Annotated in this window: 97 protein-coding genes and 2 tRNA genes (1 of these 99 running past the window's edge); 80 read left to right on the top strand and 19 right to left on the bottom strand. The window is 60.2% G+C overall.

Annotated features, from left to right (window positions below; all coding sequences use genetic code 11):
* Positions 1-974: the 5' portion of an amino acid aminotransferase gene (locus B7O88_RS08230; protein ID WP_088275077.1), read on the bottom strand. The gene continues 229 nt to the left of window position 1, outside the view; 974 of the gene's 1,203 nt are visible here — the first part of the coding sequence; the start codon lies at positions 972-974; its stop codon lies beyond the left edge, outside the window.
* Between the two features lie 286 nt (positions 975-1,260).
* Between B7O88_RS08230 and uvrB the strand changes: the two genes are divergently transcribed.
* The 15 genes from uvrB to B7O88_RS08155 all read left to right on the top strand — a co-directional run bounded on the left by uvrB (position 1,261) and on the right by B7O88_RS08155 (position 16,778).
* Positions 1,261-3,306, top strand: a complete 2,046-nt coding sequence (uvrB, locus tag B7O88_RS08225; protein WP_172409660.1) for an excinuclease ABC subunit UvrB — start codon at positions 1,261-1,263, stop codon at positions 3,304-3,306.
* A gap of 165 nt (positions 3,307-3,471) precedes the next feature.
* Positions 3,472-3,548: transfer RNA gene (locus B7O88_RS08220), tRNA-Val, on the top strand.
* Between the two features lie 179 nt (positions 3,549-3,727).
* Positions 3,728-5,653, top strand: a complete 1,926-nt coding sequence (gene thrS / locus B7O88_RS08215) for a threonine--tRNA ligase (RefSeq protein WP_088275075.1) — start codon at positions 3,728-3,730, stop codon at positions 5,651-5,653.
* The gene (infC, locus tag B7O88_RS08210; RefSeq protein ID WP_172409659.1) at positions 5,650-6,201 is read left to right on the top strand and encodes a translation initiation factor IF-3; all 552 of its coding nucleotides are present in this window, start codon (positions 5,650-5,652) and stop codon (positions 6,199-6,201) included. The genes thrS and infC overlap by 4 nt, the downstream gene beginning before the upstream one ends.
* Positions 6,202-6,262: 61 nt before the next feature.
* The gene (gene rpmI / locus B7O88_RS08205) at positions 6,263-6,457 is read left to right on the top strand and encodes a 50S ribosomal protein L35 (protein WP_083727856.1); all 195 of its coding nucleotides are present in this window, start codon (positions 6,263-6,265) and stop codon (positions 6,455-6,457) included.
* Positions 6,458-6,489: 32 nt separating this feature from the next.
* Entirely contained in the window at positions 6,490-6,846 is a 357-nt protein-coding gene (rplT, locus tag B7O88_RS08200) for a 50S ribosomal protein L20 (protein WP_083727855.1), read from the top strand.
* A gap of 107 nt (positions 6,847-6,953) precedes the next feature.
* Positions 6,954-7,958 (top strand): phenylalanine--tRNA ligase subunit alpha, encoded by a 1,005-nt coding sequence (pheS, locus tag B7O88_RS08195; RefSeq protein ID WP_088275073.1) that lies wholly within the window; start codon positions 6,954-6,956, stop codon positions 7,956-7,958.
* A 39-nt stretch (positions 7,959-7,997) separates the two neighbouring features.
* Entirely contained in the window at positions 7,998-10,376 is a 2,379-nt protein-coding gene (pheT, locus tag B7O88_RS08190; protein WP_088275072.1) for a phenylalanine--tRNA ligase subunit beta, read from the top strand.
* 5 nt (positions 10,377-10,381) lie between these two features.
* Positions 10,382-10,684, top strand: coding sequence for an integration host factor subunit alpha (gene ihfA, locus B7O88_RS08185; protein ID WP_088275071.1), 303 nt, complete (start codon positions 10,382-10,384; stop codon positions 10,682-10,684).
* Positions 10,665-11,024: a MerR family transcriptional regulator gene (locus B7O88_RS08180; RefSeq protein ID WP_083727851.1), complete on the top strand. Its 360-nt coding sequence runs from the start codon at positions 10,665-10,667 to the stop codon at positions 11,022-11,024. The genes ihfA and B7O88_RS08180 overlap by 20 nt, the downstream gene beginning before the upstream one ends.
* A gap of 77 nt (positions 11,025-11,101) precedes the next feature.
* Positions 11,102-11,178: transfer RNA gene (locus tag B7O88_RS08175), tRNA-Pro, on the top strand.
* A 751-nt stretch (positions 11,179-11,929) separates the two neighbouring features.
* Complete coding sequence (locus tag B7O88_RS08170) at positions 11,930-13,402, top strand: spinster family MFS transporter (RefSeq protein ID WP_200818422.1); 1,473 nt, start codon at positions 11,930-11,932, stop codon at positions 13,400-13,402.
* Between the two features lie 324 nt (positions 13,403-13,726).
* Positions 13,727-14,380 (top strand): EthD domain-containing protein, encoded by a 654-nt coding sequence (locus B7O88_RS08165; protein WP_088275069.1) that lies wholly within the window; start codon positions 13,727-13,729, stop codon positions 14,378-14,380.
* 24 nt (positions 14,381-14,404) lie between these two features.
* The gene (locus B7O88_RS08160; protein ID WP_088275067.1) at positions 14,405-15,934 is read left to right on the top strand and encodes an amidase; all 1,530 of its coding nucleotides are present in this window, start codon (positions 14,405-14,407) and stop codon (positions 15,932-15,934) included.
* Between the two features lie 79 nt (positions 15,935-16,013).
* Entirely contained in the window at positions 16,014-16,778 is a 765-nt protein-coding gene (locus tag B7O88_RS08155) for an SDR family oxidoreductase (RefSeq protein ID WP_088275065.1), read from the top strand.
* A 48-nt stretch (positions 16,779-16,826) separates the two neighbouring features.
* On the opposite strand, the gene B7O88_RS08150 is transcribed toward B7O88_RS08155, so the two are convergent.
* The 6 genes from B7O88_RS08150 to B7O88_RS08125 all read right to left on the bottom strand — a co-directional run bounded on the left by B7O88_RS08150 (position 16,827) and on the right by B7O88_RS08125 (position 22,747).
* On the bottom strand, positions 16,827-18,128 hold the full coding sequence (locus tag B7O88_RS08150; protein WP_088275063.1) for a spinster family MFS transporter: 1,302 nt from the start codon (positions 18,126-18,128) through the stop codon (positions 16,827-16,829).
* Between the two features lie 63 nt (positions 18,129-18,191).
* Positions 18,192-19,217: a 4-hydroxy-2-oxovalerate aldolase gene (gene dmpG, locus B7O88_RS08145; RefSeq protein WP_088275061.1), complete on the bottom strand. Its 1,026-nt coding sequence runs from the start codon at positions 19,215-19,217 to the stop codon at positions 18,192-18,194.
* Positions 19,218-19,228: 11 nt separating this feature from the next.
* A complete protein-coding gene (locus B7O88_RS08140) occupies positions 19,229-20,125 on the bottom strand; it encodes an acetaldehyde dehydrogenase (acetylating) (RefSeq protein ID WP_088275059.1) in 897 nt (298 codons plus the stop codon).
* Positions 20,126-20,142: 17 nt separating this feature from the next.
* Positions 20,143-20,934: a fumarylacetoacetate hydrolase family protein gene (locus B7O88_RS08135; protein ID WP_088275413.1), complete on the bottom strand. Its 792-nt coding sequence runs from the start codon at positions 20,932-20,934 to the stop codon at positions 20,143-20,145.
* Between the two features lie 19 nt (positions 20,935-20,953).
* A complete protein-coding gene (locus B7O88_RS08130; RefSeq protein WP_088275057.1) occupies positions 20,954-21,727 on the bottom strand; it encodes a glucose 1-dehydrogenase in 774 nt (257 codons plus the stop codon).
* 15 nt (positions 21,728-21,742) lie between these two features.
* On the bottom strand, positions 21,743-22,747 hold the full coding sequence (locus tag B7O88_RS08125) for a flavin reductase (protein ID WP_088275055.1): 1,005 nt from the start codon (positions 22,745-22,747) through the stop codon (positions 21,743-21,745).
* A gap of 186 nt (positions 22,748-22,933) precedes the next feature.
* Here B7O88_RS08125 and B7O88_RS08120 point away from each other — a divergent pair, with 186 nt between their 5' ends.
* The 9 genes from B7O88_RS08120 (at position 22,934) to B7O88_RS08080 (ending at position 35,813) form a co-directional block, all read left to right on the top strand.
* Positions 22,934-24,364 carry a coniferyl aldehyde dehydrogenase gene (locus B7O88_RS08120; protein ID WP_088275054.1) on the top strand — a complete coding sequence of 477 codons (1,431 nt, stop codon included), beginning with the start codon at positions 22,934-22,936 and terminating at the stop codon, positions 24,362-24,364.
* A 75-nt stretch (positions 24,365-24,439) separates the two neighbouring features.
* On the top strand, positions 24,440-26,101 hold the full coding sequence (locus B7O88_RS08115) for a methyl-accepting chemotaxis protein (RefSeq protein WP_088275052.1): 1,662 nt from the start codon (positions 24,440-24,442) through the stop codon (positions 26,099-26,101).
* Between the two features lie 134 nt (positions 26,102-26,235).
* Positions 26,236-27,426 carry an acyl-CoA dehydrogenase family protein gene (locus B7O88_RS08110; protein WP_088275050.1) on the top strand — a complete coding sequence of 397 codons (1,191 nt, stop codon included), beginning with the start codon at positions 26,236-26,238 and terminating at the stop codon, positions 27,424-27,426.
* Between the two features lie 60 nt (positions 27,427-27,486).
* Complete coding sequence (locus B7O88_RS08105) at positions 27,487-29,211, top strand: FAD-binding protein (RefSeq protein WP_088275048.1); 1,725 nt, start codon at positions 27,487-27,489, stop codon at positions 29,209-29,211.
* Entirely contained in the window at positions 29,208-29,969 is a 762-nt protein-coding gene (locus B7O88_RS08100) for an SDR family oxidoreductase (protein ID WP_088275046.1), read from the top strand. The genes B7O88_RS08105 and B7O88_RS08100 overlap by 4 nt, the downstream gene beginning before the upstream one ends.
* 1 nt (position 29,970) lies before the next feature.
* A complete protein-coding gene (locus tag B7O88_RS08095) occupies positions 29,971-31,002 on the top strand; it encodes a ferredoxin--NADP reductase (RefSeq protein WP_172409653.1) in 1,032 nt (343 codons plus the stop codon).
* A gap of 20 nt (positions 31,003-31,022) precedes the next feature.
* Entirely contained in the window at positions 31,023-32,609 is a 1,587-nt protein-coding gene (locus tag B7O88_RS08090; protein WP_088275044.1) for a FadD3 family acyl-CoA ligase, read from the top strand.
* A 157-nt stretch (positions 32,610-32,766) separates the two neighbouring features.
* The gene (locus tag B7O88_RS08085; RefSeq protein ID WP_235005747.1) at positions 32,767-34,434 is read left to right on the top strand and encodes a DUF1302 domain-containing protein; all 1,668 of its coding nucleotides are present in this window, start codon (positions 32,767-32,769) and stop codon (positions 34,432-34,434) included.
* 11 nt (positions 34,435-34,445) lie between these two features.
* Complete coding sequence (locus B7O88_RS08080; RefSeq protein ID WP_235005746.1) at positions 34,446-35,813, top strand: DUF1329 domain-containing protein; 1,368 nt, start codon at positions 34,446-34,448, stop codon at positions 35,811-35,813.
* Between the two features lie 183 nt (positions 35,814-35,996).
* Here B7O88_RS08080 and B7O88_RS08075 read toward each other — a convergent pair whose 3' ends face one another.
* Positions 35,997-36,782: an enoyl-CoA hydratase gene (locus B7O88_RS08075; protein WP_088275040.1), complete on the bottom strand. Its 786-nt coding sequence runs from the start codon at positions 36,780-36,782 to the stop codon at positions 35,997-35,999.
* 137 nt (positions 36,783-36,919) lie between these two features.
* Between B7O88_RS08075 and B7O88_RS08070 the strand changes: the two genes are divergently transcribed.
* From B7O88_RS08070 to B7O88_RS08045, 6 genes are read left to right on the top strand one after another with little or no spacing between them, the layout of a single operon-like run.
* Positions 36,920-37,708, top strand: a complete 789-nt coding sequence (locus B7O88_RS08070; RefSeq protein ID WP_088275038.1) for an SDR family oxidoreductase — start codon at positions 36,920-36,922, stop codon at positions 37,706-37,708.
* A gap of 54 nt (positions 37,709-37,762) precedes the next feature.
* The gene (locus B7O88_RS08065; protein WP_172409651.1) at positions 37,763-38,737 is read left to right on the top strand and encodes a bifunctional MaoC family dehydratase N-terminal/OB-fold nucleic acid binding domain-containing protein; all 975 of its coding nucleotides are present in this window, start codon (positions 37,763-37,765) and stop codon (positions 38,735-38,737) included.
* Between the two features lie 10 nt (positions 38,738-38,747).
* Positions 38,748-39,884 carry an acyl-CoA dehydrogenase family protein gene (locus B7O88_RS08060; RefSeq protein WP_088275036.1) on the top strand — a complete coding sequence of 379 codons (1,137 nt, stop codon included), beginning with the start codon at positions 38,748-38,750 and terminating at the stop codon, positions 39,882-39,884.
* Entirely contained in the window at positions 39,853-40,275 is a 423-nt protein-coding gene (locus B7O88_RS08055) for a MaoC family dehydratase (protein WP_088275034.1), read from the top strand. The genes B7O88_RS08060 and B7O88_RS08055 overlap by 32 nt, the downstream gene beginning before the upstream one ends.
* An 11-nt stretch (positions 40,276-40,286) precedes the next feature.
* A complete protein-coding gene (locus B7O88_RS08050) occupies positions 40,287-41,462 on the top strand; it encodes a lipid-transfer protein (RefSeq protein ID WP_088275032.1) in 1,176 nt (391 codons plus the stop codon).
* 10 nt (positions 41,463-41,472) lie between these two features.
* A complete protein-coding gene (locus B7O88_RS08045) occupies positions 41,473-42,639 on the top strand; it encodes an acyl-CoA dehydrogenase family protein (RefSeq protein WP_088275030.1) in 1,167 nt (388 codons plus the stop codon).
* An 89-nt stretch (positions 42,640-42,728) separates the two neighbouring features.
* Here the strand turns inward: B7O88_RS08045 and B7O88_RS08040 are convergent, their stop codons facing one another.
* The 5 genes from B7O88_RS08040 to B7O88_RS17945 all read right to left on the bottom strand — a co-directional run bounded on the left by B7O88_RS08040 (position 42,729) and on the right by B7O88_RS17945 (position 46,739).
* Entirely contained in the window at positions 42,729-43,664 is a 936-nt protein-coding gene (locus B7O88_RS08040; RefSeq protein WP_088275028.1) for an NAD(P)-dependent oxidoreductase, read from the bottom strand.
* 3 nt (positions 43,665-43,667) lie between these two features.
* Positions 43,668-44,594, bottom strand: a complete 927-nt coding sequence (locus B7O88_RS08035; protein ID WP_088275027.1) for a TauD/TfdA dioxygenase family protein — start codon at positions 44,592-44,594, stop codon at positions 43,668-43,670.
* Between the two features lie 12 nt (positions 44,595-44,606).
* Positions 44,607-45,377 carry a class II aldolase/adducin family protein gene (locus B7O88_RS08030; protein WP_088275025.1) on the bottom strand — a complete coding sequence of 257 codons (771 nt, stop codon included), beginning with the start codon at positions 45,375-45,377 and terminating at the stop codon, positions 44,607-44,609.
* Positions 45,378-45,482: 105 nt separating this feature from the next.
* Entirely contained in the window at positions 45,483-46,481 is a 999-nt protein-coding gene (locus B7O88_RS08025) for an AraC family transcriptional regulator (RefSeq protein ID WP_088275023.1), read from the bottom strand.
* Between the two features lie 84 nt (positions 46,482-46,565).
* Complete coding sequence (locus tag B7O88_RS17945; protein ID WP_160003153.1) at positions 46,566-46,739, bottom strand: hypothetical protein; 174 nt, start codon at positions 46,737-46,739, stop codon at positions 46,566-46,568.
* 203 nt (positions 46,740-46,942) lie between these two features.
* On the opposite strand from B7O88_RS17945, the gene B7O88_RS08020 reads away from it, so the two are divergent.
* The 9 genes from B7O88_RS08020 (at position 46,943) to B7O88_RS07980 (ending at position 56,446) form a co-directional block, all read left to right on the top strand.
* The gene (locus tag B7O88_RS08020) at positions 46,943-47,827 is read left to right on the top strand and encodes an SDR family NAD(P)-dependent oxidoreductase (protein ID WP_088275021.1); all 885 of its coding nucleotides are present in this window, start codon (positions 46,943-46,945) and stop codon (positions 47,825-47,827) included.
* 2 nt (positions 47,828-47,829) lie between these two features.
* Positions 47,830-48,291 carry a nuclear transport factor 2 family protein gene (locus tag B7O88_RS08015; protein WP_088275019.1) on the top strand — a complete coding sequence of 154 codons (462 nt, stop codon included), beginning with the start codon at positions 47,830-47,832 and terminating at the stop codon, positions 48,289-48,291.
* Positions 48,281-49,519, top strand: a complete 1,239-nt coding sequence (locus B7O88_RS08010) for an NADH:flavin oxidoreductase (protein ID WP_088275017.1) — start codon at positions 48,281-48,283, stop codon at positions 49,517-49,519. Before B7O88_RS08015 ends, B7O88_RS08010 begins: the two co-directional genes overlap by 11 nt.
* A 33-nt stretch (positions 49,520-49,552) precedes the next feature.
* The gene (locus B7O88_RS08005) at positions 49,553-51,034 is read left to right on the top strand and encodes an FAD-dependent oxidoreductase (protein ID WP_088275015.1); all 1,482 of its coding nucleotides are present in this window, start codon (positions 49,553-49,555) and stop codon (positions 51,032-51,034) included.
* Positions 51,035-51,149: 115 nt separating this feature from the next.
* Entirely contained in the window at positions 51,150-52,355 is a 1,206-nt protein-coding gene (locus B7O88_RS08000; RefSeq protein WP_088275013.1) for an acyl-CoA dehydrogenase family protein, read from the top strand.
* A complete protein-coding gene (locus B7O88_RS07995) occupies positions 52,352-53,482 on the top strand; it encodes an acyl-CoA dehydrogenase family protein (RefSeq protein WP_088275011.1) in 1,131 nt (376 codons plus the stop codon). Before B7O88_RS08000 ends, B7O88_RS07995 begins: the two co-directional genes overlap by 4 nt.
* 72 nt (positions 53,483-53,554) lie before the next feature.
* Positions 53,555-55,213: a class I adenylate-forming enzyme family protein gene (locus B7O88_RS07990; RefSeq protein ID WP_235005745.1), complete on the top strand. Its 1,659-nt coding sequence runs from the start codon at positions 53,555-53,557 to the stop codon at positions 55,211-55,213.
* A 1-nt stretch (position 55,214) separates the two neighbouring features.
* Positions 55,215-56,006 carry an SDR family NAD(P)-dependent oxidoreductase gene (locus tag B7O88_RS07985; protein ID WP_088275007.1) on the top strand — a complete coding sequence of 264 codons (792 nt, stop codon included), beginning with the start codon at positions 55,215-55,217 and terminating at the stop codon, positions 56,004-56,006.
* Between the two features lie 209 nt (positions 56,007-56,215).
* Positions 56,216-56,446, top strand: a complete 231-nt coding sequence (locus B7O88_RS07980; protein ID WP_088275005.1) for a DUF2798 domain-containing protein — start codon at positions 56,216-56,218, stop codon at positions 56,444-56,446.
* 326 nt (positions 56,447-56,772) lie between these two features.
* On the opposite strand, the gene B7O88_RS07975 is transcribed toward B7O88_RS07980, so the two are convergent.
* Genes B7O88_RS07975 through B7O88_RS07965 form a run of 3 tightly spaced genes read right to left on the bottom strand, consistent with a single transcriptional unit; the run spans position 56,773 to position 61,124 of the window.
* Complete coding sequence (locus tag B7O88_RS07975; RefSeq protein WP_088275003.1) at positions 56,773-58,890, bottom strand: oxidoreductase; 2,118 nt, start codon at positions 58,888-58,890, stop codon at positions 56,773-56,775.
* Between the two features lie 47 nt (positions 58,891-58,937).
* Entirely contained in the window at positions 58,938-59,774 is an 837-nt protein-coding gene (locus B7O88_RS07970; RefSeq protein ID WP_088275001.1) for an alpha/beta fold hydrolase, read from the bottom strand.
* Between the two features lie 27 nt (positions 59,775-59,801).
* On the bottom strand, positions 59,802-61,124 hold the full coding sequence (locus tag B7O88_RS07965) for a spinster family MFS transporter (protein WP_088274999.1): 1,323 nt from the start codon (positions 61,122-61,124) through the stop codon (positions 59,802-59,804).
* A 220-nt stretch (positions 61,125-61,344) separates the two neighbouring features.
* On the opposite strand from B7O88_RS07965, the gene B7O88_RS07960 reads away from it, so the two are divergent.
* The 8 genes from B7O88_RS07960 to B7O88_RS07925 all read left to right on the top strand — a co-directional run bounded on the left by B7O88_RS07960 (position 61,345) and on the right by B7O88_RS07925 (position 70,687).
* On the top strand, positions 61,345-62,079 hold the full coding sequence (locus tag B7O88_RS07960; RefSeq protein WP_088274998.1) for an SDR family NAD(P)-dependent oxidoreductase: 735 nt from the start codon (positions 61,345-61,347) through the stop codon (positions 62,077-62,079).
* Positions 62,080-62,090: 11 nt separating this feature from the next.
* The gene (locus B7O88_RS07955) at positions 62,091-62,864 is read left to right on the top strand and encodes an SDR family NAD(P)-dependent oxidoreductase (RefSeq protein ID WP_088274996.1); all 774 of its coding nucleotides are present in this window, start codon (positions 62,091-62,093) and stop codon (positions 62,862-62,864) included.
* 45 nt (positions 62,865-62,909) lie between these two features.
* The gene (locus B7O88_RS07950; protein WP_088274994.1) at positions 62,910-63,539 is read left to right on the top strand and encodes a nuclear transport factor 2 family protein; all 630 of its coding nucleotides are present in this window, start codon (positions 62,910-62,912) and stop codon (positions 63,537-63,539) included.
* A 10-nt stretch (positions 63,540-63,549) separates the two neighbouring features.
* Complete coding sequence (locus tag B7O88_RS07945) at positions 63,550-64,635, top strand: alkene reductase (RefSeq protein WP_088274992.1); 1,086 nt, start codon at positions 63,550-63,552, stop codon at positions 64,633-64,635.
* Positions 64,632-66,491, top strand: coding sequence for a long-chain-acyl-CoA synthetase (locus tag B7O88_RS07940; RefSeq protein WP_088274990.1), 1,860 nt, complete (start codon positions 64,632-64,634; stop codon positions 66,489-66,491). The genes B7O88_RS07945 and B7O88_RS07940 overlap by 4 nt, the downstream gene beginning before the upstream one ends.
* Positions 66,488-67,579, top strand: coding sequence for an MBL fold metallo-hydrolase (locus tag B7O88_RS07935; RefSeq protein ID WP_088274988.1), 1,092 nt, complete (start codon positions 66,488-66,490; stop codon positions 67,577-67,579). Before B7O88_RS07940 ends, B7O88_RS07935 begins: the two co-directional genes overlap by 4 nt.
* 44 nt (positions 67,580-67,623) lie before the next feature.
* On the top strand, positions 67,624-69,252 hold the full coding sequence (locus tag B7O88_RS07930; RefSeq protein ID WP_088274986.1) for a DUF1302 domain-containing protein: 1,629 nt from the start codon (positions 67,624-67,626) through the stop codon (positions 69,250-69,252).
* A 61-nt stretch (positions 69,253-69,313) separates the two neighbouring features.
* Positions 69,314-70,687: a DUF1329 domain-containing protein gene (locus B7O88_RS07925; protein WP_088274984.1), complete on the top strand. Its 1,374-nt coding sequence runs from the start codon at positions 69,314-69,316 to the stop codon at positions 70,685-70,687.
* A 211-nt stretch (positions 70,688-70,898) separates the two neighbouring features.
* Here the strand turns inward: B7O88_RS07925 and B7O88_RS07920 are convergent, their stop codons facing one another.
* Both B7O88_RS07920 and B7O88_RS07915 read right to left on the bottom strand, forming a co-directional pair.
* Entirely contained in the window at positions 70,899-71,594 is a 696-nt protein-coding gene (locus tag B7O88_RS07920; RefSeq protein WP_088274982.1) for a hypothetical protein, read from the bottom strand.
* Positions 71,595-71,740: 146 nt separating this feature from the next.
* A complete protein-coding gene (locus B7O88_RS07915; protein WP_088274980.1) occupies positions 71,741-73,804 on the bottom strand; it encodes a PQQ-dependent dehydrogenase, methanol/ethanol family in 2,064 nt (687 codons plus the stop codon).
* 182 nt (positions 73,805-73,986) lie between these two features.
* Here B7O88_RS07915 and B7O88_RS07910 point away from each other — a divergent pair, with 182 nt between their 5' ends.
* The 29 genes from B7O88_RS07910 (at position 73,987) to B7O88_RS07770 (ending at position 107,330) form a co-directional block, all read left to right on the top strand.
* Positions 73,987-75,198, top strand: a complete 1,212-nt coding sequence (locus B7O88_RS07910; protein WP_088274978.1) for a thiolase family protein — start codon at positions 73,987-73,989, stop codon at positions 75,196-75,198.
* The gene (locus tag B7O88_RS07905; protein WP_088275405.1) at positions 75,198-76,139 is read left to right on the top strand and encodes a bifunctional OB-fold nucleic acid binding domain-containing protein/MaoC family dehydratase; all 942 of its coding nucleotides are present in this window, start codon (positions 75,198-75,200) and stop codon (positions 76,137-76,139) included. The genes B7O88_RS07910 and B7O88_RS07905 overlap by 1 nt, the downstream gene beginning before the upstream one ends.
* A 208-nt stretch (positions 76,140-76,347) precedes the next feature.
* Entirely contained in the window at positions 76,348-77,244 is an 897-nt protein-coding gene (locus tag B7O88_RS07900; protein ID WP_088274976.1) for a VOC family protein, read from the top strand.
* A gap of 2 nt (positions 77,245-77,246) precedes the next feature.
* Positions 77,247-78,122, top strand: a complete 876-nt coding sequence (locus B7O88_RS07895) for a CoA transferase subunit A (RefSeq protein ID WP_088274974.1) — start codon at positions 77,247-77,249, stop codon at positions 78,120-78,122.
* A 10-nt stretch (positions 78,123-78,132) separates the two neighbouring features.
* Complete coding sequence (locus B7O88_RS07890) at positions 78,133-78,942, top strand: CoA-transferase subunit beta (RefSeq protein ID WP_088274972.1); 810 nt, start codon at positions 78,133-78,135, stop codon at positions 78,940-78,942.
* Positions 78,939-79,850: an enoyl-CoA hydratase gene (locus B7O88_RS07885; protein WP_088274970.1), complete on the top strand. Its 912-nt coding sequence runs from the start codon at positions 78,939-78,941 to the stop codon at positions 79,848-79,850. Before B7O88_RS07890 ends, B7O88_RS07885 begins: the two co-directional genes overlap by 4 nt.
* The gene (locus B7O88_RS07880; protein ID WP_088274968.1) at positions 79,847-80,962 is read left to right on the top strand and encodes an NAD(P)H-dependent flavin oxidoreductase; all 1,116 of its coding nucleotides are present in this window, start codon (positions 79,847-79,849) and stop codon (positions 80,960-80,962) included. Before B7O88_RS07885 ends, B7O88_RS07880 begins: the two co-directional genes overlap by 4 nt.
* A complete protein-coding gene (locus tag B7O88_RS07875; RefSeq protein ID WP_088274966.1) occupies positions 80,959-81,711 on the top strand; it encodes an enoyl-CoA hydratase family protein in 753 nt (250 codons plus the stop codon). The genes B7O88_RS07880 and B7O88_RS07875 overlap by 4 nt, the downstream gene beginning before the upstream one ends.
* 10 nt (positions 81,712-81,721) lie before the next feature.
* The gene (locus B7O88_RS07870; protein WP_088274965.1) at positions 81,722-82,888 is read left to right on the top strand and encodes an acyl-CoA dehydrogenase family protein; all 1,167 of its coding nucleotides are present in this window, start codon (positions 81,722-81,724) and stop codon (positions 82,886-82,888) included.
* 10 nt (positions 82,889-82,898) lie between these two features.
* Entirely contained in the window at positions 82,899-83,966 is a 1,068-nt protein-coding gene (locus tag B7O88_RS07865; protein WP_088274963.1) for an acyl-CoA dehydrogenase family protein, read from the top strand.
* Positions 83,959-85,110 (top strand): acetyl-CoA C-acetyltransferase, encoded by a 1,152-nt coding sequence (locus B7O88_RS07860; RefSeq protein WP_088274961.1) that lies wholly within the window; start codon positions 83,959-83,961, stop codon positions 85,108-85,110. Before B7O88_RS07865 ends, B7O88_RS07860 begins: the two co-directional genes overlap by 8 nt.
* A 130-nt stretch (positions 85,111-85,240) precedes the next feature.
* On the top strand, positions 85,241-86,476 hold the full coding sequence (locus B7O88_RS07855) for a helix-turn-helix transcriptional regulator (protein WP_088274960.1): 1,236 nt from the start codon (positions 85,241-85,243) through the stop codon (positions 86,474-86,476).
* Positions 86,477-86,580: 104 nt separating this feature from the next.
* Positions 86,581-87,483: an SDR family oxidoreductase gene (locus B7O88_RS07850; RefSeq protein ID WP_088274958.1), complete on the top strand. Its 903-nt coding sequence runs from the start codon at positions 86,581-86,583 to the stop codon at positions 87,481-87,483.
* 14 nt (positions 87,484-87,497) lie between these two features.
* Positions 87,498-88,679: an acyl-CoA dehydrogenase family protein gene (locus B7O88_RS07845; protein WP_088274956.1), complete on the top strand. Its 1,182-nt coding sequence runs from the start codon at positions 87,498-87,500 to the stop codon at positions 88,677-88,679.
* Between the two features lie 10 nt (positions 88,680-88,689).
* Positions 88,690-89,874: an acyl-CoA dehydrogenase family protein gene (locus B7O88_RS07840; protein WP_088274954.1), complete on the top strand. Its 1,185-nt coding sequence runs from the start codon at positions 88,690-88,692 to the stop codon at positions 89,872-89,874.
* Between the two features lie 8 nt (positions 89,875-89,882).
* Entirely contained in the window at positions 89,883-90,671 is a 789-nt protein-coding gene (locus B7O88_RS07835; RefSeq protein ID WP_172409658.1) for an SDR family oxidoreductase, read from the top strand.
* Between the two features lie 22 nt (positions 90,672-90,693).
* Complete coding sequence (locus tag B7O88_RS07830) at positions 90,694-91,164, top strand: MaoC family dehydratase (protein WP_088274950.1); 471 nt, start codon at positions 90,694-90,696, stop codon at positions 91,162-91,164.
* Positions 91,165-91,176: 12 nt separating this feature from the next.
* Positions 91,177-92,379 (top strand): acetyl-CoA C-acyltransferase, encoded by a 1,203-nt coding sequence (locus tag B7O88_RS07825; protein ID WP_088274948.1) that lies wholly within the window; start codon positions 91,177-91,179, stop codon positions 92,377-92,379.
* A 255-nt stretch (positions 92,380-92,634) separates the two neighbouring features.
* The gene (locus B7O88_RS07820; RefSeq protein WP_088274946.1) at positions 92,635-93,603 is read left to right on the top strand and encodes a WD40/YVTN/BNR-like repeat-containing protein; all 969 of its coding nucleotides are present in this window, start codon (positions 92,635-92,637) and stop codon (positions 93,601-93,603) included.
* Between the two features lie 9 nt (positions 93,604-93,612).
* Complete coding sequence (locus B7O88_RS07815) at positions 93,613-96,003, top strand: efflux RND transporter permease subunit (RefSeq protein WP_172409650.1); 2,391 nt, start codon at positions 93,613-93,615, stop codon at positions 96,001-96,003.
* A 1-nt stretch (position 96,004) separates the two neighbouring features.
* Positions 96,005-97,198, top strand: coding sequence for a helix-turn-helix transcriptional regulator (locus tag B7O88_RS07810; RefSeq protein WP_088274944.1), 1,194 nt, complete (start codon positions 96,005-96,007; stop codon positions 97,196-97,198).
* Between the two features lie 198 nt (positions 97,199-97,396).
* Positions 97,397-98,647: a helix-turn-helix transcriptional regulator gene (locus B7O88_RS07805; protein WP_088274943.1), complete on the top strand. Its 1,251-nt coding sequence runs from the start codon at positions 97,397-97,399 to the stop codon at positions 98,645-98,647.
* A gap of 114 nt (positions 98,648-98,761) precedes the next feature.
* Positions 98,762-99,610: an SDR family NAD(P)-dependent oxidoreductase gene (locus B7O88_RS07800; RefSeq protein ID WP_088274941.1), complete on the top strand. Its 849-nt coding sequence runs from the start codon at positions 98,762-98,764 to the stop codon at positions 99,608-99,610.
* 147 nt (positions 99,611-99,757) lie between these two features.
* Positions 99,758-100,798, top strand: coding sequence for a Rieske 2Fe-2S domain-containing protein (locus tag B7O88_RS07795; protein WP_088275401.1), 1,041 nt, complete (start codon positions 99,758-99,760; stop codon positions 100,796-100,798).
* A 64-nt stretch (positions 100,799-100,862) separates the two neighbouring features.
* Positions 100,863-101,636 (top strand): enoyl-CoA hydratase/isomerase family protein, encoded by a 774-nt coding sequence (locus tag B7O88_RS07790; RefSeq protein WP_088274940.1) that lies wholly within the window; start codon positions 100,863-100,865, stop codon positions 101,634-101,636.
* 90 nt (positions 101,637-101,726) lie between these two features.
* The gene (locus tag B7O88_RS07785) at positions 101,727-102,566 is read left to right on the top strand and encodes a cache domain-containing protein (RefSeq protein ID WP_088274938.1); all 840 of its coding nucleotides are present in this window, start codon (positions 101,727-101,729) and stop codon (positions 102,564-102,566) included.
* A 340-nt stretch (positions 102,567-102,906) separates the two neighbouring features.
* Positions 102,907-103,722, top strand: coding sequence for a motility protein A (locus B7O88_RS07780; RefSeq protein ID WP_088274936.1), 816 nt, complete (start codon positions 102,907-102,909; stop codon positions 103,720-103,722).
* Complete coding sequence (locus B7O88_RS07775; RefSeq protein ID WP_088274934.1) at positions 103,715-104,500, top strand: OmpA/MotB family protein; 786 nt, start codon at positions 103,715-103,717, stop codon at positions 104,498-104,500. The genes B7O88_RS07780 and B7O88_RS07775 overlap by 8 nt, the downstream gene beginning before the upstream one ends.
* Positions 104,501-104,714: 214 nt before the next feature.
* A complete protein-coding gene (locus B7O88_RS07770; RefSeq protein ID WP_088274933.1) occupies positions 104,715-107,330 on the top strand; it encodes an EAL domain-containing protein in 2,616 nt (871 codons plus the stop codon).
* A gap of 25 nt (positions 107,331-107,355) precedes the next feature.
* Here B7O88_RS07770 and B7O88_RS07765 read toward each other — a convergent pair whose 3' ends face one another.
* A complete protein-coding gene (locus B7O88_RS07765; protein WP_088274931.1) occupies positions 107,356-107,991 on the bottom strand; it encodes a hypothetical protein in 636 nt (211 codons plus the stop codon).
* Positions 107,992-108,216: 225 nt separating this feature from the next.
* Here B7O88_RS07765 and B7O88_RS07760 point away from each other — a divergent pair, with 225 nt between their 5' ends.
* From B7O88_RS07760 to B7O88_RS07745, 4 genes are all read left to right on the top strand, one after another.
* Entirely contained in the window at positions 108,217-108,561 is a 345-nt protein-coding gene (locus B7O88_RS07760; RefSeq protein WP_088274929.1) for a YggL 50S ribosome-binding family protein, read from the top strand.
* Positions 108,562-109,308: 747 nt separating this feature from the next.
* The gene (locus tag B7O88_RS07755; protein ID WP_088274927.1) at positions 109,309-110,874 is read left to right on the top strand and encodes a TolC family protein; all 1,566 of its coding nucleotides are present in this window, start codon (positions 109,309-109,311) and stop codon (positions 110,872-110,874) included.
* A complete protein-coding gene (locus tag B7O88_RS07750) occupies positions 110,874-111,623 on the top strand; it encodes an efflux RND transporter periplasmic adaptor subunit (protein ID WP_088274925.1) in 750 nt (249 codons plus the stop codon). The genes B7O88_RS07755 and B7O88_RS07750 overlap by 1 nt, the downstream gene beginning before the upstream one ends.
* 39 nt (positions 111,624-111,662) lie before the next feature.
* Positions 111,663-115,343: DUF4347 domain-containing protein (locus B7O88_RS07745; protein ID WP_140418571.1), on the top strand; the 3,681-nt coding region annotated here is incomplete at its 3' end.

Here is a 115,343-nt window from a genome sequence, read left to right as displayed (position 1 = left end):
GCGCGCATGTCGCGGATACGGTCGCGCATTTCGGCCAGCTCGTCTTCCCACAGGGCGTAGAGCTCAGGATTGGTAAGTACCGCTGCAACTACCTTGGCACCGTGGGTTGGCGGGTTGGAGTAATTGGTGCGGATAACGCGCTTGAGCTGCGACAGCACCGGTGCAGTTTCTTCCTTGCTGCTGGTAACCATGGTCAGGGCGCCAACGCGCTCGCCATACAGCGAGAAGGATTTGGAGAAGGAACTGGCGACCAGGAATGGCAGGCCGGACTCGGCAAACAGGCGCACGGCAACCGCGTCGTCTTCGAGATTCTCGCCGAAGCCCTGATAGGCGATGTCGAGGAAGGGGACAAGCTGGCGGCGGCCAACAACGTCGATGACCTTGGCCCAGTCAGCCAGGCTCAGATCGACACCGGTCGGGTTGTGGCAGCAGGCGTGCAGAATAACCACGGTGCCTTCGGCCAGCGCTTCCAAGTCCGCCAGCATGCCGCTCAGGTTCAGACCGTTGGTTGCCGGGTCGAAGTAGGTGTAGTCGACGACATCGTAACCGGCGGCTTCGAACAGTGCGCGATGGTTTTCCCAGCTCGGATTGCTGATGGCGACGGTTCGCTTGCCGGTCAGGCGATAAAGGAAGTCAGCGCCCAGTTTCAGGGCGCCGGTGCCGCCGAGCGCCTGGGCAGTAATGATGCGACCGGAGGAGAGCAGGGTGGAGTCAGCGCCGAACAGCAGCTTTTGCACCGCCTGATCGTAGGGTGCCAGGCCGTCGATCGGCAGGTAGGCGCGGGCGGCATGTTCTGCAACGCGGGCTTCTTCGGCGGCCTGTACTGCGCGCAGCAGCGGCACCTTGCCTGACTCGTCACTGTATACCCCAACACCCAGATTGACTTTGTTCGCACGGGTATCGGCGTTGAACGCTTCGTTCAAGCCAAGGATAGGATCACGCGGGGCCAGTTCTACCGGGGAAAACAAACTCATGATATGGGCAAACTCGATACAGGTGAATGTAGGGTGTCGGGCTATGCCAGGGGACTGCACTGAAGCTGCGGATTGACGAGGGTGGGTTGCTTTGCCCCGCCATCAGGGTTCTGTCAGTGCCATCTTAGCGGCCGTTCATTATAAGGAACTGATCAGATAACTCCAATCGGGTTCCCTTCGCGTTGCGCGTCTTTTTGCCGCGAATGCGCTCTCAAGGCAGACGACAGCTTTGCTGATAGCGTCACTGCGAGGCAGTGACGGACGCGCTGGGGTTGTGTCGGGTATGATGTGCGATTGTCGTAATAGTGGGAGATCGTCGACCGTGTCTGAGTTCAATCTGCAAACCCGCTTTCAGCCCGCCGGCGATCAGCCGATAGCGATCGCTCAGTTGGTCGAGGGCCTCGAGGCAGGGCTGTCGCACCAGACGCTTTTGGGTGTGACTGGCTCCGGCAAGACCTTTACCATTGCCAATGTCATTCAGCAGATGCAGCGGCCGGCGATCATCATGGCTCCGAACAAGACCCTCGCTGCGCAGCTGTACGGGGAGTTCAAGGAGTTCTTTCCGCACAACGCGGTCGAGTACTTCGTTTCCTATTACGATTACTACCAGCCTGAAGCCTATGTGCCGTCCTCCGATACCTATATTGAGAAGGATGCTTCCATCAATGATCACATTGAACAGATGCGGCTGTCGGCGACCAAGGCGCTGATGGAGCGGCCTGACGCCATCATCGTGGCGACGGTGTCGGCTATTTATGGTCTGGGCGACCCTGAGTCCTACCTGCGCATGGTGCTGCATGTTGATCGCGGCGATCAGGTGGATCAGCGGACCTTGCTGCGCAGGCTGGCCGAGCTGCAGTACACCCGCAACGACATGGAGCTGGCCCGGGCCACTTACCGTGTGCGCGGTGATGTGATCGACATCTTTCCGGCGGAATCTGACCTCGAGGCCATTCGTATCGAACTGTTCGATGATGAGGTCGAGACGATCAGTTTCTTCGACCCGCTAACGGGTGAGGTTTTGCGTAAGGTTCCGCGCGTAACTGTTTATCCTAAAAGCCATTATGTAACACCTCGTGAGACATTGCTTGAGGCTGTGGAACATATCAAGGTGGAGCTGGATGCGCGCCTCGCGGTACTGAAGGAGCAGAACAAGCTGGTTGAAATGCAGCGGCTGGAGCAGCGTACCCGCTTTGATCTGGAGATGATTCTGGAACTGGGTTACTGCAATGGCATCGAGAATTACTCGCGCTACCTGTCCGGTCGCGAGCCGGGTGCGCCGCCGCCAACGCTGTTTGATTATCTGCCGCAGAACGCGCTGCTGATCATCGACGAATCCCATGTGTCGGTGCCGCAGGTGGGGGCGATGTACAAGGGTGACCGTTCGCGCAAGGAGACCCTGGTCGAGTATGGCTTCCGTCTGCCGTCGGCCTTGGATAACCGGCCAATGCGCTTTGATGAGTGGGAGGCGATATCACCGCAAACGATCTTTGTTTCGGCTACGCCCGGCCCTTATGAAGAGGCGCATGCCGGGCGGGTGGTCGAGCAGGTGGTGCGGCCAACCGGTCTGGTTGACCCGCTGATTGAAGTGCGCCCGGCGACCACCCAGGTCGACGATCTATTGTCCGAGATACGCTTGCGGGTCGATAAGGGAGAGCGCGTGCTGGTCACCACGCTGACCAAGCGCATGGCCGAGGATCTGACGGACTATCTGGGGGATCACGGTGTGCGGGTGCGCTATCTGCATTCGGACATTGATACGGTGGAGCGGGTCGAGATTATCCGTGACCTGCGTACCGGGGCCTTCGATGTGCTGGTGGGCATCAACCTGCTGCGTGAGGGGCTGGACATGCCGGAGGTGTCACTGGTTGCCATTCTGGATGCAGATAAAGAGGGCTTTCTGCGTTCCGAACGATCGTTGATCCAGACCATCGGCCGCGCGGCGCGTAACCTGAACGGCAAGGCGATACTCTACGCCGATCGTATTACCGGGTCGATGGAGCGCGCCATCGGCGAAACCGAGCGCCGCCGCGAGAAACAGATCAACTTCAACAAGGAGCATGGCATCACCCCGCGGGGCGTTACCAAGAGCGTGGCGGATATTCTGGAGGGTGCGGTGGTGCCTGGCAGTCGCAGTGGCCGTCGTCGTCAGCAGAAGGTGGCAGAAGAGGGGGCGGGATATTCTGCGCCGCGCACGCCGGGCGAAATCACCAAGCGTATCGGCGAGCTGGAAGAGAAAATGTTCCAGCACGCGCGTGATCTGGAATTCGAGTCGGCTGCCCAGTTGCGTGACCAGATCCAGAAATTGCGCGATCAATTGATGCAGGTCTGAATCGGATTCAGAGGTTTTGCTCGTTATTTGAGCGTTTTGGATAAAGAATAATCAGGTGCTGGTTGTTTGTTGATCGCCCTGCTGGCGATTCAAGCTTTTTTCAGGTTTTCAGTAACTTAGTGGTTGACAGGGTTAAGGGAGGTGCGTAAAGTTCGCCTCCATCGCAGGCACGTAGCTCAGTTGGTTAGAGCACCACCTTGACATGGTGGGGGTCGTTGGTTCGAATCCAATCGTGCCTACCAAATTAGAAACCCGGTCCCTGTGGCCGGGTTTTTTTCTTTCTGCACCGCTTCAGGTGCTTCTGCAGTAGCCCGCAAGGGCTGCCGGCAATCGTGATGCCGGTCTGACTGCAGCGAGTCGCTGGGGCGGTTCATCCATCACGTGGCCTTGCGTAGGGGTCACCACTGAGAAGGAGAGGCACATGCCCGTAATTACTCTTCCTGACGGCAGTCAGCGCGTTTTTGAAAATCCTGTTTCCGTTGCAGACGTTGCGCAGTCCATTGGCGCCGGCCTTGCCAAGGCAACCATTGCCGGCAAAGTCGATGGGCGTCTGGTCGATGCCTGTGATCTGATCGAGCAGGACGCGACCCTGCAGATCATTACCGCCAAGGACGAGGAAGGGGTCGAAATCATTCGCCACTCCTGTGCTCACCTGGTGGGTCATGCGGTCAAGCAGCTGTATCCGGCGGCCAAGATGGTCATCGGTCCGGTTATCGATGACGGCTTTTATTACGATATTTCCTTCGAGCGCCCCTTTACGCCGGAAGACATGGCCGCCATCGAAAAGCGTATGGCTGAGCTGATCGACACCAATTACGACGTGATCAAAAAGGTGACCCCGCGTGATGAGGTCATCAAGGTGTTCGAGTCCCGTGGTGAGGAGTACAAGCTGCGCCTGGTTGAGGATATGCCGGACGAAAAGGCCATGGGCCTCTACTACCACGAAGAATATGTCGACATGTGCCGCGGCCCGCACGTGCCGAACACGCGCTTTCTGAAAGCGTTCAAGCTGACCCGTATCTCCGGTGCTTACTGGCGCGGCGATGCCAAGAATGAGCAGCTGCAGCGTATCTATGGCACTGCCTGGGCGGACAAGAAGCAGCTGGCAGCCTACATCCAGCGTATGGAAGAGGCCGAGAAGCGCGATCATCGCAAGATCGGCAAGCGTCTGGACCTGTTCCACACCCAGGAAGAAGCGCCGGGCATGGTGTTCTGGCATCCCAATGGCTGGTCTATCTACCAGGTGCTTGAACAGTACATGCGCAAGGTCCAGCTGGACGCCGGTTATAAAGAGATCAAGACACCTCAGGTGGTTGATCGCGTGCTGTGGGAGCGTTCAGGTCACTGGGAGCACTACGCGGCGAACATGTTTACCACCGAGTCGGAAAGCCGTGATTACGCGGTCAAGCCGATGAACTGTCCGTGTCACATCCAGGTGTTCAATCAGGGTCTCAAGAGCTACCGCGAGCTGCCGCTGCGTCTGGCCGAGTTCGGCTCCTGCCATCGCAATGAGCCCTCCGGTTCGCTGCACGGTCTGATGCGCGTGCGTGGCTTTACCCAGGACGATGCGCATATCTTCTGTACCGATGAGCAGGTCAAGAAGGAAGCCAGCGACTTTATCGCGCTGACGCTGCAGGTCTACCGGGATTTCGGCTTTGACGACGTTGAGCTGAAGCTGTCCACTCGTCCGGAAAGCCGGGTTGGTGATGACGCATTGTGGGATCGCGCCGAAAAAGGTCTTGAGGACGCGCTCAATGAAGCCGGTCTGAAGTGGGATTTGCAGCCGGGTGAGGGCGCTTTCTACGGTCCGAAGATCGAATTCTCCCTGCGTGACTGTATCGGTCGGGTCTGGCAGTGCGGTACTCTGCAGCTGGACTTCATGTTGCCGGGCCGTCTGGGCGCCCAGTACGTCGCCGAAGATGGTGCGCGCAAGACCCCGGTCATGCTGCACCGTGCGATCCTCGGTTCGTTCGAGCGTTTTATCGGTATTCTGATCGAACATTACGCCGGCGACTTCCCGGCATGGCTCGCGCCGACGCAGGCAGCGGTACTGAATATCACCGATAATCAGGCCGAATTCTGCAGTGAAGTCGAGAAATCCCTGAAGGATATGGGGTATAGAGTGGTTGCGGACTTGAGAAACGAGAAGATCGGCTTTAAAATCCGCGAGCACACTTTGCACAAGACTCCCTACCTGCTGGTTGTAGGTGATCGGGAAGTCGAGTCGCACACCGTGGCCGTGCGCACGCGAGAGGGTAAAGATCTGGGTTCAATGACTGTAACCGAGTTCGCTGATTTCCTATCTCGCGCTGTGGCACAACGAGGCCGCCCGAATTCGGAGCAATAAAGATTAAACGCGAGATGAGACAAGACAAAAGAGCCGCACAACGCCCGCCGATTAACGAAAACATCACGGCGCGTGAAGTGCGCCTGATTGGTGCAGATGGCGAGCAGATCGGCATCGTATCCATTCAGGAAGCGCTGGCCGCAGCTGAAGAAGTCAAGCTGGACCTGGTTGAAATCTCTCCCGATGCGGCGCCGCCCGTATGCCGCATCATGGACTACGGCAAGCACATCTTCGAAAAGAAGAAACAGCAAGCCGCAGCGCGCAAGAATCAGAAGCAGATTCAGATCAAGGAAATCAAGTTTCGTCCAGGGACGGAAGAGGGTGACTATCAGGTCAAGCTTCGCAACCTGATTCGTTTCCTCTCTGAAGGGGACAAGGCCAAGGTATCGTTGCGATTCCGTGGTCGCGAAATGGCCCATCAGGAGCTGGGCATGGAGCTGTTGAAACGGGTCGAAAACGACCTGCTTGAATACGGCACCGTGGAACAGCACCCGAAGATGGAAGGTCGTCAGCTGATGATGGTCATCGCCCCCAAAAAGAAAAAGTAATCTCCAGGGCAACGCCAGGCCTTGCGATTATTTGATGCACTTCAATTTGGAGTAACTGAACATGGCAAAGATGAAGACCAAAAGTGGCGCTGCCAAGCGCTTCAAGAAAACCGGGAACGGCATCAAGCACAAGCATGCTTTCAAAAGCCACATCCTGACCAAGATGAGCACCAAGCGTAAGCGTCAACTTCGCGGCACTTCGCAGCTGAACGCTGCTGACGTCCAAAAAGTCGAGCGCATGCTGCGTCTGCGTTAATCATCAAGGTTACAGGTTAGAGGAAGAAAGCAATGGCTCGTGTAAAACGTGGTGTCATGGCGCGCAAGCGTCACAAGAAAGTTCTCAAGCTGGCTAAAGGTTACTACGGCGCGCGTTCACGCGTGTTCCGCGTTGCCAAGCAAGCGGTTATCAAAGCTGGTCAGTACGCATATCGTGACCGCAAGCAGCGCAAGCGTCAGTTCCGCGCGCTGTGGATTGCCCGTATCAACGCTGGTGCTCGTCAGAACGGTCTGTCCTACAGCCGCCTGATCGCTGGCCTGAAAAAGGCGTCCGTCGAGATCGATCGTAAGGTTCTGGCCGATCTGGCCGTGAACGAAAAAGCGGCGTTTACCGCGATTGTCGAAAAAGCAAAGGCTAGCCTGGCTTAAGCCCTCGTTACGACAATCACCGCGCCTTCGGGCGCGGCTGGCAACGTCAATGATAGGGGAAGAGCCTCAAAGCTCTTCCCCTATTTTTGTTTCTGGAGTACGTGTTGATGGAAAACCTCGACGCCCTGGTCGCACAAGCACTTGAGGCAATCAAACAGGCAGCTGATGTGGCTGCGCTGGAGAATATCCGCGTTCAGTATCTTGGCAAGAAGGGCGAGCTGACCCAGGTGATGAAGACTCTGGGCAACATTCCGGCCGAGGAGCGTCCCAAGGTTGGCGCGCTGGTCAACCAGGCTAAAGAGCAGGTTCAGAGCGTGCTCAATGGACGCAAGTCCGAGATGGAAAGCGCTGCGATGAATGCCCGTCTGGCTGCCGAGCGTTTGGATGTCACGTTGCCCGGCCGTGGTCAGACTACCGGTGGTTTGCACCCGGTTACCCGCACCATGGAGCGGATTGAACAGATTTTTGCCCACGTCGGTTATACCGTCGCGGAAGGCCCGGAAGTGGAAGACGACTACCACAACTTCGAGGCGCTGAATATTCCGGGTCACCACCCGGCGCGTGCCATGCACGATACCTTCTACTTCAATGCCAACACCCTGCTGCGTACCCACACCTCGCCGGTTCAGGTGCGCACCATGGAGAGCCAGCAGCCGCCGATTCGCATCATCTGTCCGGGTCGCGTGTACCGCTGCGACTCCGACCAGACCCATTCGCCGATGTTCCATCAGGTTGAAGGTCTGCTGATTGACGAGGGTGTGAGCTTTGCCGATCTGAAGGGCACCATTGAGCAGTTCCTGCGCGAGTTCTTCGAGGCTGATCTCGAAGTCCGTTTCCGCCCGTCGTTCTTCCCCTTCACCGAACCTTCCGCCGAGGTGGATATTCGCCGCCGCGTAGTCAAGAACGGTGAAGAAAAGGCCGACTGGCTGGAAGTCCTGGGTTGCGGCATGGTGCACCCGGAGGTGCTGCGCATGTCCGGTATCGACCCGGAGAAATACCAGGGGTTTGCTTTCGGGATGGGCGTCGAGCGCCTGACCATGCTGCGTTATGGCGTGGGCGATCTGCGCATTTTCTTCGACAACGATCTGCGTTTCCTTGAGCAGTTCCGTTGAGCGCCGCATCCGCAACCCTTTTGACAGCAGGAATCGATAATGAAATTCAGTGAACAGTGGCTGCGCACCTGGGTAAACCCTGACGTTTCTCGTGACGAACTGGTAGCGCGCCTGTCCATGACCGGACTCGAAGTAGACAGCGTTACCCCGGCAGCCGGCGAGTTCTCCGGCGTTGTGGTGGGCGAGATTCTCAGTGCCGAGCAGCACCCCGATGCCGACAAACTGCGCGTATGCCGTGTCAGCAATGGCAGCGAAGAGTTCCAGGTGGTGTGCGGCGCACCCAACGCGCGCGCCGGCATCAAGATCCCGTTTGCCATGGTGGGCGCGGTACTGGGCGAAGACTTCAAGATCAAGAAGGCCAAGCTGCGCGGTGTCGAATCCTTCGGCATGCTGTGCTCGGCTGCCGAGCTGCAGATTTCAGAAGACCACGACGGTCTCTATGAGCTGCCGCTTGATGCCCCTGTCGGTCAGAGCGTACGCGAGTACCTTGGCCTCGACGACGCTGTCATCGAAGTCGACCTGACGCCGAACCGCGGTGATTGCTTGTCTATCGCCGGTCTGGCCCGTGAAGTAGGCGCCAACTATGGCGCCGAGGTTTGCCGTGTCGAGGTTGAGCCGCTCGCAGCCGTCCATGACGAGGTGCGTCCGGTTGAGCTGGTCGCTGCTCAAGCCTGCCCGCGTTATGTGGGGCGGGTCATCCGCAACGTTGATCTGTCACGCCCAACGCCGCTGTGGATGGTTGAGCGTCTGCGTCGCAGCGATATTCGCAGCATTGATGCGGTTGTCGACATCACCAACTACGTGATGCTTGAGCTGGGGCAGCCGATGCATGCCTTCGATCTGGCCGAGATCAAGGGCGGCATTCGCGTGCGCATGGCGGAAGAGGGTGAGAAGCTGGTACTGCTGGACGGCCAGGAAATCAGCCTGCGTGCAGATACCCTGGTGATTGCAGACCACGAACGCCCGCTGGCTATGGCCGGCATCATGGGTGGTGAGCACAGTGGCGTCAGTGAAAACACCCGGGACCTGTTCCTGGAAAGCGCCTTCTTTGACACCATCGCCATCGCCGGCAAGGCGCGTGGCTACAGCCTGCACACCGACTCTTCGCATCGCTTTGAGCGAGGCGTTGACTGGCAACTGCAGCGTGAGGCCATCGAGCGTGCGACGGCCCTGATCCTGGAGATCGTCGGTGGTGAGCCGGGTCCGGTCATCGAGGCGGTCGAGCAGGGCGCATTGCCCTCACTCAAGCAAATCACCTTGCGCAATGATCGCATCACCCAGATGCTCGGCATGCAGATGGGTGAGGCCGACGTGGTCGGTTATCTCTCCGGTCTTGGGCTGGGCGTTACTGCGATTGGTAATGGCCAGTGGCAGATTGATGTACCCAGTCACCGCTTCGATATCAGTATCGAAGTGGATCTGATCGAAGAGCTGGCTCGCCTGTATGGTTACAACCGCCTGCCGGTCAGCGCACCGACCGCAGCCCTCAGTCTGGCTGGCAAGCCGGAGGCCCGTGGCGAGCTGACCGTGCTGCGTCGCCTGCTGGTCGCCCGTGGCTACCATGAAGCCATTACTTACAGCTTCATCGAGCCGGGCCTGAGCAAGCAGTTTGAGCCGGAGATCGAACCCCTGGCGCTGGCCAACCCGATTTCCAGTGATATGGCAGTCATGCGTCCCTCCCTGTGGCCGGGCCTGTGCAAGGCGGTGCAGTACAACCAGAACCGTCAGCAAGGTCGGGTGCGGCTGTTCGAGAGCGGCCAGCGCTTCATTCCGTGCGCAGATGGTCTGCGTCAGGAAGTCATGCTTTCCGGTATTGTTACTGGCAGCCGTCAACCTGAGGGCTGGGCGAACGGGGCAGAGAAGGTCGACTTCTTCGACGTCAAGGCTGATGTTGAAGCCATCCTGGCGCAGAGTGCCGCCGGCGTCAGCTTCCGCTTCGCACCGGTGGCCCACCCTGCACTGCATCCTGGCCAGTCTGCCGGGATCCTCAATGGTGAAGAGCAGGTAGGCCTGATCGGTGCGCTGCACCCGCAGCTGGTTGAGGATCTTGACCTCAATGGGCCGGTATTTGTGTTCGAGTTGGCATTGGCGAAGATCTGTCAGGGCGAGCTGCCGCGCTTTAGCGAATTGTCCCGCTTCCCTGAGGTCAGACGGGATATCGCACTGGTTGTGGACCGCGAGGTAATGGCCCAGGATCTGCTCGGTGCCATTCGCCAAGCGGCCGGCGAACATCTCAAAAACCTCAGGTTGTTTGACGTGTATGAGGGCAAAGGTATTGATCCTCATAGAAAAAGCATGGCAATCGGCTTGACGTTACAGGATTCGTCGCGCACTCTTACCGATGATGAGGTGAATGCTGTCATGGACAGAGTGCTGCAGTCCTTGGAGCAAGGGTTTAACGCCACGCTAAGGAAATAGGTGAAATGGGGGCTCTGACAAAAGCGGAAATGGCTGAGCGGCTGTACGAAGAGTTAGGGTTCAACAAGCGCGAAGCCAAAGAGTTGGTCGAGTTGTTTTTCGAAGAAATTCGTAACGCACTGGAAGCCAATGAACAGGTCAAGTTGTCCGGATTCGGCAACTTCGATTTGCGCGATAAACGTCAGCGCCCCGGCCGAAATCCGAAAACAGGCGAAGAGATCCCCATTACCGCCAGGCGGGTGGTGACCTTTCGCCCGGGACAAAAACTCAAGGCACGAGTAGAAGCGTATGCTGGAACCCAGCCATAACGACGAGCTGCCGGCAATCCCCGGTAAACGCTACTTCACCATTGGTGAGGTGAGCGAGTTGTGTGCAGTAAAGCCCCATGTCCTGCGCTACTGGGAACAGGAGTTTCCCCAGTTGTCGCCGGTCAAGCGTCGGGGTAACCGTCGCTACTATCAGCGTCAGGATGTACTCATGATCCGTCAGATTCGTGCTCTGCTGTACGATCAGGGATTCACCATCGGCGGCGCACGCCAGCGCCTGTCCGGTGAAGAAGCCCGCGAAGATCTCACCCAGTACAAGCAACTGATTCGCCAGACCATTGCCGAGCTGGAGGAAGTGCTCAACGTTCTTCGGGTTCGCTGATACTGAAAAAAAACTTTCTCATTTCAGGGAGTTAATGTATTATGCGACCCGCTTCGGCAGACAAACCGAAGCATCGTCGGGGCGTAGCGCAGCCTGGTAGCGCACTTGCATGGGGTGCAAGGGGTCGAGTGTTCGAATCACTCCGTCCCGACCAAATTTTAAAGAAGGATCAAGCACTTAGCGGCTTGGTCCTTTTTTTACGCCCGGACGGCGTAAAACTGGCGCAAAATGCGCGCAAAACTCAGCGAGTGATCTTAGCGATATCCATGTCGGGTACCGCGTCAGCCCACACCCCTTCTTCATGATCCCGCTGGTAGTTCCGCGTCATCCCTTCGCTGGCATGGTCAGCGATCTTCTATCCATCCTGAGGATGACTGTCGAGTGACCTGTTATGCCGACTAATTCGGATCGGCAGTTAACAATACTGTCAGATGCGCTGCCAATACTCACATGACGGCGCAGGGCACGTCGTAATCCCTTGCTGCAGTGTTAGGTCTGTGCACCGACAGACTCGATCAGAACAGGCAGTAAACACTGCAGGCTGCAAAGGCGTGCGTTTCTGCAGCGTGCCGCTCAAGCTATGGCATTTGTTTATGGACGGGTATTCAAACCGGCTGTTTGGCTCGATCCTGACTGGTCGTTTCGCTATTACCCTGTAACGTAATGCGCACGGATGACGCATGCGAGCCTGAACCTGGTAATCGCCTGAGGTTGAACGCGACCGGCGACAAAACTCAACAATTCTGTCCGCCACTGTATCCCGCTATGCCGATATAGTGGGTCGGCTCGTCCGGTTGCGGGGCAGGGGTTTATGCTGTTCTTCAGGCCAGACCGTGCTTGCAGTAGGTAATACCAGTGTGGGATTACAGTCCGCATCGACCAATAACAATATACCTGGAAGGCTTATGTCCATGAGACCCACCACTGCCGCAGAGGGCGCAGCCCAAGGCCAACTGGCCGGCTACGGCTCCAAGGCTTATCGTAATTATGTGCTCTTTGCGCTGACATTTATCTACATCCTGAATTTCGTTGACCGCGCCCTGCTGGCCGTCGTCGGCCCTGACCTGGTGCCGGACCTGGGGATTACAGACACCCAGTTCGGGCTTCTCACCGGCTTCGGTTTCGCCTTGCTCTATACCGCCGTTGGCATCCCGCTGGCACGCTTTGCCGATGTCGCAAACCGTGTATGGATCATGACTGTTTGTGTGGCCCTGTGGTCGCTGATGACCGCGCTTTGCGGCCTGGCGACGGAAGTCACTATTGGCTCGGTCACCATCGGCGCGTTCTGGATTCTGCTGATGTGCCGCGTTGGTGTGGGTATTGGCGAGGCGGGCTGCACACCGCCGGCCAACTCGCTGATCGCGGACTATTTCATCCCTCGAGAGCGCTCACAGGCATTGGGTTTCTACGCCATGGGCGTAACGCTCGGCACCATGGTTGCCAACCTGGTTGGCGGCTGGGTGACCGATGTGTTTGACTGGCGCACCGCCTTTTTCGTCGTCGGCTTGCCTGGCCTGCTGGTCGCCCTGGTTTTCAAACTCACGGTAAAGGAGCCGCCGCGAGGCTATACCGATCCGCCGGTCGCCGTGAAAAAAGAGCGGGCCAGCCTGGGTGAAGCGATCCATGAGCTGATGGGCAAGCCTGCTTTCTGGCTGATGACCGCCGGCGCTACCATCGCTGCGTTCTGCGGCTATGGTATCTCCTCGTTCCAGTCGATCTTTCTGGTCCGGACCTACGAGATCACTGCCGGTCAGGCTGCGATCTGGATCAACACACCGGTTGCCCTGTCAGCCGCCATTGGTACCTTTGCTACCGGGTGGCTGGCGACCAGAATTTACAAGAAGCACCCGGGCGCCATCGCTTGGGTGCCGGCGGCGGGCCTGTTGCTGTCGGTTCCCTTTTATATCTTCGCCTTCACCACGGACAACCTGTTCTACGCGGCAATCGGTTTGATCATCGGTGGCTTCGTCAAGTATGGCTACCTGGCCGCCCAGTACACCATCGGTCAGGGCGTGGTAAGCATGCGGGTACGCGCTATGGCCACGGCGGTGATGCTGCTGCTGGTTAACCTGATTGGCTACGGCTTTGGCCCGCTGTTCATTGGCGCAATCTCGGACATCTTCTTCAAGTCCGGTATCGCCGATCTTGGTGTGGCGGCTGGTGAACTGGCACGAAACCAGTGTCATCCCGCAGTGGTTGGTCAACTGAACCAGAACCTGCAGGACGTATGCGGGCAGGTCTATGCGCAAAGCCTGCAAACCTCCATGGTCATAATGGCCTGCCTCTACGCTGCCAGCGCTCTATGCTTCCTGCTGACCTGGACCCGCCTGGGCAAGGACATGGTGGACAGAGAAGTGAAAAATCCGGTCACCGCATAAGTGACTGCTAGGGAGGGCGCATTGCGCCCTCTCTTTTCGCCCGAAGTAGCTACCGGTGTCATTGAATGGCGTGATCCGGTTGACTTTATGCTCTCCGGAGAAATCAGGTCCGACACCCGGTCGGTGCCCATCGAAAGGTTTTTGGAGCAGGCAGAGCCAACCATACTGGACGCGGTTCTGCACTGCTCTGGAACAGGGTCTGGGTTAGCCGAGAGCCTGATACCTGAAGCTGCCGGCTGGCACAAATACCCAAACGGACGATGCGGCTTTTCGGTCTGGCATTGAATCTCGAACATCAGAATCTCATCTGTTCGCGAGCGATGCATGAAAGCCATTTCCCTTTTGACCCGACGCGCCGACCTGTCGCGCGATGCGTTTCGGCACTATTACGAAGAAATTCACAGCCCTTTGGCTATCGCCCATTTTCCTTACCGGCAGTACACCCGTAATCACCTGGTCGACGAGGTCGGCGGGCTTGATTTTGATTGCATCAGCGAGTTTCAGATGCAACGCGGATTTGACATCAGACAGGCCATGCAGTCGCGCTCGCGCGCGCTGATGCGTGACGATGAGCGCAAGTTTATGCGGCCGGAGCGGATACGCGTCGCCATGTCTGAAGAGTCTGTGATGGTTGAGGGGGCGAAGACTGAAGATGCGCTGTCACAGCTGAGGTATGCGTTGCTGTTTTCCCGCGCCGGCCGTTCGCAGACAGAGTTTCGGCGCGAAGTCGAGGCCTGGGCGCGTTCCCTCAGCCGTGATATTCGAGGGCTGCGCAGGATGAGCCTGGATCTGCTCAGTCCGGTGGTTGGCAGCGACTTTCCTTTCGATGCGTTGCTTTGGCTGCAACTTGATCAGCACCCCGAGAGACCGCCGGGTCTGACTGGTCCCGCGCCAGGCTTGCTGGCTGCGGTTCAGGTTCATACTCATTCAAGTTCTGCCCAGCAGCTGAAGCAGGGCTTTGTGGCGTTTCTTCCATGACAAGTACAAAAACAGGAGTGAATCATGACATCCATATCACGTCGTCGTTTTATGGCGGGAACCGGTATCGGGCTGGGTGGGCTGGCGTTGCCGCTGGGCTTTTCGGCCGCTGCCCATGGCTCTGAGAATATGCGTTTTGACGAGTATCGCAAGCAGGACGCAACCTCGCTGGCTGGCCTGCTTGCTGGCGGCGAGGTCAGCGCAGCCGAGTTGCTTGAGCTGGCTATTGCAAGGACCGAGCAGGTCAACCCGACGCTCAACGCGGTCGTACTGAAACACTACGATCTGGCCCGAGAACAGCTCAAGGCCGGTCGGCCGGTCGGGCCTTTCGGTGGTGTACCGTTTTTGCTCAAGGACCTGGGTGTGAGCATGGCGGGCACCGTTACTACCCAGGGTTCACGAATGTTTCGCGATGCCGTCGCGCAGCAGGATGACCCTTACATGCGCAAGGTACGTGAAGCGGGTCTGGTGGTGTTCGGTAAGACGCATAGCCCCGAGTTTGGGAATTGCCCCAGTTCTGAGAGCACGTTGTGGGGGAAGACGCATAACCCATGGCAGCTGAATCGCAGCGCCGGCGGCTCGTCAGGAGGTGCGGCTGCTGCGGTGGCAGCAGGGATTGTTCCGGTTGCCCACGCAAGCGATGGTGGCGGTTCGATCCGAATGCCTGCTTCTGCGTGTGGCCTTTTTGGGCTCAAGCCAAGCCGCGGGCTGGTACCCATAGGCAGTGGTGATACTGACGTGCGCGGTGGTCTGTCGGCACAACACGTAATCAGCCGCAGTGTTCGGGACAGCGCCGCGATGCTGGACTGCCTGGCGTGGCGCAAGCCGGGCAGAGCGCTGGCAAAGCAGGACAGCCAGGGACGCTATCTGGAACAGCTTCACCGCCAGCCGGGACAGCTGCGCATCGCCTTGCTTGCTGCACCGCTGCAGGGCGGAGAACTGGAGCCAGAGTGCCGAAAGGCGGCTGAGCAGGCCGCTGCGTTGTGCGCCGAGCTTGGGCATGTGGTCGAGGAGATAACCCCGGAGCTGGATCTGGAGGCCGCGGGACGTGCATCCGGCTTGGTAAGTATGGTCAGCCTGGCACAGAGCGTGGCGCTGCGCGAGCATCAGCTGGGGCGGATTGCAACAGAGGCTGATCTGGAGCCGGTGGACTGGCAGATGCTGGGCTGGGGCAGGCAGGTCTCGGCCGTTGACTACAATAACGGCGTGCTTGCCTTGCGCCGTGCCGGCCATGATATGGAAGCGTTCTTGCAACAGTACGACCTGATTCTGAGCCCGACAATGCCGCACCTTCCACCGCCACTTGGCACGATCACCATGGACTTGCCGGTTCAGGAGTTTGGGGCGTTGGCTGGCCGGATGTCTTCGCTCACCTCGGTATACAACATCACCGGTCAGCCGGCGATGTCGGTGCCCCTGTACTGGAGTGAGGATGGGTTGCCGGTGGGGGTGATGTTTGCCGGACGCTTTGGTGAGGAGCGCACGTTGCTGCGGTTGGCCAGCCAGCTTGAGCAGGCTCGTCCGTGGTTCAGTAGGGTGCCCGAGATTGTGTAGTCCCACCGGACGATGCCCTCCGTTGCGCTGCTAAGCACAGTGACGGCAGGGCCCAACAATCACAATCAGGAGAACCACTATGCCCATTACCGCCGTTACCGGCTCCGCCTCGGGTATTGGCGCTGCGCTCTGTGCGCAGCTGCGCGAGGCTGGCCACAGTGTCATCGGTATCGACCGTGCCAACGCCGACATCAATGCAGACCTGTCCACTGATGAAGGTCGTCAGCAAGCGATCTCGCAAGTACGTGATCGTTGTGGCGACCGCCTGGACCATCTGGTGCTCTGCGCCGGCCTGGGGGTAACTGCCCCCAATACCGGGCTGATCCTTGCGGTTAACTATTTTGCCGTCAAAGCATTGCTCGATGGCCTGGCACCGGCTCTGAGCAAGGGCACTGAGCCATCGGCGGTGGTGGTCGGTTCGGTGGCTGCGGTGCAGCCGGGTGTCGATCAGCATCCGATCATTCAGACCCTGCTCAAGGGCGATGAAGGTGAAGCGCTGGCCGCGATTGCCGATCAGGATCCGAGTCTCGCCTATGCCGGCTCCAAGCTGGCGGTCAGCCTGCTGGTGCGCAGCAAGGTGCATGAGTGGGCCAAACTGGGCGTACGGCTTAATGTGGTGGCACCGGGCGTAGTTGAAACGCCGTTGTACAAGGCGTCCACAGAGGATGCACGTTATGGCGAGGCGACGCGCAACTTTGTCGCACCGCTGGGACGTGGAAGCCAGCCCGCGGAATTGGCGAACGTCATCCGTTTTCTGCTGTCTTCGCAGGCCAGCTTTATGCACGGCACGGTGGTATTTGCTGATGGCGGCATGGACGCGATGATACGTCCCAACCGGTTCTGATTGTTGTTTGCGCCGTAGCAAAAGGCCCCGTTCGGGGCCTTTTGTGTTTTATTGCCGGAAGGGTGGCTGGCGTAGCAGCCGCAACAGCAGCAACAGTGCGACAAACAGGCTGACATTGGCCAGCAGCATCGCCTGGCGCAGGGACTCGTCTCCACTGAATGGCGCCAGCATATCGCTCAAGGCGCCAATGAACAGCGGACCGAGGCCGACACCCGCTACCGTTGTACAGATGGTCTGCAGGGCAACGGCTGTAGCGCGTTCCCAGCTGTCGACCAGTTGGGTCAGCAGATTGAATAGCGGAGCTACCCACCAGACGGTAAAAAAGCCCATCAGCGCGCACCAGAACATGGTCGTTGGTACCGGCATGCTGCCGATATGGAAGGCGGTCTGTACCGGCCACATCAGATAGCTGAGCATAAATGCCAGCGCGATGCTCTGGCCGATCAGCGGTACCCATACCAGCCAGCGCCGATCGACAACAACCAGGCGGTCGGTCAGCCAGCCACTGAACAGGCCGCCGACAGTTGCAGTACCGCCCACCACCACGCCGGCGAGGATGCCGGCATGCTGCAACGACAGGCCATGGGAGCGAATCAGAAAGCTGGTATTCCACATGGCGAAGGCAAAGCCACTGAAGCTGAACAGCGTGCAGATCAGCACGGTTAGCCGATATGGGCGGTTGCTGAACAGGTGCGCCGCGGCCTGACGCAGGTTGTGGCGGGGCGCGTGAACGCTACTGCCGTTGGCATCCCAGTAGCCGCGCCGAGGCTCGCGCACCAGCAGGCCCAGCACTACCGATACCAGCAACACCGGGCTGGCGATCAGATAGAAGCCACTGCGCCAGCCCCAGATATCGATGACCCAGGCGCCGACACCAAGACCAAGCATGGCCGAAACCGTAGGTGCACCGGTGAAAAAGCTGATCGCCAGCGAGCGTTGCTGCACCGGGTACAGGTCGGCAATCAGCGATAGCGAGGCGGGGGTAACCGGTGCCTCGAAAACGGCAACCAGCATGCGTGCTGCCACCAGTAGCCAGAAGCTGGTGGCCAGCCCGCAGAGCAGGGTGGACAGTCCCCAGAGCAGGCCAGCGAACGCCAGCAGGCGCACCCGGCTGCCGCGATCAGCCAAACGGCCGGCGGGCAAGCCCATCAATGCATAGACTGCGGCGAAGGCCAGCCCGGAGATCAGTCCCATTGCGGTGTCCGAAGCGCCGAACTCCTGTTTGATCGGTTCGATCATTATCGACATGATCTGGCGGCCAATGAAGAAACCGGCGTAGGCAAAAACCAGCACCGACAGCAGCCCATGGGCGCGCCAGCCCAGGCTGCGGGTAACAGCAGCGTTGCTCATCCTGCACACTCCTGAAAGCACAACGGCTCCCTGACGGAGCCGTTGTATCTACCGCATTAAGGGTCAGGCCTGACGCTGTTTCAGCAGGGTCAGCGCGGTGTCCTCGATCATGTCTTCCTGGCCGCCGACCATACCGCGACGACCCATTTCGACCAGAATCTCGCGGGCGGATACGCCGTACTTCTTCTCGGCGCGCTTGGCGAACAGCAGGAATGAACCGTACACGCCGGCATAGCCCATGGTCAGGGCGTCACGGTCACTGCGAATCGGGAAGTCCATAATCGGAACAACGCGATCCTCGGCGACATCCTGAATGCCGAACACGTCCACGCCGGTTTCGATACCCATGCGGTCGCAGACCGCAATCAGGACTTCCATCGGCGTGTTGCCTGCGCCTGCACCGAGTCCGGCGCAGGCAGCGTCGATGCGGGTGGCGCCGGCGCCAATTGCGGCGATGGAGTTGGAAACGCCCATCGACAGGTTGTGGTGACCGTGGAAGCCGATCTCGGTGTCAGGCTTGAGGGCTGCGCGCAGTGCGGCGACGCGGGCAGCGACGTCATCAGGCAGCAGGTAACCGGCAGAGTCGGTGATGTAGACGCAGTTGGCCCCGTAGCTTTCCATCAGCAGGCCCTGCTGGGTCAGCCCTTCAGGACTGTTCATGTGCGCCATCATCAGGAAGCCGACGGTATCCATGCCCAGTTCGCGCGCCTTGGTGATGTGCTGTTCGGAGACGTCGGCCTCGGTGCAGTGGGTTGCAACGCGGATGGTGTTGACGCCCAGATCCTTGGCCATGCGCAGATGGTCAACGGTGCCGATGCCCGGCAGCAGCAGGGCGGACACCTTGGCGCGCTTGAGCAGCGGTATAACTGCAGACAGATACTCTTCATCGCTGTGGGCCGGGAATCCGTAGTTGACGGAGCTGCCGCCCAGACCGTCACCGTGTGTGACCTCAATCAGCGGAATGCCCGCTTCGTCCAGGCCAACGGCGATGGACTTCATTTCATCCAGACTGATCTGGTGGCGTTTGGGGTGCATGCCGTCACGCAGGCACATGTCGTGAACGGTAATCTTCTTGCCGCGAAGGTCCATGGCGTGCCTCCTTAAAGGGCGGTTTGCTTGAGCAGGTTTTCGGCGAACATTTCGGCGGTGCGGGCTGCCGCAGCGGTCATGATGTCCAGATTGCCTGCATACTTGGGCAGGAAGTCGCCCAGACCTTCAACTTCCATGAAGATCGAGACCCGATTGCCGTCGAATACCGGGCCGTTGACCAGCTTGTAGCCGGGAACATACTTCTGCACTTCACCGATCATCTGCTCGATCGAGGCGGTGATGGCGGCCTGGTCCGGCTCGCCTTCAACCAGACAGTGCACCGTGTCACGCATGATCAGTGGTGGCTCGGCCGGGTTGATGATGATGATTGCCTTGCCCTTGCGCGCGCCGCCGACCTTTTCGATCGCGCTGGCGGTGGTGCGGGTAAACTCGTCGATGTTTTTGCGGGTGCCGGGACCGACTGATTTGGACGCGGCAGTGGCGATGATTTCCGCGTACTCAACCGGCTGCACGCGAGATACCGCGGCGACCAGCGGAATGGTGGCCTGGCCGCCACAGGTAACCATGTTGACGTTGGTTGCACCGGCCTTGAGGTTTTCTGCCAGGTTGACCGGCGGGACGCAGTACGGGCCGATGGCGGCCGGAGTCAGGTCGATCATCAGCACGCCGCGCTCGGTGAGCTTGCGGCTGTTTTCGGCGTGGACATAGGCTGAGGTAGCGTCAAAGGCGATGCGGATATCATCACTCTCGACGTGCTCAAGCAGCCCGTCAACACCGTCGCAGGTTACCTTCAGGCCCATTTCTTCGGCCCGCTTGAGGCCTTCGGAGGTCGGGTCAATACCTACCATCCAGACCGGCTCCAGCCATTCACTGCGCTTGAGCTTGTACAGCAGGTCGGTGCCAATGTTGCCTGGTCCGATCAGGGCACAGCGGATTTTCTTGCTCATGAGATTCTCCCTGAGTGTCAGTCGGTAAAGCGCATGCTGGCACTGCCAAGCGCGCTGATATGCATCTGGATATGATCGCCGGCAGTGACCGGCACCAGCGGTGCCAGGGCGCCGGACAGAATGATTTCGCCACGGCGGAATGGAATGCCCAGTTCGCCAAGGGTGTTGGCCAGCCATGCGACAGCGGCGCAGGGATGGCCTTGTACCGCAGAACCGAGCCCGCGACCGGCCGCTTCGCCGTTCTTGCTCATGGTCAGCTCGGCGGCTGCCAGGTCCAGTGTGCGCGGATCGGTGCGCTGGTCACCGAGCACGAACACGCCGCAGGAGGCGTTGTCGGCGACAGTGTCCTGGATATGGATCTGCCAGTCGTGAATGCGAGAGTCGACGATCTCGAAACAGGGCGTGACTGATTCGGTCGCAGCCAGCACGTCATCAGCGCTGATGCCGGGGCCGGTCAGGTCCTCTGCCAGAATGAAGGCGATTTCGCCTTCGGCACGCGGCTGAATCAGGTTGTACTCGCGCAGGCTGACAGTGGTGCCGTTGGCAACCTGCATGCGGTCGGTGAGAAACCCGAAGTCGGGTTGATGAACGTTCAGCATGTCCTGCACGGCCTTGCTGGTAACGCCAATCTTCTTGCCGATCAAACGCTCACCCATCGCCTCGCGGCGGCTTAGAAACTGCAGCGATATGCGATACGCATCGTCGATGCTGATCTCGGGGTGGCGGCTGGTCAGCGGCGTCAGGGTGCGGCGTTCGCGCAGTGCGTTGAACAGTTCATCACCCAGAGCGGTAATCAATTGCGGGTCCAATGCCATGTTCTGGTGTCCTTCAGGTCGGGAAAACGCTGGATTCGGCGCCGCCGTCGACTTCGATCACCTTGCCGGTAACCCACTTCGAGGCGGGGGTCGCCAGGTACAGGGCCGCGGCGGCGATATCCTGGGTGTCGCCCAGGCACTTGAGCGGCGTATTGCGCTCCATCACCTCGCGAATTTCATCGGTCATCACACCAGCCAGCGCGTCAGTCATGATCGGGCCTGGTGCTATCGCGTTGATGCGGATGGTCGGAGCAAAATCCTGGGCCAGCATGAAGCCAAGCTGGGTCAGCGCGGCCTTGGCTGCGGCGTAGCGGCTGAATCCACGCTGGATGTAACGGGCAGCGCCGGAGGTTATGTTGATCACGTTGCCGGAGCCCGCTTCAAACATGTGTGGTGCGCACAGCTGAATGAAGTGGTAGGCGGTGGTGACGTTAAAATGCATGGACTGGTCAAACTCCTGCCAGCTGAGCTTGAGCGGATGATTCGGGCCGCCGCCACCGGCGTTGTTGACCAGGTGAGTCAATTTGCCGAAGGCATCGAGGGTTGCTGCGACCGCGGCTTCGCGCTGCCTGGCGTCGTTCACGTCACACTGCACAGCGACGGCCTTGCCGCCAGCAGCGCGGATTTCTGCCGCAACCGACTCTACGTCGCTCAGCGTGCGTGCCGCGCAGGCGACGCTGGCGCCTGCCTCGGCATAGGCCAGCGCGATGGCACGACCAATACCTTTGCCGGCACCGGTTACCAGGGCGACCTTGCCCTGCAGGGTGAACTGCTCGATGAGCGCCATGAGAACTCCTTGATATCAGTAGGCGTCGCTGGTTTGGGGTTCGGCCTGCCAGAGGTCGGGGAGGCCGGGATCGGTTGCGTGGATCAGGCGCTTGAGAAGAATCTTCAGTGCCTGGGTATCGCCGGCACCGAGCTTCTCGGTGATGTCCTGTTCAACTGCCTTGGCAACAGCGACGTGCTCCAGAGAGACTTCCCGGCCGTCAGCAGTCAGCACGAAACGCTGGTCTTCTCCGTCCATTTCGATGGCGACATAACGCTGTTTTTCCAGAAACAGCATCATCGCCATGGTCACCTCTCGGCCGGTATAGGCAACGAAGTGATTGATCTGGTCCAGGGTCAGGCGGTCTTGGATGCTGAGGACCGACAAGACAAAGAACGCGTGTTCATCCAGTCGATGGTTCTGCAGCAGCGTGCGCAGGTAGGCCACCAGCTGGTAGTGGGCTCGTCCGGCGAGATAGCCCAGAAGGTCCTCTGTGTAGCTGCACTCGGGTGGGTGTGACTGGGCATTGGACAGCCGAACACCCTCGCGTGGCTTGCGGGCGGCCAGCGCGTACTGGCCTGACTGGAAGGCCAGTGGTGGCAGCTCGCTCTTGTCAAAGCCGAGCACCTCGCCAACGAAAATCACGTGGTCGCCGCCCTCGTACATGAACGCTGTGCGGCACTGAAAGCGCGCGGTGCAGTTATGCAGTAGCGGAATGTCGTTGATGCCGCGATCGAGTTCGATGCCCGCGAACTTGTCCTCGCCGCGCGAGGCGAAGCGTCCCGACAGGGCTTCCTGCTCGACCGACAGCACGTGCACATTCCAGTGCTTGTTGCTGGAGAAGGCAGAGAGACTGAAGGCTGACTTTGCCAGACTCCAGAGCACCAGCGGCGGGTTGAGCGAAACCGAGTTGAAGCTGTTGGCGGTGATGCCGATCGGTTCGCCTTCCGTGCCGCGAGTGGTGATGATGGTCACCCCGGTAGTAAAGGTGCTCAGGGCGTCACGGAACGCCTTTGGATTGAAACTGGCTGTAGCAGTCATGTGCTGCCTCACTGTTGCTGCGGAACGTGGCGAAAGTATTGAGTTGGCGGCATTTATGTTCATCGTCTCTATGGACTAACGCTGCGGCACCGGGAGGTCGTCCAAATGGACGACGTGACGGAGGTTCTGGTCGGCTAGCCTGACCGGCAAACACAAGAACAGCCCAGTAGGGCGAAGGAGTGATCCGTGCGCGCGTACCTGCAATCATTGGAACAATTGACCGAGCTGCTTGCCTTGCAGCGTCAGGCCACCGACCGTCAGGGGCGAGTGGGTGTTGATGTTCGGCAGCGGCGCATTCAGCAGGTAATTGATTTGCTGGTGGACGAGCATGAGGCGCTGGCTGCGGCAATGGATGAGGACTTTGGCGGTCGCCATCCCGGCTTCAGTCTGATGAATGACGTGCTGGGTGCGCTCGCCTCGCTCAAGCATGCGCGAGATCATCTGGAGCAATGGAGCGCCGATCAGCCTCGTCCTGTGTTCGCTCCCTATGACCAGTTGGGTGGTGAGGCATGGGTGCAGTATCAGCCCAAGGGCACTGTAGGCATTATCGGCACCTGGAATGCGCCGCTGTTCACCTTGCTCAGTCCGTTGGCCGGTGTGTTCGCAGCTGGCAATCGAGCTGTGCTCAAGCCCTCCGAAGTAGTGCCGCGCACGGCCGAAGTGCTCGCGCGCGCGATCGACGCGCGCTTTGATCCGCTGGAGCTGGCGGTCATCAATGGTGGTATTGAGGTTGGTCAGGGCTTTGCTTCCCAGCCGTTCAACCACCTGGTGTTTACCGGCAGCACGTCAGTCGGTCGCGACATCATGCGCCGGGCGGCTGAAAATCTGGTGCCGGTGACGCTGGAGCTGGGAGGTAAGTCGCCAGTGGTGATCGGGCGTTCTGCCGATATTGCCGACGCCGCGCGCCGGCTGGCCATCGCCAAAGGCACCAATAGTGGTCAGATCTGCATTTCGCCGGACCTGGTGTTTGTCCCGGTCGAGTTGCGTGATGCCTTCATCGATGCCTTTACCGGCACCTGGGCGGCACTGTATCCGTCGGTTGCCGGCAATCCTGATTGTGTTGCGGTGGTCAATGAGCGCCATTTGGCGCGGCTGGATGGCTGCCTGGCAGAAGTGCAGGAGATGGGGGGGCAGGTTGTGCGCTGCCCTGATGTTGCGGTAGCGCAGAATGAGCGTCGTCGGCCGCTGTCGATTGTGGTCAATCCGCCGCGTCTGAGCCGGATCATGCAGGAGGAAATATTTGGTCCGGCGCTGGTTTTGCTGACTTACAGCGAGCTGCCGCACGTGATCGATGAGATCAATCAGGGTGAGCGGCCGCTGGCGTTGTACTACTTCGGCAGCGATGAGCAGGAGCAGCGCCGGGTGCTGGATTACACCCTGTCCGGCGGGGTCACAATCAACGATGCCTTGATGCACGCCGCGATGGAGGATGCGCCCTTCGGTGGGGTAGGCGCCTCGGGTATGGGGCATTACCACGGAATGGAAGGCTTTGTTGAGTTCAGTCATGCCCGCACGGTGTTCAAGGCGCCTGCCTACGATCCCCGCGGCGAGTGGGGCATGCTCGCGCCGTACCATCCAGGCTTTACCGATGCGATGAAAGCGCAAATTACGCGCTGATATCTCCCTCAGTTGATCTGTTTACAGCCGCGGGGCGGGAACGTCGCGCGGTTTGTCTGTGCATGGAGAGCAAACATGTTATTCAGCTCGCGACGCGTTACCCTGGCCAGCCGCCTGTGGGTTTGGGCCGGCCTTGCGCTGGTGTTGTTCGGGTCGGCGGTAGCCCTTGGCTGGTACGGCCTCAAGTTGGCGCGCGACAGCCTGCACACGGCTCACTACGAGCGTCTGGGGGCGATACGTCAGGCGACCGACATTGAGCGCCTGCTTGAGCGCAATCGCCGGCTGGTGATCACCGCCTTCCAGTATGACCCCGATGGTAATCTGGCAGTGCTGCACTCGCGGGCCCTGTCAGTGTTGCTGGACGAGATTCGGGTCAACACCGCCGAACTCGAGGAGCACAGGGCCGGGTTTGCCGAGCGCGAGCTGGATGAGCGTGATCTGCAACTGCTTGCCGCCTTTGATGAGCATTACGAGCTGTGGAGCGAGGACCTTGACGCCATGCTGTCCTCGCTGGCGCTGAACGATTTCAACATCGCGGGTATCCGGGTTTTTCTGCAGATGGGGGCCGAAGAAGGTCGACTGGCTGCCGAGGAGCTGGTCAATCTGCGGCAGTACCAGGAGGAGAAAACCGAGGCGGACTTTCACCGGGCCGAGCAGCGTTACCGCTACAGCGTGATGGCCTATCTGCTGCTGACATTGATCGGGGTGCTGGCCGGTGGCCTGGTGGGTGGCCTGCTGATTCGTCGTTTGCGCCTGGGGCTGTCATCGGTAGCCGGGCATGCCCAGGCCATCGCCGAGGGTGACCTGAGTCGACCGGTGATCGCGTCCGGTAACGACGAGATTACCGATCTGATGCACGAGTTTGCGCGCATGCGCGATAACCTCGGTCGCTTGCTGGGTGGCTTGCGCGATCAGGTGAGCATGCTTGGCCGCTCTTCTTCCGGAATGAGCGGTCTGTCTGATAGTTCATCGACACTCGCCCTTCAGCAGGCCGAGGCGGTCAGCAGTATGTCGGCTGCGGTCGAGCAGCTGTCGGTATCTATCGACGAGGTTCGCGGCCATGCCGAATCAACCCGGGACATCACGGAGCAGGCCGAGCACTCCAGTCGCTCCAGCGAACAGTTGATTAACCAGATGGCTACCGAGATGCGGGAAATCGCCAGCGTGGTTTCCTCTACGGCGGAGCACATGCAGGCGCTTGAGCGCTTCTCCGGTCAGATCGGCAGCGTAATCCAGGTGATCAACGAGGTGGCAGAGCAAACCAACCTGCTTTCGCTCAATGCTGCGATTGAGGCTGCGCGTGCCGGTGATATGGGGCGCGGGTTCGCGGTGGTGGCAGGGGAGGTGCGGCAGCTTGCCGAGCGGACCTCGCAGTCGACTCTGGAAATCGCCGAAACGGTCAAGCAGATCCAGCACGGCACGCGCACCGCATCTGCCGGCATGCAGCGAACCGTTGTCCGAGTTGAAAGCGGTGTAAAGCTGGCCAGCGAAGCGACGGAGGCCATGGCGACCATTCGCCAGGGCACCGGTGAGGTAATCCAGGCGGTCAATCAGATCAGTCACATTCTTAACGGCCAGTCGACCGCGACCCGGGAAATCGCCCGTGAGGTCGAGGGTGTGTCAGTCGGTGTTCGGCACATGTCCGGCACGGCTGCCGAAAGTGCAGCTGCTGCTGTCGAGCTGGAACGCCTGGCCGGAGAGCTCGAGCTGATGGCAGGGCGCTTTCAGGTTGGCTGAACCTGGGCGCCTCGCTCCGCAAACGAGGGGTAGTGAGTAGTCCACATTGACGATGAGTGTCCTGTTCGGCGTTCGGATAATCAGGACAACCCGCGCTGTTTGGCGGTACGAAAAAGTCTTTGGAGGACCAAGAGATGGTTGCCACTCGCGTAAAATCACAAAAAGAACTGGAGCTGCTGGAGGCTGCACGCAAGCTAGTCCCGGCGCTCAAGGCCCGTGCCGAGCAAGCTGATCGTGAAATGAAGGTGCCGGATGAAACCGTCGCTGACATGCAGGAAGCCGGCCTGTTCCAGGCCATGCAACCGAAGCGGTTTGGCGGGTATGAGCTGGATCCCCGCGCCTTCTTCGAAATCCAGATGACCCTGGCCGAAGGCTGCATGTCGACTGCCTGGATTTACGGTGTCATGGGCGTGCACCCCTGGCAATTGGCACGTTATCCGCTGGAAGCGCAGGAAGAAGTGTGGGGTGATGATCACAAGACCCTGATCGGCTCGACCTATATGCCGGTAGCCAAAGTGACGCCGGTTGAGGGTGGTTATCGCATCAGCGGTCGCTGGGGCTTCTCCAGCGGCAGTGAGCACTGCAAGTGGACCCTGCTCGGCGGCATCATCCCGCCGGATGCCAATGGCGAGGGCAGCGAGCACGGTACGTTCCTGGTGCCACGCAGTGACTACCGCATCGAGCGCAACTGGGATGTTCTGGGCCTGCGCGGCACCGGCAGTCACGACATTGTTGTCGAAGATGCCTTTGTTCCGTTGCACCGCGTTCAGCGCACCAACAACACCAGTATGGAAGCGACGCCGGGCCGGCTGGTCAACACTAGCCCCCTTTACGCGATTCCGTTTGCCCAGGTGTTTACCCGCGCGGTCTCCAGCTCCTGTATGGGCGCGCTGCAGGGTGCGATCAACGCGTTCTGTGCCAATGCGGCGGCACACATTGGCAAGCACGGTGCGAAGACCGCCGAGGACCCGCTGGCCCAGGAAGTGGTTGCCGATGCCATTCTGACCCTGGACCAGCTCAAACTGGTACTCGAGCGCAACTTTGACCACCTCTGCGAGCTGGCCGAGCGCAACGAGTTTCCTGAGGTGGAAACCCGTTTGCTGTACCGCTACCAGTCTGCCCACGTGACCAATGTCTGCGCCGAAAAGGTCAATCAGCTGCTGCGCTGCATGGCGGCGTCCGGCCTGTACAACACCAATCCGGTCGCTCGTATCTTCCGCGATCTGCACCAGGCTCGTGGCCACATCTCCAACAACGTCGCCGCCTTCGGTCGCGCCTACGGAGCGGTTCAGCTCGGCCTGCCCAACCCTGATCCGTACGTTTGATCAGAACCGGCCGCCCGGGATGGGCGGCCGACCTTCCCAAAACTGTCGACGAGCAACGCTATGCATAACAACAATGAATACGACCTGATTGTGGTCGGCTCCGGTGCCGGCGCCATGACCGCAGCAATAACGGCCGCAGATCAGGGCCTGAGCGTACTGATGGTGGAAAAAGCCGCGCAGTATGGCGGTACCTCAGCCCTGTCTGGCGGTGGCATCTGGATTCCCAACAACCATTATTTCAAGGCCATTGGCGGCAAGGATAGTGAGGAGCTGGCCTGGACCTACCTCAAGGCCGCGGTTGGCGACCGGGTGGATGAGCGTCGCTTGCGTACCTACCTGCACAAGTCGCCGGAGATGATTGCCTGGCTCGAGGACAATACCCGCGTCCGCTACGCGGTGGCCGAAAAGTATCCCGACTATTACCAGCACCTGCCGGGCGCATTGCCGGGCGGGCGCAGTCTTGACCCCGAGCTGTTTGATCTGAGCCAGCTCGGTGATGAGCTAGGCAACCTGCGCGAGGGGGCGCCCGGCAACATGCTGATGGGGCGTATTGCCTGGACCGCACGCGACGCGCACAAGGCGATGTCGAAAAGTCGCGGCTGGCGGCTGATGGTTCTGTGGATGATGTTGCGCTACAAGCTGGACTTCCGCTGGAGACGCAAGACCGGCAGTCGACGTGATCGACGTACCGCGCTGGGTAATGCGCTGATTGCCAGCCTGCGTGCCTCCATGATGGATCGCAATATTCCGCTCTGGCTGAGCACCAACTTTACCGATCTGGTGATCGAGGATGGCCGCGTTTGCGGCATTCAGGTCGAGCGAGCGGGTCGGGTAGAAGTGCTGCGTGCACGTCGTGGCGTGATTCTCGGCAGTGGCGGCTTTGAGCAGAACCAGGCGCTGCGCGACAAGTATCTGCCGCAACCAACCAAAGCCGCCTGGAGTGCTACGCCGGCCGGGGCCAATACAGGCGCGGCGCTGGAAGCAGCACAGCGCATTGGTGCCGCCACCGACCTGATGGAGTGGGGCTGGTGGGCACCGAGCCTGCTGGTGCCGGGTGAAGACCGTGCCCGGGGTATTTTCGCCGAGCGCGCCTTCCCGGGGGCGATCGTGGTCAACAGCCTCGGGCAGCGATTTGTCAATGAAGCGGCTCCCTATCTGGAGTTCGTTGATGCGATGTACCGCAACAATGAACAAACCGGCGGTAAATGCGTTCCGGCCTGGGCCATCTTCGACAGTCATTTCCGTTTCAACTACGCGATGGGCCCCTTGATGCCCGCGCAGATCATGCCCGACATCCGCCTGCGCAAGGAATGGCTGAATAACCTCTACTACAAGGCCGACACCCTCGACGCGCTTGCCGGCCAGATTGGTGTCGATGCGGCCGGCCTGAAGGAAACGGTCAGCAAGATGAACGGGTATGCAGCGACTGGTGAGGATCTTGACTTTGCCCGCGGCGGTAACGTGTTTGATCGCTATTACGGTGACAGCAACGTCAGCCCCAACCCCTGCCTTGCACCGATTGGCAAGGGCCCGTTCTATGCAATGCCGATGTACTCCGGAGATATCGGTACCAAGGGTGGTCTGCTGACCAACGAGCATGCTCAGGTCGTGCGTGAGGACGGTTCAACCATCGACGGGCTTTACGCGATTGGCAACACCTCCGCCTCGGTCCTGGGCACTACCTATCCGGGTGCCGGTGGCACGCTGGGGCCGGCCATGACCTTTGGCTATGTTGCCGCCCTGCATCTGGCTGGCGCTGTTCAGTTGCGGGAGAAAGCAGCATGAGCGGACGTCTGCAGGGCAAGTTAGCCGTGATCACCGGTGCAGCCAGCGGCATCGGTGAAGTCTGCGCCAGACTGTTTGTTGCCGAAGGTGCTCAGGTGGTGTTGACCGACCTCAACGTCGAGGCGGGCGAGGCTGTTGCGGCCTCGCTCGGCGCGCAGGCCTGTTTTCTGCGCCAGGATGTCTCCGACCCGCAAAGCTGGGATGCCCTCGCGGCGTATCTGGTGGAGCGTGGTTCCGGGCTGGATGTGCTGGTCAACAACGCTGGGGTGCTGCTCAAGGCGAACATCGAAGATGAGAGCCTGGACCAATGGCACAAGTTGCTGCGCATCAACGCCGATAGCGTTTTCTTGGGCACTCGCATGGCCGTGCGACTGATGAAGGACAGTGGCGGCGGTTCGATCGTCAACATCTCTTCATTGGCAGCGCTGCTGGGGCTGGAAGACTACGTTGCCTACAGTGCCAGCAAGGGCGCGGTGGCGGCTCTGAGTCGCGCCGTGGCAGTGCATTGCCGCAAACACAAGTATCGGATCCGCTGCAACTCGGTGCACCCCGACGGGGTGATGACACCCATGACCCTGGGCGGCTATCCGAAGGGCATGGATCCGTCTGCGTTCACCATTGATGCCGACCCGATGAATCGTATGTGCCTGCCGGGCGACGTTGCCAATGCCGTGCTGTATCTGGCCAGCGACGAGTCGCGGGCAATCAATGGCATCGAAATGCGTGTGGATAGCGGACAAGCCGTGATGGGTATTTGAGATGAGCATGAATTACATAGCGCTTGAGGTTGCGGAGGTCATTCAGGAAACGCACGACAGTTGCTCGTTCGAGTTCAGCGTTCCGCAGGAGCAGTCAGAGCGCTTCAGATATCGTCCGGGGCAGTTTCTGACCCTGCGTATCCCTTACCAGGGCGACTGGTTGCCGCGCTGCTACTCCCTGTCCAGCTCACCCTTCGCCAGCGAGAACCTGCGGGTCACGGTCAAGCGTGTGGCAGATGGGCGAGGGTCCAACTGGCTGTGCGATCAGATCAGGCCGGGCGACCGGATCGAGGTATTGCCGCCGGCTGGCGTATTTGTGCCGCGTCAGCTCGATGGTGACTTCCTGCTGCTGGCTGGCGGCAGCGGAGTGACGCCGGTTCTGTCGATCCTGCGTTCGGTGCTTAGCCAGGCAGCCGGCCGGGTTCGCCTGATCTACGCCAACCGTGACGAGGCGTCTGTGATCTTCCGTGATCTATTGCAGCAACTGGTAGCGGCGTATCCCGAGCGTCTGCAGGTAGTGCATTGGCTTGCCAGTGTTCAGGGGCACCCGAATGTACCGCAGCTGGCGCACCTGGCAGCCGGATTTGAGCACGCCGAAGCCTTTATCTGCGGCCCGGAGCCATTCATGGATGCGGGCGTGGCTGCGCTCAAGCAGGCCGGTCTTGCGCCGGCGGCGATTCATGTTGAGCGCTTTGTCTCGCTGCCCAGTGAGAGTGAGCAGCCGCAGGGCGGTGTGGTTGAGCACGAAGGTGCCTTGGCGACAACACTCACCGTTGAACTGGATGGCGAGGTGCGCGAGATCGACTGCCAGCCCGGTGAGTTGCTGCTCTCGGCCATGCAGCGTGAGGGCATGGAGCCGCCTCACTCCTGTCTGGTTGGGTCCTGCGCTTCGTGCATGTGCACGCTGGTATCCGGTGAGGTAGATCTGCTGCACAACGATGCGCTGGACGAGCAGGAACTGAGCGAGGGCTGGACCCTGGCCTGTCAGGCTGTGGCCACCAGCGACAAGGTGCATTTGCGTTTTCCCGATTGATCCAACAAGAGATTTCCCCGATGTCTTCAGTGTTTCCCTCGCCGGCTGATTTGCCGGCGTCGATTCCGGCGCTGGTTCTGCGCGCTGCGCAGCTTCATGGTGATGCCATTGCCCTGGAGGATGGGGCGCAGCGTATCGCTTATGCAGAGTTGCCCGAGCGTATGCTCGAGGTTTCCCGGGCGCTGATTGCCGCGGGAATTGGCCATGGCGACCGGGTAGCGATCTGGGCTCCGAACAGTATCGAGTGGGTGTTGCTGGCCCTCGGCTTGCAAGCAGCCGGGGCAGTGATGGTGCCACTCAATACCCGCATGAAAGGCAGTGAGGCGGCGGATATTCTGGACCGCAGTGGTACCCGGTTGCTGTTTGTGCAGGGTCAGTTCCTGGGTAACGATTACCCGGCGATGCTGGCACCGGTGCGGCCCGCCGGGCTGGAGCAGGTGGTAGTGATTGGCGAGTCCGCTGCGGCGGAGCAGGCGTTGTCGGCCTTTCTGGCCGGAGGGCAGGCTGTCTCTGCGCAGCAGGCTCTGGAGCGTGCGCAGTCGGTTGGTTCTGATGATCTGTCGGATCTGCTGTTTACGTCCGGCACCACAGGCAAGCCCAAGGGCGTGATGTATGCGCATGGGCAAAGTCTGCGCGCATTCAACGAGTATGTGAGGATCATTGGGCTGGTACCCGGTGACCGTTACTTGATTGTAAATCCGTTCTTCCATTCGTTTGGCTACAAGGCCGGCTGGCTGACCTGCCTGCTCGGTGGTGCCACCATCCTGCCCCAGGCAATGTTCGACGCTGACGATGTGTTTCGTCGGGTGGAGCAGGACAAGGTCACGATTTTGCCAGGGCCACCAACCCTGTATCTGTCGATGCTGGATCATCCCCGTCGGGGCGCTACTGACCTGTCCAGTCTGCGTGTTGCGGTTACCGGAGCCTCGACCATTCCGCCGGTGTTGATCAAGCGCATGCGCGAAGAGCTCGGCTTCACCATTGTTACCACCGCCTATGGCCTCACCGAATGCGGCGGTCTTGCCACCATCTGTGACCCGCAGGACTCGGCGCAGACCATTGCCGGCACCAGTGGCAAGCCGATTCCCGGCACGGAGCTGGGCATACTCGATGCCGAGGGGAATGCGCTGAGTCAGGGGGAGCAGGGCGAAATTTGCCTGCGCGGCTTTCACGTCATGCAGGGGTACTTCAACAACGATCAGGCCACTGCCGAAGCGCTTGACGCGCAGGGCTGGTTGCACACTGGCGATGTAGGCAGCCTGGATGTCGAAGGCAATCTGCGCATTACCGGGCGTCTCAAGGACATGTTCATCGTCGGCGGCTTCAACTGCTACCCGGCAGAGATCGAGGCGGCGCTGAGTGAGCATCCGTCCATTGCCCAGGTTGCGGTGCTGGGCGTGCCGGATGAGCGTATGGGCGAAGTGGGCTGTGCCTGCGTGGTGCTGCGCCAGGGCGAGCAGGTGAGCGATGCCGATCTTATCAGCTGGTCCCGCGAGCGTATGGCCAACTACAAGGTTCCGCGCCGTATTGCCTTCTACCGGGAGCTGCCAACCAATGCTTCCAACAAAGTCGACAAGTTGTTGCTGGCCCGTCAACTGGCCGGTTGATGAGGCTCTTCGCGCTGCCACATGCCCCGTGTGGCAGCGATTTTTTCCTTATTCGCACGGATTACTCCGTTTGAGGTAAGTGTTTTTTTGCCTCGCTTCCGATACTTCTCCGGCGTCCTGCTTTCGGGATGACATGGATAAACATCAGGAGCGAACAGTGAATAACAACAATCGCAACAATGGCTGCCACGGCGCTGTGCTCAAGCCGCTGGTGCTGGCGCTGGCTGCCGGGCTGACGCCTTCCGCTGCCATGGCCCTGCCCACCTTGAACCTTGATAACGGGCTGACCATTGAATCGCAGGTAACCGCCAACTACACCTACTCGCTGCGTACTCGCAGCCCTGACAGCCACTACCTGGCCGATCCAAACAACGATGACGCGACCCGAAACTTCAAGCGTCACGCCCCGGTCAACAACCGCGTCAGCCTGTTTGGCGAAGTAATGCTGCAGAAGGACAACGTCGGCGCGATCCTGCGCGGCAGTCACTTCTATGACTTCGTCTACAAGAACGACAACGACAATAACTCTGCCGCGACCGTCAACCGTGTTGTGGGTACACCTGGTGATGAGTCCCGCTTTACCGCGACCACGCGCCGCGACAGCGGCAGTCGCTTCCAGCTGCTCGATGCCTACGTGTACGGCAACTTCCCGATTGGCGAAAGCCAGTATCTGTCACTCAACGCCGGCCGCCACCTGGTCGCCTGGGGCGAGAGCCTGTTCTGGCCGAACATCAGCCAGGGCCAGGCCCCGGTTGATGCCACCAAGTTCAATGTGCCGGGCACCGAGGCCAAGGATGCCTACCTGCCGGTCAATCAGCTGTCGTTCACCTGGACACTGAATGAGCATCTGTCTCTCGCCGGTTTCTACCAGCTGGAATGGGAAAAGACCCGCCTGAACCCGGTCGGCGACTTCTTCGGTGGCGACTTCTTCGGCCCGGGTTCGCAGTTCTACCGCTTCGCGCCCGGCACAGTCGCGGCCTTGCCTGATGCAACCTTTACCGTAGCCAACAGCATTGAGGCAGATGATCCGCGTGACTCCGGCCAATGGGGTCTGGGCGTACGCTGGAACATCGACTTCAACACCGAGGTTGGTCTCTATCATTACCGCTACCATGATCGGGTCGCGGCCATGTTCTTTGACGCCAGCGGCGCTACCCGGTATTCGTCGCTGGACAGCATCAATGCCGTCGGCTACGGCCCGGGCGTCCCGGCGCTGAAATTCGGCTATTTCGAAGACATCAAGCTGACCGGTGTGAGCCTGACCTCCAAGATCGGTGACGTGCAGGTGGGGTCGGACATCAGCTTGCGCGATGGTGCGCCGGTTTATCTCAGCAACGGTGCGCCGACACCTGGCGAGCTGCTGATGGCCAGCGCCAACTTCGTCTACATCCTCGGTCCGAGTGCCATTGCCAGCCAGACCACGCTGATGGGTGAAGTGGTGCATGAGCGCATTCAGGACGTTGACACCCTCACCGTGACAGGTGGCTTCCCGGGTGAGGACGGCCAGTTCGACGACTTCGTCTACGACGGCCAGACCCGCGCTGGCACCCTGATTGGTCTCGGTGCGTATCTGGATTATCCCAGCATCTTCAACGGTTGGGATCTGACCACCAATGCGATTTTGCAGCAAAGCGTTGACGGCAGCGGTCGCCAGGGCCTGGGCCGTGACGAGCAGCGCCTGACCCTGGGTGCCACCTTCAGCTACCTCGGCAACTTCGAGCTGGGTGCGACCTGGGTGAACTACCTGTCGACCCCGGATATCGCCAAGGGCCGCACCATGGCCGACCGCGACTACCTCTCGTTCAACGCCAAATACACCTTCTGATGGAGTTTCCCATGCGTATGATCAAACCCTTGTGCATCGCGACTCTGCTGGTTCAGGCAGGGCTGGTGCACGCTGCTGCAACCCCCGAGGAAATTGCCAAGCTGGGCAACGAGCTGACCTGCGTCGGCGCGGAGAAGGCAGCCAATGCCGACGGCAGCATCACCGAATGGACCGGCAAGTGGCTGGGTACCCCGCCACACGTCAATTTTGAGGGCACAGGCAAGCATCCGATTGATCCGTACCCGGAAGACAAGCCGCTGTTCGTGATCACCGCGGCGAATATGGCCGAGTATGCCGATCGTCTGTCGGCCGGTCAGAAGGCCCTGTTTGAAGCCTACCCGGACACCTTCCAGATGCCGGTCTACCAGACCCGTCGCGACTTTCGCTTTGCTGACAGCGTCTGCCAGGCAACCCTGGAGAACGCCCGTTCTGCACAGCTCGTGAACGACGGTGAGGGCGTGCAGGCCACCACTGGCGGTATCCTGTTCCCGTTCCCGAAAACCGGTCTGGAGCTGATGTGGACCTCGTCCTTCTTCACCTTCCGTCCGTTTACCGAGGAGCTGGTCTCCGACAACGCCTATGTGCTGTCCAACGGCAACATCAACTGGGGGCAGGTACGCTCGCGCAACTACGCCCCGAACCTGAAACCGGGTGTGCTCGGCAAGACCGAAGGTCCGTCGGCCTACTATCTGAACGAAACCCTGCTGCCGCAGCGTGATCGGGGTGAAATCAACACCGGTGTGGAATACTACAACCACGCTACCGAACCGCGTCAAAGCTGGCGTTATGATCCGGGCACCCGTCGTGTCCGTCAGTCGCCCGAATACGGGTATGACATGCAGTTCCCGGGCAGTGGCGGTTCGATCACCGTGGATGAGGTGCGGATCTTCAACGGCTCCGGTCAGCGCTACAACTGGAAGATCGTGGGCAAGCAGGAGATGTACGTTCCGGCCAACGCCTACCGCATTCACTCCAACGATGTGACCTATGACGAGCTGCTGCCGCCGAACCATGCCAACCCCGAGTTCATGCGTTACGAACTGCGCCGGGTCTGGGTGCTGGAGGCCAATCTGAAGGACAGCTACCGTCACCTGTACCCGACCCGTCACATGTACGTGGATGAGGACAGCTGGCTGATGGTCATGGCCGACAACTACGATGCACGTGGCGGCCTGTGGCGTACCTCGATGATCAACTACTTCTACGCCTATGAAGCCAATACCTGGCAGGCGGGGGTGGGTCTGTACCACGATCTGCAGGCCAAGAGCTATCTGGCCTTCAACCTGGTCAACGAGCAGCCCAACGGCTATACCCTCAACACGGGTAACCTGAGTGAGCGTGACTTTGGTCCGGAGGCTGCCCGCCGCTCGGGTCGCTGATTTCAGGCCATAACAAAACCCCGCCTGTCGCAAGACAGGCGGGGTTTTTTATTGGTTCACTGCGGTATGTCGGAGTGGCTGGCGAACGTTCCGTGCCGGGCCAGCGCATTGGTCTCTCTCGATTCGAGAAAGGCCGGATTCAGCCGGGTCGCCTGGAGTGATCGCGAGTGACCAGCGCGCCGGTCAGTTGCCCTGGAAGTCGGGGCGACGTTTTTCCAGAAATGCCTGCATGCCTTCTTTCTGGTCGCGAGAGGCGAACAGCAGGGCATTGGCCTTGCGCTCCATGACCAGCGCCGCATCCAGCGAGGCGTCCATGCCGGCCAGAATGACTTCCTTGATCTGCTCTGCCGCCAGCGGCGGCATGCCGGCGATCAGTTTCGCCTGCTCCAGAGCGGTCGCAGCAACCTGATCGTCGTCAACCAGCTCGCTCACCAGCCCGGCCAGGTGGGCCTCCTCGGCACTGATTGGCCGGCCGGTCAGCGCCATTTGCATTGCCTTTGCCTTGCCTACGGCGCGCACCAGCCGCTGGGTTCCGCCAATGCCGGGCATGATGCCAATGCGGATTTCCGGTTGGCTGAAGCGTGCGCTGCGACCGGCAATGATGATGTCGGCGTGCATGGCCAGTTCGCAACCGCCGCCATAGGCGTAGCCGCAAACCGCGGCAATGATCGGCTTTGGGCAGTGCTGGATCGGTGCCCATACCCGCTCGGTATGCCGGCAAAGGATATCAATGGCACCGACATCGGCCATGCTCGAAATATCACCGCCGGCAGCGAACACCCGTTCGCCGCCAGTGAGGATGACACAGCGCGTTTGCGGGTCTGTCGCAACCTCGGTGAAGGCTCTGGAAAGCGCGGCTTGCAGTTCCAGGCTGAGCGCGTTGGTGACCGCCGGGCGGTTAAGCGTAAGGCGGGTAACAAAGGGGGCAGGTCGGTCAATCAACAGCACCGACTTAGCGCAATCGGTCATCGGGAGACTCCGGGCGGAGGGGGACATTGTGGCCGATTGTCTTCAGCTGCGGGTGGTAGCTCATCGTCCATTCAGACGAATCGCCGATGCCTGAGCGCCCATACAGTGACTTCATGAAACAAGCAGAGGAACCGTTCATGCAGTCAGTTAGTGCCTCCCTGGATTACACCGGCAAAGTTGTCGTCATCACCGGGGGAACGCGCGGTATCGGTGCGGGAATTGCCTGTGCGTTCCTGTCGGCCGGCGCGAATGTTGTGGTCTGCGGGCGCAGCGAGCCCGAGCAGCTGCCGTCAGTCGATGGTCGCAGTGCACGTTTTCTGAGTCTGGACGTACGTGACCCCGAGGCAACCGAGCAGGCACTGGGCGCTGTCCATGAACATTACGGCCGCCTTGATGTGCTGATCAACAACGCCGGCGGCAGCCCCAATGCCGACGCCGCGACTGCCTCTCCGCGCTTCAGCGAAAGCATCATCAGACTCAATCTGCTGGCGCCGTTGAATCTGGCCCAGCAGGCCAACGCCATTATGCAGCAGCAGGCTGCTGGCGGGGTGATCGTGTTCATCGGCTCGGTTGCTGCCAGCCGGCCGTCGCCCGGAACAGCTGCCTATGGCGCGGCCAAGGCCGGGGTCGTTTCACTGGCCAGTTCGCTGGCGGTTGAATGGGCGCCGAAGGTCCGGGTTCTGAGTGTCAGCCCCGGTCTGATTCGTACCGAGCAGTCTCATCTGCATTACGGCGATGAAGAGGGTATTGCCGCGGTTGGCCGGACCATTCCGGCCGGACGCATGGGTGAGCCCGAGGATATCGCCAATGCCTGTCTGTATGCCGCCTCACCGATGGCGGCCTATTTCAGTGGTACCAACCTGCTGTTGCACGGCGGTGGAGAAGCACCGGCCTTTCTGGCCGCGTCCACTGCCGGCAAGGCGTGACCTAACGCGACCACGCCTTTGAGGCGTGTCTTGGAAAACAATCAGGAGAAGAACTTGGCTGATCAAGCACTCATCGACGAGGTTCAGGCCATGGTCGGACGCGAGTACGGTCGTGTCTATGCCTGGGACCGGGTTAACGCGCCGATGATTCGCCATTGGTGCGAAATCATGGGCATCGACAACCCCCTTTACACCAATCCGGAGTTTGCCCGGCAGCAGGGGTACGCTGACGTGGTGGCGCCACCGGGCATGCTGCAGGTGTGGGGCATGGGCGGTCTGGACCAGGAGAACTTCCCGGAGGGCTCCAGCACCGAAAACAACTTTGAGGTGCTCAAGGTCATTGAGCCCCACGGCTATCCGGCCGTGGTAGCTGTCAACTCCGATCTGTATTTCGACCGTCAGATCGTGGCCGGCGAGCGTCTTTACTTCACCAGCCGGCTCGACAGCGTTTCCGAAGAAAAAACCACCCCGCTGGGAACCGGATTTTTCGTCACCGTACTGATGACCTACTTCTCCCAGCAGGATGCTGGCGACGAGGAAGTCGGCCGCCAGCTGTTCAGGGTCTTCAAGTTCAAGCCGGCCCAGCGCCCACAGGAAAAACCGGCAGCCAAGCCGGCCGAGGCCAAGGCCATGAAGCGGCCGCTGCCCGGCGTCAGTGACGATACCCGATTCTTCTGGGAGGGCTGCGAAGCCGGCAAGTTGCTGATTCAGCGCTGCACCGATTGCCAGACCCTGCGTCATCCTCCGGCGCCGGTATGCATCAAGTGTCACAGCTTTGACTGGGACAGCATTGAGGCGTCGGGCAAGGGGCAGCTGTATTCCTTTGTGGTGATGCATTACCCGGAAGTACCGCCGTTTGACTACCCGAACCCGATAGGCCTTATCGAGCTGGACGAAGGCGTACGTCTGATCGCCGGCCTGGTTGGCGCCGATCCGGCAACGCTGGAGATTGGCCAGCGGGTGCAGGTTGAATTCCACCGCTTTGACGATCAACAGAACCTGCCGCAATTTCGCGTTGTTGCGGCCTGAGGAGGCGAGCATGGATTTTTCGTTGAGTGAAGATCAGCGTGCCATTGCCGAGATGGCAGGCAGCGTTTTCAGCGATTACTGCACAGACGAGCGCATGCGTGCGTTTGATCTTGAGAGCCAGCCGTTCATGGCCGAGCTGTGGCAAACCTGTATCGAGACCGGGCTGCATGCGCTGGCTATCCCGGAGGCGTTAGGCGGCTCGGGCATGGGCATGACCGACCTGCATTGTGTTCTGCGCGCTCAGGGCGCGGCCCTGGGGCATGTGCCGCTGTGGCAGCACCAGCTGGCTGCTGCCTGCCTTGCCCGGTTCGCCGCAGACAGTCATGGCGACCTGATTGCCTCGGCCGCCCGGGGCGAGCAACTGCTCAGCCTGTCTCTGAATGGCCTGTCGAGTAGCCACGGGATTGGCCTGCAGCTCGAGCAGCACGACGACTATCTGCTGCTCAATGGCAGCGTTGGCGCGGTCGACCTGGCAGCCCAGGCGGGTGCCGTGCTGGTGCTGGCACAGGGCGACGACGGCGTGCATCTGGTACTGCTTGACCCGCTGGCAGAAGGGGTCGAGCTGGTTTCTGCGACCTGGAACCACGGCCTCGGCGCCGCCGATGTGCACTGTCATGGCGTGTGCATCAAGGCCGATCAGGTCCTGCCAGCGCAGGCAGTCGGCTGGCTGGAGCAACGCGCGGTCGCGGCGGCTGCCTCGCTGCAGCTGGGTGTCAGTGAAGAACAGCTGCGTCGCACGGTCGCTTATGTCAGCGAACGTGTGCAGTTCGATCGTCCGATCGGCTCGTTCCAGGCGGTCCAGATGGGCATGGCCGATGCTCATATCGCCCTGGAGGCGCTGCGCAGCGCCCTTTACCAGCTCTGCTATCGCCTTGACAGCGCACTGGCCAGTGAGGCCGAGGCCTTGTCGGTTCGCTACCTGAGCACCGAGGCGGCCCATCTGGTCGGCCATCGGGCCCAGCACGTCCACGGCGGTATCGGCGTCGACCTGACGTACCCGATTCACCGCTTCCTCTACTGGAGCCGTTATCTGAGCCTGGTGCTCGGTGGCTCGGCAGCCACTCTTGAGCGCCTTGGCGACTGGCTGGCCAACAATGACACGCTTGGATGGAAATATGACCTCGATGAAAACCAGAGCATTTGCTGAAACCCAGGTGGGCGAACACCTTCCCGAACTGGTGATTCCGGTCACCGTTACGCTGATCAATGGCGGCGCCATTGCCACCCGTGACTACTTTCCGGGCCACCACGATGTTGCGGCCGCCCGTGAACTGGGGTCACCACACATTTTCATGAACATTCTCACCACGACCGCACTGGCGCAGCGCTTTGTAGAACAGTGGAGCGGCCCGCTGGCGGTGTTCCGTGATATCCAGCTGAAACTGGGCGCGCCGAACTACCCGGGCGACACCATGACCTTCACCGGTGAAGTGGTCGAGCGCGATGAGGCCAGCCGGACACTGGTGGTCGCGCTGAAGGGTAAAAATTCCATGGGCAACCACGCGACCGGCAAGGTCACCGTGGTTCTGCCTGCGTAAGGAGAAGCAAGATGACTGATGCACTTGGCGGGAAGGCCGCCATTGTTGGCCTCGGTGCGACCGAGTTTTCCAAGAACTCCGGACGCACCGAATTGCGCCTGGCCATGGAGGCGACGCTGACGGCGCTTGCTGATGCCGGGATCGACCCTTCGGAAGTGGACGGCTTCAGCTCCTACTCGGTCGACAAGGTACCGGAGTACGAGATCGCCCGTCTGCTCGGCTGCAAGGAGGTCAAATTTTTCTCGCAGGTGCCGCACGGTGGCGGGGCGGCCTGTGGTCCGGTCATGCACGCGGCCATGGCGGTTGCCAGTGGGGTGGCCAAGACCGTAGTGGTCTACCGGGCGATGAACGAGCGTTCCTGGTATCGCTTCGGCACCGGCAGTTACGGGTTTGGCGCGACACCGATTTTCGATAACGTCAATTACGGCTGGTACATGCCGCACGGCTTTCACACCCCTGCGGCCTGGGTCGGCATGTTTGCCCGTCGCTACATGCACGCCTTTGGCGCGACCTCGGAAGACTTCGGTCGGGTCGCGGTTGCTGCCCGCGACTTTGCGGCAACCAACCCGGCGGCGTTCTTTTATGAGAAGCCGATCACCCTTGAAGAACACCAGCAATCGCGCTGGATCTGCGAGCCGCTGCACCTGCTGGACTGCTGCCAGGAATCCGATGGTGCGGTGGCGATGGTCATCACCTCTGTTGAGCGCGCCCGCGATCTGCAGCAGAAGCCGGTGATCATCAAGGGCGCCTCGCAGGGGATCGCCGACGGTCAGCAGAGCATGACCTCGTTCTATCGCGAGGACATCACCGGTTTGCCGGAAATGGATGTGGTCGCCCGCGAGATTTATCGTCAGGCCGGCATCGGCCCGGATGCGATTCAGACAGCGGTCATCTATGACCACTTCACGCCGTTTGTACTGCCGCAACTGGAGTCGTTCGGTTTCGCTGATCGTGGTGAAGCCAAGGAGTTCATTCGTGCCGGCCATCACGCCCGTGGCGGTCGCCTGCCGATCAATACCCACGGCGGTCAACTTGGCGAGGCCTACATCCACGGTATGAACGGTATTGCCGAGGGTGTTCGCCAGGTACGTGGCAGTTCGGTAAACCAGGTGGATAACGTCGAGAACGTGCTGGTAACAGCCGGTACCGGCGTGCCAACCAGTGGCCTGATTCTGGGTGTAGCCTGAGGAGATCAGCATGTACGTTGACCTGACACCGGCGCAGCACAAGCTGCGCCTGGAAGTTCGTGACTACTTCAAGAGCCTGATGAACGACGATCTGCGTCGTGAGCTGCGGGGGGAAGAGGGCAGTGCTACCTCTCACCGGCTGGTACGGCAGATGGGCAAGGATGGCTGGCTGGCGGTTGGCTGGCCGAAGGCGTTTGGCGGTCAGGGCTACGGCCCGACCGAGCAGCTGATCTTCTTCGAAGAGGCCAATATTGCCGGCGCACCGCTGCCGTTCGTGACCATCAGTACCGTCGGACCCTCGCTGATGACCTATGGTACCGAGGAGCAAAAGGAGACGTTTCTGCCGGGCATTGCTGCGGGGGAAATCCATTTCGCCATCGGATACTCGGAGCCGGGCGCAGGCTCCGACCTGGCCACCCTCAAGACCAGTGCGCGGGTCGAGCCCGACCACTTCGTGGTCAACGGCAACAAGCTCTGGACCTCCGGAGCTCACTCTGCCGACTATATCTGGCTGGCTGCGCGGACCAATCCCGAAGAGCTGCGTCACAAGGGAATATCGATCCTGATTGTCGACTGCAAGAGCGAGGGCTTCTCCAACACGCTCATCCCGACCTGCAGCAACCCGACCGCGGCAACCTACTATGACAACGTCATTGTGCCGCGAACCCGCCTGGTCGGTGAGCTGAACAAGGGATGGCAGCTGGTCACTGCCCAGCTCAACCACGAACGTCTCGGACTCGGCTCATGGGCTGATCGGGTAGTGGGCATGTTCCGCAAGGTGTATCTGTGGGCGCGGGCCAAGGATGAACAGGGACGCTGCGCGATGGATCATGCCTGGGTGCGTTCGCTGTTGGCTGAATGCTATGCCCGGTTGGAGGCGATGCGCCTGATCAACTTCCGCATTGCGGCGGATCTTGAGGCCGGCCAGATGGACGTCGCGCTGGCCTCGACCACCAAGGTGTACGGTTCGGAATCGGCTGTGGAGATTTTGCGCAAGCTGACCGAAGTGGTCGGTGCCAATGGCCTGATTCGTGACGGCAGTGCTGCGGCGTTTCTGCTTGGCGAGCTGGAATACGACGTGCGTGCCTGTGTCACCCTGACCTTTGGTGGCGGCACCAACGAAATCCAGCGTGAGCTGGTGGCGCAGTTCGGCCTGGGTATGCCGCGCTCGCGTTAAGTGCAGTAACCACAGCGGGGCCCCAAACAGGGCTGCCGCTGTGGTTGTCTTCAGTCCTCCCCCTTCGTCAAGTGCCCAAGTGCCGGTACTTAGTAGCCTGCCTGGGTATCGATGACACCATTCAACTCGGCACCTGCTGCAAAGCGCAGAAGGTTGTCGATAAATGCCTCGCTCATGCGCTGCTGGCTGAGAGGGCTATTCCAGGAAATGTGGGGGCTGAGCTGTACCTGCGGGTGCTGGTAAAGCCAGTGACCTGCCGGCAATGGCTCAGGGTTTGCCACATCAAGGGAGGCGCGGGCAATTTGCCCGCTATCCAGATGCTCCCTCAGGGCCCGGGTATCGACCAGGGTGCCCCGCGATACGTTGATCAGGTGGCTGCCGCGCTTCATCAGCGACAGTCGGTCTGCGCTCATCAGTCCTTCGGTCAGGGTGGTTGCTGGAAGCGCCAGTACCAGATGATCCGCCGTTGTGATCAGCTCATCGATGTCGGTTACGGATTCGACGCCTGCCATACCTGCAGGACGATAGGTGCGCATGGCGACCCGTACCTTCATGTCAAACCCGAGAGCCCTGCGAGCAATGGCCTGGCCAATGTTGCCAAAGCCAAGTATCCCCAGTGTTTTACCCTCCAGCGTATCCAGCTGCGCCATGCACCAGTGCGGTGGCGGCTGGGTGACCCAGCTGAACGGCAGATTCTTGGCCTGCGCGAGTATCATCGCCATAACCCACTCGGCGATAGGCACGGTAGTCGCGCCCCTTGAGCAGGTCACCTGCCTGCCGTGAAGCAGCTCCAGCGGATAGTCGTCAATCCCCGTGCCCAGCACATGAATCCAGCGAATCTCCGGGTGCCGGGCCAGCAGCTGCCCCAGCGCCTGACTGGCTCCCGGGGTGGCGAGGACGGCATCTACCGCCCTCATGCTGGCCATGTGGCCAGGGGGCGGCAGGGTCAGGATGTCTGCGTCTGGAACAGCGGCCTGAATGGCCTCGCGCATGGCTGGAAGGTCAAACAGCATCACAACGCGCATGACTTACTCCTCAAGCAAAACACGGCCCAGTTGAACATCACCCTCGATCGTGGTGCGGTTTATGCGCCGGCGTACGCCGGGAGGGGTGCCGGTCGCACAATGCATGGCGCGCCAGTTGTCCCAGAGCACCATGTCTCCCGGTTGCCACTGATGGAAATAATGGAATTGCGGGTCGCGAGTATGCGCCACCAGGCGTTCCAGCAATTCAATCGACTCATCGTTGGAAAGGCCGGCCTTGTAGGGGGTGATCACCCGATCGAGGAACTGCTCGACGATGCCCAGAACTTTCATTCCGGTCACCGGATGGGTCATGACCATGGGATAAACCGACTCGGGGAAATCGGGAAACTTCACATCCGCGGGTTTCTTCGGGCTGTGCGGGCCCGGTTCATATCCATCCAGGTCCACATAGCGCATGTGTCTTCGTTGCATGCTGAAGGCATAGGACACTTCAAGCCTGGCAATCAACTCCCTGGTTTTGTCATCCAGCGCATCGTAGGCCTTTGCCAGATCGCCGAACCCGGTCAAGCCGCCTTCGCCGGCGACTTCGACGGCTGTAAGCACGGCGCCGTGGTTGGGTTTTCCGGTGTAGTGCAGATCGATATGCCAGTCCAGTCGGCCGACAATGGTTTGTCCCTTGTATATCGCGGTCATCGACTTGTCCTTGTCGCCACCGCTTTCGATCTCGAACAGCTCGGGATAGGCTTCTGATCGCGTCGCCTTCAGCGGATGCAGGGCCAGGGGGCCAAAGTGCCGACTGAATGCGATCTGGTTTTCAGGGGTAATATCCTGGTTACGAAAGACCAGAACACCGTATTGATGCCAAAGGGCAATCAGTTGTTGCCGCTCTGCCTCTTCCAGCGGCCGGGTGATGTCGAAGCCTTGAATTTCAACGCCAATATTGTCCAGCGGCTTAACCGTCAGTTTCATGGTTTTTCTCCCTCAGCTCAGAACGGTTGGATCGCGACGAAGCTCACGACGGGCCATTGCTTCCCAGAGAAATGGAAAGCCGTTTGCGTCCGGCAGGCCGATCTGTGCGATTACCTCCTCGGCCAAGGGCTCTGCACCACCGGCAAGGCGAACCTCATAGGCCCGTCGGCAGCGCCACTCGAGCGTCGCAGCTCGCAGGTGCGCCTGGCGCAGATCACGCCCTACGACGAGCGCGCCATGGTGCGCGAGCAGGGCCCACTTGGCGTCACCCAGTGCATCTACTGCGGTCATACTGGTGGTCTTGTTCTCGAAGGTGCCGAGATACTCGTTGTAATTCGGCAGCTCTGAGCCGCAGTAGGCACCAGCCTGGTCATAGATCGGCGGGGTTTCTTGCAAGTTGGCCCAGATGCCACTCCATTTGGGATGGTTGTGAACGACGACGTTGACGTCGGGACGGGCATCATGCAGCTGCAGGTGCAGACCAATGGCGGGAGTGGTATTCCAGTGGCTGTCCAGGATATTGCCGTGCTGGTCCAGGGTGATGATATCGCTGGCTGTCACTTCGTCCCATGTGAGCTCCCACGGATTGGTCAGTATGCTGCCGTCCGGTTGGCGAACCGTTATGTGGCCTGCGATATGGTCGTTCCAGCCTTCAGCGAACAGCATGCGGCACATCAGTGCCACCTCGGCCTTTGGTGTCAGGTCGGGAAGCAGCGCTCGCTCGCCTCTGCGCGGAGCGAACTTCTCGAACATGGCTTTATTCAGATGCTCTGTCTTCAACACGGGGGTTATCCTTTTGGCTGTGTGTGTTGAAGGATGCTAATGAATGGTCGGCGGCGGGCATTGGCAGGTTTGGCCAGTTAACAGGCCTGAGTGGCCAGAGATGGTCTAAAGCAGGCGGCTTCTGAATTCTCGCGGCGTTATGCCGGTCCATTTCCTGAACGCCTTGAGAAATCCGGAGTGATCGCAGTAGCCCAGTTGAAAGGCCAGCTGGGTGACTGACAGGGTCGGATCGCTGAGACCGCGACGGGCATGGATTTCACGGACGCGGTCAATGATCTGCTGGTACTGCCAGCCCTCCGACTGCAGTTTGCGTCTCAATGTCCTTGGGCTGCAGCAGAGTTGGGCGGCAGCCTGATCGGCATTTGGCGGGTTGGCAGGGTCCTTGACGATCAGCGGCCATACCCGCCAGGCCATGTTTCCCCCCATGCGCCGGATGCTGTGCTCCGCGCACATTGCCTCATAGAGTCTTGCGCTTTGGGGGCTGGCGTTCGGCATCGGTGCATCGAGGACTGCCGCGTCGAAGAACAGCTGGATAACCGGTGTATCGAACTGGGGCTCGCAGTTGAAAATGGCCCGGTACTCGCTTGCGTGCTTCGGCGCAGGGTAGTCGCAACGAAGCCTGGTTACCGGTAAGGGCTGACCCAGTACCCATCGAGCGGTTGCCATGATATTGGCCAGCAGTTCTTCAACGGCCAGCAGCCGAAGGGGTCCCAGGTCTTCGTTCAGGTTGACCTGATAGCAGCCCTGACCGTCTATTTCGCTGAAGGTCGTGATGATCGAATGTCCGGAAAAACGACCGGGGTAGTTTTGGTACTTCAGTCCGGTGGTGTTTGCCTCGCGAAAGGTCGAGCAACTGAGCATCAGAAAGGCAAGCTGGTCATAGGTTGCCAGCGATCGCTGATAGCCCAGCTTGAGCCCGAGCCCCGGATCTCCCGTCTTCTCCATAGCGTCCAGGAGCAGTGCCGTGTGGGTCCGGCTGCTTACCGGCATGTCCATGGATTTGAGATCGTCCAGACCATGCGCTGATCGGAGTGCGTCGGTATCAACGCCTTGGTGCGCAAGGAAATCCAGCAGCCAGAAGATGTAGCGCGCATCCGTGTTCATTGATCACTCGTCAATGCAGAAGAGCCAGCGCTCGGGCCACGCAGGCCGCTTGCATGCGCCAAGCGGCACGGAGTTCGGCGGCTGCTAGGGCAGCAGCCTGGCTACCGGCAGGGGACCGCTGGGGCACAGGGACTGGCTGCCAGCGCAACGCGGCTGGTCATACTGCGCCAGCGGCGAGTTGAGCGCGGCGGTCATCAGCATCAGCAACAACGCTGCGGCACTGCCACAAATCCAGAGATGGAGTCGTGATCTGTTCATGCTAAGGCCCTCTTCTTGAGATTGTATGAGCCAATTGGGGTATTCAGATAAGGCGGTATTTTCCCGATCCGACAAGCCTGCACCTCGTCCAAACGGGTTAGGTACGGCTTCTGGCGACGAACGGTCGGTATCGTCTGCTTGGACGATGTTGCTGCACTGGCGAGTTTTCACAATCGGGTGAAAACAAGAAAAGGAAAAGCCAGATGCACAATGGATCTTGCGCGGGTATCGCCCTGGTGACAGGCGCCAGCCGAGGTGTTGGCGCCGGGATAGCCGAGGCGCTTGGCGCACTTGGCATGACGGTTTACCTGAGTGGCCGTACATTGTCCGGTATTGGTACCGACACGGTTGGCGGGCAGCGGCTGAGTGGCAATCTTGAGGCCAGTGCGGCAGCTGTCAGTGATGCCGGCGGTCACGGCATCGCGGTGCAATGCGATCACGCCGACGATGCACAGGTTGCTGCGCTGTTCGAGCGTATCGAGCGTGAGCAGGGGCGGCTTGATCTGCTGGTCAATAACGCCACCTTCCTTCCTCCGCAGCTGACTGCGCCGGGGCCGTTCTGGGAAAAGCCGCTGGCCATGTCACAGATGCTCGACGTCGGGCTGCGCTCGGCTTACGTTGCCAGTTACTACGCCATGCCGCTGCTGTTGCGCAGCACACAGGGCCTGATCGTATTTATCTCCAGCTTTGGCGCCAACTGCTATATGCACGGCCCCGCGTACGGGGCGCAGAAAGCCGGTTGCGACAAGATGGCAGCTGATATGGCGGTCGACCTTGAGTCGACACCGGTCAATGCTGTATCGCTCTGGCTCGGACTGCAAAAGACCGAGCGCAGCGCTCTGGCTGGCGCTGACGACAACGTTGATTACGCGGCTTTTCTTGAGCGTGCGGAGACGCCGCAATTCACCGGCAGGGTAATCCACTCATTGTGGAAAGACCCCGAGCTTGAGCGTCTTAACGGCCACACGCTGATTGTTGCCGAGCAGGCGCTCGCTTACGGTTTGCGAGACCTGGATGACCGGCAACCTGCCTCTTTGCGTCAGCAGTTGGGTTCGCCGCCGGCGGTGCATCCGGCAAGGGTGGGCTGAGCATGGACGCTATTGTGCAACGTCTGCAGCGGCTGGAGGATATGGAATCCATCCGCAGCCTCAAGCATCGTTATCTGAACGCCTGTGATCGCAAGGACGTGGAGTCGATTCGCGGATGTTTTGCCGAAGGGCCTGTCTGGATCGACTTCGGCCCGATTGGCACCTTCCGCGACCGGGATGCGTTTATCGAAGTGTATCGGCAGATGGCCTGCCAGCCCAGCGTTATTGACCTGCACCATGCCGCCAACCCGGAAATCACCCTGGAGTCGGCCGACACCGCCAGCGCTTGCTGGGCGATTTATTACTTCAATCTGAACGCCGACAGCGGGCTGACCCGCCAGCTCGGCGGAACCTATCAGGACCGTTATCGCAAGTCTGATGGCCGCTGGCAGATCGTAGAAACGGTCTGTCGGCTGCACTCGGTGGTAACCGGTCGCAACCTTGGAGAACCCGATGACCAGTAACGTCAGCACTCAGGTGCGTGGCGCTTTCGTGCCCGTGCAGATTGGTCCGTTGCAGCTGAAGAACCGCTTTATCAAGGCCGCCACCAACGAAGGCATGTCGCCCAATGGTGTGCCGTCACGGCAGCTGGTGCAATTCCATGCCGGTATTGTTGCCGGTGGTGCGGCAATGACCACCGTTGCCTACTGTGCGGTAAGTGATGACGGCTGCACCTTGCCCAACCAGATTCAGCTGAACGAGCAAACCCTGCCGCACCTGCGAGCGCTTACCGATGCGGTACACCGCGAAGGCGGCGCGGCGTCGGCGCAGATCACCCATGGTGGCTGTTTTGTCTTTACCCCGCAGCCCGGTCAGCGCCGGCCCTTGTCGGCCAGCGGCGGCTTCAACAAGATCGGGCTGATGAGCGGCATGTTCTTCAAGCGCCAGATGACCCGTGCAGACATGCAGCGCATCGCTGCCGATTTTGCCCGCGGTGCCCGGCTGGCGAAGCAGGCCGGCTTTGACGCGGTGGAAATCCACATGGGCCACGGCTACCTGCTGAGCCAGTTTCTCTCACCGCTGTACAACAAGCGCACTGATGAATATGGCGGCTCCCTCGAAAATCGCCTGCGCTTTCCCCGCGAAGTACTGCGCTCCGTGCTGGATGCGGTGGGGCGCGAGATGGCGGTGCTGTGCAAGTTCAGCATTACCGAGGGCGTGCGTGGCGGTAACCACATTGAGGAAGGGGTTGCCATTGCAAGGGCGCTCGAAGCGGAGGGCGCGCATGCGCTTGTACTCAGCGCGGGCCTGAACGCCGAGTCCATCACCACCATGTTCGGCTCGTCCTTCCCTGCGGAGAACCGGGCGGTGGTCACCAATCCGATCATGAAACTGGCCATGTACCTGCAGCAGCGGTTCGAGAAGCCGCGTGAGTTCAAGCCGCTGTATCTGCTCAAGTATGCGCGCCAGATCCGTGCTGCGGTAAATGTGCCGCTGGCCTATCTGGGTGGTCTGACCTCCGCTGAGGGGGTTTCCACCCTGTGCGATGAAGGGTTTGACCTGATGGCGATGGGACGGGTGTTGATCCACGACCCGGCCTGGGTGCGTGACCTGCAGCAGGGTGCATTGACGCAGAGCGGCTGCACGGCGTGCAACCGCTGCGTGGCCATGATGTACACCGAGGGTGGCACCTCCTGCGTGCTGGGCCGCGCCGGTGATCCGATTCTGAACAGCTTGCCTGCGGCTGGCTGAGTTACCCATCACGATTCAAATACAGGAGATGGCATGAGCGAGGAAGTGCGTTATTCCCCGGGACGGGCAGTGTCCGAAGCGCAGGTGCCGGGCTGGGATGATGAAGCCGACGTAGTGGTGGTGGGCTTTGGAGCTGCCGGCGCATGCGCAGCAATCGAGGCGCGCAACGCTGGCGCTGATGTGATCGTGCTGGAGGTGGCGGGTGCCGGTGGCGGCAGCGCTGCATTGTCCGGCGGCGAGGTCTATGTCGGCGGTAACGGAGGTACCGACGTGCAGCGTGAGCATGGGTTCAGTGACAGTACCGACGACCTGCGCCGCTACCTGATGATGTCCGGCGGGCCGGCTGCCGACGCTGAACGGGTTGATGTGTATGCCGAGAATGCGGTCCAGCATTTCAACTGGCTGCGTAGCCTGGGGGTGCCCTTCAAGGGGACCTACCTGCCGGGCAAGTGGATCGAGCCGCCGACCGACGACACCCTGCTGTGGTCTGGCAACGAAAAGGCCTGGCCCTGGAGTGCCGAAGCGCAACCGGCGCCGCGCGGGCACACCGTGCAGTTCACCGGATGGGGCGGCGGTCAGGTGTTGATGAAGGTCTTGTGTGATCAGGCGGTGGCGCTGGGCGCCCAGTTGCATTGCAACAGCCGGGCCCTGGCACTGGTGATTGGCGAACACCGGCGTGTGGTTGGCGTTGTGGCGCGCCAGGATGGCCAGATTCGCTATCTTCGAGCGCGCCGTGGCGTGATCCTTTGTGCCGGCGGGTTTATCTGCAATGCCGACATGGTCCGCCGTTTCGTTCCGTCGGCCCTGGATTGCCAATTGCCGGTCACCGGTGGCAATGATGATGGCTCCGGTATTCGCATGGGCATCAGTGTTGGTGCCGCCACGCTGAACATGCAGGAATTTTTCGCGACGCTGCCGTTCTTTCCGCCGGCGTCGCTGGTCAAGGGAATCTTCGTAAACGGCCACGGCCAGCGTTTTGTCAACGAGGACAGTTACCACGGCCGGGTTGCCCACGCAGTGTTGCGGCAGCCTCAGGGCCGCGCCTGGCTGCTGGTAGATAACGAAATATTCGGTCGACCGATTCTGCAGGAAGATCTTGAGATTGCTGCTGTTGGCGAAAGCTGGGAGGAGGTCGAACAGGAGCTTGGGCTGCCTGCCGGCGCGCTTGTGCACGCCGTTGAGGAGTTCAACCGCTATGCCGCTGCCGGTGAGGACCCGCATTTTCACAAGAGCGAGGAGTGGCTGCGACCGCTTACCGAGCCGCCATTTGCCGCCCTGAGCTATTGCAAGGGTGACTTCCAGGCGCACGCCTTCACCCTGGGCGGTCTGGCGACAAAACCCACCGGTGAGGTGCTTGACGCTGACGGTGAAGCCATTACCGGGCTCTATGCCGCCGGCCGAACTGCCTGCGGCCTGCCTCGCTGGGGGGAGGGTTACAGCTCCGGTCTTTCGCTTGGCGACTCCACATTCTTTGGCCGTATGGCCGGCCGCAGCGCAGCTGCACTGTCGAGCTGAGCTGTTTACGGCGTCGTCCGGACGGACGACGCCGGTCGCCGGACGCCCTCGTAGAGTCGCTAACACACTTTGTCTCCCCGGGTCTGGCCCGGATGTAACAGCGAGCAGGTACAGCATGAACGAGTTGGAAGAGTTTCGCGCCGAAACCCGGGCCTGGCTTGAAGCCAATTGCCCGGCCTCGATGCGCACACCGATGCCGTCAGAGGAAATGGTCTGGGGCGGGCGCAATGTCGAGTTTTGCAGTGAAGACCAGAAGCTCTGGTTCGAGCGGATGAGAGACAAGAGCTGGTTTTGCCCGGATTGGCCGGTCGCCTACGGCGGTGGTGGTCTGGATGTGCGCCGCAGCGCCATTCTGGATGCTGAAATGCGTCGCCTGCACTGTCGTCCACCCCAGATCAATCTGGGTATCTGGATGCTTGGCCCGGTGTTGCTGGAATATGCCAGCGAGGAGCAGAAACAGCGTTTTCTGCCGCCGATGGCGCGTGGTGAAATTCGCTGGTGCCAGGGGTTCTCCGAGCCCAATGCCGGTTCGGATCTGGCCAGCTTGCGCACAACGGCAGTGCTTGATGGTGACGATTACGTGATCAACGGCACCAAGATCTGGACTTCCTACGGCAACAAGTCCGACTGGATGTACGCATTGGTGCGCACCGGCCCCATGGTGCCCAAGCAGAAGGGTATCAGCCTGATTGTGCTGGATATGACGTCGCCTGGTGTTAGCGTCTCGCCGATTGATCTGATCAGCGGAAAGTCCTCTTTCTGTCAGGTGTTCTTTGACAATGTTCGGGTACCGCGCTCGCAGCTCATTGGTGAAGTTAACGACGGCTGGAAGCTGGGCAAGGCCCTGCTGCAGCACGAACGCCGTGCCATGTCGCGGTTCAGTGAGTCGGCACTGCCTACCCACTTTGACCTGGACGAATACGTCAAGCGCTGTCTGCCGGCGCCGCAAGATGCTGACGAAGTTGCACTTCAGCAGCGGGCTGTTGCCTGTCTGATGGATGAGCAGGCTTTCAGTCTGACCAATCGCCGGATGATCGACAGCCTCAGCGCCCGTCAGGACGTCTCCGGTCTGATGGCTATCTCCAAGCTGGTGCATACCGAGCAGGAACGCGAGAAGTTCGAAATCCTGCTGCAGTTGCTGGGCAATCAGTCCATGGGCTGGAGCGGTGACGGATTCGCCAGTCGTGATCTCGATCTGACCGGGGCCTGGTTGATGAGTTTTGCCCAGACCATTGCCGGCGGCTCGTCGGAAGTACAGTTGAATGTCATTGCCAAGCGGGTGCTTGGCCTGCCGGACCCGGTCCAGGGAGTGCGCTCATGAGCCTGATCTACAACGAAGACCAGCAGCAGCTGCTGGACAGTGCGCAGGACTTCCTGGCGGCACGCTCCCCGGTGGCTGCCCAACGCGCCCTGCGCGACGCCGACGCGGCCGTTGGCTTTGACCCGCAGGTCTGGCAGGGGATGGTTGAACTGGGTTGGTCCGCGGTCGCCTTCGCCGAAGACCAGGGCGGGCTCGACTTCGGTTTTGCCGGCTTTGCGCCGATTTTCGAGCAGATCGGTCGTCACCTCAGTGCGTCTCCCTTGCTGAGCAGCGTGGTGTTGTGCGGCAGTCTTATCGAACAACTGGGCAGTGATAGTCAGAAGCAGGGCCTGCTGCCGGGTCTGATCGCAGGCGAACAGCGCTGGGCGCTGGCTCTCGAAGAAGCCGACCGCCACCAGCCGGATCTGTGCGATACCCGTGCGATCAGAACCGATAGTGGTTACCGGCTCAGTGGCAGGAAGAGCTGGGTAATCGATGGCCTGGAGGCCGACGGCTGGCTGGTGATTGCGCGCCTCGAAGACGGTCAGCGCGGGGTATTCGCCGTACCCGCCGGTACGGCTGGCATGACGCTGCAGCGTCGGCAGATGATTGATGCGCGCAATATGGCGCAACTGCTGCTTGAAGACGCAGCGGTCGACGCATCTGCACTGCTCTCCAGCGACCAATTCGAGGCGGCACTCGAGCTGGCGCTGGATCGCGGTCGAGCCTGTCTTGCAGCCGAGCTGCTTGGCTGCTGCGAAGCGGTCTTTGCCATGACCCTTGAGTACCTGCGCACCAGGGTGCAGTTCGATGCCCCAATCGGCAGCTTCCAGGCGCTGCAGCACCGGGCGGCGCGACTGTATGTCCAGCTGGAGCTGATGCGCAGCAGCGTGATGGCAGCCTTTGAGGCGCTGGATCGTGATCAGGCCGACCCGGCTCAACGCCGGCAACTGGTGAGTCTGGCCAAGTGGAAAGCCAATGAAGCGGCCCAGCTGATCAGCAACGAAGCGATCCAGATGCACGGAGGCATTGGCGTGACCGATGAATACGACCTGGGGTTGTTCCTCAAGCGTATTCGTATGGCCCAGTCCCAGCTCGGGCACAGTGCCTTTCACGTATCGCGCTATGCCGGCGTGCGGCTGAGCTAGCCGCAAACGGGTTGCAGTACCAATAAAAGCAACAAGACTCAGGCTACCCAGATGACAGACAAGAACACTTTTTTGACTACTGCTCGTGCCAGCATTGGCCAATTGCTGCACGACCAGTCTCCCTTTGCGCTCGATACGGCTGCCGACGGCAGCAAGCGCTTTCGTAATGCGCCGACCACTCTGGTGGAAGCAATTCAGGCCGGTCGTCGCCATGGCGACGTGCCATTTCTGCTGTGGCAGGATCAGCGCTATACCGTCAGTAGCTTCTTTGCGGCCGCCGATCAGTTGACGGCGGCGCTGCAGCAGGCACTGGGTCTGCAGCCCGGCCAGCGGGTAGCGATAGCCATGCGTAATCGTCCCGAGTGGATGATTGCCTTTGTCGCCTGCGTACAGGCGGGCCTGGTACCGGTGCCGCTGAACAGCTGGGGTCTGCATGACGAGTTGTTATACTGCATCGAGGATGCGGATGTTGCGCTGCTGATCTGTGACCTTCCACGCTGGCAGCAGGTCATCGATGACTTGCCCGAGCGCACCCGGGTGCTGCTGGTTGACGGCATTGGTGACGAGCCGGTGGCTGCCCAGTGGGTATCCATGATGGCGCTGCCGTCCGCGCCGCCCGCGCTGCACCAGCCGGCGCCGGAGGATGACGCCCTGATCCTTTATACCTCGGGGACGACCAGCCGCGCCAAGGGCGTGGTGTCGACCAACCAGGCACTGGGTCAGGCACTGTTTGCGCTGGACTATCAGGGGGCGATGGCCGCCATGAGTTCGCCTGAGCGAATCAAGCCGATCATGGCGTCGGGGCTGCAGCCCACGGCACTGCTGTGTTTCCCGCTGTTTCACGTCAGCGGTCTGCATGCTCAGTTCCTTAGCATGCTACGCAACGGTCGGCGCATGGTCATCATGTACAAATGGGATGTGGAGGAGGCGCTGCGGCTGATCGAAACCGAGCGTTGTACTCAGTTCAGTGGTGCACCGGTGATGATGCAGGAGCTGCTGGCCCATCCGCGCTTTGATTCCGAGGCAACCGCGAGCCTGTTTTCCCTTGGGCTTGGTGGCGGCGCTGCCTCCTCGGCGCTGCTGGAGCGGCTGCTGAGTGTGAAACCGCAGGCAATGGTTGGGACCGGCTACGGCATGACCGAGGGTAATGGTATTGGCGCCGCCCATGCCGGAGATCAGTTTGTGCTGTTCCCGACTACCGCGGGATGGCCACTTCCGATTGTTGATATGTGCATTGGCGAATCGCCTGAGCAGCCTTTGCCTGCCGGCAGCGAAGGGCCGATCTGGTTGCGCTCGCCGGCGATGATGCGGGGCTACTGGAATCGCCCGGAGGAAACCGCCGCAACCCTGAATAACGGCTGGCTGTTCAGTGGCGATGTCGGCTGCCTGGACGACAATGGCATGATCCGCATTACCGACCGCATCAAGGACATCATTATTCGCGGTGGCGAAAATATCTCGGCACTGGAAGTGGAGCAGGTGGCCGCCGCACACCCGGCCGTAATCGAGGCTGCTGCCTTTGCCTGCCCGGATAGCCGTTTTGGCGAAGTGGTCGGTCTGGCGGTGTATTGCGCCGAGCTGCTGACTCCCGAGCAACTGCGCGGGTTTATGGCCGAACACCTGGCCGGTTACAAAGTCCCCGAACGGATCTGGTTCACCGAGCAAGCGTTGGCCCGCAACGCGACCGGCAAGCTGCAGAAGCCGGTGATCAAACAGACACTGGGGATCTAGCATGGGGCTTCTGGATAATCGCGTTGCAGTGATTACCGGCAGCGCCATGGGCATTGGTCGCGGCATGGCTGAAGCCATGCTGGAGGCCGGAGCCGGCGTGATGCTTACCGATATCAATGCCCAGGCACTTACCGCTACCGAGTCGGAACTGAATGAACGTCATCCGGGTCGGGTGGCCAGTCGGGTGGTGGATGTCACTAATCGGTCGCAGGTAATCGCCATGGTGGACGCAACCCATGCTCACTTCGGACGGCTTGATGCACTGGTCAACAACGCCTGGAAGGCCGGTCGGCTGACCCGGCTGGAAAAGCTGACCGATGAGCAGCTGCGCGGCGGCTATGACATGGCGGTGATGGCGGCATTCTGGGCCATGCAGGCTGCGTTGCCATACTTTCGTCAGCAGGGAGGCGGGCGGATTATCAATCTGTGCTCGCTCAATGGAGTGAACGCGCATATGTACAGTGGCGACTACAATGCCGCCAAGGAAGCCCTGCGCAGCCTGACCCGGACCGCGGCGCGCGAGTGGGCGGGTGATCAGATCTGCTGCAACATTATCTGCCCGGGGGCGGCCAGCGCTGCCTATCAACGCTTTGCCGAGGCCAACCCGGATAATGCCAGGGCCATGGCGGCCGCCAACCCCATGGGGCGTGTAGGAGACCCAAAGGACGATATCGGTCCGGTGGCGGTATTCCTCGCCAGCGACGCTGCCCGCTACCTTACCGGGAACACCCTGTTTGTTGACGGCGGTTCGCATATCAACGGCGTTAGTTGGGCACCGCAGCCGGCAGAATAGGGCTGCGCAGCCTTGACGGCGGGGCAGTCGCCACTTAGCATCGCCCGGTCGAAAAATGATATGCCGGTGTGGTTATTCCGGCACTCGCGCCCGCGCGGGAATTAGTCTGTTTTCAGAACCCACGGCATCACCCTGTTCCATCCGGGGGAGATGCTGTGTGCCGCCTCCGCTGCCCATGCACTCCCGGACCTTCTGAGGAGTTCATGCACATGCACAGTAAACGCGTCATCATCGTTGCTCAGGTTTTCATCTCCGGGATGATGGCCTTTCTCATGACCGGCTTTTTCAGCTTTCTGAATTTGGGATTCAGCGTTAAAACGCTGGGCACTTGGGCTGCTGCATTTGTCATCGCCTGGCCCGTTGCCTTTTGCCTGTCGCTGCTGGTGTCGCCACTGGCCTTCATGCTGGCTGGCCGACTTGCCGGTCCCGGGCGGGACTGAGCTATCGACAACAGGAGGCGGCCGTGCGGGGGCGGGACTAGCTGGGTCCCCCGGCGCGGCCCAAGAGCGAGAGGCCGCGTAGCGTAGGCATTCAGGGAGGGGTTCTGGTCAGCGTATGCGATAGATCAAAAAAAAACCGACACGGAGGAGAACCCGTGCCGGCAAAAAACAGCGTTTGCACGCTGTGCGTGGTCGCAAAGCCGGTCGCGCAGCTTCACCACTAACGGAGGCATGGCGAATAAGCCATGTTTGTATTGTGACCGTGTGGTCGCGCCGGCGAATCCTCTATAGAGACTAGAGCGTATGGACCAGGACGCGGCCGCTGTTCACAGCGCAAGTACCGCGTCGGTGGCCGAGCGCAAGGCGCCCTCGATATATCCCACCTCGTTACAGTCGCCAATCCGGCTGACAGCAATACCGGACCTGGTCAGTTGCTCGGCCAGATCGCCCTGCGGAGCCGCCCCAAGAGCGATGACGACAGAGTCGGCAGGCAGGCTGAAAGCACCGCCATTTTCGTCCAGACAGTGCACCTGACACTGGTCGATCGCTACCACGCTGGTCTGGCGATGCATTGCAACACTGTGCTTGCGGAGGTTGTCGAGCACGCGCCAGCGACGCACGATGGACAATTCCCGGCCAAGACTCTCCGTCGGTTCGACAACGCTTACACTGCGACCGCGCTCGGCAAGAAACTCGGCCAGCTCGAGGCCAACCAGTCCGCCGCCGATGATCACCACCTGTTTGCCCAAGGGCATCCAGAGCCGTGACAGCTGGCGAAGTGCTGAGGTACTGCGGGTCGCGCCAATCAGCGTCCCAGCCATGAGCATGCCGCGCTGCAATACGGATAATTTGCTGCGGGCTACCTGCTGGGCGCGATCACCGGTCATCAGCCGGCGCAGCTCATCACCGCTCCAGACGTGAGCCCCGTCCGCACCGGGTATATGAGGAGGCACCCGGCTGGCACCGTTGGCAACCAGCACATGATCGGCGCCCAGTTCACGCAGCATCTGCGGTGAGGCCTCGGTGTTCAGGCGAACATCAATCGGCAACTGGCGGACCTGATGTACCAGGTTATCCAGCAACTTGCCGTTCTCCGGGTAGGGCAGGGCAGCAAAGAACAACGTGCCTCCCAGCTGACTGCTGCGCTCAAGCAGGGTAACCCGCATGCCTCGCAGGCTCGCCAGTCTAGCCGCTTCCAGGCCGGCTGGTCCGCCGCCTACCACTACCACGTGACGGGCAGGATCGGCAGGCAGTATCAGCTTGCGCGACTCATTACCGGTAAACGGATTGACGGCACATTTGACCCGTTCATTGACGAAAATCTGACTGACACAGACGTAGCAGTAAATGCAGGGACGAATCGCCGCGGCATCGCCACGCATCAGCTTGTTGGGCAACTCGGGATCGGCCAGCATCTTGCGGGCCATGGCAACAAAGTCGCAACGTCCGTCGGCAATGGCGCTGTCGGCCAGTTCCGGTTCGATCCGGCCTACTGCAATGACCGGTATGCGGACTGCGCTGCGGACCTCGGTGGCCCACTCGAGAAAACCGGCGGGCTGTTGCACCAGTGGTGCTTCGGTGAAGGCTACCCCGGATTTGATAGTGGCGTAGGCCGATACTGAAACCGCATCGGCACCGGCCTGTTCGGCCATGCGCGCAAACTGCTTGCACTCATCCAGTGTGATGCCGCCCTCGGTGTGCAGTTCGGCGGCATCGAGGCGCAACCAGACGCCAAAGTCCTCGCCGGTGCGCCGGCGTACTTCCCGCAGCACCTCAAGCATCAGCCGGGCGCGGTTGTCGATGCTGCCGCCGTATTCATCGTCGCGCCGGTTGTAGTAGGGCGAGAGGAAGCCGGCAATGATGTAGCTGTGGGCCGCGTGGATCTCGACTCCGTCAAAGCCGGCCTGCTGCGCCCGCACTGCGGCGGCAGCGAACCACTCGATCATCTGCGTGATGTCTGCCTTGTCCATGACTCGGACGCTGGGGCGCCCCCTGTTACCGCTGATAAATCCGCGCAGCTCCTCGGGCGTCAGAGCGGCCATCATGTCGGTTTTCATTGGCGGCGGCATGGACGGCACCCACAGCTCACGACCTTCGGCAATATCGCGCGCAGCGGTCTTGCCGGCATGCTGCAATTGCATGGCAATTTTGGCGCCGTGCCTGTGTACCCGCGCAGCCAGCTGACTCAGTCCGGGAATGAACCGGTCCTCGGAGACGCCAACCTGATAGGGCTCGGCGGTGCCTGCAGGGAAGGCTACGGCACAGACACCCATGATCAGCAGACCGGCGCCGCCGGCAGCACGTGCTTCGTAATACGCCTGAATGCGCTCGCCGCAGGTGCCATCGGCTTCGGCGAAGTTGGAGCCCATCGGCGCCATGATGATGCGATTACGCAAATGCAGCCGGCCGATCCGGCCGGCTGAAAGAAGATTTTTGTAAGACATGGGGACTCTCGGAGCCACATCAGTTGATGTGGCTCGCCGGGTGAGACTCAAGCGTCGGCCAGAAACTCGAGGCATTCACGGTTGAACATGTGCTGGTGCTCTACCTGCACCCAGTGGCCGCAACGGTTGAGCATGACGAAGCGCGCATTTGGGGCGTTATCCAGGATCTTGAAGGCACCGGCCGGCGGATTAAAGCGATCGTTGGTGCCCCAGAAGCCGAGGATCGGAGCCTTGATCTCGCTCAGGCGCTCGGTCATGTTCGGCACCAGCATGGTGGAAAACAGGTTGCCTGGCTGGGTCACCGCGACAGCTGCACGTTCGGCCAGCAGGCTTTCCTGCAGCTGGCCTGGATCGAACAGTTGCAGGGTCATGACCTGGCGCATTTGCTCAACACCCATCGGCCCCTGACCGAATACCTCGACCATGCGCTGAATGCCTTCCATCTGGAAATAGGTTTCGCGCTCCTCGATACCACCGGGGGCCATCAGAATCAGTTTGTCGACCTGCTGCGGGTAAGCCAGCACGAAGCCCAGAGCGATGGCACCGCCCAGCGAGTTGCCGAGCAGGGTGCAGCTGTCAATTTCGAGCTGATCAAGCAGTGCCTTGAGGTTGCGCACAAAAAAGTCGAGATCATAGTTGACCGTATCCGGCTTGTCGGAACGACCAAACCCGGGCAGATCCAGTACCAGATTGCGGTAACCGGCTTGCTCGAAAAGCGGGTAATTACCCTTGAAGTTACTGAAACCACTGGCACCCGGGCCGCTGCCGTGCAGCCAGACAATAACCGGACCTTTGCCGATATCGAGGTAGTGCACAGTCAGGCCGGTGTCGAGCTTGGCGTATTTGCCGACCGGCAGCGGAAGATCCTGATTGGTGTTGCTCATGTTGACTCCTAATGGTTTTGGGTCGATTCAATTGACCTTGGTGGTGGTGATCTGGCGAACGTAGCGGGGAATGGCCAGGGCCAGGCACAGGCAGGACAAAGCCAGCAGGGAAACGGTGCTGGCCAGCGAGTAGCGCAGAGCTTCGGTACCGGCAACATGGCTGAACAGGTCGCTCAGCACGCCAACCACCAGCGGGCCGAGGCCTACGCCGAACAGGGTGATACCCATAAACAGAATGGCCGTGCCCTGCGCCAGTCTGCTGGGCGGGAACAGGTGACTCATGGCACCGAAGCAGGGTACCGACCACCACATGCCGAAGAAGGCAAAGCCGATGTAGAACAGTCCTGCCGTGGGTACCGCAACGCTGCCAACCTGGAACGCGGTACCTGCTGGCCACAGATAGAATGCAAGGCAGAAGGGGATGCTCAGCAAACTGCCAAACAGAGCGGCGCCCAGCTGCCATGCCGGGGACCGGGCAACCATTCGGTCGGTGAACCAGCCGCAGGCCAGTGTTCCGCACACGGAGATTACTCCGCCCCCCAGCCCCATTAGCAGCCCTGCTTCTTTCAGGCTCAGGCCGTGGGAGCGAATCAGGAAGCTGGGATTCCAGGTGGCAATGGCATAGCCGGCGATCGCCGCCAGACTGCCGCCGACAATGATCAGAAGGTAGGACGGGGTCGCCAGCAGGCTGCTTATAGTGCGCCAGAAACTGTCATTGCTGTTTTGCGCCGACGTGTCAGCGGGCTTGGCTGGCTCACGCACGGTAAAGGCCAGCAGCAGGCCGAGCAGGACCCCGGGCGCGCCGGTCGCGATAAACGCCCAGCGCCAGCCCCAGGTCTCGGCGACCCAGCCACCCACGCCCAGGCCGACCAATGCGCCGACCGCCGGCCCCATCATCAGTACCGCCAGCGCCCGCGTGCGCTGCTTGGGTGGATAGAGATCCGACACCATCGCCACTGATGGTGCCGAACCGCCGGCTTCTCCGACGGCGACGCCGATACGACATAGCAGCAGTACTGCAAAGCTGCCGGCCAGACCGCACAACATGGTCATCACACTCCAGGCGATACACGCCAGTGCAACCACGGGCTTGCGACCGAAACGGTCGGCCAGGCGACTGAAAGGCAACCCGAAAACGGTGTAGAACAGGGCAAAAGCGACCCCGGAGAGCAGGCCGATCAGGGTGTCGGAGACACCAAACTCCAGTTTGATCGGTTCAATCAGAATGGAAACAACCAGACGATCGATGTAGTTGAAGATGTAGATGATCGCCAGCATGAACAGTGCGTAGTGGGTGCGCCAGGTAACGACCGGTGCATGGGGAACCGAGGTTCTCGGCGGAGCATTCATGGTGTTGTGTTCCTTTTGTTTTTGTACGTAAACAGGATCATCCGCGCGCTTTCAGCGATCTTCATCGTCCGTTCAGACCAGCTCCTAAACGCCTCGCCAGGCGCTCTGGATGGGCCAATTTGCTTAGTCTCATCGGACGATGTTTGCCTGCTTTGTCACGTGAATCATTGCTGCAACCGTAATCAACCCGATCGTCGCAATCGGGCCAACAGGAGCAGCCATGAAACTCAATAACAAGATTGCCTTCGTTACCGGTGCCGCCCAGGGAATGGGTGCAGCCATCGTGCGTGAATTCGTTGCCGAAGGGGCGATCGTCTACGCCGCTGACATCAACGAAGAGGCTATCTCCGCCAGTGTTGCCGAGTACGGTGACAAGGCTCGCGCCGTGGTCTGCAACGTCATGGATGAAGCCTCTGTCCAGGCAGCCATGCAGCGTATCAGTGATGAAGCCGGCCGCCTCGACGTGCTGGTCAACAACGCCGGCACGGGCTCCGTGGACAGTTTTCTGGATACCCCCGTTGAGCACTGGGATCGCGTGGTGGGCGTCAACCTCAAGGGCAGCTTCCTGTGTGCCCGTGAAGCGGCCCGCCTGATGGTCAACGGCGGTATCGCCGGCAGCATTATCAACTTCTCCAGCACCGGTGCAGTGACCGGTGAAGGCCCCAGTCATTACGTCGCATCCAAGGCCGGCGTGATGGGCCTGACCCGCAGCCTGGCGCGGGAGCTGGCGCCGCAGAAAATTCGCGTCAATACCATCGTTCCAGGCCCGACCGACACCCCGATGATGGCCGGCATTCCCGATGAGTGGATGCAATCGATGGTCGCTGCCATTCCGCTGGGTCGTCTGGGTCAGCCGGCTGAAATCGCTCGCGCGGTGGTGTTCCTGGCCAGCGATGACGCCAGCTTCGTGACCGGCCAGAACCTGACCATCAACGGCGGCTCCGCCTTCCTGTAAGGAGACAGATTATGACTGCACGTATGCATAACAAGGTGTGTTTCGTAACCGGCGGTGGTTCCGGTATTGGCGCGGCCACCGCGAAGAAAATGGCCGCTGAAGGCGCTACCGTAGTGATTTGTGGTCGCACCGAAGGCCCACTGCGTGATGTGGTCGGCGAGATCACCGCAGCCGGTGGCAAGGCCAGCTACCGCGTAGCCGATGTGAGCAACGAGGCAGCCTTCGTTGGTGCCATCGAGGCAACTGCAGAGCAATTCGGTCGTCTTGATGTCATGGTCAACAACGCCATGGCCTATACCTGGGGCGGCGTTGATCAGATGACCACTGCCGACTGGCACGCCAACTTCGCGACCACTGTTGACGGCACCTTCTGGGGTACCCGCACTGCCATGCAACTGATGAAGAAGCAGGGCGGCGGCAGCATCGTCAACATCGCGTCCATTTGTGGCGTGTTTGGCACCGCCTGGATGTCCGGCTACTCCGCAGCCAAGGCAGCAGTCATCAACTTCAGTCGTGCGGTCGCTTCCGAGGGCGCTGCCTGCGGCGTGCGCTGCAACGTAGTGGTTCCGGGCGTGGTCGCTACCCCGGCCACTGCCGGCATGCTGAGTGACGATGCTTCGCGCAACAACACCGAGAAGCTGATTCCCATGAGACGGGTAGGCGAGGCCGACGAGCTCGCCAATGCCGTGTTCTTCCTTGCCTCGGACGAAGCTTCCTACATTACCGGCGCCAGTCTGGCCGTTGATGGTGGCCGCAGTTCCGACCTTTACACCGTTTTTGAATAACAGGGCGAGCCCTGTGCTCGCACCTGCCTGAAGTTGAGGCAAGACATGGATCAGAATTCCCTGGTACAGCGCCTGGATCGCCTTGAGTCGATTGAGGAGATCCGCCAGCTGGCTGGTAAATACGCACTGTCACTGGATATGCGCGACCTGGATGCGCACGTCGGCCTGTTTGCGCCGGATATCCGTGTAGGACGCGAAAAGACCGGCCGTCAGCATCTCAAGGCCTGGGTCGATGACACCCTGCGTTGGCAGTTTACCGGCACCTCGCATCATATCGGTCAGCACATCATTGAGTTTACCGACCCGGACAACGCCATTGGCGTGGTGTATTCCAAGAACGAGCATGAGACCGGTGCTGAGTGGGTCATCATGCAAATGCTCTACTGGGACGACTATCAGCGCATTGATGGGCGCTGGTATTTCCGCCGCCGTCTGCCGTGCTACTGGTACGCCACTGACCTGAACAAGCCGCCGATCGGCGATATGAAAATGCGTTGGCCGGGTCGTGCACCTTATCCGGGCACCTTCCATGATCTATTTCCGTCGTGGAAGTCGTTCTGGGCTGGTGCGCCCGAGCGCGATCATTTGCCGGAAGTGGCCGAGCCGGCTCCCCTTGAACAGTTTCTTCAGCGCATGCGGGGCGACACCCCGCCGCCGAAGATTCGTGTGCGCTGAGGAGACCGGCATGAATGCTCTTATGCAGCCGGCTCGCTTTGGCGAGATCGAACTGGCCAACCGTATCGTCATGGCGCCGATGACCCGCAGCCGTGCAGATGATCGTGCGGTGCCGACCGCCGAGATGGTTGAGTACTACGCCCAGCGCGCCAGTGCCGGGCTGATTGTCGCCGAGGGCACTGCGCCGTCGGCTGACGGCCTGGGCTATTGCCGCACGCCGGCGATTTACAACGACGAGCAGATCGCCGCCTGGCGTCAGGTGACCGAAGCCGTGCATGCCCGTGGCGGCCGCATCGTGCTGCAACTGATGCATTGCGGCCGGGTCGCCAGCAGGCACAACAAGCCGGAGGGCGCGCGTACCGTTGCTCCGTCGGCAGTAGCCGCGCAGACCGAGCTGTTTACCGATGCAGTTGGCATGGCGCCAACCGAGCAGCCCGAGGCCCTTACCCGTGAGCAGATCGCCGAGGTGGTCAGCGAGTATCGGCAGGCCGCGCTGAATGCCCGTGCTGCCGGTTTTGATGGTGTTGAGTTGCATTGTACGAGTGGTTACCTGCCGATGCAGTTCATGTCGGAAAACGCTAACCAGCGTACCGACGAATATGGCGGCAGCCCGCAAAACCGCGTGCGCTTTACCCGTGAGGTGCTGGACGCGATGGCGAATGCCATCGGCGCGGGCCGGGTGGGCATCCGCTTCTGTCCGGCCAACCGCTACAACGACGTAGCCGACAGCAACCCCGCTGCCACCTTTGACGCGCTGCTGGATGCGCTGCAGGGCCTTGATCTGGCCTACCTGCACATCATGCGGGCCCACAGCTCGAAGATCGACGCCTTTTCGCTGGCGCGCAGCCGGTTTGCCGGAGCGTTGATCATCAACGACGGTTTTGAGCCGGACACTGCCGAGACTGCGGTTACGCAGGGCGCAGCCGATGCCGTCTCGTTCGCCCGTCACTACATCGCTAACCCCGACCTGGTAGAGCGCATCCGCGCTGGCGCGCCGCTGGCCGAGTTTGATCGCCAGACGCTCTATTCACCCGGTCCAAAGGGGTACATCGACTACCCGGCGCTAGGCGCCAATCCGCTGGAGGAACATGCATGACCACTCAAGCCAGGGCAAAACAAGAACAAGAATCCCGCTTTGAGCTGCCATCCCGAGAGGCGACGCAGGCGAAACTGGACCTGCGCTCGGCAGCCTCGCTGCAGATCAAGCCAGGTGACGCCTATACGCTCGCCGACCGGATCGAGGCTCAGGTGGATCGTTATGCGCAACGGCCGTTCCTGATCTATCAGGACCAGAGATTCACCTATGCCGAGGTCGAGCGCGTAGCCAATCGCTATGCCAATGCCATGTTGGCGCGGGGCCTGCGCGCTGGTGACGTTTGCGCGCTGGCAATGGAAAACCGGCCGGACTTTTTCTTCTGCTGGTTCGCCCTGAGCAAGCTGGGTGTCACCACTGCGTTTATCAATTATCACCTCACCGGCAAGCCGCTGGTCCATGCGCTGGAAAGCACCGGGGCCAAAGCGGTCATTATCGGTGAGGAATGCCTGAAGGTATTTCTTGATACCAGTGAGACAGCCGCCTATCCCTGCTGGCTGGTGCCTGATGCTGAAAAACCGGCGGATAGCGCCTTCCCCGGCTATCTGGATAGCGGTTTCGCCAGTGCGGTTGCGGCAGCGTCCGATGCGCGTCCCGACCGGGCGCTGCGGGTCGGTATCAAGGCCGAAGATGACATGCTCTATATCTTCACCTCCGGTACCACCGGTTTGCCCAAGGCGGCCCGTTATAGCCATATGCGCTGGATGACCTCGGGCGATGTCATGAAGGTCACGCTGGAGGTCAAGCCAGAGGACGTTTTCTACTGCTGCCTGCCGCTGTATCACGGCGCAGCGGCCACCTCGATTACCTCGACAGCACTGGCCTCCGGTGCTGCCATTGTGTTCCGGCGCAAGTTCAGTGCCAGTGAGTTCTGGAGCGACATTCGCCGCAACCAGGTAACTGTGTTTCAGTACATCGGCGAAATCTGCCGCTACCTGCTGAACAAGCCGGCGCAGGCGAATGACCGTGATCACAGCCTGCGCTGCATGCTGGGCGCCGGTCTCAGTCGCGATGTCTGGCAGCGCTGGGTGGAGCGGTTCGGTGAAATCGATATCTTCGAGGGCTGGGGTGCTACCGAGGCCAATGCGGCCACACTCAACGTAGACAACCGGGTAGGGTCCTGTGGCCGAGTGCCGTTTTGGGACAAGACCAACCTGCGGCTGCTGAAGTTTGACACCGAGACCCAGACCCACGTCCGCGACGACCAGGGCCGCTATATCCAGTGCCAACCGGGCGAAGTAGGCGAGGCGGTCGGCTACATCGTCAATCACCCGGAGATCGGTGCCGGCCGTTTCGAGGGCTATACCTCGGCGGAGGCGACCGAGAAGAAGATCCTGCGCAATGTGTTTGCCGACGGCGACGCCTGGTGGAGCTCCGGTGATCTGCTGCGTTATGACGAGGATGGCTACTGCTATTTCGTTGATCGGATTGGTGACACCTTCCGCTGGAAGAGCGAGAACGTTTCCACACTGGAAGTGGCCGATGCGTTGGGCGACTTCCCTGGTCTGGAACTGATCAACATTTACGGCGTTCAGGTTCCCGAGCATGAGGGCCGCGCCGGCATGGCGGCCATTCTGATGCAACCCGGTCAAACCTTTGATCCAGATGCGTTCCACGCATTTGCGACAGAGCGGGTGCCGCACTATGCGGTGCCGGTGTTTGTCAGGGTCTCGGCAATGGCCGATATGACAAGTACCTTCAAGCTGCGCAAGGTCGATCTTCAGCGCCAGGGCTATTCGCCTGCCCAGGTCAGCGACCCTCTGTACGTTCGTGATGGCATGACGGGGACCTATCAGCCGCTGAGTGACGAGGTACTGGCACGCAACGCTCTGCCGGCGTTTGCCGGGGAAAGCGCATGACCGATATCAGCCTGCACGCCGGTGTCGTCGACTCGCCTCTGCGCTTCCCCTGGGAGCAGGCGCAGGCGATGGGTGACGTTCGTGAGGTCGCTGACGGCATCTACTGGCTGCGTATGCCGCTGCCGTTCGCGCTGGACCATATCAACCTCTACCTGCTGCGCCATGAACATGGCTGGGTTGTGGTGGATACCGGTTTGGCCACGGATGCGGCGCGTGCGGTCTGGGAGCAGGTATTCACCGGCCTGTTCGCCGGGCAACCGGTGCTGGCCGTTATCGCTACGCACTGTCATTACGATCACTCCGGCCTGATCGGCTGGCTGGTCGATCGCTTTCAGTGCCCGGCCTACATGACCTTTGGCGAGTATCAGTCGCTGACGTTTCAGGGCAGCCCAAGCGATGCCCCGCACTGGACCTTCATGCAGCTGTATCGCCGCGCGGGCATGGCCGACAGCGACATTGAGCAAATGATTCCGGCGATCAACAAGGCTTTTTTCAGTATTGACGTCCCGCACAGCTACCGCCGTCTGCGTGATGGTCAGCAGCTGCGCATTGGTGATCGCTACTGGCGAGTTGTGGTGGGCTCAGGGCATTCCCCTGAGCATGCCTGCCTCTACAGCGAAGAAGACCAGTTGCTGATTTCCGGTGATCAGGTATTGCCACGTATTACCTCAAGCATCTGCATCACCGTTACCGAGCCTGATGCCAACCCGCTTGGTGAGTGGCTGCAATCCATTCGCAAGTTGCGTCAGCTGCCTGACTCAGTGCTGGTGCTGCCGGCCCATGAGCGGCCGTTCTTTGGTCTGCACCAGCGTCTGGCGCAGTTGCAGCAGCATCACGACCGGCATCTGGATCGCTTGCTGGTGGCGCTGCAGGAACCGCTGACGGCAGAGCAGGCCAGGGCGCTGCTGTTCACTCGAGTGCGCAACGGTTTCGATCATCTGATGGCCATGGGCGAGACCCTGGCTCACCTCAATTACCTCATGGAAGAGGGCGCAGTACGGCGCGAACTACGTGATTCGGTGTGGCGCTACAGCCTGGCCAGAGCCGATGAACAGACAGTGGGTTCGCCCGGAGACATTCACGTGTAAGCAACCCAAACCGGGGGGTGTTCCCCCCAAATCTAGGAGCAGTCATGAACAACAAAAACAAGAATGCTTTACCACATGCTTCGGGAGGTTTTGTACTTGCCTCCCTGGCGATAGCTGTTGCCACGCTTGGCGCAGCCGGCGCCTACGCAGGGGAACCGATTTCGTTCGGTAGCGACACAGAACTCAACTGGTCGGTGACCACCAGCTATGGCATCGGCATGCGCCTGAGCGATCAGGATTCCGAGCTACTTTCGAATATCAACGGTGACGATGGTAACCGAAACTTCGACAAGCACTCGCTGACCACCAACCGTGTTGGTGCGCTGGCCGAGATGATTCTGACTCATGGCAATTACGGGGCAGTCTTGCGCGCCAACGCATTCTACGATGACGTTTATCACGGCAGTAACGACAACCGTTCGCCAGCGACAGTCAACAAGGCTGGTGCCGCTGATGAATTCACCAGTGACACCAAGCGCTTTTCCGGTGGTTACGGGCGCATTCTCGACGCTTACGTGTATGGCAACTTTGATCTGCCGGCCAATCAGCGGCTGTCGGTGCGAGCCGGTGAGCATATGGTGGCCTGGGGTGAAGGCCTGTTTTATCCCGGTGTAAACGGCGTCCAGTCTGCGGTAGATGTGGTCAAGGCCGGTCAGCCCGGTGTTGAAACCAAGGAAGTCCTGCTGCCTCTGGGGCAGGTATCGGCGAACTGGGAAATCAACCCGGATGTTGGTGTGGCTGCCTACTATCAGTACGAGTGGGCTGGTAATGATCTGAGCCCGGTGGGCTCCTACCTCTCTACCTCTGACGTCACCGGCCCGGGTCGGGAGTTTCTGTTGCTGCAATTGGCACCAGGCTTCTATCAGCAGGCCAATTACGCCGGCACCAACAAGCCTGGCGACAGCGGTCAATGGGGTGTGCGCGTCATGTACCGCCCCAGCCTTACCTGGGAGCTGGGTCTGTTCCACGTTCGCTACCATGATCGCAACCCGTCAGGTATATCGCTGGGCGGTTTCGGGCTGAATCCGCTTGATCCTCGGCTGCCCACCACGTATCAGGTTGAGTACTTCGAAGACATCAAACTGACCGGTGTCAGCTTCTCCACCCTGTGGGGTGATACCCAGATTGGCGGTGAGTGGAGCTACCGCGACGGCGCGCCGGTCAACGTGATGACGCCGGCCGGCCCGACCGCGACCCGAGGCCGTGGCCAGCAGTTCCAGCTCAGCTTTATTCGCACCCTGGGTGCTGCGCCGTGGGCCGATGCGACCACCATTCTCGGCGAGGTGGTACATGTGCGCGCCAATGGCGTTGACGGTGATCCGGTATTCGGCAGCAAGGATTTCACCTACGACTCCGGCAACAATTGGCAGACCAAGTCCTCCACGGCTTACACCCTGCAGGTCAGCCTGAGCTACCCGGGCATCTTTGCCGGCTGGGATCTCAGTGTGCCGGTCAGCTTTGCCCATGTGGTTGATGGTCGGACCCCATTGCAGGGCGCCATTGGTGCCGGTCAGCACGACAAGCGTCTGGGGATCGGTGCCACCTTCAAACGCTTGGGCAACCTGGAGCTGAACACCACCTACACCAACTACCTGAGCTCCGCCAGCCTGCGCTCAAACCGCCAGCTGACCGACCGGGACAACATCACTTTCTCGGCCAAGTACTCGTTCTGATGACGCCTAAGGTTTGCGCCCCGCTGGAGCGGGGCGCACCGATACACTGGAGATAAAAATAATGTTGAAACACAGTGCAGTAATGTCACTCGCCGCGGCTGTTGCAATGCTGTCCGCGACCGCCCACGCCAAGGTCAGTCCGGAGGAAGCCGCGCGCCTTGGCCAGGACCTGACTTGCGTTGGTGCCGAAGCCGCCGGTAACGCCGCCGGTACCATCCCGCCCTATACCCGCAAGTACGTTGGCGAGGTCCCAGGCTGGAACGCCGAGCCCCATTCCGGTTCACACCCGGTTGACCCCTACGCCAACGAAGAGCCGGTGCTGGTTATCACCGCAGCCAACGCGCAGGAACATGCCGAGAATCTGACCGAAGGTCAGCTGGCGATGTTCAAGCAGTACCCGGATACCTTCCAGATCAAGGTGTATCCCAGCCACCGCGATTTCGCCTACCCGGAGCACGTTTGTGAGCGCGCCAAGTGGAACGCCCTCAATGCCGAGCTGGTAGATGACGGCATGGGCTATACCGGCCTTGGCAGCAACCCGTTCCCGATTCCGAAGAACGCGATGGAGGTGCTCTGGAACCACCAGCTGCCTTATCGTGCCTGGACTCAGGATGAAGTGCGTGATCTGGCATCGGTACAGCCCAGTGGTGAAATTGGCTGGGGTCGTGTGAATGGCGTCTGTTTGTCTCCGGCATCCAGCCCAACGGGTGAGCCACGTACCGAAGACGGTGCCTCATCTTTCTGCATGACCGAAGTGCTGATGCCGCTGCGCGAGCGCGGCAACATTTCCGTCAACCATGAACCCTATAACTACAAGACGGCGCCCCGGGTTGCCTGGACCTACAACACCGGCACCCGCCGTGTCCGGCTGGCACCAGGCTACGGCTTCGACCAGCCGCTGGGGGGCTCCAACGGCGCCATGACCATCGACTCCGACCGCCTGTTCAATGGCTCGCCGGAGCGTTATGACTGGGAGTTGATTGGCAAGAAAGAGATCTACATTCCGGCCAACGACTTTGCTATCAACAGCAGTGACATTACCTATGATTCGCTGCTGACGCCCAACCACGCCAACCCCGAGCATATTCGCTACGAGCTGCGCCGGGTCTGGGTCATCAAGGCCAACCTCAAGGAAAACAGCCGTCATCTTTACCGCGAACGCATGATGTATCTCGACGAGGATACCTGGCATGCCGTGATTGCCGATTTCTATGACAATCGTGGCGACCTCTGGAAACACTCGTTCGTGACTTACTACTACCATCCTGATATGAGCGCATGGCAGGCTGGGGCCTCCTTCTACCATGATCTTTCCAGCGGTCAGTACGTTGGCTACACGCTGACCCAGGAGCGTGAAAAAGGGCCGATCATCAATGCCGGCAATATTGAACCCAACTTCTTTACGCCTGACATGATGCGTGCCCGCGGTCGATAGTTTGCTGACGGTGACATCACATCAATGATGAAAAACCCCCTGCCAGTCAGGGGGTTTTTTGGTCTTCACCGATTATTGATAGAGAACAGGCTTCCCGGGTTTGGCGGTTGATTCATGCGTATTTGCGAGGAGTAGCCTTTGGCTGTCAGGGCCGGGAGGAGGACTTTGGGGCAGCCCCCGTCAGCCGGGTGGCTGACGGGGGCTGGGGGAGTCACGGGCGTGAATGCCGGGCGTTGTTGAGTTCCTCGAGCAACTGGTTGGCATTCAGGTTGACCACCACCGGTGCAGTTGGGGTTTGTGCCCAGTTGCTGTCCAGATCGCCGTACATGCGTTTGAGCATGTGCCAGCGGGCAGCGTTGTGATCTGGCGCGCGGGCAGCTGTCAGGGCGCTATCCAGAGTATTGATCAGGTCCAGGTTGCCAGCGTTGTAATAACCCGACCCAGGCAGGCTGATCGGCGCCGGCATGCCGATATAGCTGCGATGCAGGTAGCGGTAATTAAGGTCCAGTAATGCCAGCTGCAGCTGGCCGCTGTGGTCATCGGTGGGTCGAAACCAGAAGCTTTGCATCATGCGTAGCTCAAGGTTCATTTGTTCCGCATGTTCAAGCTCGATACCGCCGCCGCGCTGAAGCTGGGCTACAGCGGTATCAATGCTTTGCAACAGGCGCTGCATGGCAAGGGTTTCGTCTTGACTGGCGTCTGCCTTGTGCTCGCTCCAGCTGGTTTCCAGTCTGTGCCGCAGCCGATAGAAATGGTTCAGGTCTTCACTGCCGTTGTGCTCGCCATGCAGCATGAGCAGGGAGCTGGCGGTTCGCAGTCCCAGTTGCTGTAGCTCGAGGGTATCGGCGCAGACTACGGTGGTGTTGGTGAGGGTGGCTGCCAGTAGCAGCCGTTTGATCGCGTGCATATTGTTCACTCCCTTGTTGGCGATCACTGAAGGGCAGGAAAGTTACACAGCAGGCGGCATTCGGCGTGCCGTAAATGGACTAGGCAAGACGGCGTAATTCCACAGGGCTATCGCACCGGCCGGGCAGTTGCCGACCGGTGTTTCGCTCAGTTTCCGAGGGTATTGCCGGCGCTGTCTATGATGTAGCGGCGAATGCTGGAGACGTCTTCGCCATTCAGGGTGTCAGCAAAGGAGGGCATGCCGCGTTGCTGCAAGGTGCCTTCCAGCAGTGGCAAGCGAAACAGCTCGTCCGACTGCAGGTACGGCGAGTAGCGCAGATCCGGAATGCCACCGCCGGCAACGGCTCCGGCGCCATGGCATACCATGCAGTAACGGGTGAACAACTGCGCGCCGGATTGCAACTGGGTGGGCGAAGCTTGGACTGCTGGCAATGGTGGTGCTTCGGGACGCTCGGGGATAGCCGGCATGGATTGGCGGCCTCCCAGCTTCCAGACAAACACACCCCCTGGTACCGACATTCCTCGGCGGGGCAGCAGCAAGCTGGCAGTCAGGTGCATGGAACTGCCAAAGCCGGCAGCAGCGGCAATATACTGCTCGCCGTCCAATACGTAGGAAATCGGCCCGCCGAGAATGTCCAGCCAGGTGTCGCTTTGCCAGAGCGGCTTGCCATCGCGGGCGTCGTAGGCGTGCAAACCGCCGCCACCCACGCCCTGGAACACCAGACTGCCGCCAGTGGTCAAGACGCCGCCGTTCCAGGGGCCCGGGTGTTCAACGCGCCAGCGTTCTTGCTGGGTTACCGGATCCCAGGCCAGCAGAAAACCCTTGAAACCGCTTTTGGCCTGCTTTATCGCCTCGGCACTGGTGGGCATCGGGTGATCCTGCACCCCGGTATTCCAGCGCCCGGGGCGCACCGTCGTATCGGTGGCCTTTTGCATGAACGCGGTGCTTTGCTGGGCCGGAATATAGACCAGGCCGGTTTGTGGGTTGAGCGCCATCGGTTGCCAGTTATGGCCGCCAATCTGCGATGGGGTCACCAGCGCCGGCTGGCTTTCGGGATAACGCGCTCCGGGAACCTCGACCGGCCGGCCGCTGGCCGAATCGATATGGCTGGCCCAGGATGTGGGAACGTAGTTATCGGCGCTGAGCAGTTCGCCGGTCAGCCGATCCAGAACGTAAAAGAAACCGTTCTTTGGTGCCTGCAGCAGCACCTTGCGCTCCACGCCATTGAGCGTCAGCTCGGTCAGAATCATATGTTGGGTAGCGGTGTAGTCCCAACTATCACCGGGGGTTGTCTGATAGTGCCAGACGTACTCGCCGGTATCGGCGCGCACTGCAATGATGGAGGATAGAAACAGGTTGTCACCGCCGCCCGGGCTGCGCAGGTCACGGTCATGGGGTGAGCCGTTGCCGACGCCAAAGTAGAACAGCCCGGATTCGGGGTCGAACGCCATCGAATCCCACACGGTTCCTCCCCCGCCCAGTGTCCACCACTGGCCCTGCCAGGTAGGACTAGCCAGTTGCGCCAGGGGCGTGTCGGAAACAGCGCCGTCAGCTGGATCGTTCGGATTGCCGGGTACGGTATAAAAGCGCCATTTAGGCACGCCGCTGGCGCTGTCATAGGCCGAGATGTAGCCCCGCACACCAAATTCCGCACCACCGTTGCCGATCATTACCAGACCATTGGCGACGCGGGGGGCTCCGGTAATGGTATACGGCTGTTGTGGATCAACCGTAAGCGTTTCCCACAGCAGTGCTCCACTAGTGGCATCCAAGGCCTGTAATCGGCCGTCCAGGGTGCCGACAAAGACCTTGCCATCCGCCACGGCGACTCCACGATTGACCACATCGCAGCAACTCACAGCGCCTTTGCCGGGTTCTACTTGTGGATCATGTTGCCAGCGCAGTTCCCCAGTGCGCGCATCCAGCGCATATACCAGCCCCCAGGGACCGCTGACATACAGGGTATCTCCAACCATGATGGGCGTGGCCTCGACGCCACGTGGTCGATCGAAGCGAAAGTGCCAGGCCAGCCCCAGCTGACCGATGGTTTCGGTATTGATCTGGCTGGCCTGAGCGTAGCGGGTTTCGGCCTGGTTATTTCCGTGATGAGGCCACTGCTGATCGGGCTGCTGGTCGGCACTGATCGGGCTGCTTGCGGCAACCAGCGACAGCAGCAGGCCGGTCAGTCGCGCCGCGGCGAAACGGGGCATAAGTCTCTCCTTGTTCTTGTTGTTGAAGCGTCAGCATGCGCGCTCTGGTCATCACCGGCCTCGTCCAAACGGTTATCTGCTGCCGATTTTTTTTGGCCATGTAGGCTTTTCGGACGATGGAGAGCTGTTTCGGGCCGATGACAATCGACACAGTCATTACAACTACAAGAGGTTCGCAGGGTATGGGACTGAAAGGACAGGCAGCCATTGTTGGCGCCGCGCAGTACAAGCCGGAAAAATATTCCACGGCCCCGCAGATGTTTCATTTGGAGCAGGTCGCCGATCTGGCCGCGCGGGCATTGGCGGATGCCGGCCTGAAGGCCAGCGATATTGACGGTCTGTGCATTAACGGGCCGCACTTTCACGAAGCGTCCAGCTTCGTGCCGGCGATGGCGGCCGAATACCTGGGTATCGGCGTCAATTTTGCCGAAGTGGTCGATCTGGGCGGAACCACCGCCGTCGGCATGATCTGGCGTGCGGCGGCAGCCATCGAGCTGGGGATTTGCCAGGCCGTGCTGTGCGTCATTCCGCAACGCATGGCGCCGTTCGGACCGGATGACGATCCCTCAGCTATGGCCCGCGCCATGCGTTTTGGCGGGCACAGTACCCAGTACGGTGCGCCCGAGGCCGAATTTGACCTGCCTTACGGTCACATGGGCCAGAACACCGGCTATGCAATGATCGCCCAGCGCTACGCCGCCCAATATGGCTACGACCAGAGTGCGATGGCAAAGATCGCGGTTGATCAGCGCACCAGCGCTCAGGCTCACCCCGATGCCATTTTCCGCGGCCAGACGCTCAGCATTGATGATGTCCTGAATAGCCGCATGGTGGCAGATCCTCTGCATGTGCTGGAGATCGTCATGCCGGTGGCGGGTGGCGCTGCGGTCATCGTTGCCTCGCGCGAGCTTGCCGAGCGCAGCAAGGGCCGTCCGGCCTTTGTCACCGGCTTCGGTGAGCGGCTGGGCTACAAGTCTCCCAGCTACGCCCAGGATATGACCGAGACCCCGCTGGCTGCCGCCGCGCGCACCGCTTTTGCCATGGCTGGTGCGACCCCGGCGGATATGCACGCCGCACAGGTCTATGACTGCTACACCATCACCGTATTGCTGAGTCTGGAGGACGCCGGTTTCTGCGCCAAGGGCGAGGGTATGAGATTCGTCATGGAAAACGACCTGACCTTCAAGGGCAACTTCCCGATGAATACCCATGGCGGTCAGCTGAGCTTTGGTCAGGCTGGCTCGGCCGGCGGCTTCTCTCAGGTGGTGGAAGCCTACCAGCAGATTGCCGGCAAGGCGGGGGATCGCCAGCTGCGGGTGTGCGATCAGGTGTTTGTCTCTGGCACCGGCGGTGTCATGAGCGAGCAGGGCGTATTGATTCTTCAGGGGGCCTAATCATGTCGAACAAACCAATGCCGCTGGCGACACCGATCTCTGCGCCGTTCTGGAACGGTTTGAAGGAAGGCAGGGTGCAGTTGCAGCAGTGCAACAGCTGCCAGCAATGGACGTTCTATCCGCGCCGTCATTGCAGTCACTGCCTCAGCCATGATCTGAGCTGGAAAGAGGTCAGCGGTGCCGGCACTCTCTATACCTTCACTGTCGCGCGCATTCCTACGCTGCCGGAGTTTGCCGGAGCCGAGCCGCAGATCTTGGCGGTTGTCGAGCTGGAACAAGGCGTGCGGATGAATACCACGCTGGTTGGCCTGGCGCCGGACGATATCCGGGTCGGTATGGCGGTCAAGCCAGTGCGGGCGCGGGTCAGTGAGGATGGCACCGTGCTGCTGCGTTACACCGGTGCCGATGTTGATCTTGTCGAGCGTGATGAAGTGCCCAAGGCGCCGCCGGCGCCGGCGGCCGACGCTGGTCCGGCGCGTACCAGGATCGACGTAAAGGATATCGATGCGCTGAAAGCGCTGGTATCGGATCAGTTCAGTGACTGGAGTAACCAGATCCTGGTTGATCAGGCGCTGATTGACGATTTTGCCCGGCTGTCCGGCGACGACTACTGGATTCATACCGACCCGGAACGGGCCCGCAAGGAAGGGCCTTTCGGCGGCACGATCGCCCATGGTGCGCTGGTGCAGGTGCTGATGTCGCGCATGCAGGTGCCGCTGTCCTTCGAGGTAACCGGCTTCACCAATATGGTCAACTACGGCTCTGAGCGTTTGCGCTTTCCCAGCCCGGTGCCGGCCGGCTCGCTGCTGCATTCGCGGGTCAGGGTCAAGTCGGTTGAGGTATTGCCGCGCGGCACCCAGATGATCATGGAGTTCAATATCCATGTGGTCGGCCAGGATCGACCGGCCGTGATCAATGATCTGGTCATTCTGTACATGTAATCGAGCTGACGTTCGACCCAACCGTCCCCGAGACGGTCTCTTTACCGCTTCCAGTTGATGCTGGAGGCGGTTTTTTTTATTCGACGGTTATCTCGTGCGAGGCCCGCAGCCGCGGCGCTGGCCGTTAGTCTCTATGGACGATGATTGGCCAGGTGCCGCGCGCAACAATCCTCACAAGCCCGAAAAGCAATAAATGAGGAGTGGCGGCATGAGTGAAATACGCGCGTTGAGCTATTTTGTTGCGCAGATCGATGATCTGCATAAATGGCGTGATTATGCCGAGAACGTGCTTGGCATGATGACCAGTGAGGCGCCGGGTGGTGGCCTTTACATCAAGATGGATAATCGTCCGTTTCGCATGCTGGTAGTCGAGGGTGCCCCCGATCGCTATCTGGCATCAGGCTGGGAGCTGGGCAGCAAGCCAGCCTTTGACGCGCTGCTTGAGAAGCTCAGCAGCAAGCAGGTGGCGTTCGAGTTGCAGAGTGCCGAGTTCTGCCATCAGCGTGGCGTCAACGAAGCTGCTGTGCTGTTTGATCCCTGTGGCAATCGTCACGAGTTGACCTGGGGTTACCTGTCCGATTGCGAACCCTTTGTCTCGCCGCAAGGCGTACCGCGCTTCCTGACCGGCGACATGGGGCTGGGTCACACTGTTCTGCCGGCACCGGATTTTGATGCCTGCGCGGCGTTTTATCGTGACGTTCTGGGCTTTGCCATCTCCGATATCTTTAATTTCCGCCCCGATCCCAATGGGCCGGCCATTCGTATCCACTTCATGCATTGTGGCAACGCACGTCACCACAGCCTGGCCATTGCCGAATACGACGTCCCAAGCAAGTGCGTACACGTGATGGTGGAAGTGGATTCGATGACCGAGGTGGGTCGTGCGCACGATCGTCGGGTTGCGCACAAGGTTCCGCTGTCGGCAACGCTGGGGCAACACCTCAATGACCAAATGACCTCGTTCTACATGAAAACCCCCTCAGGCTTTGATCTGGAGTACGGCTGGGGTGGCTTGCAGGTGGACTGGGACAAACACACGGCCTTCGAATTTACCAAGGTCAGCATCTGGGGGCACGACTTCGGTGCCGGTCAGCAGGAGGGTTGAAGGTGAATAAATTGATGACGGCCGCCGACGTGGTTGGCCAGCTGCGCGACGGAATGACAATTGGTTTTGGCGGCTGGGGCCCGCGTCGCAAGCCGATGGCGATTGTGCGCGAAATTCTGCGCTCGGACGTGAAGGATCTGACCGTTGTTGCATACGGCGGCCCGGAAGTCGGCATGCTGTGCGCGGCCGGCAAGGTGAAAAAGCTGATCTTCGGTTTCGCTACCATGGATGCCATTCCACTGGAGCCCTATTTCCGCAAGGCGCGTCAGGCTGGCGAGCTGAACGTCATGGAGCTGGACGAAGGTCTGTTCCAGTGGGGGCTGAAGGCGGCCGCGATGCGTCTGCCGTTCCTGCCGGCCCGTGCTGGTCTGGCGACCGATGTGCTGACCCATAACCCCGAACTGCGCACCATTGCCTCGCCTTACGCCGACGGTGAAGTGCTGCTGGCCATGCCGGCGCTGAACCTGGATGTGGCCTTTGTTCACGTCAACCGCGCCGACCGCCTGGGTAATACCCTGATTACCGGTAACGACGTGTATTTCGACCAGCACTTCGCGCGCGCTGCCGAGCGTTGCTATGTCAGTGCCGAAGAGGTGGAAGACAAGCTTGAGCTGGATGCCGAGACCGCGCGTTTCAATACGTTTGAGCGCTCGCTGGTATCCGGCGTGGTTCACGCCCCGCTCGGTGCCCATCCGACCGCCTGCGGCCCGGCCTACGGCTGGGACATGCAGCACCTCAAAGCCTACAGCGACAGTGCCGCGCAAGACGACGGCTGGCAACAGTACGCAGAAACCCATGTTAATTGCAGCGATGCCGAATACCTCGAGCGTAACGGCGGTGCCGAGCGCATCAGTCAGCTGCCAATGCCAATTTTCTAAGGAGTCGACCATGAGCAAGCCCGAATTCAGCCTGGCTGAACTGATGATTGTGGCCGCCTCCGAGGCCTGGCGTAACAACGGTGAGTGGCTGGCATCTGGCCTGGGAATTATTCCCCGTCTGGGCGCAAGCCTGGCCAAGGTGAGCCATAGCCCGGAACTGCTGATGACCGACAGCGAGGCCTTTCTGGTAGAAGAGCCGGTGCCGGTTGGCCCGCGTGGCGACTACCAGCCCAAGTACGCCGGTTACATGCCCTTTGAACGTATCTTCGATTGCGTATGGCACGGCCGCCGTCACGCCATGGTCGGCCCGACCCAGATCGACCGCTGGGCGCAGACCAACCTGTCGGTAGTCGGTGACTACCACAAGCCGAAGGTTGCCATGCTGGGTGTCCGCGGTCTGCCGGGTAACAGCATCAACCACCGCAACTCGTTCTTTGTGCCCAACCACAACAGCCGGGTGTTTGTTGCCGGTGAGGTGGACATGGTTTCCGGTGTCGGCTTCAAGCCCGAGCGCTGGGGGCCGGGCATGCGCCGCGACCTGATGAGCATCGGGGTGGCGGTAACAGACCTGTGCGTAATGGACTGGAACGGTCCGGATAATGCGCCTCGCGTGGTATCCCTGCACCCGGGCGTTGATTTTGAACTGGTCCAGGAACGCACCGGCTTCCCGCTGCTGAAAGTGGACAACCTGGGCGAGACGCCGCATCCGACCGCCGAGCAACTGGCCGCCATTGCCAGGCTGGACCCGCACAATCTGCGTTCCAAACAGCTCAACGGTAATCCGGCCGGCATTCGTACAGCCGAGGAGCTGCGAGCATGAGTGAGCACAACGAATTTGTGGACCGCCCTGATACGGCGGTCTACGAGACCGACGAACCGGTGTCCTATCGGGTAGACGATGGCGTTGCCGTCGTCACCATGAGTCGTCCGCAGTTCAATAATGTGCAGAACTCGCAGATGACCTATGCGCTGGACGATTGCTTCCGCCGGGCGATCAACGACGATGCGGTCAAGGTGATCGTGCTGTGCTCAACCGGCAAGCACTTTTCTGCCGGGCATGACATCGGCACCCCTGGCCGCGACGTGACCAAGAGCTTCGAGCACAAGCACCTGTGGTGGGACCACACCAATAAACCGGGTGGCGAGTTCCTCTATGTGCGCGAGCAGGAAGTCTATTTGAATATGTGCCGGCGCTGGCGCGAGATGCCCAAGCCGACCATCGCCATGGTCCAGGGCGGTTGTATCGCCGGCGGCCTGATGCTGGCTTGGGTGTGTGATCTGATCATCGCCAGCGACGACGCCTTCTTCCAGGATCCGGTCGTGCGAATGGGTATTCCGGGAGTCGAATACTTTGCGCACGCCTTTGAAATGCATCCCCGTATTGCCAAGGAGTTTCTGTTCCTGGGTGAGCGCATGCCGGCCGCCCGTGCCTACGAGCTGGGCATGGTCAACCGGGTGGTAGCGCGTGATCAGCTGGAAGCCACCACCATGGAAGTGGCCGGCAAGATTGCAAAACAGCCGCGCATGGGACTGGCGCTGACCAAGCAGGCGGTCAATCACATTGAGGATCTTCAGGGCAAGCGTACCGGCATGGAAGCGGTATTCGCCTGGCACCATTTCGCCCATGTTCACAACGAACAGATCTCGGGTGACAAGCTGGGCGGCTTTGACGGCAAGGCCATGGCCGCTGCCAACAAAGCGCAGGCCGGCGAGGGTGGCAGCATATGAGCTGGTACAACACCCGTGTGACCGAAGCGCTGGGCTGCCGCTATCCGATCATCCAGACTGCCATGGGTTGGGTGTCGGATGCCAATCTGGTGATCGCCACCACGCGCGCCGGCGGCTTTGGCTTTCTCGCTGGAGCGACCATCGCGGCGGACCAGCTGGAGGCCGAGATTCGCAAGGTCGTTGACGCCACCGGCGGCAGCAACTTCGGCCTGAACTTTCACATGTTTCAGGACAACGCCGCCCAATGCGTCGATCTGGCGATCAAGTACCGTCTGCGCGCAGTGAGCTACGGCCGCGGTCCTGACCGTCAGACCGTACAGCGTTTCAAGGACGCGGGCGTGCTGTGCATTCCGACTGTCGGCGCGCTCAAGCATGCGATCAAGGCGGCCGAAATGGGCGCCGACATCATCACCATTCAGGGCGGTGAGGGTGGTGGTCACACCGGCGGTGTTCCTACCAGTATCTTGCTGCCCCAGGTGCTGGATGCGGTGCAGCTTCCGGTCATCGCAGCCGGCGGTTTCTCCACCGGTCGCGGACTGGCCTCTGCGCTGGCTGCCGGTGCTGAAGCCATTGCCATGGGTACGCGCTTCATGATGAGCAGCGATTCGCCCACTCCGGCGAAGACTCTGGAGCGCTACCTGGCTACCCGCGATACCCAGCAGATCAGGGTCACGCTGGCAGTGGACGGCATGCGTCACCGCATGGTCGACAACCCGTTCATCCGCAAGCTGGAAGCCGCCGGCCCTATCGGCCGACTGATGATTGCGCTGCGCAGCGCCTATCGCTGGAAGGCACAGACCGGCATGACCGCGGGCCACATGCTCAAGACGTTTTTCAGCGCCGTGCGTGAAGACCCGGGGGCCACCTCGCAGGTCATCATGGCGGCCAACCAGCCGATTCTGCTGCAGCGCTCAATGGTCGAAGGCTTCCCTGACGAAGGAATCCTGCCCAGCGGCCAGGTCGCTGCGGCTATTGATCGCCTGCTCAGCTGTCAGCAATTGATCGACGAAATAGTCCAGGAGGCTGATGTCTGCTTGCATCGGCTCCAGCAACGTATGCAGCAGGACTCGACGCCAGCGGGCGTTGAGCAGAAGGGGAGTGCCCACGCATGAGTAATGCCTTTACCAGTCAGATCAAGGACGGCATCGCCGAACTGGTGATCTGCAAACCGCCGGTCAATGCACTGGACAGTAACGAGTGGCTGTCACTGGCCGCGACCATCGACGAACTGGGCGCCAATCCGGAAGTGCGCGTGCTGATCATCCGCTCCGAAGGTCGCGGTTTCTGTGCCGGCGTCGACATTAAAGAACTGGATGCCCACCCGGAGCGCATCGTCAAGGTGAACGCCGGCAACTATGCCACCTTCAAGGCGATTCACCGTTGCCAGGTGCCGGTCATCGTCGGCGTGCACGGCTTCGTGCTGGGTGGCGGCATCGGCATGACCGGAGCCGCTGACATCGTGGTTGCCTCGCGCTGCGCCACCTTCGCCCTGCCGGAAGTCGACCGCGGCGCGATGGGCGGCGGTGCCCATCTGCAGCGCCTGTTCCCGGTACAGAAGGTGCGTTACATGTTCTTCACCGGCGAAACCGTGACCGCGCCGGACGCCATGCAGTACGGCTTCATCGAGCAACTGGTCGAGCGTGACGAGTTGCCGGCTGCCACTCGTGCCATCGCCGAGAAGATCGCCGCCAAGAGCCCGGCCATGATCCGCATTGCCAAGGAAGCGCTGAACGGCATCGAAGATGGCAATCTGGAAGACAAGTACCGCTGGGAGCAGGGCTTCACCCTCGAGGCCTACACCATGCCGGATTCGGCTGAAACCCGCCGCGCGTTCGTTGAAAAACGCGACGCCAGCTTCTGAGGCCGCCAGCATGCAACTGACGTATACCGACAAGCAAAACGCCTTCCGGGCCGAGGCACGCGCCTGGCTGGAAGCCAATGTACCCAGCAAACCGCTGGCCAGTTACGACACCCGGGAAGGCTTTGAAGAACACCGGGCCTGGGAGCGCAAGCTGTACGAAAGCCGCTGGTCCATGGTCATGTGGCCGGAGCACTTGGGTGGCCGCGGCTGCGATCTGATCGAGTGGCTGATCTTCGAGGAGGAGTACTACGCGGTCAACGCGCCGATGCGCGTCAACCAGAATGGCCAGCTGTTGCTGGGTCCGACCCTGATGGAGTTCGGCACCGAGGAACAAAAACAGCATTTTCTGCCGCGTATCGCCTCCAGTGAGGATATGTGGGCGCAGGGCTGGTCCGAGCCTAACGCCGGCTCCGACATGGCGGCGATCCGCAGCAAGGCAGTCCGCGACGGCGACCATTACATCGTCAGCGGTCAGAAAACCTGGTCTACCCGAGCGAGTTTTGCCGACTGGACCTTTGGCCTGTTCCGCAGCGAGCCGAACAGTCAACGCCATCATGGTCTGACCTATCTGATGGTTCCGCTCAACAGCCCGGGTGTCACCATTCGCCCGATCAAGGCGTTGAATGGCAAGGAGGCCTTTGCCGAAATCTTCTTTGACGAAGTGCGGGTGCCGGTTGAGAACCGCATCGGCGCCGAGGGCCAGGGCTGGAATGTAGCCATGGCCACTGCCGGGTTTGAACGAGGCTTGCTGCTGCGCTCACCGGCGCGTTTCCAGCACACGGCCAAACGGCTTATCGAGCTGTTCAAGGCCAACCCGGAAATGGCTGCCCGCGATCCGGGTGTGCGTGACGCCGTGGTTGAAAGCTGGATGGGCGCGCAAGCCTATGCCTATTCCTCCTATCACACAGTGGGTCTGGTGCAGAAGGGTGGCAAGGTGGGTGCAGAGGCCAGCGTCAACAAGATCGTCTGGTCCGAACTGGACCTGAAGATGCACGAAACCGCGATGCGAATTCTCGGTGCCCGGGGCGAGCTGCGCGGCAGCGCGCCGGAAGCCGTCGATGGCGGCAGCTGGCTGGAAGGTTTCCTGTTTGCCCAGGCCGGCCCGATCTATGCCGGCACCAACGAGATTCAGCGCAACATCATCGCCGAGCGCATGCTCGGTTTGCCGAAGGCCTGAGGGGGCGATCATGGACTTTACCTTTACCGAAGATCAGCTCGCCTTCCGCGAGGCCATCAGCCGGTTTCTGATGACCGAAGCGCCGCCGGAAACCCTGCGCGAGATTTGGGAGACCGAAGACGGCCGCTCACCCGAGATGCGCCGCAAAATGGCCGAGCAGGGCCTCACCGCGCTATCGGTCCCTGAGGCGCAGGGCGGGCTGGGCATGGATGACATCGCCTGGTCGCTGCTGACCCAGGAGCTGGGTTACTACGCCATTGCCGACTCCATGGCCGATACCGCCTACGTGGCCACCGGTCTGTTGACGGCGCTGCCAGCGGGTACCGGGTTACGTGATGAGTTGCTGGCCCGGATTGTCGACGGTGACGTGCGCATTGCGGTCGGTCACCCGGTCAACCCTCTGGTTGCCGATGTACATCTGGCGGACGTGATACTGCAGGCGCATCAGGGCGAAATTCATGCTCTCAAGCGCGAGCAAGTCAGCTTCGAGCGCAACCCGAGCATCGACAGCTCCCGCCGCCTAAGTCGCGTCAGTTTCCAGCCCAGCGAAGCCACCCGCCTGGTGGGTGCCGAGCAGGGCAGAGCGATCTGGGACCAGACGCTTAATCGAGGCGCACTGGCGGTAGCCGGGCAAAGTCTGGGCCTGGCCCAGCGTATGCTCGATTTGTCGGTCGACTACGTGGTTCAGCGCAAGCAATTTGGCAAGGCCATCGGCAGCTTCCAGGCGGTCAAGCACAAGCTGGCGGATGTTGCCGGCAAGATCGAGTTCGCCAAGCCGGTGCTGTACCGCGCGGCCCACGCACTGGCCAATAACGAGCCGACAGCCGCGCTCAACGTGTCCCACGCCAAGCTGGCCTGCTGCGAGGCGGCATGGGTTGCCGCCCGTCATGGCATTCAGGTGCACGGCGCCATGGGTTACACCTGGGAAGTTGACCTGCAGATGTTCATGAAGCGTGCCTGGGCGCTGGATTCGTCCTGGGGCGATCGTGCCTTCCACACCTCGCGCGTTGCCGAAGCCGTGCTGGCCGCCGACGCACCGATTGGCCCGCACCACTCCTTTGGAGCTGCCCATGCCTGAAGCTTATATCGTTGACGCCCTGCGCAGCCCGACCGGCAAACGCAAGGGCAGTCTCTCTGCCATTCACGCCATCGACCTGGGCGCCCATGCGCTGAAGGCGCTGGTCGAGCGTAACAGCATTCCGGCCGATGAATATGACGACGTCATCTTTGGCTGTGTCGATACCATTGGCTCGCAGGCAGGTGACATCGCCCGCACCAGCTGGCTGGCCGCCGGCCTGCCGTTGAATGTGCCGGGCACCACGGTGGATCGCCAGTGTGGTTCCTCCCAGCAGGCACTGCACTTCGCAGCTCAGGCAGTCATGAGCGGCACCCAGGATGTGGTCGCCGTTGGCGGCGTGCAAACCATGACCCAGATCCCGATCTCCTCGGCGATGCTGGCTGGTCAGCCGCTCGGTTTCCCTGACCCATTCTCCGGCAGTCAGGGCTGGCAGGCGCGCTTTGGCAACCAGCCGGTTAACCAGTTCTACGCCGCCCAGCGGATCGCCGATCACTGGGGGATCAGCCGCGAGGCGATGGAGCAGTTCGCGCTGGAAAGCCACGAGCGGGCGCTGCGCGCCATTGCCAGTGGTCTGTTTGAGCGCGAGATTGCCCCGCTGGCGGGTCTGTCGGTAGACGAGACGCCACGCCAGACCACGCTGGAGAAGATGGCTTCACTGGAGCCGGTTGATACCCAGTTCCCGGGTATTACCGCGGCCGTATCCAGCCAGACTGCGGACGCCTCGGCTGCGCTGCTGGTGGTCTCCGAGGCGGCCCTCAAGCGCTATCAGCTCACGCCGCGGGCACGCATCCACCACATCAGTGTGCGTGGTGACTGCCCGATCTGGCACCTGACTGCACCGATTGAAGCGACCCGCCATGCGTTGAAAAGGACCGGGCTGCAGATGAGCGACATCGATAGGGTGGAGATCAATGAAGCCTTCGCTTCGGTGGTCATGGCCTGGCAACAGGAGCTTGACTACGACCCGGCGCGCACCAACGTCAACGGCGGTGCCATTGCCCTTGGTCACCCGCTGGGTGCCACCGGTGCCCGCCTGATGACGACGTTGCTGCACGAACTCGAGCGCAGCGGCACGCGTTTTGGCCTGCAGACCATGTGTGAAGGTGGCGGTCAGGCTAACGTGACTATCATTGAACGCCTTTGAGTGGCATATGCGGGGTGTATGAGCTTTTTGCGCTTACACTCCGAGTTGCCGGATTAACTCCCGGAGCGGCCCATGGATGGTCAGAACAATAACCACGCCGGGCAGGGTTGCGTCGGCACCAGGTGGGTCCATGACAACAGACAACACGGGTTCGCGAGCGCTGTCCGATCAGGCGCTATCGCTGGATGAATATGACCGCATCATCGGCACTATCCACGATGGCGCGATGTGTACCGAGCGCCTTTACGAGGCGTTGGAGTGCTTGCGGGTTCTGTTCAATGGCAATTTTTGCACATTGATCCTGCGGATATCCGACGTGGAAGACCTGGCACTGATGATGGTTGCCGGTAATCGTGCAGCGCGCGGCCGTATCGCCTACTTCAAACACCTGCACGATGACAATCCCTTTGTCGATCTGCCAACCGATACCGTATTCACCAATGATTCGGTGATGTCGCGTGAGGACTGGCAGAATTGCCGTTACTACCTCGAGTACGCCAGACCCAGTGATGTCTATCACGTGATGGGCGCCGATGTGACAGCGCTGGAGACGGGCGTGGTGCGTTTTCGGGTCACCAGGGGCCACGATCAGCCTGCCTTCTCCGAACAGGATCAGGCCCTGTGTCTGCGCCTGATCCCGCATCTGCAGCGCACCTTGCGCATGCACAACCTGCTTGACCGCAGTGAATCGATCAGTCACCTGCATGCCGATGCCATCAAGCGGCTGTCGGTTGCCACGCTGATGCTTGATCAGGGGGGTACCGTTCTGCAGATGAACGATGTTGCCCGTGAGCTGCTGGCTCGGGCCGACGGTTTGAAGCTGGTAGGGTCCCGGTTGGAAGCCAGCTATCCCAGTGATCACCGTGAGCTGGTCAAGCTGATTCGCAGCGCGGCGGAGGTAAAAGGCATGCGCCCGCCCACGGAGTCGCGTACCACTCTGGCCATCGCTAGGCCCTCAGGGGATGTCAGCCTGGGTCTGGTGGTCGAGCCCATACCCGGTGCCGAGTGGGCGGAAGGGCAAGGCCAGCCAGTGGTGATGGTATATATCCGTGATGCGGTGGCGGTCTCTCAGGTCGACTATCGCATCGCCAAGGAGCTGTTTAACTTCACCCCGGCGGAAACCGCATTGGCTTATCACCTTGCCAATGGTCGGTCTCTTGAAGAGGCGGCCGAGGCACTTAACATCATGCGCAATACCGCCCGCGCCCATCTGCGTTCGATGTTCTCGAAAACCGGTGCCAGCCGTCAGGCCGAACTGGTTCGCGTGCTGCTCAACAGTGTTGCTTCAATGGGCAAGGGTGAGCTTGATGCGGACGCCAGCCGGGTCAGTTCCGAAGTCATCGAATCCGAATTACGCCTGCCATAACCCTCTCCCGGCGGGATCGTAGTCTCTACGGACGATGATCCCGCCATGCCCGCGACGCAACAATCCTCGCACGCTAAAACAGCACTGTTACGAGGAGTCGCGGCATGACTGATACCCCAAACACGGGAATACTGAACGATCGAGTGGTCATTATCACCGGCGCCGGTGGTGGACTGGGCGCCGCCCATGCACGCGTCTTCGCAGCTGAAGGCGCCTGCGTTCTGGTCAACGATATCAACGGTGACGCCGCCGCTGCGGTGGTGGATGAAATCCTCTGCGCCGGTGGCCGGGCAGCAGTCAACACCTCCGATATCACCAACTACGCCGACAGCGAAAATGCGGTCCGTCAGGCGATTGAAACCTGGGGTGACCTGCATGTCGTGCTGAATAACGCCGGTATCAACCGTGACCGCATGTTTGCTTCCATGAGCGAGGCCGAGTGGGACGCCATCATGGCGGTACACCTCAAGGGCCACTTCTGTATCAGCTCCCACGCGGTGCACTACTGGCGCGATCAGACCAAGGCCGGACACCGCGTTGACGCGCGCATCATCAACACCACTTCCGGCGCCGGGCTGCAGGGTTCAATTGGTCAATCCAATTACGCTGCGGCCAAGGCCGGGATTGCTGCGCTGACGCTGAATCAGGCGGCCGAGCTGCGTCGCTACGGCATCACCGCCAACGCCATTGCGCCGGCGGCCCGTACCGGCATGACTACCGCGGTTGAATCCATGGCCCAGCGCATGGCCAAGCCCGACGATGGCAGCTTCGACTACTGGGCGCCGGAAAACGTCAGCTCGGTGCTGGCCTGGCTGGCAAGTAGCGAGTCTGCGGCCATTACCGGTCGTGTCTTTGAAGCCGAGGGCGGCAAGATCTCAATTGCTGATGGCTGGCGCACTACCGAAGGCGTCGACAAGGGCGCGCGCTGGGCACCGGCAGAGGTCGGTACCGCCATGCAGCAATTGCTGGCAAACGAAGTTCCGGCGCAAAAAGTCTACGGCAGCTAAAGCGAGGCCTGACCATGGAGTTTCGTTTCACCGATGAGCAGCGAATGATCCGTGACACTGCCGCGGCATTTCTGCAGGACGTGTCCGACTCGGCAGCCGTGCGCAAGGCCATGGCGACCGAGCTCGGCTATGACCCGGACCTGTGGCAGCGCATCTGCCAGGAGCTGTGCTTCCAGGCCATCACCGTGCCGGAAGCCTACGGCGGTATGGGCCTTGGCCAGGTTGAACTGGGTGCGGTACTGGAGCAGATGGGCAAGGTACTGCTCTGCTCGCCGTTCTTCGCCACCGTCGGGCTGGGCGTTAACGCGTTGCTGCTGGCTGGCACCGAAGAGCAGAAGGCGCGCTACCTGCCCGCCATCGTCGATGGCGCTCTGACGGCAACCCTGGGCTGGACCGGTGTCGAGGCGGCCCGGTTTGGCGGTCAGTGGGGCTGCGAGGCCATCGGCTTGCAATGGCAAGCCTGTGATGAGGGCTATCGCCTGAGCGGCGAGCTGCGCTATGTGATCGATGGCCACAGTGCTGACCTGCTGATTGTTGCCGCACGAGCACCGGGCACTGCCGGGCGCGATGGCGTGGCGCTGTTTGCGCTGTCGGCTGACACGGCTGGTGTCCGCCGCGAGTGGCAACCAACGCTCGACCAGACCCGTCGTCAGGCAAGGCTGCAGTTTGTCGATGTGCTGGTACCGACGTCCGCTTGCATGGCTGGCGGTGAGGCCGCCGGCCAGTTGCTCGACGATATTCTTGCGCTGGTCAAGGTGGCACTGGCCGCCGAGCAAATGGGCGCAGCCCAGCAGGTGCTCGACATGAGCGTCGCCTACATGCAGGAGCGCGTGCAGTTCGGTCGTCAGATTGCCAGCTATCAGGCGCTCAAGCACAAGGCCGCCGACATGCTGCTCAAGTGTGAGGTGTCCCGCTCTGCCGTTTATTACGCCGCCTGCATCGCCGAGGAGCGTGTAAACCCCGACGGTGATGCAGGGCTGGCAGCCGAGCTGGCCGAAGCTGCAGCCATGGCCAAGGCCTATTGCTCAGACACCCTGTTCCACAACGCCGGCAGCGCCATTCAGCTGCACGGTGGTGTCGGGTTCACCTGGGAATACGACGTGCACCTGTACTTCAAGCGGGCCAAGGCCAGTGAGTTGTACCTGGGTGCCGGTGCGGCGCAGCGTGAGCTGATCGCCAGCCTGCTGCTGGATTGAGGAGCCGAGCATGAAACTGACCTTTACCGCAGCCGATGAAGCCTTTCGCGCCGAGATAGCCGGCTGGCTGCAAGACAATCTGTGCGGCGAATTTGAGCAGCTGCGCTTTCGTGGTGGCCCCGGTGATGAGCACATGTTCCCGGCAGAGCGCAAACGCTGGGAGCAGAAGCTGGCCGAAGGCGGCTGGACCTGCGTTGGCTGGCCCAGGGAGCATGGTGGCCGTGGCTGCAGCATCGAGCAGCAGGTGATCTTCCATGAAGAGTACGCCCGTGCCGGTGCGCCGGGGCGAGTAGGGCACATTGGTGAGGGGCTTGCCGGCCCGACGCTGATCGCCTTTGCCAGCCCCGAGCAACAGCAGAAATACCTGCCCGGTATTCTGGCTGGCACCGAGCTCTGGTGTCAGGGCTATTCCGAGCCGGGCGCCGGCTCGGATCTGGCCAATGTCCGCACCCGGGCGGTGCAGGACGCCGATGGGCGCTGGATTCTCAATGGCCAGAAAGTATGGACATCGCTGGCACACGAGTCCGACTGGTGCTTCGTTGTTGCCCGTACGGACCCGGAGTCGCGCGGGCACAAGGGGCTGGGCTTTTTCCTTGTTTCGATGCATCAGCCGGGCGTCACCGTACGGCCAATCGAGCAACTGACCGGTACCTCCGAGTTTAACGAAGTGTTCTTCGATGATGCGGTCGCCGCTGACATCGTTGGCGCCCCGGGCGACGGCTGGAAGATCGCGATGGGCCTGCTCGGCTTCGAACGTGGCGTCTCCACCCTCGGCCAGCAGATGCAGTTCCAGAACGAGCTGGACCAGATTGTGCGTATCGCCCGAGAGAACGGCGCGGCGCGCGATCCGGCGCTGCGTCAGCGCATCGCCGAGGCCCACATCGGCCTGCGCCTGATGCGCTACAACGCCATGCGCATGCTCTCGCAGGACAGCAACAACGATGCCGGCCCGGCAGCATTGGTCTACAAGCTGCACTGGGCCAGCTGGCACCGCAACCTCGGAGCGCTGGCTATGGATGTACTGGGGCCGGAGGCCGAGATGGTCGAGTCCGCACCGTACAACCTGACGCGTCTGCAGTCCCTGTTCCTGTTCACCCGCTCCGACACCTTGTACGGCGGCACCAACCAGATTCAGCGCAACATCATTGCTGAACGCGGACTGGGCATGCCCAAAGAAGCCAAAGGAAACCTGTAATGAGCAACATGATTACCAGCCCGCAGTATGTTGCCGGGCACGGCCTGCTTGAAGGCAAATCGGTCCTTATCACCGCTGCGGCCGGCGCCGGCATCGGCTTCGCCGCCGCCACCCGGGCGGTGGAAGAGGGTTGCCGCGCCATCGTTATCAGTGATGTACACGAAGGTCGGCTGGCCGCGTCGGTTGACAAGCTGAAGGCAGAAACCGGGCTCAATGCTGTTTGGGGCCTGGTCTGCAACGTCACCGATGAGGCTCAGGTGCGCGCGCTGATCGACTTCGCCGAAGACAAGCTCGGCGGCACCGACGTGCTCATCAATAACGCCGGTCTGGGTACCAGCAAGCTGTTGATCGACATGGAAGACGCCGAGTGGGACAAGGTCATTGACGTGACCCTGAACGGCACCATGCGCATGACCCGCTACTTTCTGCAGTGTGTGAAGGCGCGAGAGCAGGGCGCGGTGATCGTCAACAACGCCTCGGTGCTGGGTTGGCGGGCGCAGAAGGAACAGGCTCATTACGCCGCAGCCAAGGCCGGCGTAATGGCACTGACCCGCTGCTCGGCACTGGAAGCGGTTGAGCTGGGAGTGCGCATCAACGCCGTGGCGCCCTCGCTGGCGGTGCACCCGATGCTGCGCAAGTCGGCACCGGAAGAGCTGCTGCGTGAGCTTGAAGCCCGCGAGGCCTATGGCCGAGGAGCCGAGTGCTGGGAGGTCGCCAACGTGATGATGTTCCTGGCCAGCGATTATTCCAGCTACATGACCGGCGAAATTCTGCCCGTCAGTTCCCAGCGCGCTTGAGCGCGCTTTCAGGAGTACAGCAATGACTACCGTATTTTCCTCGGCGGCGGCGCTGCAAGCCGCCGTCGGCCAATCGCTGGGCGCCACCGACTGGCTGCGTATCGAGCAGCCCCGGGTCGACCAGTTTGCCGATGCAACCGGCGACCATCAGTGGATTCACGTTGATCCCGAGAAGGCGGCCAAGGGCCCGTTCGGTGGCACCATCGCCCACGGCTACCTGACCCTGTCACTGGTGAACTATTTCCTGCCCCAGCTGATGCGGGTCGAGAACCTGCAGATGGGCGTCAACTATGGCTGCGACCGCGTGCGCTTCCCTGCGCCGGTGCGCGTTGGCGCGCGTATCCGCGGTGCCGGTGAAATCACCGGAGTGGAAACCCTGACCAACGGTGCGGTGCAGGTCGTGGTGCGGGTGACTGTTGAGGTCGAGGGCAGTGACCGCCCCGGCTGCGTCGTCGACACCATCAGCCGCTACACCTTCAATCCCGCTGTCTGAGGAGCTGACAACATGCAAGATGCCGTTATTGTTTCCGTTGCGCGTACCGCGCTGACCAAGTCCTTCCGAGGCTCCTTCAATGACACTGAAGCGCCGGTGCTCGGCGGCCACGTGGTCCGTGCGGTGGTCGAGCGCGCGAGTATCAAGCCGGAGGAGGTGGGTGATGTGATCATGGGCGCCGCCGTGCAACAGGGCACCCAGGGCTACAACATCGGCCGCTTGTGCGCCTACACCGGCGGCCTGGGCGATGCCGTGCCCGGTATGGCGCTGGATCGCATGTGCGCCTCCGGCCTGATGGCGGTGGGCGAGGCGGCCAAGGCGATCATGACCGGCGAGCTGGAAATTGCTATCGGCGGCGGGGTTGAGTCGCTGTCGCTGACCCAGACCAAGCACAAGAACGCTCACCGTGCGCGCTCCGAAGCAGTGCTGGAGGTCATGCCGACTGCCTACATTCCGATGATCGAAACCGCTGAAATTGTTGCTGCACGTTACGGCATCAGTCGCGCCGAGCAAGATGGCTACGCGCTGCAAAGCCAGCAGCGCACCGCAGCTGCCCAGCAGGCCGGTTTGTTTGCCGATGAAATCGTACCGCTGACAGCCAGCAAGCTGCTGTTCGACAAGGAAGGCAAGCCGGCCGGTCACGAACAGGTTACCGCCGACCGCGACGAGTGCAATCGCCCGAGCACCACCCTGGAAGGCCTGCAATCGCTTCCACCGGTCTGGAAAGATGGCCAGTGGGTTGCCCAGGGTGAACATATCACCGCTGGTAATGCCTCGCAGTTCTCTGATGGCGCGGCGGCCTGCCTGCTTATGAGTCGTGCCGAGGCAGACCGGCGCGGCCTCAAGCCACTTGGCATCTACCGCGGTATCGCTGTGGCCGGCTGCAAGCCCGACGAGATGGGGATTGGCCCGGTTTACGCCATCCCGAAACTGCTCCAGCGCTTTGATCTGAAGGTCGAGGATATCGGCCTGTGGGAGATCAACGAGGCATTTGCCAGCCAGGTGTTGTACTGCCGTGACGCGCTGGGTATTCCCAATGACCGCCTTAACGTCAACGGCGGTGCGATCTCCATTGGTCACCCGTTTGGCATGAGCGGTGCTCGTATGGTCGGTCACGCGCTGCTGGAAGGCCGCCGCCGCGGTGTCCGCTATGTCGTTGTATCCATGTGCATCGGTGGCGGCATGGGTGCCGCCGGCCTGTTCGAGCTCGACTGAGCCCTCTTCCAATTAACGTCTGAGAGCCGGGCCCGCTTTTCAGCGGGCTCGTGCTTCCCCGCGTCTACCTCGCAGGTTTGCGCAGATTTGCGTACTGGCATTTGGGTGTAAGCCGTTTGGACGATGTTGTCGCGTTCCTGGTGCCCGAATATCGACGCAGGTGCTGCTGCGACGCTTTGTCTCAGATTGGGACAGACGCTCAGCCGAATAAAAACAATGTGCTCCCCCGAGGGGCTCAACAGGCAGGAATGCATCATGAGCAAACTGATTAGCTACGCCTTCTGCATTGTCGTCACCGCTCTGGTGTTCTACGCGTTTTCCCCCCGCCACGATGGCCAAGGTGCCGAGCTGGATATGGACCTTGCACGTATCCAGTTCAATGATTTGGTGCACTTTGACGGCCGCATGGTCGCGGTTGGCGAGCGCGGCACCATCATGGTCAGTGACGACGATGGTGACAGCTGGCAACAGACCTATGGCGACCAGCAACTCCCGGTCACCCTGACCGGAATCACTTGGCTGGGTGGCGATCTGCTGCTGGCAGTCGGCCATGATCAACTGATTCTTCGCAGCACCGACGGCGGTGATAGCTGGGACGTCATCATGAATGACGAGGAAGCCGGCGAGCCGCTGATGGGAACCTGGAGTGCCGATGGCAAGGAGGTGTTTGCCTATGGCAGCTTTGGCCGCTTTTTCCATTCCACCGACGCCGGTCAGAGCTGGACCAGTGTTGAGCTGGATATCCATGGTGAGCATCTGAACGACCTCGCTGGCGATGGCAAGCGCATGCAGCTGCTGGTTGGCGAAATGGGGCTTGTCCTGCGCAGCACCGACGGCGGTGATCAGTGGCAGGCAGTAGAGCCGTTTTACCGCGGCTCTCTGTTCGGGGTTGCCCATCTCAAAGACGCCAGCTGGGTTGCCTATGGCATGCGTGGGCATGTCTTCGTCAGCCACGACGATGGCATTAACTGGAGCCAAATCCAGCTGCCTCACCAGTTGCCACTTTACGGTCACGCCGCTGATGCCAATGGCGTAGTGATCGTCGGGACCGGCGGTGCCTACGTCAACCTGACAGGCGATGGCGAGCTTCGCAACATCGGCTTCATGCGCGGCATGGGGACGCTGACGTCGGCAGTGGTTCTGCCTAACAGAGAATTTTTCGTCGCCGGACAGTTCGGTCTGCAACAGCGGGACCGAGACCTTCTGGCGCATACAGGTCGATAAGGGGTAGTCATGACCAGGCATGTTCGTTTACTGGATCGCTGGGTCGAAGGTTTTGCCGACCTGTTGATGAACCACCGCAAGCTCATTCTCGGGTTTTTCATGCTGCTGACTCTCGGGTTGGGTTACAGCGCGACCCAGATTCGACTGGATCCTGGCTTCAACAAGCAGATTCCGGCCAGCCACCCGTACATGGAGAACTACCTGCATTACAGCGAGACGTTCTCGGGTGCCAACACGATCCTGGTAAGTGTGAACTGGCTGGGCGAGGGGGATATCTACAACCCGGAATTCCTCGAGGTGCTGCGCCAGGTTACCGATGAAGTGTTCTTCATTCCCGGCGTACGCCGTGCCAGTGTGCGCTCGCTGTTCACTCCCGACGTGCGCTATGTCGAAATATCGGAAGACGGTTTCGTCGGTGATGTGGTTATTCCGCCCCAATTCAGCGGCACGCCCGAGGATCTGGAGCAGGTTCGCAGCAACGCTGCCCGGTCCGGTGAAATCGGTCGACTGGTGGCCAATGATTTGACTGCGGCGATCGTCAATGCCGAACTGCAGGAGTTCAACCCGGACACCGGTGAGCGTGTGTCCTATGCCGAGATTGCCCGTCAGCTGGAGGCGATTCGCAGCAAGTACGAGAACGAGAATATCGAGATCAATATCGTCGGTTTCTCAAAGCTGGTTGGCGATGTGATTGATGGCCTGGTTGAGGTGATGGGCTTTTTCGTGATCGCCTTCATCATTACCACGCTGCTGCTGTGGGCTTACTCGCGTTCACTGGTACAGACCGTTGTCGCGTTGCTGGTTGCACTGGTACCGGTGGTCTGGTTGCTGGGGATCCTGCCGCTGATTGGTATGGGTATCGATCCAATGTCGATCCTGGTGCCGTTCCTGATCTTCTCGATCGGGGTGTCGCATGCGGTACAGATGAGCAACGCCTGGAAACAGGAGCTGTTCAACGGCCTGGAACCCAGGGAAGCAGCCAAAGTGGCCTGCTGCAAGATCTTCATCCCCGGTGCGCTTGCGCTGGTTACCAACGCACTGGGCTTCGGTGTGATCATGCTGATCGATATTCCGATTGTGCGCGAGCTGGGGATTTCCGCCTGTATTGGTGGCCTGTTGATGATCTTTACCAACAAGATGATGCTGCCGATCATCCTGTCCTGGCTGACGCTGGATCGTCGTGCCTGGGCAGCCCATGAGGCGCGCAACGGCGGCAAGCACCAACTGTGGTGGAGACTGTCTGTCCTGGCGACGCCGGGTCCCGCGCTGGTGGTCTTTGCAATCAGTCTGGTGCTGCTGGTTGCCGGTTCCTGGAAAAGCCGCGAGCTGATTGTCGGCGATGTGGGGGTCGGTGCCCCCGAGCTGCGCCAGAGTGCCCGCTATAACCAGGACAACCTGCGCATCACCCAGAAGTACTCGATCGGCCTTGATGTACTGTCGATTTACATGGAAACCGACGTCACCGAAGCCTGTCTGGACCCGGATGTGATGCGCGCGGTTGAGGAGCTGGACTTTCATGCACGCAGCATCAAGGGCGTCAATTCGACCCAGAGTGTGGCGGGTATGGGCAAGGTTTCGATTGCCGGCAACAACGAAGGTAACCCGCGCTGGGCTGCCATTCCGGGCTCGTCCCGCGGCCTGATGGCGGGCTCGCGTGCCTACTCGGCGTCTAATGGCCTGGTGGTTGATGGTTGTCAAACCATGCAGATGTTGCTGTTTCTCAATGACCATGATGGCGACACCATTGCTCATGTGATTGATCAGGTCGAGCACATCATCGCCAATATCGATGAACCGAAGCTGCGCTTCATGCTGGCCGGCGGCAACGTAGGCGTGATGGCTGCCTCGAATGAGGCGGTGCAGCAGGCCGAAGCACAAATGCACGGATCTTTGCTGCTGGCAGTGGCGCTGTTTTGCTGGGTCACCTTCCGCAGTGGTCGCGCAGTACTTTGCATCCTGATCCCGCTGGCGATTGTTGCCACCCTGTGCAGCGCCGTCATGGCGATGTTCGGGATTGGCCTCAAGGTTGCGACCTTGCCGGTAATGGCGCTCGGGGTGGGTGTTGGGGTCGACTACGGGATTTATCTGTACGAGCGCATGCAGCACGAACTCAAGGTCGGCAAGAGCCTGCGTATGGCCTTTTACGAAGCCATGTGTCAGCGCGGCACTGCGGCGTTGTTTACCGCAGTAACCATGTCGGTCGGGGTTGGTACCTGGATTTTTGCACCGCTCAAGTTCCAGGCAGATATGGGCATTTTGCTGGCCTTCATGTTCCTGGTGAACGTATTCGGCGCGATTTTCCTGCTGCCGGGGCTGGCTGCCTGGTTCCAGCGCAGCAAACCGCTGGTACGGGTGCGTCCGGCGGTGAGGAGCCCGCTGCAGGGTGCCGGGCAGAACTGAGATGACCAAGATCAGCCAGGAACAAGCCACCGTGGTTCCTGCGGCAGCATACGACTCCCTGCTGGGCGAGTTGTATGATGCTGCGCTGGATGACCATAGCTGGAGCCGCTTTTTGGGCCATGTGCGCGAGTTGTTCCGTGCCAATTACGTAACACTGATCCTGCGTGCGCCGGTGGGCAGCGACAAGGGCCTGATGGTAGTCAGCGGTGATATAGAAGGTGAGGGGACCATCACCTACATTGCCTATCCCCGGGCTGAAACACCGTTTGTGAACTGCCAGACAAACCGGGTATTCACGGTAACGGACCTCATGAGCTACAGCACCTGGCTGGAGTCCGACTACTACCAGCGTTACTGCCAGCCGCAGAGGGTGTTGCATGTGATGGGTGTCGATATCGCGATTCCCGGCGGCGGCGTTTTCCGATTTCGCATTACCCGGCCTGATGGTACTCAGGACTTTTCCCGTGCGGAAAAACTGCTTTGCAGCTCACTGATTCCGCACATGAGCAGGGCACTGCAGATTCACAACCTGATAGGGCACAAGGAGTCGCTCAACGCGCTGTACGCCCAGACCATCGGCCGGCTGGCAATTGCGACCATGGTGCTCGATGAAAACGGCGGCATCGTGGAAGCCAACCAGATCGCACGGGACATGCTTCAGGCCGGAGATGGACTGAAACTGGTTGGCGGCCGCGTGGAAGCCAATTACCCGGGAGACAACAAGCGCCTGTATCAGGCGCTGCGAGGCGCCCAGACGGCCGGTCGCAGCAATGATGGCAATATCGCCGAAGCGCTGTCCATTTCAAGGCCTTCGGGACAGGTCAGCCTGGGGTTGCTGATTGAACCGGTCCCGGAGTCTGACTGGGACGACGGCAAACCTTGCGTTGTGGTTTACGTGCGAGATGCGGTAGGCCGCTCGATGCTCAGCACAGCCATGACCCGTCAGGTGTTCGGATTTACGCCTTCGGAGTCGGCGCTTGCGATGGAGTTGGCCAACGGCCTGTCGCTGGAGGAGGCTGCCAGTTCGCTGGGCATTCGCCGCAATACGGCTCGAGCCCATCTGCGCGCGATTTTTTCCAAGACAGGGGTGCGCCGTCAAACGGAGTTGGTGCGCCTGATCCTTAATAGCGTGGTTTCACTGGGTCAGCAGGACGGAGGCGTTGAAACCGAAGCGCGGGAGGAAAACGACACATAGCGCGCTGATGTCCTCTGTAGCCATGCTGAATGGCCATTCCAGACATTTGCGCACAATGCAAAACGAAGTAAGGTGAGACACTTTGTCGCAGAGCCGCACTTTGCTGCAGCTCGGGCAACAGAGACTCAGACTGCTGTATTTATCAATAAAAACAAGATGGGCCGCCAATGAGCAGCCCGACGCAGAGGTCGCACAGTCATGAATAACAAGAACGTTGTAACACCACAAAACCCGATCGCGCACAGTATCAGTCTTAGTCTGGATCATTACGATCACCTGATTGGGTGTATCCACGACGGTGCGTTTGATACTCAACGCCTGTACGACGCGGTCGAGGAGCTGCGCAAGCTGTTCCAGGCCAACTACGCCACACTCATTCTTCGCATTCCGGGAATTGACAACATTGGTCTGATGCTGGTGGCGGGGGAGGTCGAGGGGAGCGGTACGGTCCGCTACTTTGATTACTATCATAACGACAGCCCCTTCTCGAGCATGCCGGCGGACGTCAGCTTTACCATCGATGATGTGATGACCACCGAGGAGTGGGAGGCCAACCCGTACTACACCGATTACGCACGCCTGAATAATGTGTACCACATCCTTGGTGCCGACATTACTACCCCGGAAGACGGCATGTTGCGCATGCGGGTGACCCGTGGGCACAACCAGCCGGCATTCAGTGCCGAAGACAAGGCGCTGTGCAATCGACTTTTGCCACACCTGCGCCGCTCGCTGCACGTTCACAATCTGCTCGGGCGCAGCGAGTCACTGGGCACGGTTTACGCCGAGGCCATAAACCGGTTGTCTGTTGCTACCCTGGTGCTGGACGAAACCGGTTGCGTACTGCAGCTCAACGACGTAGCCCGGGCGATGCTGAAGGAGGCCGATGGCATCAAGCTGGTCGGCACCCGGCTGGAGGCGAGCTACCCCAGCGACAACCGCGAGTTGCACCGGCTGATTCGCGAGACGCTGGATTTGCAGCAGGGCCAGCAGCCGGCGGAAAGCCGTGAGGCCCTGTCCATCGCTCGGCCCTCGGGTGAGGTCAGCCTTGGCGTTGTTGTCGAGGCGCTGCCGGCGTCCGAATGGGCCGAAGGCAAGGGACGGCCGACCGTGATCGTGTATATCCGCGACTCGGTAGGCCGCTCCCAGGTCGACAACCGGGTGGCCAAGGAGCTGTTCAACTTTACCCCAGCTGAAACAGCGCTGGCGCTGGAGCTGGCCAACGGCCTGTCGCTGGAAGAGGCCGCTGAGAACCTCGGTATCATGCGCAACACGGCTCGTGCGCACCTGCGTTCGATCTTCTCGAAGACCGGTGTTCGGCGCCAGGCCGAGCTGGTGCGTGTGATGCTCAACAGCGTGGTATCGCTTGGCCGTGGCCAGGTGACGCCGCTGACGGTCAAGCCGTCAGCCATTGCGCGGCCTGAGCTGCGCTCACTGCGCACGCATTGAGCGCGTGCTCCAGCCAAGGAATAGTCCGTACCAACGATGAGTTGACTCCCCGCCTGACTTGATACTGAGAAAAAGGGACCGCCAGAGGCCCCTTATCAGACGAGCGGGGAAGCAATGAAACAGGTAGCAATGATCACCGGTGCCAGCCGCGGCATCGGCAGGGCCGCTGCGCTGGCCTTTGCCAGCGCAGGATACGACCTGGTGTTGGCCGGTCGCATGCAGGGTGATGCGGCCCAGCGCCAATACAGTCTGACCGGGGCCGATGGCAAACCCTTGCCCGGCAGCCTCGGCAGTGTTGCCGCAGAGGCCCGAGAACGGGGCGCCAGGGTATTTTGCGTTCATCTGGACCTGCTCGATGGCGCCTCCGCAGAGCTCGCGGCAGATCAGGCGCAGGATCAGGCTGGGCGCGTGGATGTGCTGATCAACAATGCGGTCTATCAGGGCAGCGACCTCAACGCCTCGCTGCTCGACTTGCAGGTTGAGACGCTGCAGCGCGTCTCGCAGGCTTATCTGATTTCCCCCTTGCTATTGACTCGCCGACTGGTTGGCCCGATGGCGCAGCAGGGCGCGGGAGTCATTATCAACGTCTCATCGGGCGCCGGCGAGAGCAATCCGCCCGTCTCCGCCGCGCGGGGCGGCTGGGGATACGCTTACGGGGCTGGAAAGGCGGCGGTCTCGCGATTGTCCGGGGTGATCAAGGCAGAGCTGGGGCATCGCGGGATTCGCGCCTATACGCTCAATCCCGGTGTGGTCACTACTGAAGCCCTTGAGGCGACCATTGGCGCTGAGGGCATCCGCGCCCTCGGCGCCGGGTCTGCGCCGCCCCACGTGCCTGCCGCGGTCATGCTCTGGCTCTGCCGGCAGGATACCGCTGGCACATATCAAAAACGCACCGTACACGCCCAGCCATTTGCCCGTGAACATCAGGTTGTCGATGAGTGGTCTAGTCCAAGTGGAGGATGAACAGACTACCCGCTGACGCGAAGATGCCCTACATCGGATGAGGTTACTGTCCGACCGGTTCAGGCCGCTGCGCTTTGCGGGCGTATTCACATGGGCGGAACCAAGCCGTGGTGAACAAAGATAAAAATGCTCAGTGAGGACCAACTGATGAATCAGCTAATCAATGTCAAACCAGCTGTTGAGGCCGCGGAATATCGTTATGCCCGTGGCTGGCACTGCCTGGGTGAGGCCAAGGACTATCGCGATGGCCAGTTGCACACCCTGAATATTTTCGGAACCCGTCTGCTGGCATTCGCAGACGAGCAGGGCGCCATCAGCATCCTGGACGCCTATTGCCCGCACATGGGCGCAGACCTGTCCCAGGGCGAACTGGTTAACGGCAAGGTTGTCTGTCCGTTCCACCACTGGGCGTTTGACGCCAGCGGCCGCTGCGCCGAGATTCCCTACTGCAAGCGGATTCCGCCGAAAGCCAAGACCCGCAAGTGGCTGACCTGTGAAGAGAACAATCTGCTGTTTGTGTGGAACAACCCGGAAGGCAAGCCGCCTGCAGAGGGCGTTGAGATTCCGCACCTTCCGGAAATTGACAGCGACGAGTGGGATCACGACTGGCATCTGGATCTGATGATGATCGATACCAACCCGCGCGAGCTGGTCGACAACCTCGTTGATGCCCAGCACTTTGGCCCGGTTCACGGCACGCCGACCAAGTACTTCCGCAACACGTTCAAGGAGCATATTGGCACCCAGTTGTTTATGGGTGACTCCGAGCGTCTGGGCGGTGACCTGATTGCTGATTCTGCCTACTACGGCCCGGCTACCCACTTTACCCGCATGCGCGCCGAGTATGATGGCCTGCTGGTAGAAAGCATCCTGCTGAACTGTCACGTGCCGGTGGGTCCGAATCAGTTCGAGCTGCGCTTTGGTGTGCTGGTCAAGAAGATTCCGGGCTGGACTGAGGAGCAGAACAAGCAGTTGGCACTGGATTACGTCAAGCAGAACCGCGAGTCCTTCTATCAGGACGTGGATATCTGGTCGCACAAGCGCCGGGTTGACATGCCGGTACTGGCTGAAGGGGACGGCCCTATTTATCAGCTGCGCGAATGGTATCAGCAGTTCTTCATGGACGAGGCGGACGTGCCTGCCATGCACAAGGAACTGCGCGAGTTCATCGTCGTCGATAACCGCTGAAAATAGCTGTGCTGTTCGCAACGGCTGGCCAGGTGCCAGCCGTTGCCGTTTCCGGAGGAACCTGATGACAACCTTGCTTTCGGGTCGCCAGCTCAGCCTTGAGCTTGCTGACGGCTGCGCAACCCTGACCTTCAATAACCCTCAGGCAATGAATGCACTCAGCGTTGAAATGGCGCAAGAATGTTTTCACGCCACCGAGCTGCTGCTTTCCCATGACGATGTGCGTGTTCTGCTGCTGCGCGGGGAAGGTCGGGCGTTTGTTGCCGGTGGTGATCTGCAGGCGCTGCAGTCGGATCCGGTTGGCGCTGCGATGGCAATCATTGAGCCCATGCACGCCTGCATACGTCAGTGGCACTCTGCGCCCTGGTTGACTTTGGCTGTTGTGCAGGGCGCTGCAGCCGGGGCGGGCTTGAGCCTGGTAGCGGCGGCGGACCTGGTGCTGGCTACCAGTGCGGCGCGCTTCGTTTATGCCTACAGTGATATCGCGACAACACCGGACCTGGGGCTGTCGTGGTCGCTGGTGCGACGGATCGGTCGCAGCAGAACGCTGGAGATGGCGCTTCTGGGGCACGGCCTCTCTGCTGAGCAGGCGTGTGAGTGGGGCCTGGTGCAGAGAGTTGTCAGCGCCGAGCAGCTTGATATCGAGCTGGCTGCGTTGCTCAAGCGCATCTTGTCGCTGGACCCCCAGGTAGTGCGGGCGACGATCGATCTGATCGATCTGGGATTGCAGCACGAACTGGCGACTCAGCTGGATGCCGAGCAATACAGCTTTGTGAGCTGTGCCAGTCGTCCGGCGTTTGCCGGCGCAGTCGCAGCGTTTCTGGCCAAGCGGCGCTGAGGTCGTCCAAATGGACGACGCGCAGACGCTTCACAGTTTCTAGGGTGGTTTGACTGGTTATTCTCATCCTCCTATGTGTTGTGAGTCTTTATGAAAAATATCATCACTGCCAGTCTCGCTCTTCTTTCCATGCTGCTCTGCTCGCAGCTGATTGCCGCCGAAGGGGAACAGGAGCAGCGGGCAAATGCCTTGCTCGAGCGTGCAGCCGAGTTCCTGAAAGCAGAAGGCGAGCGCAGTTTTGCCGTTTTCAGCAGGCAGGGCGACTTCACCGAAAGCGACTTGTACGTCTTCGTTATCGACCGCTCAGGCGTGATGGTTGCCAGCGGAGGACCATCCCGTGTGCTGATAGGGCGCAATATTGCATCCCTGCTGGATGACCATCTGCAGGAGACGTTCCAGCAGGTACTGGCAGTCGAGGAGGCCGATGGTGTTCAGGTTAGCGAGTATCGCTGGCTGAATTGGCAGCAAGGCAAGGAGGAGCGTAAGAAGGCCTTCTACCGAGTGGTAAACGATTACATCGTTGCCGTCGGCTACTACCTGCCGCGCACAGGCAAGCAGGGGGCGCTGGCCATGCTGGACAGGGTTGTCGAGGCACTAACCACGAATCAACAGGCCACCATTGCGCGAATCAATGATCTGGACAGCGCCTTCTATCAGGATGACCTTTACCCCTTCGTGGTCGATGGCGATACGCGTCGCTTCGTTGCACACGGTTACAACCCGGGGCTGATTGGGACACGCTTCGATACCCTGCGCGATCATGCCGGTAACCCGCTCGGTGACCCTGTGCTGGCGCTGATGACAGGGAAGGACGAGGCCGAGTTCAGTTACCAGTGGCGCAATCCGGTGACCCAGCAGGTGGAATCCAAAACCATTGCCATTCGCCGGCTCGGTAATCTGTTGGCGTGTGTCGGGTGGTACACCGAGTAATCCGGGCGGCAGCCCTTGCTGGTTGGTATATGAGTCAGGTGCAATTAGCGCGGTAGCCTTGGCCAGTTGCCGCGCCTTGCGCTGATAAGTCACTTCTGCAAAACCTGTCAGGCTTCAACGTCCCCATACATCGGTCTTCCTTCGAAAGCAGTGCATCTTATGATTGCCGAGGGTATTCGCGCCCGGCTTGTGTGCGGCCTTCTTTATGGGGCTATACCCATCCCTGCAGCTAGGGCAAACTCTCTCAGAACTGATATCGCGTCGGATTTTCTGTCTGTCTGCGTCCTGCAACGGCGCCTATCTACCCTGCGATACCCAATTACATTCTGATGGAGCCTGCATGAATCCGTCCACGCTGATCGGCATGGTTGCCGGTGTGCTGTTGCTTGCCACTGTTCTGGTGTTTTCAACGGAGGCACCGGGGCTGTTTCTCAATCTGCCCGGACTGGGGATCGTGCTGTTTGGCACGCTGGCGGCGACCTTTATCAGCTACCCCATGCGCGAGGTGCTGCGCATCTTCGGCCTGCTGGCAACGGTCATGCGGAATGAGCGGCTGTATGCGCGGCAGGACATCGAAGAGCTGATCAGAATCTATCGTATCTGGATGTCTGGTGACCTCAAGGCGGTTGAGCGTGCCCTTGAGCAGGTTGCCAATCCGTTTCTCAAGACCGGGGTTCAACTGGTGGTGGATATGACGCCGGAAGAGGATGTGATGGATCTTCTGCAGTGGCGCATAGCGCGTTTGCGTGCGCGTGAGCACGCCGAGGCGCAGCTGTTTCGTGTCATGGCCAGCTACGCGCCGGCCTTTGGCATGGTCGGGACCCTGGTCGGTCTGGTCAATTTGATGTTCCTGCTGGGCGACGGTGATGTCACCAGTATTGGCCAACAGATGGCAGTCGCCCTGATCACCACCTTTTACGGGGTGCTGCTGGCGAACCTGCTGTTCAAGCCGGTTGCGGTCAAGCTGGAGCGGCGCACCGAGGATCGTGTCGCGCTGATGAATACCATCATGCAGGGCATCTCGATGATGAACCGAAAATGCAGCCCGGCGGTGATGCGCGAAATGCTCAAGTCGTTCATGGCCCATTACCGGGACGAGATCAATGACGGCAGCAAGGGCAAGCCGGCGCTGCACGGCGAGGCTCGTGATGACTGATCTGCCGGGCGATGACGATGATCGCGCACGCAGCGTCCTGCTTGAAAAACAGCTGCATCTGACTGAGCTTGAACTGCAGCGGGCGCGGCGAGAAGGTGCTGTCGCTGCGCACAGGGCACGGCGACAGCCGATTATTCATGAAGCCTTCGAGCCTCCGGAAGAGGAGGGTTGGCTTACTGTCTATCTGGATGTATTGACGCTGCTGCTGGTGATGCTGGTGGTCATGCTGACGTTTGCCGGCTCGGTACGTGATAACTCATCGGGCAGCGTCGAGGTCGACACGCTCAGCGAGACAGCAGCTCCTGTGCAGATCGTTTCTCCGCCGATTACGCAGCCGGTTGTGCCGGCACCGACGTCCGATCCGCTTTCCGGGCTGGATACCTCAGCGCTGGGAGATGACATCGAGGTTATCTACAACGATCAGAGTGTGAGTTTCCGCATCAGCAGCGAGATCATCTTTGCACCGGCAGAGGCGGAGCTGAGTCTTGACGGTCTGCTGGTGCTGCGCAAGCTGTTGCCTTTGCTGCGTCAGGGTGAGCACCGCATTACCATTGCCGGGCACACGGACAGTCTGCCAATTCGCAGCCTGCGCTATCCGTCGAACTGGGAGTTGTCCGGGGCGCGTGCCGGCAGTGTGGTGCGTTACCTTGAGGCCAATGGTATTGCCAGTCAGCGTCTGGTCGCGGTGGGGTATGCCGATACGCAACCACTGCAGGGGAATGATACCGCCACCGGCAGGGCTGCCAACCGCCGAGTAGAACTTATTCTCGAAAAATAGCGGCATCCGCCGGGGCAGGGGGGCGCACATTGGCCTCGATTTGGCGCTCGTGTTCTTTGGGTGACATCAATGTGACATGATTGGGTGGCTGGGCGTCCCAATTGCGCTCATGGTTTTCATGGTTTTGCGGGAGGTTTGCCTTGCCGCTCAATATCAATTCGAGACTGCGCGCGCCTGCAGGCGCCGCTATGGTCAGCAGCTTTCGAGGTACTTGATGTTTCTGGATCTGGTCGAGAATCTGACGCTGCTGATTGCGCTCTGCTGGCTTCACGCAATGATCATGCGCTACCTGGATGGCTACGAGCTGCCTGGCAAGGTGTGCTCGGGAGTCCTCTTTGGCGCTGTGTGCATTGTTGGCATGATGATTCCGCTTGAGCTGGCTGATGGGCTGATCTTCGATGGCCGTACAGTGGTGCTCAGTATGGCCGCGTTTTTCGGTGGACCGCTGGTCGCGGGGATTGCCGGTGTGATGGCAGGGTTGTTCCGGCTGTCGCTCGGCGGTGTCGGCCTGATGCCGGGGTTACTGAACGTGGCCATGCCCGTATTGATGGGACTGCTGTTTCGTTATCTCTATCGGCACCATCGGATTCCCTTCAACGTGCTCTCGTTGCTGATATTCAGCGCCGGAATGCACCTGCTTGAGGTGCTGATTCTCGCGCTGCTGCCAGCTGACAATTATGCCCTGTTTCTGGAACATGCTCTGGTGCCGCTACTGGCAGTGCTGATCCCGGCCGCTGTTTTGCTTGGTCTGCTGCTGGAAGATGTGGAGCAGCAGCGGCAGGCACGTGATGCGCTGCGCCAGAGTGAGGCCTATCTGAAGGCAGTGACGGACGCGGTGCCGGATGTATTTATGGTGCTTGACGAGCAGGGCACCTACCTTAAAGTCAGCACGCCGCAGCACGAACTGCTTGCTGCTGAGCAATCAAAGTTGCTGAACAGGCGTTTGCAGGACGTATTGCCGAAGGAGCAGGCTGATCGTTTTCTCGAGTTTATCGCACGGACACTGGATACGGATCAACCGCAGTCTATCGAGTACAGCATGCAGACGCTGGCGGGGATCAGAACCTTTGAAGCGAGAGCACGACGTCTGGAAGTCATGGTTGGTGGGCGGCGAGCAGTGGTGCTGCTGGCACGGGACATCAGCGACCGGGTAGCCCTTGAGCTTGATCAGCGGATCGCTGCAATCGCGTTCGAATCACAGCAGGGGATGCTGGTTACCGACGCGCACACACGAATCATCAAGGCCAATCGCGCGTTCTCGGCCATCACCGGCTACAGCGAAGCAGAGGTTCTGGGCCAGCCGACGCGAATCCTCGGCTCGGGCCATCAGGGGGCTGAGTTTTACCGGCAGATGTGGCAGGCGCTTTACGAGACTGGTGGCTGGCAGGGCGAAATATGGAACCGTCGCAAGAGTGGCGAGGCATTTCCCGAATGGCTGACGATCAGCGCTGTACACGATGCCAAGGGACGCCTGACCAACTATGTTGCGTCTCTGACCGATATCAGTGAGCGCAAGGATGCCGAAGAAAAGATTCAGCATCTGGCCTTTTACGATCCGCTGACCAATCTGCCTAATCGGCGACTGATGCGCCAGCGCCTGGAGCAGGCGCTTGTGGTTTGTCGTCGCGAGCAGCACTACGCCGCGTTGATTTTCCTGGATCTGGACGACTTCAAGAACGTCAATGATCTCTACGGTCACCAGATTGGAGATGGGATGCTGTGTCAGGTTGCAGAGCGGCTTCGGCACGCATTGCGTGAGCGCGATACGGTAGCGCGCTTTGGCGGAGACGAATTTGTGGTTTTGCTTGAGGGCCTGGAAGTCAATGCGACCGAAGCGGCCACCCAGGTTGAACACATCGGCAGGAAGCTGCTGCAAACCCTGCGTGAACCCTACCTGATCAAGGATCAGGTTTTCAGCAGCAGTGCGAGCCTCGGCATTGTGCTGTTCAACGATGAGCAACACACCGCTGACGAACTGATGCAGTACGCTGATCTGTCGATGTACAGCGCCAAGGCGGCAGGCAAGGACATGCTGAGCTTCTATGACCCGCAGATGCAGGCGGTTGTGAGCATGCGGATCGAGCTTGAGGAGGACATTCGGCGAGGGCTTGCGCAGGAAGAGTTTGTGCTCTATCTGCAGCCCCAGGCCGATGCCAGCGGTAATGTTGAAGGGGCCGAGGCGCTTGTCAGATGGCAGCATCCTGCGCGGGGCCTGCTTGCGCCGGGCGTATTTATCGACATTGCCGAGCGCTCTGGGCTGATAGAGCCGCTGGATCTGGCAATCTTGCGTCAGGGTTGTGAGCTGCTGGCGCGATGGGCTCAGCAACCGCACACCGCAGCGCTGACGTTAGCCATCAACATTAGCGCGCGGTTTTTGTATCGGGACGATTTCGTCTGTCAGGTCAGAGACATTCTGCAGCACACGGGCGCCAGTGCGCTGCAGCTCAAGCTTGAGATTACCGAGTCCCTGTTGCTGACCGATGTAGACAAGGCTGTCTCTCGAATGCAGCTGCTGAGGGATATGGGGGTTCGGTTTGCCATTGATGACTTCGGTACCGGTTACTCATCCATGGCATATCTGCAGCGCCTGCCGCTCGACCAGCTGAAGATAGATCAGTCTTTTGTCCGAGGGCTCCCTGATGACAAAGGCAACGTCGCCATTGTGAGAGCGATATTGTCGATGGCCGAAGGGCTTGAACTTGAGGTCATCGCCGAAGGCGTTGAGCACCCGGCGCAACAGGACATTCTGCGTCTGCATGGCTGCAGGCACTTTCAGGGCTACCTGTTTGGCAAGCCGATGTCTGTGGATGCATTTATTGAGCTACTTTGAACTCTGGCACAAGAGCTGCTCGGCATCAGCTGCCGGTACGCTCGCCTCTGATGCCCAGTATGTGTCGCCGGATTGACCGGTTTGAAACCAGACCGGCGATCATGACCCTAAGCCTGTTCCATTCATGCACCCAGCGACTGTCGGTTGCGAGTTCAAAGTCGGGATCGCCCGCGCGAAGTCTGTTCACTGTCAGCCGCGGTAAGGCAAGGGAGTAGTCACCTCGATCGGTTATGACGCCTAACCGGTTTTTGCTGCTGAATAGCTCGTTGGCCGCGTCATGGTCAAGATCGTGGTTCGATGTAGAGAAGGTGCTGCCCGGAGCCAGTGTAGCGCTGTCGTGACTGAACGCAGCCAGCACCGGTTGCACATTCCGGCCTTCGATCAGCTCGCCCGCCACGCTGCGCAGATAGTGGATCTGCGGTCCCAGGATGTCGATGCGCTGGATGACCATTGGTCGATCGCTGCGGTTTTTGATTCGCAGGAATGTCGTCCAGTCGCCTGGAAGCAAGGAAGGACGAAAGTGAGCGGCAGTCACCACAAATGGCTTTGCTCGATGTCGCAGCAGACGAGTCCAGATGGTCAGCGCCGTGAGCAGGGCCAGCAGCGTAGCTATCCCGGCCAGTGTTGCGGCGTTGTCCCAGAGCCAGATAAAACGGTTCATTATTTCTCCATCAAAGGCGTCGAATCCGGGAAAGATACTTGCCGATCTCGGCTTGAATGGCAAAACAAAGTGCAAAGCAGATCCGCGTTCAGGGACGCCAACTGGTATCAGTCCGGGGTAACAGGGCGCTGCGCGACAGGTGCAGCAGTGCAGCTGGTCGGAAGCCCAGCGGCAGCGGCGCTACCCTGCTACAATCCGCGCTGACATTATTCAAGAGGAAAACTTATGGCTACCAATCGGTCCCGTCGCCTGCGCAAAAAACTGTGTGTTGACGAGTTTCAGGAGCTGGGCTTTGAACTGAATCTCGAATTCAAGAGCGATCTTGATATTGAGGCGATTGACGCCTTCCTGGACCAGTTCCTGGCTGAGGCAATGGACGCAAACAATCTGGATTACGTTGGTGGCGAGGGTTTTGGTCTGGTTTGCCTGGCCGAGCGCGGCTCGGTCAGCGAAGAGCAGCGTCAGGCTGTCGAGAACTGGCTCAAGGCTCGCAGCGAACTGGCTGTCTGTGAAGTCGGCCCGCTGCAGGATGCCTGGTATCCAGACAAGCCGATCAACGCAGCGGTTTAACAGCTTAGGGTCATCGGGTAATGATGGCCCAGGTTTGCAAGTAAAGCCCCTGGCCCAAAGGCAGGGGCTTTTTCGTAACAGCGTGCAGCCAGGAATAAGGTTTGGCTTTTTCCAGCGTTCAACGGCCAGAGTTTATTTTGGTGATTTATTTAGTGTAGTTAGCACTTTATAGCGTCTTTTTGTATCGTCTCATGCTGCATAAGCTTTATAAATTAAAGGCTTAAGTGGCTGTTTTTTTGAGTCCGTATTGTTTTTTCCTTGTTGTTGTCTTCCATTCTAAAATTCGCAGCCTTTCGCTCAGTAAGTTGAAGAGCGATTCTGCTTCATCAGAGCGCCAAGTATGCTCTGAACTCGCCGGTATGCGACCGGGCATTACATTCTGCTGATACCTTGGTTAGCAGCAAGGCAGCGATGATTGCCGCAGTTGGCTGGTTTTTTGGAGCGATATAGCCCCCATTCGGCTGGCAGAAGTTCTGATTGCTAATGCGACTTCTGTGTTGTTAGTGCTATTCGACTGCCGTACCTGATCCTGTCGCCGGATGCTGTTTGTTGTTTTTTTGGCGCTATTTAATTGGCGGCGGTCACGCGTGCATTATTACTCTCGGTCTGGAGAGTATTGACCTGAATCAACCTCTCTTTACTTATAGCTTTTCGCTGTAAATAGGCTTGTTTTTTGATTTACAGAATGATTAGTATGCTGGCACGTCGCCATTGGATTGGTTCGATCTTCTACCGAAGGAAGAGTTCATGCTTAAGAAGTCCCTGCTAGCTTTATCTGTTGTTGCCCTCGCAAGTGGTTGCTCTGTTACTCCCAACGTGATTACTCCGCAAAGCCTTGAAACGACAGCGCTTTCGGATATCGAACGCTTGGCGCAGGAGCAGGCTGTTGAGGCAGCGATCTCTCTGGATGAGGCGATCGCCCGCGCCGTTCTCAACAATCGTGATAAGAAATTGAAGTCCCTGGAAGCGGCTCTGGCCCAAGGGCAAATCGATCTTGTTCGCCATGAGATGTTGCCTGAGCTGACGGCATCGGCGGGTTATTCGAAGCGCAGTGAATACGCAGCGTCTGCCAGCGTCAACTTTACTGACGGCGAGCCGGATGCGCTGGGCCCGAACCCGGCTTACTCCGTTTCGCAGGGTCGCGAGCGTGATACTCAGGATGTTGCCTTCTCCTGGAATGTCCTCGACTTCGGTCTGTCCTATGTTCGTGCCCAGCAGCATGCGGACCGTTATCTGATTACCCGGGAGCGTGAGCGAAAAGTTGTTCACAACATTACCCAGGACGTGCGCGCTGCCTACTGGCGAGCAGTCTCGGCAGAGCGCCTGCTGAGCAAGATCAATCCCTTGATCGACCAAGCCAGTGATGCACTGGCGAACTCTCGCCAGGTAGAAACTCAAGGATTGCGCTCACCGCTGGATGCGCTGTATTACCAGCGCGAGTTGTTGGATATTCTCCGCGCGTTGCAGGCTCTGCGTCAGGACCTTATGGGGGCCAAGACCGAATTGTCGGCCCTCATGGGTTTGAAGCCGGGCACCCAGTTCTCGCTGGTTGACGTGTCGAATCCGGCTTTTGTGGTGCCTGAGCTGAGCGTGGGCCTGGCCGAGATGGAAGAGCAGGCGCTGCAGCAGCGCCCTGAACTGGTCGAAACTCACTACCAGAAACGCATTTCTGCTGCAGAGACAAAGGCAGCAATGCTGAGCCTGCTACCGGGTATTCAGTTGACCGCCGGCTCCTACCGGGACAGTAACGAATATCTGCTGAACCAGGATTGGACCAGTGTCGGCGCGCAGATCAGCTGGAACATGCTGGACGTGTTCAAGATTGGCGCTGAGCGTCGGATGGCCGAGACCCGCGAGGCGCTGACCGAAGAGCAGCGTTTGGCTACCTCCATGGCGGTTCTCACTCAGGTGCACCTCTCTCGCATCCGCTATGAGCAGGCGCGCAAAAGCTTCGATCTGGCCACCCAGTATCTCGGTGTTGCCGAGCGCATTGGCGAGCAGACCCGCAATGCCGCGGAGCACAAGCGCATGTCGCAGCTCGACCTGATTCGTGAGTCGCTTAACACTGTCCTGGCCGAGCTGCGCCGCGATGTTGCGTATGCCGATCTTCAGAACAGTTACGGTCGTGTGTTTGTGACCATCGGCATGGATCTGCTTCCGCAGGATTATCAGACTCTGAATGTAGAGGCGTTGGGCCAGGAGATCGGACAGCGCTTTGATCAGTGGCAGCATTCCGCACAAGGTGCACAGTCTGCGGAGGCCGCTGCGCCAGTTGAGTCCGTACAAGTTGTCACCAGCGACAAGACCAGCTGATGCGTCAGCGATTCAATCTGGGGCTGTCGCTGGCCCTGCTGGCAAGCGCGGCATCGGCTCAGGCCGAGTACCAGGCGCGAGCGGTGATCAAGTCACTGGACCGCGCCGTACTCTCGGGCGAGCTGGCTGCGCGCGTCCAGCGCATCCCTTACCTTCCCGGTGAGGCCTTTGAACGGGGAGCAGTTCTGGTTGATCTGGACTGTTCCCTGTATGACGCCCAGGCCGAGAAGGTGGCTGCTGAAGTTCAGGCAGCGCGAATCAAAAGCGAAAATGCTCGTGAGCTTGATGCCTTGAATTCAATCGGTGGGCTGGATGTCGCTCTGGCGCAGTCAGAATATGCCCAGGCGCTGGCTGAGCTGAAAATTGCCCGTCTCAACACCGACCGCTGTGTAATCAAGGCACCCTGGCGAGGCCGCGTTGTCGGTCTGCGGGTCAACGCCCACGAGAATATTCGCCAGCAACAGGAATTGATTGAGGTTGTGGGTGACCAGAACCTCGAGGCAGAAGTGGTTGTGCCCGCAGCCTGGCTGAACTGGCTGAGCGTGGGCCAGCCAATCAGCTTGCTGGTGGACAACCTTGCCGAACCCGAATCTGCCGAGGTTAGGGCGATTATTCCCGCAATTGATGCAGTCAGCCAGACAGTCCTGCTGAGAGCCAAATTGCCACAAAACACGCAACTTATACCCGGTATGAGCGCGACTGCCGTATTCAGCGAGCCCGCGCCCGCCGAAGAACAAGTCAGCCCCTGAAACAGACCATCTGGCCGGTGCCCTAAAGGGATAGAGGACATGAAAAAACATACCCCCGCTAACGCAGTTCGCTTTCGCCGCAAGCCCCTGATCAGTGCGCTGGAGCCGCGCATTTTGCTCGATGGTGCTGCGGTTGCTACCGCTGTAGAAATGACCACGGACGTGGCTTTTCAGGAGGCCGCAACGCATACCGCTTCGGCCGAACAGAGTATGCATTTTGCTGCGCCGGCGCCCACGGCAAGTGAGCCTGGTAATCGCCGCGAAGTCGCTTTTGTCGATACCTCGGTAGACAACTATCAGGACTTGATCGATGGGCTGGATGACGGTGTTGAAGTCATTCTGATAGACAGCAGCGAGAACGGCCTGGAACAAATGGTCGCCGCGCTGCAGGGGCAATCGGGTATTGATGCCATCCACCTGTTCTCTCATGGTGATGTGGGTGAGCTGAAACTCGGCACACTGACGCTCAATGGCGAGAATCTGGATGCCAATGCGCAGCTGCTCGCCGCGCTGGGTGAAACGCTGACCGAGTCGGGTGACCTGATGCTCTACGGTTGCTACGTCGGCTCTGACAGTGAAGGGCAGGGGTTTCTGGATGCAGTAGCCCAACTCACCAGCGCTGATGTTGCAGCGTCCGAAGACCTGACCGGTGCCCAGGCGCTCGGCGGGGACTGGGAGCTGGAGGTGACCAGTGGTTCGATTGAGACGACTGCATTGGTTGCGGCTGGGTACGATGGCACGCTGGCGCCATTGGTAATCTCCAACCTTGACGACCTCCAGTACAGCGAAGGTGACGGGGCGGTGCTGATTGACGGCGATGTGACCATCGGTGGCGGCACCGATTATACCGGTGGTTATATCGACTTCGAAATTGGTGGCGCGACGTCCTCAGAATCGCTGGGCTTCATAAGTGACAGCACACCCTCAACCGTGGACGGTGAAGTATCCATCGTTGGCACTACGGTATACCGGGGTAACGGGTCTGTCGCGATTGTGATTGGCAGCGTTGACCTGGTCAAAAACGGCGAAAATGGCCAGCCGCTGAGAATCAACTTCTCCAACGCATTTGAAAACGGCGACTTTCAGGATGGCACCAACGGTTCGACTGTGATCGCTGGCTGGACATCGGTCATGCAACGTCTGCGCATGGGCGTTGACCAAATCGCGGGGCAGCTTACACCTGTTGACCCAACCTACCCGGCTAGCAACGGTTCCGTGGGTGACAACACCACCGGTGGCAATTTTGTTCAAAGCGCCAAATTGTCCAATTATGCTGGCTCTGATGCGAGTGACTTGGCAATCGAGTTGGATACCGGGGCAGCCAGCTTTAATCAGTCTTATGGCGTTATTCGCGGCCCAGCCGTCTACAGTGACGGGGCTGTTGCACTGCAAGCTGGCGACAAGGTGTCCTTTGATTGGAAGGCACTTAGTGGTGGTGACGCCTATGATGCGTTTGGCTACATTATCGACGTCAATACCGGCGAAACCATTACCATTCTTGATCGCACTGGTACCAGTTCAAATCAAGAAACCAATTGGGCTCGTGAAGAGATCACTATCGGCGCGGGCCAAGAGGGGGTATACCGCTTTGTATTTGTAGCCGGTTCCTACGATTTCACCGGCGGCAACTACGTCGGCGGCAAGCTGATGATCGACGACGTCAAGGTCACCCAGGCCAACCCGCCGGGCCCGGTTGGTGACTCTGTACTGACCTCGCTTGCCCAGCGCATAACCTACGAAAATACCGCGGTCGACTACAACACACTGACCCGCACCGTTACCGTCTCGGTAATGGACAAGGCTGGCAATACCGGCTCCGATACCAGTCAGGTCACTATCGCTGAACGCAACAACGCTCCCTCGTTCAGTGGCAATGCAACACTCGGCGCTGTCAATGAAGACACCACGATTCCTGCAGGTAGCAGTGTGGGCACCCTGTTTGGCTCGCTGTTCTCGGATGTTGATGCATCCTTTGATCCGAAGGATTCACTGGCAGGTATCATCATCACCGGCGACGCCAGCGACTCCTCTCAGGGCGAGTGGCAATATTCCACTGATGGCACCAACTGGCTAGCGGTTGGTACTGTGTCGGCCGATGCGGGGCTGCTGCTGTCTTCTACTGCGAGTCTGCGCTTCGTTCCTGCGGCGGATTACAATGGCGCGCCCGGCAGCCTCAGTGTTCATGCTGTTGACAGCTCTGATCCCGGCATTACCTTCACCAGCGGTGCGACCAGACAAGCCTTTGATACTACTGCTGTTGGAAGCACCGGCGGCACAGCAGCGGTCTCGGCTGCAGCGGTTAGTCTTGGAACATCCATTACCGCAGTTAATGATATCCCGGTAATTGATAACAGCACCGGGACTGTAACCGGCGCGTCGGAGGATACTGCCAGGACCATTACCTACGCAGAACTGCAAGCCTTGGCCAACGCCTCTGACAAAGAGGATGCCTCGGTATCGTTCCGTATCGATTCCATTCTCAGTGGTACCTTGCGCCGCGAGTCTGGCGGGGTGCTGAGCGATGTCGTTGCCGGTACTACGCTGCTGGCACCAGGCGAGAGCCTGATTTGGCTGCCGGGCAGTAATGCCAACGGCGTACTCTCGGCTTTCACGGTGAAAGCCGTTGACAGCCAGAACGGGGTGTCTGCTGCCAGCTTGCAAGTCAATGTGCAGGTCGCGGCCGTCAATGATCCGGTTTCCATTACCGGCAAGTCATCCGTCACACTTAACGAAGACTCTTCAATTCTCATCAACGGGTTCGCCCTGACGGATGTTGAAGGGGATAACGTCACAGTTCGTATCAGTTCAAACCATGGCAACCTGACTCTGGATAATCCAGGTTCGGTCTCTGTTTCCCAGTCCGGTGGCCACACTCTGGTGTTCTCGGGTGCTATTGGCGATGTTCAGGCCGCTCTTAACTCGCTTCGTTACGCAGGTGATGCCGATTACTTTGGTAGCGACCAGCTGACTATCGAAGCGAGTGACGACAGCGGCACCAGCTGGCAACCCTATCGGGTGGATGAGCAGGGCTTGTTCTACAACCCTGCGAATGGGCATTACTACGAGTACGTCAGTTCGCCCGGTATGACCTGGGCGGACGCTAAGGCAGCCGCCGAGAGCCGCGAGTTGTTTGGCTTGAAGGGGTATCTGGCGACCGTAACCTCCGCTGAGGAAAATGCCTTTATTACTCCGAAGCTGGGTGGCGATGGCTGGATGGGCGCCAGCGACGCTGCTATTGAAGGGCAATGGCGCTGGGTAACCGGGCCAGAGGCGGGCACGCTGTTCTGGACTGGTACGGGTAGCGGTAGTTCGGTTGACGGCAACTATGAAAACTGGGGTGATGGTGAACCGAACAATGCTGGCGAAGAAGACTACGCGCACTTCATCTCCAGCAATGGGAAATGGAATGATTATGCATTCAACAACGGTGCCATTAGCGGCTACATCGTCGAGTACGGCGGAGCTGGATTTGGCACTTTGGAAGCAGCTACCCTCGACATCACCATTAACGCAGTAAACGATACCCCAGTCGTGACAGGCGTCGATACTGATGGCGCCATCAATGATAGCGGTACGCTCACAGATACTGGTTCCATCACCTTTGCTGACGCAGATCCTTCTGATCGGCCTGCGGCGACAGAGACGACCAAGTCGGTTACCGCCAAGCGGGCTGATGGCACCACCAATCTGCCGCTGACCACTGAGCAGCTGGCAGCGATA

Source organism: Halopseudomonas aestusnigri (assembly GCF_002197985.1).
GTDB classification, from domain to species: domain Bacteria; phylum Pseudomonadota; class Gammaproteobacteria; order Pseudomonadales; family Pseudomonadaceae; genus Halopseudomonas; species Halopseudomonas aestusnigri.
The sequence above is the reverse complement of the archived record's forward strand: the minus strand, read 5'-3'. Positions and strand labels throughout refer to the sequence as shown.

Bases quoted from the DNA above. Each gene is read 5' to 3' on its own strand.
- B7O88_RS08105 (WP_088275048.1), top strand. From the start codon at position 27,487: ATGCATAACAACAATGAATACGACCTGATTGTGGTCGGCTCCGGTGCC.
- B7O88_RS07800 (WP_088274941.1), top strand. From the start codon at position 98,762: ATGAAACAGGTAGCAATGATCACCGGTGCCAGCCGCGGCATCGGCAGG.
- B7O88_RS08045 (WP_088275030.1), top strand. From the start codon at position 41,473: ATGTACGTTGACCTGACACCGGCGCAGCACAAGCTGCGCCTGGAAGTT.
- B7O88_RS07805 (WP_088274943.1), top strand. From the start codon at position 97,397: ATGAATAACAAGAACGTTGTAACACCACAAAACCCGATCGCGCACAGT.
- B7O88_RS08005 (WP_088275015.1), top strand. From the start codon at position 49,553: ATGAGCGAGGAAGTGCGTTATTCCCCGGGACGGGCAGTGTCCGAAGCG.
- B7O88_RS08095 (WP_172409653.1), top strand. From the start codon at position 29,971: ATGAGCATGAATTACATAGCGCTTGAGGTTGCGGAGGTCATTCAGGAA.
- B7O88_RS07845 (WP_088274956.1), top strand. From the start codon at position 87,498: ATGGAGTTTCGTTTCACCGATGAGCAGCGAATGATCCGTGACACTGCC.
- B7O88_RS07970 (WP_088275001.1), bottom strand. From the start codon at position 59,774: ATGAGCAACACCAATCAGGATCTTCCGCTGCCGGTCGGCAAATACGCC.
- B7O88_RS07915 (WP_088274980.1), bottom strand. From the start codon at position 73,804: ATGCCCCGTTTCGCCGCGGCGCGACTGACCGGCCTGCTGCTGTCGCTG.
- B7O88_RS08090 (WP_088275044.1), top strand. From the start codon at position 31,023: ATGTCTTCAGTGTTTCCCTCGCCGGCTGATTTGCCGGCGTCGATTCCG.
- B7O88_RS07930 (WP_088274986.1), top strand. From the start codon at position 67,624: ATGAACAACAAAAACAAGAATGCTTTACCACATGCTTCGGGAGGTTTT.
- B7O88_RS07920 (WP_088274982.1), bottom strand. From the start codon at position 71,594: ATGCACGCGATCAAACGGCTGCTACTGGCAGCCACCCTCACCAACACC.
- B7O88_RS07890 (WP_088274972.1), top strand. From the start codon at position 78,133: ATGAGCAAGCCCGAATTCAGCCTGGCTGAACTGATGATTGTGGCCGCC.
- B7O88_RS07755 (WP_088274927.1), top strand. From the start codon at position 109,309: ATGCTTAAGAAGTCCCTGCTAGCTTTATCTGTTGTTGCCCTCGCAAGT.
- B7O88_RS08040 (WP_088275028.1), bottom strand. From the start codon at position 43,664: ATGCGCGTTGTGATGCTGTTTGACCTTCCAGCCATGCGCGAGGCCATT.
- uvrB (WP_172409660.1), top strand. From the start codon at position 1,261: ATGTGCGATTGTCGTAATAGTGGGAGATCGTCGACCGTGTCTGAGTTC.
- B7O88_RS07860 (WP_088274961.1), top strand. From the start codon at position 83,959: ATGCCTGAAGCTTATATCGTTGACGCCCTGCGCAGCCCGACCGGCAAA.
- pheS (WP_088275073.1), top strand. From the start codon at position 6,954: ATGGAAAACCTCGACGCCCTGGTCGCACAAGCACTTGAGGCAATCAAA.
- B7O88_RS08125 (WP_088275055.1), bottom strand. From the start codon at position 22,747: ATGACTGCTACAGCCAGTTTCAATCCAAAGGCGTTCCGTGACGCCCTG.
- B7O88_RS07785 (WP_088274938.1), top strand. From the start codon at position 101,727: ATGAAAAATATCATCACTGCCAGTCTCGCTCTTCTTTCCATGCTGCTC.
- B7O88_RS07965 (WP_088274999.1), bottom strand. From the start codon at position 61,124: ATGAATGCTCCGCCGAGAACCTCGGTTCCCCATGCACCGGTCGTTACC.
- B7O88_RS08130 (WP_088275057.1), bottom strand. From the start codon at position 21,727: ATGGCGCTCATCGAGCAGTTCACCCTGCAGGGCAAGGTCGCCCTGGTA.
- B7O88_RS07840 (WP_088274954.1), top strand. From the start codon at position 88,690: ATGAAACTGACCTTTACCGCAGCCGATGAAGCCTTTCGCGCCGAGATA.
- B7O88_RS07815 (WP_172409650.1), top strand. From the start codon at position 93,613: ATGACCAGGCATGTTCGTTTACTGGATCGCTGGGTCGAAGGTTTTGCC.
- B7O88_RS08140 (WP_088275059.1), bottom strand. From the start codon at position 20,125: ATGAGCAAGAAAATCCGCTGTGCCCTGATCGGACCAGGCAACATTGGC.
- B7O88_RS08000 (WP_088275013.1), top strand. From the start codon at position 51,150: ATGAACGAGTTGGAAGAGTTTCGCGCCGAAACCCGGGCCTGGCTTGAA.
- B7O88_RS17945 (WP_160003153.1), bottom strand. From the start codon at position 46,739: ATGAACAGATCACGACTCCATCTCTGGATTTGTGGCAGTGCCGCAGCG.
- B7O88_RS08110 (WP_088275050.1), top strand. From the start codon at position 26,236: ATGGTTGCCACTCGCGTAAAATCACAAAAAGAACTGGAGCTGCTGGAG.
- B7O88_RS07980 (WP_088275005.1), top strand. From the start codon at position 56,216: ATGCACAGTAAACGCGTCATCATCGTTGCTCAGGTTTTCATCTCCGGG.
- B7O88_RS07855 (WP_088274960.1), top strand. From the start codon at position 85,241: ATGACAACAGACAACACGGGTTCGCGAGCGCTGTCCGATCAGGCGCTA.
- B7O88_RS08075 (WP_088275040.1), bottom strand. From the start codon at position 36,782: ATGACCGATTGCGCTAAGTCGGTGCTGTTGATTGACCGACCTGCCCCC.
- B7O88_RS07850 (WP_088274958.1), top strand. From the start codon at position 86,581: ATGACTGATACCCCAAACACGGGAATACTGAACGATCGAGTGGTCATT.
- B7O88_RS07880 (WP_088274968.1), top strand. From the start codon at position 79,847: ATGAGCTGGTACAACACCCGTGTGACCGAAGCGCTGGGCTGCCGCTAT.
- B7O88_RS08080 (WP_235005746.1), top strand. From the start codon at position 34,446: ATGCGTATGATCAAACCCTTGTGCATCGCGACTCTGCTGGTTCAGGCA.
- B7O88_RS08150 (WP_088275063.1), bottom strand. From the start codon at position 18,128: ATGAGCAACGCTGCTGTTACCCGCAGCCTGGGCTGGCGCGCCCATGGG.
- B7O88_RS07790 (WP_088274940.1), top strand. From the start codon at position 100,863: ATGACAACCTTGCTTTCGGGTCGCCAGCTCAGCCTTGAGCTTGCTGAC.
- B7O88_RS08070 (WP_088275038.1), top strand. From the start codon at position 36,920: ATGCAGTCAGTTAGTGCCTCCCTGGATTACACCGGCAAAGTTGTCGTC.
- B7O88_RS07900 (WP_088274976.1), top strand. From the start codon at position 76,348: ATGAGTGAAATACGCGCGTTGAGCTATTTTGTTGCGCAGATCGATGAT.
- B7O88_RS08025 (WP_088275023.1), bottom strand. From the start codon at position 46,481: ATGAACACGGATGCGCGCTACATCTTCTGGCTGCTGGATTTCCTTGCG.
- B7O88_RS08115 (WP_088275052.1), top strand. From the start codon at position 24,440: ATGTTATTCAGCTCGCGACGCGTTACCCTGGCCAGCCGCCTGTGGGTT.
- B7O88_RS07870 (WP_088274965.1), top strand. From the start codon at position 81,722: ATGCAACTGACGTATACCGACAAGCAAAACGCCTTCCGGGCCGAGGCA.
- B7O88_RS07765 (WP_088274931.1), bottom strand. From the start codon at position 107,991: ATGAACCGTTTTATCTGGCTCTGGGACAACGCCGCAACACTGGCCGGG.
- B7O88_RS07760 (WP_088274929.1), top strand. From the start codon at position 108,217: ATGGCTACCAATCGGTCCCGTCGCCTGCGCAAAAAACTGTGTGTTGAC.
- B7O88_RS07995 (WP_088275011.1), top strand. From the start codon at position 52,352: ATGAGCCTGATCTACAACGAAGACCAGCAGCAGCTGCTGGACAGTGCG.
- B7O88_RS07940 (WP_088274990.1), top strand. From the start codon at position 64,632: ATGACCACTCAAGCCAGGGCAAAACAAGAACAAGAATCCCGCTTTGAG.
- B7O88_RS07925 (WP_088274984.1), top strand. From the start codon at position 69,314: ATGTTGAAACACAGTGCAGTAATGTCACTCGCCGCGGCTGTTGCAATG.
- B7O88_RS07945 (WP_088274992.1), top strand. From the start codon at position 63,550: ATGAATGCTCTTATGCAGCCGGCTCGCTTTGGCGAGATCGAACTGGCC.
- B7O88_RS07910 (WP_088274978.1), top strand. From the start codon at position 73,987: ATGGGACTGAAAGGACAGGCAGCCATTGTTGGCGCCGCGCAGTACAAG.
- B7O88_RS07795 (WP_088275401.1), top strand. From the start codon at position 99,758: ATGAATCAGCTAATCAATGTCAAACCAGCTGTTGAGGCCGCGGAATAT.
- B7O88_RS07750 (WP_088274925.1), top strand. From the start codon at position 110,874: ATGCGTCAGCGATTCAATCTGGGGCTGTCGCTGGCCCTGCTGGCAAGC.
- B7O88_RS08165 (WP_088275069.1), top strand. From the start codon at position 13,727: ATGAAAGCCATTTCCCTTTTGACCCGACGCGCCGACCTGTCGCGCGAT.
- B7O88_RS07955 (WP_088274996.1), top strand. From the start codon at position 62,091: ATGACTGCACGTATGCATAACAAGGTGTGTTTCGTAACCGGCGGTGGT.
- B7O88_RS08010 (WP_088275017.1), top strand. From the start codon at position 48,281: ATGACCAGTAACGTCAGCACTCAGGTGCGTGGCGCTTTCGTGCCCGTG.
- B7O88_RS07825 (WP_088274948.1), top strand. From the start codon at position 91,177: ATGCAAGATGCCGTTATTGTTTCCGTTGCGCGTACCGCGCTGACCAAG.
- B7O88_RS08060 (WP_088275036.1), top strand. From the start codon at position 38,748: ATGGATTTTTCGTTGAGTGAAGATCAGCGTGCCATTGCCGAGATGGCA.
- B7O88_RS08035 (WP_088275027.1), bottom strand. From the start codon at position 44,594: ATGAAACTGACGGTTAAGCCGCTGGACAATATTGGCGTTGAAATTCAA.
- B7O88_RS07960 (WP_088274998.1), top strand. From the start codon at position 61,345: ATGAAACTCAATAACAAGATTGCCTTCGTTACCGGTGCCGCCCAGGGA.
- B7O88_RS08015 (WP_088275019.1), top strand. From the start codon at position 47,830: ATGGACGCTATTGTGCAACGTCTGCAGCGGCTGGAGGATATGGAATCC.
- B7O88_RS08100 (WP_088275046.1), top strand. From the start codon at position 29,208: ATGAGCGGACGTCTGCAGGGCAAGTTAGCCGTGATCACCGGTGCAGCC.
- rplT (WP_083727855.1), top strand. From the start codon at position 6,490: ATGGCTCGTGTAAAACGTGGTGTCATGGCGCGCAAGCGTCACAAGAAA.
- B7O88_RS07865 (WP_088274963.1), top strand. From the start codon at position 82,899: ATGGACTTTACCTTTACCGAAGATCAGCTCGCCTTCCGCGAGGCCATC.
- dmpG (WP_088275061.1), bottom strand. From the start codon at position 19,217: ATGGACCTTCGCGGCAAGAAGATTACCGTTCACGACATGTGCCTGCGT.
- ihfA (WP_088275071.1), top strand. From the start codon at position 10,382: ATGGGGGCTCTGACAAAAGCGGAAATGGCTGAGCGGCTGTACGAAGAG.
- B7O88_RS07780 (WP_088274936.1), top strand. From the start codon at position 102,907: ATGAATCCGTCCACGCTGATCGGCATGGTTGCCGGTGTGCTGTTGCTT.
- B7O88_RS08170 (WP_200818422.1), top strand. From the start codon at position 11,930: ATGTCCATGAGACCCACCACTGCCGCAGAGGGCGCAGCCCAAGGCCAA.
- pheT (WP_088275072.1), top strand. From the start codon at position 7,998: ATGAAATTCAGTGAACAGTGGCTGCGCACCTGGGTAAACCCTGACGTT.
- B7O88_RS07950 (WP_088274994.1), top strand. From the start codon at position 62,910: ATGGATCAGAATTCCCTGGTACAGCGCCTGGATCGCCTTGAGTCGATT.
- B7O88_RS07985 (WP_088275007.1), top strand. From the start codon at position 55,215: ATGGGGCTTCTGGATAATCGCGTTGCAGTGATTACCGGCAGCGCCATG.
- B7O88_RS07885 (WP_088274970.1), top strand. From the start codon at position 78,939: ATGAGTGAGCACAACGAATTTGTGGACCGCCCTGATACGGCGGTCTAC.
- B7O88_RS07935 (WP_088274988.1), top strand. From the start codon at position 66,488: ATGACCGATATCAGCCTGCACGCCGGTGTCGTCGACTCGCCTCTGCGC.
- B7O88_RS07830 (WP_088274950.1), top strand. From the start codon at position 90,694: ATGACTACCGTATTTTCCTCGGCGGCGGCGCTGCAAGCCGCCGTCGGC.
- B7O88_RS08055 (WP_088275034.1), top strand. From the start codon at position 39,853: ATGACCTCGATGAAAACCAGAGCATTTGCTGAAACCCAGGTGGGCGAA.
- B7O88_RS08160 (WP_088275067.1), top strand. From the start codon at position 14,405: ATGACATCCATATCACGTCGTCGTTTTATGGCGGGAACCGGTATCGGG.
- B7O88_RS07820 (WP_088274946.1), top strand. From the start codon at position 92,635: ATGAGCAAACTGATTAGCTACGCCTTCTGCATTGTCGTCACCGCTCTG.
- B7O88_RS08180 (WP_083727851.1), top strand. From the start codon at position 10,665: ATGCTGGAACCCAGCCATAACGACGAGCTGCCGGCAATCCCCGGTAAA.
- B7O88_RS07835 (WP_172409658.1), top strand. From the start codon at position 89,883: ATGATTACCAGCCCGCAGTATGTTGCCGGGCACGGCCTGCTTGAAGGC.
- B7O88_RS07770 (WP_088274933.1), top strand. From the start codon at position 104,715: ATGTTTCTGGATCTGGTCGAGAATCTGACGCTGCTGATTGCGCTCTGC.
- rpmI (WP_083727856.1), top strand. From the start codon at position 6,263: ATGGCAAAGATGAAGACCAAAAGTGGCGCTGCCAAGCGCTTCAAGAAA.
- B7O88_RS08155 (WP_088275065.1), top strand. From the start codon at position 16,014: ATGCCCATTACCGCCGTTACCGGCTCCGCCTCGGGTATTGGCGCTGCG.
- B7O88_RS07775 (WP_088274934.1), top strand. From the start codon at position 103,715: ATGACTGATCTGCCGGGCGATGACGATGATCGCGCACGCAGCGTCCTG.
- thrS (WP_088275075.1), top strand. From the start codon at position 3,728: ATGCCCGTAATTACTCTTCCTGACGGCAGTCAGCGCGTTTTTGAAAAT.
- B7O88_RS08020 (WP_088275021.1), top strand. From the start codon at position 46,943: ATGCACAATGGATCTTGCGCGGGTATCGCCCTGGTGACAGGCGCCAGC.
- B7O88_RS07975 (WP_088275003.1), bottom strand. From the start codon at position 58,890: ATGTCTTACAAAAATCTTCTTTCAGCCGGCCGGATCGGCCGGCTGCAT.
- B7O88_RS07810 (WP_088274944.1), top strand. From the start codon at position 96,005: ATGACCAAGATCAGCCAGGAACAAGCCACCGTGGTTCCTGCGGCAGCA.
- B7O88_RS08050 (WP_088275032.1), top strand. From the start codon at position 40,287: ATGACTGATGCACTTGGCGGGAAGGCCGCCATTGTTGGCCTCGGTGCG.
- B7O88_RS07875 (WP_088274966.1), top strand. From the start codon at position 80,959: ATGAGTAATGCCTTTACCAGTCAGATCAAGGACGGCATCGCCGAACTG.